General features: G+C 66.8%; 102 protein-coding genes, 1 tRNA gene and 1 pseudogene (1 of these 104 cut by a window edge). 59 read left to right on the top strand and 45 right to left on the bottom strand.

Going from position 1 to position 113,338, the window contains the following annotated elements; all coding sequences use genetic code 11:
• Positions 1-333: the 5' portion of a hypothetical protein gene (locus GC150_14035; GenBank protein MBI1386020.1), read on the bottom strand. Its footprint begins 39 nt before the window's first position; only the first 333 of its 372 coding nucleotides appear in the window; its start codon is at positions 331-333; the stop codon falls past the left edge of the window.
• A gap of 175 nt (positions 334-508) precedes the next feature.
• Here GC150_14035 and GC150_14030 point away from each other — a divergent pair, with 175 nt between their 5' ends.
• Positions 509-802 (top strand): PepSY domain-containing protein, encoded by a 294-nt coding sequence (locus GC150_14030; protein ID MBI1386019.1) that lies wholly within the window; start codon positions 509-511, stop codon positions 800-802.
• Positions 802-1,365, top strand: a complete 564-nt coding sequence (locus tag GC150_14025) for a cytochrome B (protein ID MBI1386018.1) — start codon at positions 802-804, stop codon at positions 1,363-1,365. Before GC150_14030 ends, GC150_14025 begins: the two co-directional genes overlap by 1 nt.
• Before the next feature lie 126 nt (positions 1,366-1,491).
• Here GC150_14025 and GC150_14020 read toward each other — a convergent pair whose 3' ends face one another.
• Complete coding sequence (locus tag GC150_14020; protein MBI1386017.1) at positions 1,492-3,024, bottom strand: MATE family efflux transporter; 1,533 nt, start codon at positions 3,022-3,024, stop codon at positions 1,492-1,494.
• Positions 2,897-3,169 (bottom strand): integrase, encoded by a 273-nt coding sequence (locus tag GC150_14015; protein ID MBI1386016.1) that lies wholly within the window; start codon positions 3,167-3,169, stop codon positions 2,897-2,899. The genes GC150_14020 and GC150_14015 overlap by 128 nt, the downstream gene beginning before the upstream one ends.
• A gap of 139 nt (positions 3,170-3,308) precedes the next feature.
• On the opposite strand from GC150_14015, the gene GC150_14010 reads away from it, so the two are divergent.
• From GC150_14010 to GC150_14000, 3 genes are all read left to right on the top strand, one after another.
• Positions 3,309-5,906, top strand: coding sequence for a ligase-associated DNA damage response DEXH box helicase (locus GC150_14010; GenBank protein ID MBI1386015.1), 2,598 nt, complete (start codon positions 3,309-3,311; stop codon positions 5,904-5,906).
• Positions 5,899-6,606 (top strand): ligase-associated DNA damage response endonuclease PdeM, encoded by a 708-nt coding sequence (pdeM, locus tag GC150_14005; protein MBI1386014.1) that lies wholly within the window; start codon positions 5,899-5,901, stop codon positions 6,604-6,606. The genes GC150_14010 and pdeM overlap by 8 nt, the downstream gene beginning before the upstream one ends.
• A gap of 77 nt (positions 6,607-6,683) precedes the next feature.
• Positions 6,684-8,246 (top strand): gamma-glutamyltransferase, encoded by a 1,563-nt coding sequence (locus GC150_14000; protein MBI1386013.1) that lies wholly within the window; start codon positions 6,684-6,686, stop codon positions 8,244-8,246.
• A gap of 114 nt (positions 8,247-8,360) precedes the next feature.
• On the opposite strand, the gene GC150_13995 is transcribed toward GC150_14000, so the two are convergent.
• Together GC150_13995 and GC150_13990 are read right to left on the bottom strand one after the other, a co-directional pair.
• Positions 8,361-8,873, bottom strand: a complete 513-nt coding sequence (locus GC150_13995) for a fasciclin domain-containing protein (protein MBI1386012.1) — start codon at positions 8,871-8,873, stop codon at positions 8,361-8,363.
• Between the two features lie 206 nt (positions 8,874-9,079).
• A pseudogene (locus GC150_13990) lies at positions 9,080-9,648 on the bottom strand (orotate phosphoribosyltransferase).
• Positions 9,649-9,804: 156 nt separating this feature from the next.
• Here GC150_13990 and GC150_13985 point away from each other — a divergent pair.
• Positions 9,805-10,611 (top strand): 4-hydroxy-tetrahydrodipicolinate reductase, encoded by an 807-nt coding sequence (locus GC150_13985; GenBank protein ID MBI1386011.1) that lies wholly within the window; start codon positions 9,805-9,807, stop codon positions 10,609-10,611.
• Between the two features lie 55 nt (positions 10,612-10,666).
• Positions 10,667-11,284, top strand: a complete 618-nt coding sequence (locus GC150_13980; GenBank protein MBI1386010.1) for a 2,3-bisphosphoglycerate-dependent phosphoglycerate mutase — start codon at positions 10,667-10,669, stop codon at positions 11,282-11,284.
• A 318-nt stretch (positions 11,285-11,602) separates the two neighbouring features.
• Here the strand turns inward: GC150_13980 and GC150_13975 are convergent, their stop codons facing one another.
• Positions 11,603-12,475: a methylated-DNA--[protein]-cysteine S-methyltransferase gene (locus GC150_13975; GenBank protein ID MBI1386009.1), complete on the bottom strand. Its 873-nt coding sequence runs from the start codon at positions 12,473-12,475 to the stop codon at positions 11,603-11,605.
• A gap of 240 nt (positions 12,476-12,715) precedes the next feature.
• Entirely contained in the window at positions 12,716-13,213 is a 498-nt protein-coding gene (locus GC150_13970; protein MBI1386008.1) for a DUF2244 domain-containing protein, read from the bottom strand.
• Between the two features lie 39 nt (positions 13,214-13,252).
• On the opposite strand from GC150_13970, the gene nth reads away from it, so the two are divergent.
• The 3 genes from nth to GC150_13955 all read left to right on the top strand — a co-directional run bounded on the left by nth (position 13,253) and on the right by GC150_13955 (position 16,257).
• A complete protein-coding gene (gene nth / locus GC150_13965) occupies positions 13,253-13,960 on the top strand; it encodes an endonuclease III (protein ID MBI1386007.1) in 708 nt (235 codons plus the stop codon).
• Positions 13,894-15,051 (top strand): adenosine kinase, encoded by a 1,158-nt coding sequence (locus GC150_13960; GenBank protein MBI1386006.1) that lies wholly within the window; start codon positions 13,894-13,896, stop codon positions 15,049-15,051. Before nth ends, GC150_13960 begins: the two co-directional genes overlap by 67 nt.
• 246 nt (positions 15,052-15,297) lie before the next feature.
• The gene (locus tag GC150_13955) at positions 15,298-16,257 is read left to right on the top strand and encodes a hypothetical protein (protein MBI1386005.1); all 960 of its coding nucleotides are present in this window, start codon (positions 15,298-15,300) and stop codon (positions 16,255-16,257) included.
• 94 nt (positions 16,258-16,351) lie between these two features.
• Here the strand turns inward: GC150_13955 and GC150_13950 are convergent, their stop codons facing one another.
• The 5 genes from GC150_13950 to hisA are packed head-to-tail and all read right to left on the bottom strand — an operon-like array spanning position 16,352 to position 20,135.
• Complete coding sequence (locus tag GC150_13950; protein ID MBI1386004.1) at positions 16,352-17,374, bottom strand: type I pantothenate kinase; 1,023 nt, start codon at positions 17,372-17,374, stop codon at positions 16,352-16,354.
• On the bottom strand, positions 17,371-17,697 hold the full coding sequence (locus GC150_13945; protein MBI1386003.1) for a phosphoribosyl-ATP diphosphatase: 327 nt from the start codon (positions 17,695-17,697) through the stop codon (positions 17,371-17,373). Before GC150_13945 ends, GC150_13950 begins: the two co-directional genes overlap by 4 nt.
• A gap of 16 nt (positions 17,698-17,713) precedes the next feature.
• A complete protein-coding gene (gene hisF / locus GC150_13940; protein ID MBI1386002.1) occupies positions 17,714-18,568 on the bottom strand; it encodes an imidazole glycerol phosphate synthase subunit HisF in 855 nt (284 codons plus the stop codon).
• Positions 18,565-19,392 (bottom strand): arginase family protein, encoded by an 828-nt coding sequence (locus GC150_13935; protein ID MBI1386001.1) that lies wholly within the window; start codon positions 19,390-19,392, stop codon positions 18,565-18,567. The genes hisF and GC150_13935 overlap by 4 nt, the downstream gene beginning before the upstream one ends.
• Positions 19,389-20,135: a 1-(5-phosphoribosyl)-5-[(5-phosphoribosylamino)methylideneamino]imidazole-4-carboxamide isomerase gene (gene hisA / locus GC150_13930; GenBank protein ID MBI1386000.1), complete on the bottom strand. Its 747-nt coding sequence runs from the start codon at positions 20,133-20,135 to the stop codon at positions 19,389-19,391. Before hisA ends, GC150_13935 begins: the two co-directional genes overlap by 4 nt.
• Before the next feature lie 29 nt (positions 20,136-20,164).
• On the opposite strand from hisA, the gene GC150_13925 reads away from it, so the two are divergent.
• Complete coding sequence (locus GC150_13925; GenBank protein ID MBI1385999.1) at positions 20,165-20,554, top strand: hypothetical protein; 390 nt, start codon at positions 20,165-20,167, stop codon at positions 20,552-20,554.
• 22 nt (positions 20,555-20,576) lie between these two features.
• On the opposite strand, the gene hisH is transcribed toward GC150_13925, so the two are convergent.
• The 3 genes from hisH to hisB are packed head-to-tail and all read right to left on the bottom strand — an operon-like array spanning position 20,577 to position 22,345.
• Positions 20,577-21,230 carry an imidazole glycerol phosphate synthase subunit HisH gene (gene hisH / locus GC150_13920; protein MBI1385998.1) on the bottom strand — a complete coding sequence of 218 codons (654 nt, stop codon included), beginning with the start codon at positions 21,228-21,230 and terminating at the stop codon, positions 20,577-20,579.
• Entirely contained in the window at positions 21,230-21,709 is a 480-nt protein-coding gene (locus GC150_13915) for a DUF2628 domain-containing protein (GenBank protein MBI1385997.1), read from the bottom strand. The genes hisH and GC150_13915 overlap by 1 nt, the downstream gene beginning before the upstream one ends.
• A gap of 33 nt (positions 21,710-21,742) precedes the next feature.
• Positions 21,743-22,345, bottom strand: a complete 603-nt coding sequence (gene hisB, locus GC150_13910; protein MBI1385996.1) for an imidazoleglycerol-phosphate dehydratase HisB — start codon at positions 22,343-22,345, stop codon at positions 21,743-21,745.
• 148 nt (positions 22,346-22,493) lie between these two features.
• On the opposite strand from hisB, the gene hslV reads away from it, so the two are divergent.
• Genes hslV through hslU form a run of 3 tightly spaced genes read left to right on the top strand, consistent with a single transcriptional unit; the run spans position 22,494 to position 24,907 of the window.
• Positions 22,494-23,072 (top strand): ATP-dependent protease subunit HslV, encoded by a 579-nt coding sequence (gene hslV, locus GC150_13905; protein ID MBI1385995.1) that lies wholly within the window; start codon positions 22,494-22,496, stop codon positions 23,070-23,072.
• A complete protein-coding gene (locus GC150_13900) occupies positions 22,972-23,601 on the top strand; it encodes a GNAT family N-acetyltransferase (protein MBI1385994.1) in 630 nt (209 codons plus the stop codon). The genes hslV and GC150_13900 overlap by 101 nt, the downstream gene beginning before the upstream one ends.
• A 1-nt stretch (position 23,602) precedes the next feature.
• On the top strand, positions 23,603-24,907 hold the full coding sequence (hslU, locus tag GC150_13895; GenBank protein MBI1385993.1) for an ATP-dependent protease ATPase subunit HslU: 1,305 nt from the start codon (positions 23,603-23,605) through the stop codon (positions 24,905-24,907).
• A gap of 44 nt (positions 24,908-24,951) precedes the next feature.
• Here hslU and GC150_13890 read toward each other — a convergent pair whose 3' ends face one another.
• The 3 genes from GC150_13890 to GC150_13880 form a co-directional block, all read right to left on the bottom strand.
• On the bottom strand, positions 24,952-25,635 hold the full coding sequence (locus GC150_13890; GenBank protein ID MBI1385992.1) for a DNA mismatch repair protein MutS: 684 nt from the start codon (positions 25,633-25,635) through the stop codon (positions 24,952-24,954).
• Positions 25,632-26,867: a transglycosylase gene (locus tag GC150_13885; GenBank protein MBI1385991.1), complete on the bottom strand. Its 1,236-nt coding sequence runs from the start codon at positions 26,865-26,867 to the stop codon at positions 25,632-25,634. The genes GC150_13890 and GC150_13885 overlap by 4 nt, the downstream gene beginning before the upstream one ends.
• A gap of 92 nt (positions 26,868-26,959) precedes the next feature.
• Positions 26,960-27,682 carry a Tim44/TimA family putative adaptor protein gene (locus GC150_13880; protein ID MBI1385990.1) on the bottom strand — a complete coding sequence of 241 codons (723 nt, stop codon included), beginning with the start codon at positions 27,680-27,682 and terminating at the stop codon, positions 26,960-26,962.
• A gap of 175 nt (positions 27,683-27,857) precedes the next feature.
• Here GC150_13880 and GC150_13875 point away from each other — a divergent pair, with 175 nt between their 5' ends.
• Together GC150_13875 and secB are read left to right on the top strand one after the other, a co-directional pair.
• On the top strand, positions 27,858-28,532 hold the full coding sequence (locus GC150_13875) for an FxsA family protein (GenBank protein ID MBI1385989.1): 675 nt from the start codon (positions 27,858-27,860) through the stop codon (positions 28,530-28,532).
• Positions 28,533-28,665: 133 nt separating this feature from the next.
• Positions 28,666-29,181 carry a protein-export chaperone SecB gene (gene secB, locus GC150_13870; protein ID MBI1385988.1) on the top strand — a complete coding sequence of 172 codons (516 nt, stop codon included), beginning with the start codon at positions 28,666-28,668 and terminating at the stop codon, positions 29,179-29,181.
• Between the two features lie 39 nt (positions 29,182-29,220).
• Here the strand turns inward: secB and dnaQ are convergent, their stop codons facing one another.
• From dnaQ to ppsR, 5 genes are read right to left on the bottom strand one after another with little or no spacing between them, the layout of a single operon-like run.
• On the bottom strand, positions 29,221-29,934 hold the full coding sequence (gene dnaQ / locus GC150_13865; protein MBI1385987.1) for a DNA polymerase III subunit epsilon: 714 nt from the start codon (positions 29,932-29,934) through the stop codon (positions 29,221-29,223).
• Positions 29,931-30,587, bottom strand: coding sequence for a dephospho-CoA kinase (gene coaE / locus GC150_13860; protein MBI1385986.1), 657 nt, complete (start codon positions 30,585-30,587; stop codon positions 29,931-29,933). Before coaE ends, dnaQ begins: the two co-directional genes overlap by 4 nt.
• Complete coding sequence (locus GC150_13855; protein ID MBI1385985.1) at positions 30,587-31,459, bottom strand: shikimate dehydrogenase; 873 nt, start codon at positions 31,457-31,459, stop codon at positions 30,587-30,589. Before GC150_13855 ends, coaE begins: the two co-directional genes overlap by 1 nt.
• Positions 31,456-32,088: a septum formation inhibitor Maf gene (locus GC150_13850; GenBank protein MBI1385984.1), complete on the bottom strand. Its 633-nt coding sequence runs from the start codon at positions 32,086-32,088 to the stop codon at positions 31,456-31,458. The genes GC150_13855 and GC150_13850 overlap by 4 nt, the downstream gene beginning before the upstream one ends.
• Entirely contained in the window at positions 32,081-32,953 is an 873-nt protein-coding gene (gene ppsR, locus GC150_13845) for a pyruvate, phosphate dikinase/phosphoenolpyruvate synthase regulator (GenBank protein ID MBI1385983.1), read from the bottom strand. Before ppsR ends, GC150_13850 begins: the two co-directional genes overlap by 8 nt.
• A 504-nt stretch (positions 32,954-33,457) precedes the next feature.
• Here ppsR and GC150_13840 point away from each other — a divergent pair.
• From GC150_13840 to GC150_13825, 4 genes are all read left to right on the top strand, one after another.
• The gene (locus GC150_13840; GenBank protein ID MBI1385982.1) at positions 33,458-34,444 is read left to right on the top strand and encodes a uroporphyrinogen decarboxylase; all 987 of its coding nucleotides are present in this window, start codon (positions 33,458-33,460) and stop codon (positions 34,442-34,444) included.
• 23 nt (positions 34,445-34,467) lie between these two features.
• Positions 34,468-34,896: a protoporphyrinogen oxidase HemJ gene (hemJ, locus tag GC150_13835; protein MBI1385981.1), complete on the top strand. Its 429-nt coding sequence runs from the start codon at positions 34,468-34,470 to the stop codon at positions 34,894-34,896.
• 217 nt (positions 34,897-35,113) lie between these two features.
• Positions 35,114-36,379: a transcription termination factor Rho gene (gene rho, locus GC150_13830; protein MBI1385980.1), complete on the top strand. Its 1,266-nt coding sequence runs from the start codon at positions 35,114-35,116 to the stop codon at positions 36,377-36,379.
• A gap of 26 nt (positions 36,380-36,405) precedes the next feature.
• Positions 36,406-36,645: a hypothetical protein gene (locus tag GC150_13825; protein ID MBI1385979.1), complete on the top strand. Its 240-nt coding sequence runs from the start codon at positions 36,406-36,408 to the stop codon at positions 36,643-36,645.
• Between the two features lie 53 nt (positions 36,646-36,698).
• Here the strand turns inward: GC150_13825 and GC150_13820 are convergent, their stop codons facing one another.
• On the bottom strand, positions 36,699-38,744 hold the full coding sequence (locus GC150_13820; GenBank protein ID MBI1385978.1) for a DUF255 domain-containing protein: 2,046 nt from the start codon (positions 38,742-38,744) through the stop codon (positions 36,699-36,701).
• Between the two features lie 120 nt (positions 38,745-38,864).
• Here GC150_13820 and mnmE point away from each other — a divergent pair, with 120 nt between their 5' ends.
• The 5 genes from mnmE to GC150_13795 all read left to right on the top strand — a co-directional run bounded on the left by mnmE (position 38,865) and on the right by GC150_13795 (position 45,049).
• Positions 38,865-40,238: a tRNA uridine-5-carboxymethylaminomethyl(34) synthesis GTPase MnmE gene (mnmE, locus tag GC150_13815; protein ID MBI1385977.1), complete on the top strand. Its 1,374-nt coding sequence runs from the start codon at positions 38,865-38,867 to the stop codon at positions 40,236-40,238.
• A gap of 403 nt (positions 40,239-40,641) precedes the next feature.
• A complete protein-coding gene (mnmG, locus tag GC150_13810; GenBank protein MBI1385976.1) occupies positions 40,642-42,516 on the top strand; it encodes a tRNA uridine-5-carboxymethylaminomethyl(34) synthesis enzyme MnmG in 1,875 nt (624 codons plus the stop codon).
• A 46-nt stretch (positions 42,517-42,562) separates the two neighbouring features.
• Entirely contained in the window at positions 42,563-43,231 is a 669-nt protein-coding gene (gene rsmG, locus GC150_13805; protein ID MBI1385975.1) for a 16S rRNA (guanine(527)-N(7))-methyltransferase RsmG, read from the top strand.
• A gap of 17 nt (positions 43,232-43,248) precedes the next feature.
• Complete coding sequence (locus tag GC150_13800) at positions 43,249-44,067, top strand: AAA family ATPase (protein ID MBI1385974.1); 819 nt, start codon at positions 43,249-43,251, stop codon at positions 44,065-44,067.
• Between the two features lie 94 nt (positions 44,068-44,161).
• A complete protein-coding gene (locus tag GC150_13795; GenBank protein MBI1385973.1) occupies positions 44,162-45,049 on the top strand; it encodes a ParB/RepB/Spo0J family partition protein in 888 nt (295 codons plus the stop codon).
• Between the two features lie 22 nt (positions 45,050-45,071).
• On the opposite strand, the gene holA is transcribed toward GC150_13795, so the two are convergent.
• The 4 genes from holA to GC150_13775 form a co-directional block, all read right to left on the bottom strand.
• On the bottom strand, positions 45,072-46,118 hold the full coding sequence (holA, locus tag GC150_13790; GenBank protein MBI1385972.1) for a DNA polymerase III subunit delta: 1,047 nt from the start codon (positions 46,116-46,118) through the stop codon (positions 45,072-45,074).
• Between the two features lie 33 nt (positions 46,119-46,151).
• Complete coding sequence (locus tag GC150_13785) at positions 46,152-46,712, bottom strand: hypothetical protein (protein MBI1385971.1); 561 nt, start codon at positions 46,710-46,712, stop codon at positions 46,152-46,154.
• Positions 46,699-49,332: a leucine--tRNA ligase gene (locus GC150_13780; protein ID MBI1385970.1), complete on the bottom strand. Its 2,634-nt coding sequence runs from the start codon at positions 49,330-49,332 to the stop codon at positions 46,699-46,701. The genes GC150_13785 and GC150_13780 overlap by 14 nt, the downstream gene beginning before the upstream one ends.
• A gap of 205 nt (positions 49,333-49,537) precedes the next feature.
• Positions 49,538-50,638: a calcium/sodium antiporter gene (locus GC150_13775; GenBank protein ID MBI1385969.1), complete on the bottom strand. Its 1,101-nt coding sequence runs from the start codon at positions 50,636-50,638 to the stop codon at positions 49,538-49,540.
• Positions 50,639-50,691: 53 nt separating this feature from the next.
• Here GC150_13775 and GC150_13770 point away from each other — a divergent pair, with 53 nt between their 5' ends.
• Both GC150_13770 and GC150_13765 read left to right on the top strand, forming a co-directional pair.
• A complete protein-coding gene (locus GC150_13770; protein MBI1385968.1) occupies positions 50,692-51,342 on the top strand; it encodes a YggS family pyridoxal phosphate-dependent enzyme in 651 nt (216 codons plus the stop codon).
• Positions 51,343-51,496: 154 nt separating this feature from the next.
• Positions 51,497-52,279: a hypothetical protein gene (locus GC150_13765; protein ID MBI1385967.1), complete on the top strand. Its 783-nt coding sequence runs from the start codon at positions 51,497-51,499 to the stop codon at positions 52,277-52,279.
• A 15-nt stretch (positions 52,280-52,294) separates the two neighbouring features.
• Here the strand turns inward: GC150_13765 and GC150_13760 are convergent, their stop codons facing one another.
• On the bottom strand, positions 52,295-52,861 hold the full coding sequence (locus GC150_13760) for a L,D-transpeptidase family protein (protein ID MBI1385966.1): 567 nt from the start codon (positions 52,859-52,861) through the stop codon (positions 52,295-52,297).
• 180 nt (positions 52,862-53,041) lie between these two features.
• Between GC150_13760 and GC150_13755 the strand changes: the two genes are divergently transcribed.
• Positions 53,042-53,728, top strand: coding sequence for a response regulator (locus tag GC150_13755; protein ID MBI1385965.1), 687 nt, complete (start codon positions 53,042-53,044; stop codon positions 53,726-53,728).
• A gap of 96 nt (positions 53,729-53,824) precedes the next feature.
• Here the strand turns inward: GC150_13755 and GC150_13750 are convergent, their stop codons facing one another.
• The 3 genes from GC150_13750 to GC150_13740 form a co-directional block, all read right to left on the bottom strand.
• The gene (locus GC150_13750) at positions 53,825-55,102 is read right to left on the bottom strand and encodes a hypothetical protein (protein ID MBI1385964.1); all 1,278 of its coding nucleotides are present in this window, start codon (positions 55,100-55,102) and stop codon (positions 53,825-53,827) included.
• Between the two features lie 131 nt (positions 55,103-55,233).
• Positions 55,234-55,782 carry a hypothetical protein gene (locus GC150_13745; protein ID MBI1385963.1) on the bottom strand — a complete coding sequence of 183 codons (549 nt, stop codon included), beginning with the start codon at positions 55,780-55,782 and terminating at the stop codon, positions 55,234-55,236.
• 112 nt (positions 55,783-55,894) lie between these two features.
• On the bottom strand, positions 55,895-56,089 hold the full coding sequence (locus tag GC150_13740; protein ID MBI1385962.1) for a DUF1674 domain-containing protein: 195 nt from the start codon (positions 56,087-56,089) through the stop codon (positions 55,895-55,897).
• Positions 56,090-56,261: 172 nt separating this feature from the next.
• Here GC150_13740 and htpX point away from each other — a divergent pair, with 172 nt between their 5' ends.
• The 4 genes from htpX (at position 56,262) to purH (ending at position 62,219) form a co-directional block, all read left to right on the top strand.
• Positions 56,262-57,221, top strand: coding sequence for a zinc metalloprotease HtpX (gene htpX, locus GC150_13735; GenBank protein ID MBI1385961.1), 960 nt, complete (start codon positions 56,262-56,264; stop codon positions 57,219-57,221).
• Positions 57,104-58,651: an MFS transporter gene (locus GC150_13730; protein ID MBI1385960.1), complete on the top strand. Its 1,548-nt coding sequence runs from the start codon at positions 57,104-57,106 to the stop codon at positions 58,649-58,651. The genes htpX and GC150_13730 overlap by 118 nt, the downstream gene beginning before the upstream one ends.
• 126 nt (positions 58,652-58,777) lie before the next feature.
• Positions 58,778-60,556 carry a heparinase gene (locus tag GC150_13725; protein MBI1385959.1) on the top strand — a complete coding sequence of 593 codons (1,779 nt, stop codon included), beginning with the start codon at positions 58,778-58,780 and terminating at the stop codon, positions 60,554-60,556.
• Positions 60,557-60,623: 67 nt separating this feature from the next.
• Complete coding sequence (gene purH / locus GC150_13720) at positions 60,624-62,219, top strand: bifunctional phosphoribosylaminoimidazolecarboxamide formyltransferase/IMP cyclohydrolase (GenBank protein ID MBI1385958.1); 1,596 nt, start codon at positions 60,624-60,626, stop codon at positions 62,217-62,219.
• Positions 62,220-62,234: 15 nt separating this feature from the next.
• Here purH and GC150_13715 read toward each other — a convergent pair whose 3' ends face one another.
• Positions 62,235-63,578 carry an MFS transporter gene (locus tag GC150_13715; GenBank protein MBI1385957.1) on the bottom strand — a complete coding sequence of 448 codons (1,344 nt, stop codon included), beginning with the start codon at positions 63,576-63,578 and terminating at the stop codon, positions 62,235-62,237.
• 94 nt (positions 63,579-63,672) lie between these two features.
• Positions 63,673-68,544, bottom strand: a complete 4,872-nt coding sequence (locus tag GC150_13710; protein ID MBI1385956.1) for an NAD-glutamate dehydrogenase — start codon at positions 68,542-68,544, stop codon at positions 63,673-63,675.
• Positions 68,545-68,658: 114 nt separating this feature from the next.
• Between GC150_13710 and GC150_13705 the strand changes: the two genes are divergently transcribed.
• Both GC150_13705 and GC150_13700 read left to right on the top strand, forming a co-directional pair.
• Positions 68,659-69,264 (top strand): peroxidase-related enzyme, encoded by a 606-nt coding sequence (locus tag GC150_13705; GenBank protein ID MBI1385955.1) that lies wholly within the window; start codon positions 68,659-68,661, stop codon positions 69,262-69,264.
• Positions 69,261-69,947, top strand: a complete 687-nt coding sequence (locus GC150_13700; GenBank protein MBI1385954.1) for a glutathione S-transferase — start codon at positions 69,261-69,263, stop codon at positions 69,945-69,947. The genes GC150_13705 and GC150_13700 overlap by 4 nt, the downstream gene beginning before the upstream one ends.
• A 30-nt stretch (positions 69,948-69,977) precedes the next feature.
• Here the strand turns inward: GC150_13700 and GC150_13695 are convergent, their stop codons facing one another.
• Positions 69,978-70,478, bottom strand: a complete 501-nt coding sequence (locus GC150_13695) for an isoprenylcysteine carboxylmethyltransferase family protein (GenBank protein MBI1385953.1) — start codon at positions 70,476-70,478, stop codon at positions 69,978-69,980.
• Between the two features lie 143 nt (positions 70,479-70,621).
• Here GC150_13695 and GC150_13690 point away from each other — a divergent pair, with 143 nt between their 5' ends.
• Positions 70,622-71,788 carry a M24 family metallopeptidase gene (locus GC150_13690; GenBank protein MBI1385952.1) on the top strand — a complete coding sequence of 389 codons (1,167 nt, stop codon included), beginning with the start codon at positions 70,622-70,624 and terminating at the stop codon, positions 71,786-71,788.
• A gap of 29 nt (positions 71,789-71,817) precedes the next feature.
• On the top strand, positions 71,818-73,056 hold the full coding sequence (locus GC150_13685) for an MFS transporter (GenBank protein MBI1385951.1): 1,239 nt from the start codon (positions 71,818-71,820) through the stop codon (positions 73,054-73,056).
• Positions 73,057-73,128: 72 nt separating this feature from the next.
• Here GC150_13685 and speB read toward each other — a convergent pair whose 3' ends face one another.
• Positions 73,129-74,109: an agmatinase gene (gene speB, locus GC150_13680; GenBank protein ID MBI1385950.1), complete on the bottom strand. Its 981-nt coding sequence runs from the start codon at positions 74,107-74,109 to the stop codon at positions 73,129-73,131.
• Between speB and GC150_13675 the strand changes: the two genes are divergently transcribed.
• From GC150_13675 to GC150_13665, 3 genes are all read left to right on the top strand, one after another.
• On the top strand, positions 74,033-75,379 hold the full coding sequence (locus GC150_13675; GenBank protein MBI1385949.1) for an EamA family transporter: 1,347 nt from the start codon (positions 74,033-74,035) through the stop codon (positions 75,377-75,379). The genes speB and GC150_13675 overlap by 77 nt on opposite strands.
• A gap of 132 nt (positions 75,380-75,511) precedes the next feature.
• Complete coding sequence (locus GC150_13670; protein ID MBI1385948.1) at positions 75,512-75,952, top strand: hypothetical protein; 441 nt, start codon at positions 75,512-75,514, stop codon at positions 75,950-75,952.
• Positions 75,953-76,114: 162 nt separating this feature from the next.
• Positions 76,115-77,284, top strand: a complete 1,170-nt coding sequence (locus GC150_13665; GenBank protein ID MBI1385947.1) for an amidohydrolase — start codon at positions 76,115-76,117, stop codon at positions 77,282-77,284.
• Positions 77,285-77,344: 60 nt separating this feature from the next.
• Here the strand turns inward: GC150_13665 and GC150_13660 are convergent.
• A tRNA-Gly gene (locus GC150_13660) sits at positions 77,345-77,419 on the bottom strand.
• Positions 77,420-77,685: 266 nt separating this feature from the next.
• Here GC150_13660 and GC150_13655 point away from each other — a divergent pair.
• The 4 genes from GC150_13655 to GC150_13640 all read left to right on the top strand — a co-directional run bounded on the left by GC150_13655 (position 77,686) and on the right by GC150_13640 (position 80,318).
• Positions 77,686-78,201 carry a prolyl-tRNA synthetase associated domain-containing protein gene (locus GC150_13655; GenBank protein ID MBI1385946.1) on the top strand — a complete coding sequence of 172 codons (516 nt, stop codon included), beginning with the start codon at positions 77,686-77,688 and terminating at the stop codon, positions 78,199-78,201.
• A 159-nt stretch (positions 78,202-78,360) separates the two neighbouring features.
• Positions 78,361-79,323 carry a tetratricopeptide repeat protein gene (locus GC150_13650; protein MBI1385945.1) on the top strand — a complete coding sequence of 321 codons (963 nt, stop codon included), beginning with the start codon at positions 78,361-78,363 and terminating at the stop codon, positions 79,321-79,323.
• A 27-nt stretch (positions 79,324-79,350) separates the two neighbouring features.
• Positions 79,351-80,040 carry a peptidase S16 gene (locus GC150_13645; protein ID MBI1385944.1) on the top strand — a complete coding sequence of 230 codons (690 nt, stop codon included), beginning with the start codon at positions 79,351-79,353 and terminating at the stop codon, positions 80,038-80,040.
• Positions 80,041-80,084: 44 nt separating this feature from the next.
• Positions 80,085-80,318, top strand: coding sequence for a Trm112 family protein (locus GC150_13640; protein MBI1385943.1), 234 nt, complete (start codon positions 80,085-80,087; stop codon positions 80,316-80,318).
• Positions 80,319-80,336: 18 nt separating this feature from the next.
• On the opposite strand, the gene GC150_13635 is transcribed toward GC150_13640, so the two are convergent.
• From GC150_13635 to GC150_13625, 3 genes are all read right to left on the bottom strand, one after another.
• Positions 80,337-81,575 (bottom strand): MFS transporter, encoded by a 1,239-nt coding sequence (locus GC150_13635; GenBank protein ID MBI1385942.1) that lies wholly within the window; start codon positions 81,573-81,575, stop codon positions 80,337-80,339.
• Between the two features lie 126 nt (positions 81,576-81,701).
• Complete coding sequence (locus tag GC150_13630) at positions 81,702-82,151, bottom strand: heme-binding protein (protein MBI1385941.1); 450 nt, start codon at positions 82,149-82,151, stop codon at positions 81,702-81,704.
• Positions 82,138-83,664, bottom strand: a complete 1,527-nt coding sequence (locus tag GC150_13625; protein ID MBI1385940.1) for a hypothetical protein — start codon at positions 83,662-83,664, stop codon at positions 82,138-82,140. The genes GC150_13630 and GC150_13625 overlap by 14 nt, the downstream gene beginning before the upstream one ends.
• On the opposite strand from GC150_13625, the gene tesB reads away from it, so the two are divergent.
• The 6 genes from tesB (at position 83,621) to GC150_13595 (ending at position 91,438) form a co-directional block, all read left to right on the top strand.
• Entirely contained in the window at positions 83,621-84,514 is an 894-nt protein-coding gene (tesB, locus tag GC150_13620; protein MBI1385939.1) for an acyl-CoA thioesterase II, read from the top strand. The two genes, GC150_13625 and tesB, sit on opposite strands and share 44 nt — an antisense overlap.
• A 243-nt stretch (positions 84,515-84,757) precedes the next feature.
• Positions 84,758-85,096 carry a P-II family nitrogen regulator gene (locus tag GC150_13615; protein ID MBI1385938.1) on the top strand — a complete coding sequence of 113 codons (339 nt, stop codon included), beginning with the start codon at positions 84,758-84,760 and terminating at the stop codon, positions 85,094-85,096.
• A 21-nt stretch (positions 85,097-85,117) separates the two neighbouring features.
• Positions 85,118-86,458: an ammonium transporter gene (locus GC150_13610; protein MBI1385937.1), complete on the top strand. Its 1,341-nt coding sequence runs from the start codon at positions 85,118-85,120 to the stop codon at positions 86,456-86,458.
• 195 nt (positions 86,459-86,653) lie between these two features.
• On the top strand, positions 86,654-87,865 hold the full coding sequence (locus GC150_13605) for an aminotransferase class I/II-fold pyridoxal phosphate-dependent enzyme (GenBank protein ID MBI1385936.1): 1,212 nt from the start codon (positions 86,654-86,656) through the stop codon (positions 87,863-87,865).
• Between the two features lie 117 nt (positions 87,866-87,982).
• Positions 87,983-90,517, top strand: coding sequence for a hypothetical protein (locus GC150_13600; GenBank protein MBI1385935.1), 2,535 nt, complete (start codon positions 87,983-87,985; stop codon positions 90,515-90,517).
• A 174-nt stretch (positions 90,518-90,691) separates the two neighbouring features.
• The gene (locus GC150_13595) at positions 90,692-91,438 is read left to right on the top strand and encodes a cell envelope biogenesis protein LolA (protein ID MBI1385934.1); all 747 of its coding nucleotides are present in this window, start codon (positions 90,692-90,694) and stop codon (positions 91,436-91,438) included.
• A gap of 284 nt (positions 91,439-91,722) precedes the next feature.
• Here the strand turns inward: GC150_13595 and GC150_13590 are convergent, their stop codons facing one another.
• The 3 genes from GC150_13590 to acs all read right to left on the bottom strand — a co-directional run bounded on the left by GC150_13590 (position 91,723) and on the right by acs (position 95,517).
• Positions 91,723-92,217 (bottom strand): cyclic nucleotide-binding domain-containing protein, encoded by a 495-nt coding sequence (locus GC150_13590; protein ID MBI1385933.1) that lies wholly within the window; start codon positions 92,215-92,217, stop codon positions 91,723-91,725.
• A 153-nt stretch (positions 92,218-92,370) separates the two neighbouring features.
• Entirely contained in the window at positions 92,371-93,474 is a 1,104-nt protein-coding gene (locus GC150_13585; protein ID MBI1385932.1) for a TIR domain-containing protein, read from the bottom strand.
• 90 nt (positions 93,475-93,564) lie between these two features.
• Complete coding sequence (acs, locus tag GC150_13580) at positions 93,565-95,517, bottom strand: acetate--CoA ligase (GenBank protein MBI1385931.1); 1,953 nt, start codon at positions 95,515-95,517, stop codon at positions 93,565-93,567.
• 328 nt (positions 95,518-95,845) lie between these two features.
• Here acs and GC150_13575 point away from each other — a divergent pair, with 328 nt between their 5' ends.
• Positions 95,846-96,589: an outer membrane beta-barrel protein gene (locus GC150_13575; protein ID MBI1385930.1), complete on the top strand. Its 744-nt coding sequence runs from the start codon at positions 95,846-95,848 to the stop codon at positions 96,587-96,589.
• 128 nt (positions 96,590-96,717) lie between these two features.
• On the opposite strand, the gene GC150_13570 is transcribed toward GC150_13575, so the two are convergent.
• Together GC150_13570 and GC150_13565 are read right to left on the bottom strand one after the other, a co-directional pair.
• Positions 96,718-97,134 (bottom strand): DUF1761 family protein, encoded by a 417-nt coding sequence (locus GC150_13570; protein MBI1385929.1) that lies wholly within the window; start codon positions 97,132-97,134, stop codon positions 96,718-96,720.
• A gap of 114 nt (positions 97,135-97,248) precedes the next feature.
• A complete protein-coding gene (locus GC150_13565; protein ID MBI1385928.1) occupies positions 97,249-97,683 on the bottom strand; it encodes an EVE domain-containing protein in 435 nt (144 codons plus the stop codon).
• 273 nt (positions 97,684-97,956) lie between these two features.
• Between GC150_13565 and GC150_13560 the strand changes: the two genes are divergently transcribed.
• From GC150_13560 to GC150_13520, 9 genes are all read left to right on the top strand, one after another.
• A complete protein-coding gene (locus GC150_13560; GenBank protein MBI1385927.1) occupies positions 97,957-99,486 on the top strand; it encodes a YifB family Mg chelatase-like AAA ATPase in 1,530 nt (509 codons plus the stop codon).
• 153 nt (positions 99,487-99,639) lie between these two features.
• Entirely contained in the window at positions 99,640-102,153 is a 2,514-nt protein-coding gene (locus GC150_13555) for a response regulator (GenBank protein ID MBI1385926.1), read from the top strand.
• 224 nt (positions 102,154-102,377) lie between these two features.
• Positions 102,378-103,361, top strand: coding sequence for a GNAT family N-acetyltransferase (locus tag GC150_13550; GenBank protein ID MBI1385925.1), 984 nt, complete (start codon positions 102,378-102,380; stop codon positions 103,359-103,361).
• Between the two features lie 179 nt (positions 103,362-103,540).
• Positions 103,541-103,900, top strand: coding sequence for a hypothetical protein (locus GC150_13545; GenBank protein ID MBI1385924.1), 360 nt, complete (start codon positions 103,541-103,543; stop codon positions 103,898-103,900).
• A 217-nt stretch (positions 103,901-104,117) separates the two neighbouring features.
• On the top strand, positions 104,118-106,985 hold the full coding sequence (gene mutS / locus GC150_13540; protein MBI1385923.1) for a DNA mismatch repair protein MutS: 2,868 nt from the start codon (positions 104,118-104,120) through the stop codon (positions 106,983-106,985).
• Positions 106,986-106,990: 5 nt separating this feature from the next.
• The gene (locus GC150_13535; protein MBI1385922.1) at positions 106,991-109,783 is read left to right on the top strand and encodes a [protein-PII] uridylyltransferase; all 2,793 of its coding nucleotides are present in this window, start codon (positions 106,991-106,993) and stop codon (positions 109,781-109,783) included.
• A 72-nt stretch (positions 109,784-109,855) separates the two neighbouring features.
• Positions 109,856-111,457 carry a murein biosynthesis integral membrane protein MurJ gene (gene murJ, locus GC150_13530; GenBank protein ID MBI1385921.1) on the top strand — a complete coding sequence of 534 codons (1,602 nt, stop codon included), beginning with the start codon at positions 109,856-109,858 and terminating at the stop codon, positions 111,455-111,457.
• 92 nt (positions 111,458-111,549) lie between these two features.
• Complete coding sequence (trpS, locus tag GC150_13525) at positions 111,550-112,593, top strand: tryptophan--tRNA ligase (protein MBI1385920.1); 1,044 nt, start codon at positions 111,550-111,552, stop codon at positions 112,591-112,593.
• A gap of 122 nt (positions 112,594-112,715) precedes the next feature.
• Complete coding sequence (locus tag GC150_13520) at positions 112,716-113,219, top strand: universal stress protein (GenBank protein MBI1385919.1); 504 nt, start codon at positions 112,716-112,718, stop codon at positions 113,217-113,219.
• Positions 113,220-113,338 lie beyond the last annotated feature (119 nt).

Raw genomic sequence — 113,338 nt, 5'->3', positions numbered from 1 at the left:
ATCGACATGAAGCTCCTTGAAGTGGCCCGCGGGCGTCAGCAGCTTCAATTCGTAGACCGGCACGCCGTCATCCCATTCGAACTCGACGCCGATAATCTCGCCGGGATGATCCTCTTCGACCTTCGCCAGAATCTCTCGCAGCGAAAGAATGTTCCCGGCCCGAAGCGCCTCGTAGGCATCATCGGCATCGTCGTCATCGTCGTCATCGTCGTCATCGTCGTCATCGTCGTCGCGACGCCGACGATGGTCGTCCTCGTCATCGGCAAACGCAAGCCCCGGCAGGGCCGACGCCAGCGCCAGGAATGCGAGCAGGTATCGACGGTTGAGGCTCATCTTTGAGAGGTTCGGCCGCGGTTCGACCAGCTACCATAAGTGACCGAGCCTGACAGATCGCTGACATCTGCCTTGCTGAGAGCTGACAGGACCACTCAGCGGTCTGTCACGTGGCGACTGGTACGTCTCCCGCCATGCCGGACCGCACCGGCTGGTCAGGAACAGGGAGAATATCATGACACGCTCATATGTCACTCGGCTCGCAGTGATCGCCATCGCCACGACCATTGCTGGAGCAGCGCCGGCAGCGGCCAGTGACGACGACGACTGCCCGCGCACATCGCGTGCGGAGTGGCGCTCGGCCGATGACGTCAAGGCGGCACTCGAGGCCCAGGGCTACTCGGTCGTGCGCGTGAAGGTCGACGATGGCTGCTACGAGGCCTATGCGCGCGATCGGCAAGGCGCACGCCGCGAGGTCAACGTCCATCCGGTCACGATGGAGATCATTTCCAGCGAGGTTGACGACTGATGGCCCTCTCGACCTCGAAGGCGGCCGATACCGGCGGTGCGGTGGCACCGCCGGAGGTCCAAGTCTGGGACCCGGTCGTCCGGCTCTTTCACTGGAGCTTGGTTGCGGCCTTCACGGTCGCATGGTTGACGGCGGACGAATGGGACGCCGCCCATGAATGGGCGGGCTACGCCGTGGCCGGGCTGGTGGTCGTGCGCATCGTCTGGGGTTTGGTCGGCACGCGCAACGCGCGCTTTGCCTCCTTCGTTCGCGGCCCGGCGACGACACTTGCCTACCTCGGTGACATGCTTCGCCGCCGCGAGGCCCGTTGTCTCCAACACAACCCCGCTGGGGCCGCAATGATCGTCGCGCTTCTCTTCGGCCTCGTCGTGGTCTCGGGCACGGGATGGATGATGACTTTGGACCAGTTCTCGGGCGTGGACTGGCTCGAGGAAGTCCACGAGCTGGCGGCCAATGGCCTGCTCGCCCTGGTGGCGCTCCACGTCGCCGGCGTCCTCTACGCCAGTCTCAGCCACGGCGAGAACCTGGTGAAGGCCATGATCACGGGTCGCAAGCGCGCCTGATCCCGAGGCACCCGTGCCGAGACCGGCAATCGCAGGGCCAGGACCTTCGAACGGTTGCGGCCCTGCGACGCTCCCGGAGAACGACATCCGGCCAGGTCCGCCGCGCGTGACCGCCCATGGCGCCCCCTACCCTTCGTTCGGGCCGCCGCTGCCGAGCCGCGCCCCGATCCCGATCTCGAGCGAGCCCAGCCGGCTCCAGAGGCTGATCGCCCGCGCAAGGAAAAACACCCAGAGCGAAGCCCAGAGGCCATGGTTGCCGAGCAGCGGCACGAGGATCGCCCAGGCGGCAAGGAAAATGGCAACGCTCACCGCCATCATGTTGCGCATGTCGCGCGTCCGCGTCGCACCGATGAAGACGCCATCGAGATGGATGGCCGCTGCCCCGATCAGCGGCACCATGGCGGCCCAGAAGAGAAAAGCCCGCGCCTGAACGCGCACGTCGGGGCTGACCGTCAGCAGATCCACCACGAGCCCGCCGAAGGCGAGGAAAAGGGCGCTCATCGCCGCCCCCATCGCCACCGACCAGAACGCCGTCCGGCGGATCGCCCGGGCCAGCCCATCGCGCCGGCCACCGCCGATCTCATGGCCGACGAAGCGCTCGGCGGCAAAGGCGAATCCGTCGAGCAACGCGTTGGCGATCGACGCGAAATGCATGAGCACGGCATTCGCCGCGAGAGTGACATCGCCGCCGCGCGCACTCTGCGCTGTGAAGAAATTGAACGCGAAGACCACGAGCACCGTGCGCACCATGATGTCGGAGCTGACGCCGGCCAGCTTGACCACGGCGCGGCGATCGAAAAGGCGCGCCAGCGACCAGTCGGCGCCGTCCCGACCGATGATCCGCCCGGCGAACCCGAGCCCGACGAGGAGGGCGAGCACTTCGGCGAGCACGGTGCCGATGGCGACACCCGCGATGCCCCAACCGAGCCCGACCACCAGATAAACACTGATGGCGATGTTGGCCGCGTTCATCACCAGTTGTCGCAACAGGGCGAGATCGCTGCGCCCGAGCCCGATGAGCCACCCGAGCACGGCGAAGTTGGCGAGCGTGACGGGCGCGAACCAGATCCGAATGTCGAAATACGTGGCGGCTGCCGCCTCCACGGCCTGCGAACCCGGTAGAATGGCGAGTGCCGTCCAGCGGATCGGCAGCTGCAGGAGCGAGAGCATGGCGCCGAAGCAGACCCCGATCACCACCGCGCGTGCCAGCACGGAACGCACCTCGCCCGCGTCCCCGGCACCGTCCGCCTGCGCCGTGAGGCCGGTCGTCCCCATCCTGAGGAAGCCGAAACCCCAGAAGAGGAATTCGAGGATGAGCGCCCCGAACGCGACGCCGCCGATGAGGTGCGCGGGTCCCAATTGTCCGACGATGGCGGTGTCGACGATGCCGAGCAGCGCCGTGGTGGCGTTGGCAATGACGATCGGAACGGCGACCCGCAGCACTTGGCCGTGGCTCGGCCCCGCCGCGATATGCCGCTCCGCACCCCGTTCCGGCGCGACGACCTCTCCGCCGGCCCTCTCCGACACCGCGCTAACCGTTGCGCGACCCGCCACTGCCGATCCGCAGGAGCCGGGCAATGAGCCAGATGGGGAACACGATGATCGCCCCGAGCAGGAAGTACTGCAGCACCCACTCGACGGCATCGAACCCCATGGCATAGATGCGCTCTGCGAGATCGCGAATGCCGCGAATGATCGCCACGGCATCGAGGTTCAGCGCCGCCAAAACGATGCCGACGATGATCGAGATGACGACCAGCTTGAGCAGCACCATGAGCGGCCGGCCGCCGAAGAAACTTTCCATTGCCTCACTCCGCGCCGGTTCGTGTCGGCTGGCCGGGCTCCCGGGCGCCTCGACCGCCCGTCCCCTAGCACGTCATCCGGCCCATGAGTAGCTGGCCAACCGACCCTTTCCGGAGCCGGGCCCGTTGGACGCCCCATCGATGACCGACAGGACCGGAAAGCGCACCCGCCGGCCACCGCCGCCCACGCTGCCCGACCCCTTCGGCGGCTGGTTCGCTGGCCGGGGCTGGCAGCCGCGCGAGCATCAGCTCGCCATGCTCGACCGCTGGCGTGAGCGCCGCAACACCCTCCTCATCGCCCCGACCGGCGCCGGCAAGACCCTCGCCGGCTTCCTGCCGAGCCTCCTCGAACTCGCCGCCGGCCGCGCCGGGCGCGGCCTCCACACGCTCTACGTCTCGCCCTTGAAGGCCCTCACCGTCGACATCGCCCGCAACCTTTCGGGCCCCGTCGCCGAAATGGCGCTGCCCGTCCGTCTCGAAACGCGCACCGGCGACACCCCCCATTCGCGCCGCGCCCGCCAGACCCGCACGCCGCCCGACATCCTCCTGACCACCCCCGAGCAGGTCGCCCTGCTGCTCGCCCAACCGGACATGGAGCGCTTTTTTGCGGACCTGCGCGCCATCGTCCTCGACGAATTGCACGCCCTGGCCGGCTCCAAGCGCGGCGACCTCCTCGCCCTCGATCTCGCGCGTCTGCGACGGCTCGCCCCGGACGCCACGGCCTTCGGCCTCTCGGCGACCGTCGCCCGTCCGAGCGAACTTGCCGCCTACCTCGAGCCGCAACGACCCGCCGAGGAGCCCGCCCACATCCGCCTCGCCGACATCGTCCACGCCGACGGCGGCACACGCCCCGCCATCCGCATCCTCGAATCCGGCGAACGCCTGCCCTGGTCCGGCCACTCCGCCCGCTATGCCTTCGCCGATGTCTACCGCGAAATCGCCCGCCACCGCCTCGCCCTCGTCTTCGTCAACACGCGCAGCCAGGCCGAGATGGATTTCCAAGGCCTCTGGGAGGAGAACGAGGACGGCCTGCCCATCGCCCTTCACCACGGCTCGCTCGACGTCGGCCAGCGCCGCAAGGTCGAGGCGGCCATGGCGGCCGGTAAGCTGCGCGCCGTCGTCTGCACCTCGACCCTCGACCTCGGCATCGACTGGGGCGACGTCGACCTCGTCGTCCATGTCGGCGCACCGAAGGGCTCGAGCCGCCTCCTCCAGCGCATCGGCCGCGCCAACCACCGCATGGACGAGCCCTCGTCGGCCCTCCTCGTGCCGGCCAACCGCTTCGAGGTTCTGGAATGCCGCGCCGCGCTCGAGGCGGCCGAGGAGGGCGCCCAGGACACCATCCTCGAGCGCAAGGGCACCCTCGACGTCCTGGCCCAGCATGTCCTCGGCATGGCCTGCGCCGGCCCGTTCGACCCGGCCGACCTCTTTGCCGAGATCACCAGCGCACTGCCCTATTCGTGTGTCACCCGCGCCCAGTTCGACCGTGTCGTCGCCTTCGTTGGGACCGGCGGCTACGCGCTTTCGACCTACGATCGGTTCGCCAAGCTGCGCCCCCTGCCGGACGGCCGCCTGCGGCTCTCGCACCCGCGCTTTGCCCAGCAGTACCGCATGAACATGGGCACCATCGTCGATGCCCCGATGTTCAAGGTCCGCCTCGGCCGCATCCGCAAGGGTCATGCTGGCGGCGCTCCCGGGCGACCCGGCGAGCCCGGCGCCACGCTTCGGGCGTACGGCGGCCGCGTCCTCGGCGAGGTCGACGAGTGGTTCATCAGCCAGCTCACCCCGGGCGACACCTTCGCATTCGCCGGCGAGATCCTGCGCTTCGAAGGCCTCGTTGGCACCGAAGCCATCGCCAGCCGGACCACGGCCGGCAACGTCATGATCCCGACCTACCAGGGTGGAAAATTCCCATTGACGACCTCGCTGGCCGAGCGCGTTCGCGCCATGCTCGCCGACCAGACGCGTTGGGCGGGCCTGCCGGACCAGGTCCGCCACTGGCTGGACCTCCAGCGCCAGCGCTCCCTGCTGCCGGGCCCGGGCGAGGTGCTGGTCGAAACCTTCCCGCGCGGCGGTCGCCACTATCTCGTCTGCTACCCCTTCGAGGGCCGCCTCGCGCACCAGACGCTCGGCGTTCTCGTCACCCGCCGCCTCGAGCGCGCCGGCGCCCGCCCACTCGGCTTCGTGGCGACGGACTATGCCCTCGGCGTCTGGTGCCTCGGCGACCTCGGCGCCATGACCGCCCGTGGCGAACTCGCCCTCGACGCGATCTTCGCTGTCGACATGCTCGGCGACGACCTCGAGGACTGGCTCGCGCGCTCCAGCATCATGCGCCGCACCTTCCACATTTGCGCGGTCATCGCCGGCCTCATCGAGCGCCGTCATCCGGGCCGCGAGAAATCCGGGCGCCAGATGGTCCTCTCCACCGACCTCGTCTATGACGTCCTGCGCCGCCACGAGCCGGACCACATCCTGATCGAAGCGGCCTGGGCGGATGCGGCCACGGGCCTCCTCGACCTCGGCCGGCTGAACGACTTCCTGACCCGCATCGAGGGACACATCCGGCATGTGGCTCTCGGGGAAATCTCGCCGCTCTCGGTTCCGATCATGCTGGAAGTGGGACGCGAATCGGTTTCCGGTGAGGCTCGCGACGAGTTGCTGCGGCAAGCGGCCGCGGCGTTGAGCGAGGAGGTGACCCGTGGCGTTGACGATGATGCGTCGGTCGAGGGCGATGATTGAGGTTGCTGGCGGCGGAAACCTTGGATGCGATATCGCGATCGCGGGACGAACCCTGCGGGCCGACGCATCCGGCGCGCTCCATTGCGCGGCGAGCGATGCCCTCATCTTCGCCGACCTGCACCTCGAGAAGGCGAGTTCGTTCGCCCCGGCGGGCCGCTTCTTGCCGCCCTATGACACCCGCGACACCTTGTTGCGCCTCGAGGACGTGCTGCGCCGGCTCTCGCCCTCGATCGTGGTGGCGCTCGGCGACAGTTTTCATGACAGCGGCGCCCTCGAGCGCATCGCCAGCGACGACCTGTTGGCGCTGCACTCACTTCAGGCCCGGCGCCGCTGGATATGGATCACCGGCAACCATGACCCGGAAATACCCGCCACACTCGGCGGCGAGGTGCTCGCGGAGGCAACGCTCGGCGGACTGAAGCTTCGCCACGCGCCGCGCTCCGGCCCGGCAACCCTCGAGATTTCCGGTCATCTCCATCCCGCGGCCCGCGTCGAAATCAACCGCAGCCTGGTTCGCCGGCCTTGTTTCGTCTCCGACGGCCGCCGCCTGATCATGCCTGCGTTCGGCAGCTTCACGGGCGGACTCAACGTCCTCGACCCGGCTTTCACACCCGTCCTCGGGAACGCACCGCTGAAGGTGTGGATGCTGGGCCAGAACGACGTCTATCCGGTCGCGACGCGCCTACTGCGCGAGGATTGACAGCGGGCGGACGACGGGCGACGTGGAGCCTGCCGAACGAGGCGAGGGGAGCGGCGAACCGACGTGGAAGAGCGGACATGAAATCGCGGCGCGGCGCCATTGCCTCCGGCCACGCCATGACGACGGAAGCAGCGGCCGAAGTCCTGCGCGAGGGCGGCAACGCTTTCGACGCCCTGCTCGCAGCCATGTTGGTCGCAACCGTTGCCGAACCGCTTCTCGCCTCACCCGCCGGCGGCGGCTTCGCCCTCCTTCGTCCGACCGCTCGCCCGCGGGCAGGGATCCTCGATTTCTTCGTCCAGACGCCGCGACGCGCACCCGCGAGCGAAGAGGAAGCCCTTGCTGATTTCCGCCCCGTCGAAGCCGATTTCACGACCGCCAGCCAGACTTTCCACATCGGCAACGGCACCACCGCGACACCCGGCTTCCTCGAAGGCTTCTTTGCCATCCACGAACGCCTCGGAACGCTGCCCCTCGCACGGCTCGTCGAGCCGGCCGCCATGGCGGCACGAGAAGGTGTCCGGCTTTCCTCCTTTCAAAGCTCCGTGCTCGCGATCATCGCCCCGATCGTCACGGCGACCCCGGGCGCCCGAGCACTTTTCGCCCCCCAGGAACGCCTCCTTTCCAAGGGGGAGCTGTTTCGCAGCCCGGCCTATGCCGACGTGCTCGACAATCTCGCCATTGAAGGCGCGGATTTCTATCGCCGGGGAGAACTCGGCCGCATCATCGTCGAAGCGGTTGCGGGTACCGGTGGCTTTCTCGCCCCCGATGATCTGCGCCGCTACCGGGTGATCGCCCGCGATCCGCTCGCCATGAACTTTCGCGACCATGCCCTGGCGCTCAACCCGCCGCCGGCCGCGGGCGGAACCATGGTTGCTCTCCCTCTCGCTCTTGCCGCCACCGATCCCGAGGAGCGACACCGTCCAGCCCTCGATGCCCGCCGGCTCTCCCTTCTACAGCACCGCTCTCTCGAGATCGCCGCAACGACTGCGGTCAACTCCGGCCGGTCGCCCGGCCGCGGCCCGAAGCGCCCCGCCGCGCCCGACGAACGCCTCGCCGCCGCCCTCGCGATCATCGCCAACCACAGGGCGAGCCGTCTCGGCACGACGCACGTCTCCGTTGCCGATGGCAAAGGCTCCATCGCAGCGGCCACATTTTCGAACGGAGCCGGGAACGGCTTCGTTCATCCCTCCCTCGGCTTCATGCTGAACAACATGCTCGGCGAGACCGACGTCCATCCCTCCGGCGCCTACGGTTGGCAGCCGGATCGCCGCCTCTCCAGCATGATGTGCCCGACGCTGATCGAGGAGGCTTCGGGCGCGCGCACCGTACTCGGAAGCGGTGGCTCCAATCGGATTCGCTCCGCGATCCTGCGCGTTGCGTGCGAATTGATCGCCGGGCGGGCGCTCGAGCCGGCGATCCTCGCCCCACGTGTCCATGTCGAGACCGGTGGCACCGCCGACTTCGAGGAAGGCCTCGAAGGCGGCGAACGCGCGGCCCTCCTCGAAACCTTTCCCGAAGCGCGCGCTTGGCCAGAGCCGCACATGTTCTTCGGCGGCGTCCACGGTGTCCGTGTCGATCGAGAGGGGAAACTCTCCGCCTTCGCCGATCCCCGCCGCGAAGGCGCCGCTTCGATCGTCTGAGATTTGCACCGGCGCACCCTGTAGCGGCGGATGATTTCGACAGCGGGCGCGCTCCGTGTGGAACGCGCCCGCGAGTTTACGGCTCTTTCCGTCCGGTTCAGGAACGACGGGACGTCAGAACGAGCCGCGCATCGCCGGCGGCAGGATCACCGTGTCGATCACGTGAATGACGCCGTTCGAGGCTTCGATATCGGCGGTCACGACATTCGCTCCCTCGATTTTCACCCCGTCCGTCGCGTCGATCATCGCGGCTGCGCCCTGCACGGTCGCCGCCTCGGTCTTCTTGCCGGCGATGTCCGCGCTCATCACCTTACCAGGAATGACGTGGTAGGTGAGGACAGCGGCCAGCTCCTTGTTGTGATTGCCGTCGAGCAGCGTGGCGAGCACGTTGGCCGGAAGCTTGGCGAACGCTTCATCGGTCGGAGCGAAAACCGTGAACGGCCCCGGCCCCTTGAGCGTTTCGACGAGACCCGCGGTCTGCACCGCCTTGACCAGCGAAGTGAAATTACCCGCACCAACCGCGGTGTCCACGATATCCTTCTGGCCACCCGCATTCGCGAGCCCGAAGGGCACCAGGGCGGCAGCTGCGATCGCAGCCGCAACGAACGTACGCCGAACGACTCTCATGCATCTCTCCTTCGAGATTGGCTTGTTGACGTGCCGATTACGCTCCTTGCCAACCTCCGGATCTCTCACATGGACACATGCTCGTGATCGGCGGCCACCCTTTCTCGTCCCGATCGAGGATCCCGTGCGTCCAGCCACCCAGCCGCACCCGCTTCACTCTCTATATATATGCGGTTCACAGCGCCAATGTCGGGCGCCCCGTCACCTCAGCGGAAAGCCTCCGCCACGAGCACCGGTTCGAAGCGCAGGCCCGCCCCCGAAAAACCGTCCGCCGCTCCTTCCTGCGATCGACCACGGTGACGATCCCGACCACTTGCGCTCCCGCCGCGCGCACCGCCTCGACGGCCTTCATCGCCGAGCCGCCCGTCGTCGTCACATCCTCGACGATGGCGACGCGCCGCCCGGCGATCGTGCCACCACTGGTGAGCCCTTCGATGAGGCTCCGCGTTCCATGCGCCTTTGCCTCCTTGCGCACGAAGAAGGCCTCGAGGGGGCTTCCGGCCGCATGGCTCGCGATTGCGACCGCCGTCGCGATCGGCACCGCGCCCATCTCGAGGCCGCCCACCATTTCGGCCCCGAGTGCCTGGCACTTGGCGAGAACCAGACGGCCGATGAGGGTCGCCCCCTCGGGATGCAGCATCGTCGGCTTCATGTTGAAATAGAAGTTCGAGCTTCTGCCGGAGGCGAGCTTGACCTCGGCGCCCTGGGAGAACGAACGCTCCCGGATGATTTCGACGAGCCTCGCCGCATCGGCATGGATCTCGCTGTCCCGCATGTCCTGATTTCCTTCCGCTTTCGTCCCCGAACAGGCAGGCCCGGCCACTGGCCGCGCAATCTGACCGCGCTTCACCAACCGGGCCATGGCCGGCGCACTGAGCTTTACCACGGCGCGCGCCCTGGTATAGGCAGAGGACGAACCTTGGAGGACGATATGAGTGAGATGCGACTGGCCGTGATCGGCGCCGCGGGCCGAATGGGTCGCCAGCTCATCGAGACCATCGACGCCGTTCCGGGCGCGCGCCTCACCGGCGCCATCGAGCGCCCGGGCAGCGAATGGATCGGCCGGGACGCCGCCACCCTCGCCGGCCTGCCAGAGTGTGGCGTTCCGGTCACAGACGACCCCCTCGCCCTCATCGTCGACGTCGACGGCATCATCGACTTCACAAGTCCAGCCACCAGCGTCGCATGCGCCGGCCTCGCGGCCCAGGCCCGCATCGTCCACGTCATCGGCACCACGGGCTTTTCGGCCGATGACGAGAAGGCGCTCGCCGCCGCCGCCCGCCATGCCACCATCGTCAAGGCCGGCAACATGAGTCTTGGCGTCAACCTGCTGACCCAGCTCACCCGCCAAGTGGCCGCCGCTCTCGGTGCCGATTTCGACATCGAGATCGTCGAGATGCACCACCGCCACAAGGTCGATGCCCCGTCCGGTACCGCCCTCATGCTCGGCGGCGCCGCCGCCGAGGGGCGCGGCATCGACCTTGCCGAACGGTCCGTGCGCTCGCGTGATGGTCATACGGGACCGCGCCGCGAGGGCGACATCGGCTTTGCCACCTTGCGCGGCGGCTCCGTCGTCGGCGACCACACGGTCGTCTTTGCCGGCCAGGGCGAGCGTATCGAGCTGACGCACCGGTCGGCCGACCGGACGATTTACGCGCGCGGCGCCGTCAAGGCCGCGCTCTGGGGCCGTGGTCGCGGCCCGGGCCTGTTCTCGATGGTTGACGTTCTCGGCCTGTGACACCGATTGGGACAGCGCCCGCCCCGAATTTGCCAGCCGACAGGAGCACCGCCCGATGACCGCAACGCTTGTTCTCGTCCGCCATGGCCAAAGCGTCTGGAACGAGAAGAACCTCTTTACCGGCTGGGAGGACGTCGACCTGACGGCCAAGGGCGAGGCCGAGGCCAAAGCAGCCGGCGTGCGGCTCGCCGCCGCGGGCTACCGCTTCGACCTCGCTTTCACGAGCGCCCTGAAACGGGCCCAGCGAACCCTCGCGATCATACTCGCCGAACTCGGCCAACCCGATCTCCGAACCATTCGGTCCGAGGCCCTCAACGAGCGCGACTATGGCGAGTTGGTCGGACTGAACAAGGACGATGCGCGCCGCCGCTGGGGCGACGACCAGGTTCACCTCTGGCGCCGTTCCTACGATATCGCCCCGCCCGGCGGAGAAAGCCTCGCTGATACCGCCGAGCGCGTACTGCCCTACTATGAGGGCACGATAAGGCCGGAACTGCGCGACGGGCGTTGCGTGATCGTGGCGGCCCACGGCAACTCGTTGCGCGCCCTCATCATGGCGCTCGAAGGCCTTTCGCCCGCAGAGATCGTCGAAATCAACCTCGCGACCGGCGTTCCGATGGTCTACCGCCTGGCGGCCGACGGCACGATCTCGCCGCGAGCAGAACTGGGCTAGCGGGCAACGCCCGATTGCCTCGCGGGGTGCCCCTGATCCACAGGCGTATCTTGGGCCTTGTGTGCGAATTCAGCACTATCACTAGGCGAATCACCGCCACGCGCGATATTCATTTGCTGTGCTGAGGCCTCCGATCCACCCCTTGGAGGCGTCGGACGGGCGTGTACCGGGTTGCATCGTTATTCTGGTCATCTCGACTTGGCCATGATGAACGATATCCCGGATTTCTAGTTCTGTGACGACTTTCTCTGATCTTGCGGGCGGCATGGCCGCCCGCTCTTTTTTTGGCTGCCGCTCGATTTCCGGCGCCGCCGAGCATCACGCGGGTTCGAGCCGACCGCGCTCCCAGCCGATCAAGGCGCGCTTGCGCGTCACCCCCCAGTGATACCCGCCGAGCCCACCGTCCCGCCGCAGCACCCTGTGGCAAGGCACGACGAAGGATATCGGATTGCGCCCGACCGCACTCCCGACCGCCCGCGATGCCGTCGGCTGGCCGACGTGCGCGGCAATGTCGCTGTAGGTAACGGCCCTGCCAATCGGAATTCGCAGCAGCGTCTCCCAGACGCGGATTTCGAAGTCTGTGCCGATGAGCACGATGCGCACCGTCGCCTCGCGGCCCTCGCCCGCGCATCCGAACACCTCGCTCGCGGCAGCCGACGCCATGCTGGCGTCCTCGAGGAAGCGCGCCGCCGGCCAGCGGCGGGCCATATCCTCGAATGCTGCAACGCGCCCGTTTGGACCGGCGCCTTCCCCCGCCGCTTCGTCGCAGAACGCCAGCCCGCACAGCCCGCGCTCCGTCGCCATCACCAGACACTCTCCGAACGGAGACGGAGCGTACCCGTAGCGGATGAGAAGTCCATCGCCGCGACGCTTGTAGTCCCCCGGCGTCATGGCCTCGTGCTCGACGAAAAGATCGTGCAATCTCCCGGGACCCGAAAGGCCGACCTCGAGGCTGGCATCGAGCAGGCTCGCCGAGCCCTCGAGCAGCTGGCGCGCATGGTCGACAGTGATCGCTTGCAGGAACGACTTCGGACTGAGCCCGCACCAGCGCTTGAACAGCCGTTGGCATTGCGTCGGCGAAAGCCCCATGACACCGGCCAGTTCCGCGAGCTCCGGCTGATCGAGCCTGTTTTCGCTGAGAAACTCGATCGCCCGGCGCACGCGCTCGTAGTCGCGATCCGGCGCCTCCATCGCCCATCCGCCCGATTGCTCCGTCACCAGGTCCTCTCCCCGCTCGACGATGCGTAAGCCAGCCATGTCCAATCTCCCCGACCGCTGCCGACGCAGGGCCGCCGGACATGCGCCGCGGACACTGCGCCTCGAGCCCGCAGAATTGTCACCTGCGAACAGCTTCGGCCACCCGAAAACGGGCAAAGAGCCGGGGTTGCGTTCCGGCGAGACCAGACGGAGCGCGAAACGCGTCGGCGCGTCTCACCCTCGGAAACCGCGTCGGTGCGCGAGTAATCCCCCGAGCAGGTCGGCGACCTCGACCTTCTCCTCCTCGCTGAGAAACCGTCCGAAGGTGATCCACTCGCCGTGCGAACCGATCCGAAGGTCGTTCGTGACGGGCGAGGTCGGCTCGAGCGCCACGCGGGTCCAATAAGGATTGAAAACCCAGGTCCTGCGCCCGCCCGATGATCCGAGCGCATGCAGCGAAAGCTCCTCGTCGCCGATATCGATCAGCTCCAGATGGCGACCGTCCCGATAATTCAGACGAAACGCCACGTAGACGATCAGCACGTCGAGACCGAAGAATCCCAGCACCGGCCAAGCCCCGATCAGCGCGAATGCCACGCCGCAGGCGAACGAAATCACCCCGAAGAGGGTCATGAGCAGCAGGAAGCCTCGCCGGCTCAGCGAGCGATTGGGCGCGAGCAGGATACGCGTTTGCCCGCCGCGAGTGCTTCCTTTAAGCGTGTTCTCGATCATCCCTACTTATCGCCAGTGTAGCTCGACCGGGCAACCCAAATGAACACGACCCGCCGTACTTCCAAAGGCCCCCGCCGCGCCCGGCCCTCGCGGCTCACGGCGGCCGAGCGCCTCGAGATGTTCGAGCGCTTTCGCCGCGCCGATCCCGAGCCGAAGGGAGAACTCGACGCCACCAATCCGTTCACACTCCTCGTCGCCGTGGTCCTCTCGGCACAGGCCACCGACGCGAGCGTGAACAAGGCCACCGCGCCACTCTTTGCGATCGCGGAGACGCCCGCTGCCATGCTCGCCCTCGGCGAGGAGCGGCTACGCGAATACATCCGCACCATCGGTCTTTTTCGCACCAAGGCGAAGAATGTGATCGCGCTGTCCGAAATCCTGCTGCGTGAACACGGCGGAAAGGTGCCGACAGAGCGCGAGGCCCTCGAGCGCCTCCCCGGTGTCGGCCGCAAGACTGCCAATGTGGTCCTGAACATCGCCTTCGGCAAGCCGACGATCGCCGTCGACACCCATCTCTTCCGCGTCGCCAACCGCACGGGGCTCGCGCCCGGAGACGATCCGCTCGCCGTGGAGCGCAATCTCGAGCGTCTCGTGCCGGAGAGCCACAAGCTCCACTGCCATCACTGGCTCATCCTCCACGGCCGATATGTCTGCACCGCGCGCAAGCCGCGCTGCGCCGAATGCCTCGTGCGCGACCTCTGCCGCTTCGACGCGAAGACCGCCCCCCACATCACACCCGAGCCCTGAGCCCCCGCCGAGCCATATCGCCCCAGCAGCAACGCCTCGCGCGACCGCCCAGTTCCGATCCACCACCCGCTTTCCCCGAGGAGCAAATGAGCACACCCGCCACCTACGATGCCGTCGGCATCGGTAACGCCATCGTCGACGTCATCGCCCGCTGCGAGGAAGAGGACCTCGCCGCCCTTTCGCTCGACAAGGGACGCATGAAGCTCATAGAGGAGCACGAGATCGCCCCAATTTACGGGGCGATGGGACCAACGGTCGAAGTCTCCGGCGGCTCCGCGGCGAACACGCTTGCTGGCATAGCCTCCCTCGGTGGCAAGGCGGCCTTCATCGGCAAGGTGGCGAACGACGACTTCGGCACGGTCTTCCGCCACGACCTGACGGCAACCGGCGTGCATTTTGCGACCGCCGCCGCTCCCGAACCCGAAGCACGAACCGCCCGCTGCCTCATCCTGGTCACGCCGGACGGCCAGCGCACCATGAATACGTTCCTCGGCATCAGCCCCCACCTCTCGGAGACCGAAATCGATACCGCGGTCATCGCCGCCTCGGCCTTCACCTACCTCGAGGGTTACCTCTTCGATCGTGAAGCCGCCAAACGCGCTTTCGAGCGCGCAGCGAGCATCGCCCAGGCGCACGGGCGATCCGTCGCGCTCTCCCTTTCCGACGTCTTCTGCGTCGACCGTCACCGAGACGCCTTTCGCCGCCTGGTCCGCGACGGTGTCGATCTCCTCTTTGCCAACCAGGAGGAACTCCTCGCCCTCTACCAAACCAGCGATCTCGACAAGGCGATCGAACTCGTGGCCGGGGAATGCCGTCTCGCCGTCGTAACGCGCAGTGCCGAGGGCTCGGTGATCGTCTCGGGCGAAGGTCGCATATCGATCCCCGCCGGTCGCGTGCGAAAAGTTGTCGACACAACGGGCGCGGGTGATTTATATGCTGCCGGCTTTATTTTCGGGCTCGGCCGCGGCCTCCCTCTGGAGACGTGTGGTAGGCTCGGTTCGATCGCCGCGGCGGAGGTCATCGGCCACGTCGGCGCCCGCCCCGAGGTTCCGCTCGACACCCTCGTCCGGCGGGAGGGAGTGGAGTTTTAGGCACGCGCGCGGTCGACCCGCCGAGGTACGGAGGCACGAATACTTGGCGAAAACACTCTCGACGGAACGGTTGTCTGGCGAAGTCGACGAGGCTTTTTCGCAACATTTTCGCCCAAGACGCGGAAGAAATCGCGCCTGGGCGACCCAAGTAACTCAAATCACAGCATTTCCTCGACTTTTATGTGGATATTCAGTGGGGTGGAAGGCAGACTCGCAAGTGTCGAATCAATTCTGTGGGGAATAGAAATGGCAGAGAAGAAAGCAAAGCGTGGCAGACCCAAAGGTTCGGGGATCGATGACAGCGAAATGCTGGCGAAGATCGCGGCCATCATGGCAGCCGATCCAGAGGTGAAGCCGACCACGGCCATCAAGAAGGCCGGAATCACCAACCCGTCGACGATCCGCCGTCTTCGCGACAAGTTCAGCCAGGATGAGAGAAAGCTCATGAAGGCAGCGGGCGGAAAGCCGCAACGCCGCAAGGCGGCACCGGCGGCGGCAAAGAAGGCCGCAAAACCGGCAGCGGCTCCCAAGGTGGCCGCCAAGGCTCCTGCGGCCAAGGCAGCCAAGGCCGCTCCGGCACGCAAGGCGGCCGCCAAGGCTCCCGCTCCCGCCGCTCCCGCCGCCCGCAAGCCGGCTGCCAAGGCCGCTCCGGCACGCAAGGCAGCCGCCCCGGCCGCAAAGAAGCCTGCCGCCAAGGCAACGAAGGCTGCGGCCAAGGCACCGGCCCGTGCGGCGGCCAAGGCACCGGCCAAGAAGCCGACGGCCGGCCGTGCACCCGCCAAGCGCACCGTCGCCAAGGCCGCCGGAAAGGGTTCGGCCAAGAAGTCCTCTTCGGACCACTTACCCAGCCGACCGCTCAAATCGATGCCTGCCTCCTCGCGCCTCGCCGCTTCCGGCAAGGTGAGCGCGGCGGCAGGTGATCCGGCCGGAGCGGCGGGCGAGAAAACGGCCGGTGCAGCCCAGTTGCTGCGGTTCATCTCCGAGCCCGAACAGCTCTTGAAGCAGTTCGGCAGACTGCCCAAGGACGTCGACGCCGCCGTGGGAAGCATGGTGGAGAACCAAATCCAGGTTTACGAATCCGCCATCAAGAACTCTCCTCTGGCGGCTTTCCTGCGGCAGCAGGCCTTCATGATCGACATGTCGTTGTCGATCCTGAAGGCGCAGCAGCAATGGGCAAGGAGGCGTCCACGTCCATCCGGATCGTGATTTCGAGCGATCCGGACCGAGAACAGCGCTGAGGGCCGGCAACCGCCGGCCCTTTCGCATTTTACGCCTCCCTTGTGTCGAGCCCCCCGCCGTCTCAGAGCTTGCGGAGCATCACCGTTTCCACCCGGTGCCCTTCGCCCTTGCGCAGGATGAGATCGGCTCGCATGCGCGTCGGCCGGATGTTCTCCACCAGGTTCTTGAGGTTGATCCGCTCCCAGATGCCCTTGGCCGTCTCGTAGGCCTCCTCGTCGTTGAGGTGGGCATAGCGATGGAAATAAGCGGCGGGATCGCGGAACGCCGTCTCCCGGAGCCGCAGGAACCGCTCGATGTACCAGCGCCCGATCAGCGCCTCGTCGGCGTCGATGTAGATCGAGAAGTCGAAGAAATCGGAGACGAACGGCACCGCGTCGCCGGCACGCGGAAGCGTGGCCGGCTGCAGGACGTTGAGGCCCTCGACGATGAGGATATCGGGTCGATCGACGATGATGTGCTCGCCCGCGATGATGTCGTAGTCGAAATGCGAATAGACCGGTGCCAGCACGTTGGGTCGCCCCGCCTTGACGTCGGCGACGAAGTTGATCAGCCGCCCGCCGTCGAAACTCTCTGGAAAACCTTTCCGCTCCATCAGCCCGAGCCTCGCCAGCTCCGCATTTGGCAGCAGGAAGCCGTCGGTCGTGACCAGATCGACCCGCGGATGGTCCGGCCAACGCGAAAGCAGCGCCTGCAGCACGCGCGCCGTCGTGCTCTTGCCGACGGCGACACTGCCGGCGAGCCCGACGATGAAGGGCATCTTGTGGTTGTTCCGCCTGACATTACCGGCATCGCCGTTCGTCTTGCCGAGGAACAGCGAGGTCACGGAATGCAGGTCCTGAGAGGCGCGGACGTAAAGGTTTATGAGGCGCGAGATCGGCAGGTAGATATCGATCACCTCGTCCATCGACAGTTGGACATTGAGACCCGCCAGCATCTCGACGTCGGCCTCGTCCAGCGTCATGGGCGTGTCCGCCCGAAGTCGCGCCCACTCTCCGCGCGTGAAGCGCGAGTAGGGTGAAAAATCGAGCGCAACGCGGGACGGCATCTTGTCCGGCCTTCTGGAAGAACCGCGGCGCCTGCTCATTCGCTCGCCTTGCGTGCCGCCTTTTCCGCGATCCCCGAGGTGCCGGCCCTTGCCGCCAGCACGTCGAGCACGTCGGAGAGCGGGATATTGCGCGCCTCGAGCAGCACGAGCAAGTGATACAAAAGATCGGCAGCTTCCGCTTTGACGTGTTCGTCGTCCTCGCTGAGCGCCGCCACGAGCAATTCCACGGCCTCCTCGCCGAGTTTCCTGGCACAGCGCGCGGGCCCGGCCGCGAGCAGCTTCGCGGTGTAGGACAGGGAAGCATCTTCCCCCCGCCTTGCCTTGATGGTTGCCGCGAGCGAGACGAGCACTTCGGCGCCCATGTCGGCTCGCTCGCCCTCAAGCACCATGTGCCACCCCCGTGTCAGCGCCAACCCGGCCACCGTCGTATGCCGCCAGGCCGTCGAGACGGACCGGGATGCCACGAGCCGCCATGTGCCGCTTGGCCTCCGCAATCGAATGCTGACCGAAATGGAAGATCGAGGCCGCGAGCACCGCGCTCGCCTTGCCAACGAGAACTCCTTCGGCGAGATGCTCGAGCGTTCCGACACCGCCGCTGGCGATCACGGGCACCGCGACCGCCTCCGCCACCGTCCGGGTCAGCTCCAGATCGAATCCCGCGCGCGTGCCGTCCCGATCCATGGAGGTGAGCAGGATTTCCCCCGCTCCGAGCCGCACGACCTCGCGGGCGAATTCAACGGCATCGATCCCCGTCGCCGTGCGTCCGCCATGCGTGAAGATCTCCCAGCGACCAGCCATGCCGCCGCCGTCCTGCCCGCCACCCCCGGCGACGCGTTTGGCGTCGATGGCGACGACGATGCACTGCGAACCGAACTTTTCCGCCGCCCGCGCGACGATCACCGGGTCCTTGACGGCCGCCGTGTTGATCGAAACCTTGTCGGCGCCGGCATTGAGAAGGGTACGGACGTCCTCGGGCGCCCTAACGCCGCCACCGACGGTCAGCGGCATGAAGCAACGCTCCGCCGTCCGCCGCACGATGTCGATGAGAGTTCCGCGCCGCTCTTGGCTCGCGGTTATGTCGAGGAAGCAAGGCTCGTCCGCACCAGCCGCATCATAGGCGGCCGCAGCCTCCACCGGATCGCCGGCATCGACCAGATCGACGAAATTGACGCCCTTGACGACCCGCCCGTCCTTCACGTCGAGGCAGGGAATGACCCGCGCCTTGAGGCTCATTCGCCCCTCCAGCCTGCCGCCACGGCGGCGATATGCTCGATGGCGATCTCGAGTGCCCGTTCGGCATCCTCGGCCTGGGGATCGAGCCCCGTCACGGCCAGCGCGCCGAGCCCGTCGATGGCCGTGAGGATCTCGCGGACGGTCGCGACATCCGGCCCATCCTCCACCGCGAACGCATTGCTGCGCACGGCGAGCGCATCGTGCACGTCCATGTCGAGATGCACGTAGACCTGTTGCGCTCCGGCGAGCCGCGCCAGGACCACACCTGCCTCCTTCGTCTCCGGCACCCCGGCCGAAAGCAACGTCTCGGCCTCGGCCCTTTCGATGTCTCTCGCCCCGACCAGCACCGTCCGCCCGAGGCTCGCGGGCTCGAGCCCGGCATGCTCGCGCGCCATCGCGCGCCAAGCCGTCCCCGTCGCCACCGCCAACGCCATGCCCTCGAGCAGCGCGCTCGTGGTCGTCTCGGGCGTATTCATGTCCGGATGCGCATCGAGCCACACGATTCCGCAGTCCGCGCCGAGCCCCGCGACCCCACCGACCGCCGCCAGCGCACAGCTGCCACAGAGGATCACCGGCAGTTCGCCGGCCGCCCGCGCCTTGCGCACCTCCTCCGCGATCTGGCCCGCCAACCGAAAGCCGGCGCGCAGCTCCTCCGGGCTCTCGTCCTCCACCATGAGGACACTTTCGACCACCTGGTGACCGGCCTTGGTCAGCCGCTCCGGCAAGCCGGCCGAGCGGATCGCCCACGGCAGATCACACCACGTGACACCGAAAGGCTGGTTCGGCCAGTAGGCGTAGATGAGGGCGACCGTCGGCAAATTCATGAGTGATTCCCCCGGTTTCGCTCCCCCACCAGTCGCAGGGCCACCCTCGCGTCCACGCGCCCGTCATAGAGCGCGCGCCCGACGATCGCCCCGTCGAGCTTGGCGTTTTCCGGACGCAGCAGCGCTTCGACGTCGGCGAGGGAAGCGAACCCACCCGAGGCGATCACCGGGATCGGCGTGGTGGCAGCCAGCGTTGCCGTCGCCGCGAAGTTGAGCCCCCGGAGCAGGCCGTCCCGAGCGATGTCGGTGTAGATGATAGCGGCGACCCCCGCATCCGCGAAACGCGCTGCCAGCTCCACCGCCCCGAGCGTGCTCGCCTCGGCCCACCCCTCGACGGCAACGAAGCCGTCCCTCGCATCGATGCCGACAGCCACGCGCCCCGGGAACCGCTTGCAGGCCTGACGCACCAATTCCGGGTCCTTCACCGCGACGGTACCGAGGATGACCCGCGCGACACCCTTCTCGAGCCAGCCCTCGATGCCGGCCATGTCGCGGATGCCGCCCCCGAGTTGCACCGGCATCGTCACCGTGGCGAGGATCGCCTCCACCGCCGCCCGATTGACGGACGCTCCCGCGAAAGCACCGTTGAGATCGACGATGTGGAGATAGCTGAAACCCAACGCCTCGAAGTCCCGAGCCTGCGCCGCCGGATCGTCGTTGAACACGGTCGCGGCCGCCATGTCGCCCTGGCGCAGGCGCACACATTGGCCGTCTTTCAAGTCTATGGCAGGATAGAGCCTCATGGCGGGCTCTTTGGCACGGAGCGCCCCACTTGTCACTTGCAGCGAACGGTCATGATGGCACCCCGATCGGCGGCTCCGCGCGCGACCAACGCATCTCGTTCGAGGCTGGCTCCGCGGCAGCTGGCGGGAGACCGGCGGTGATACAGCGGGCGAGCCGGCGCATCGGTTACCGCCAGGCCGTGGTGATCTGGATCGCCCATTGGCTGGGCCTTCCGAAACAGCGGCTCGCCGAGCGCTACGACGTCGACCGCCGCCGCATCTACGAGATCATCGAGTTCCGCCGCCATCCGGCGAGCTACGAACACGCCCGGCGCATCTTCGCCGCCCTCTATCCGCAGCGCGTCGCAACCACCCGGTTCGAGAGCCACCGGCGCACCGGCCGCTGGGTGATCCCCGGCCAGCTCGACCTCTTCGGTTGAGTTGGCGGTCGCCTAGCCCCCCTCACACCCGCCAGCGCAGGAAGTTCGCGATGAGCGCGAGCCCGAGCCGCTGGCTTTTTTCCGGGTGGAACTGGGTGCCGACGAGGTTGTCGCGCGCCACCATGGCGGTGATCGGCCCGCCGTAATCGGTCTCGGCCAGCACGTCCCCGCGCGCCGCCACCCGCATGTGGAACGAGTGCACGAAATAGGCGTTGAGCCCGTTCGGCCCGGTCGCGATGCCCTCGAGCACCGGATGCTGACGCAGGCTCGTGAGCGTGTTCCAGCCCATGTGCGGGATCTTGAGCGCCGGGTCCGCCGGCTCGATCGCGACCACTTCGCCGCCAATCCAGCCGAGCCCGGCGTGCTCGCCATGTTCACGCCCGCGCGTCGCCATGAGCTGCATACCGACGCAAATGCCGAGGAAAGGCCGCCCGCCCGCGATGACGCGCGCCTCCAGCGTCTCGATCAATTCCGGCACCGCATCGAGCCCGGCGCGGCAATCGCCGAACGCCCCGACCCCCGGCAGCACGACACGGTCGGCCCGCGCCAACGCATCCGGGCGTCCACTCACTTCGATGGAAACCGCCGCGCCACTCTCGCGGGCCGCCCGCTCGAACGCCTTGGCCGCCGAATGAAGGTTGCCGGAGCCGTAGTCGATGATGACCACCCGCTCCATCAGCCGGCCACCCCGGAGCCTTGGATCGTCACACTGGCGTGGCCGCCACGGAACACCTGCGGACCATCCTCCCGGCCAGCGCCCCCGCGCTCCAGCCCCGCGGCCCAGGCCTCGAGGAACTGCAGCTCGCACAGCGCCCGGTCGGCGCCGCTGACCATGCCGGCCTCACGGTAGCCCTTGCGCTCGAGGGTCCAGCGCAAGAGGTTCGGCGCCTCGAGGCCGATCAGCAGGCTGACCAACAGCCCGGCGAAGCCCCGCGCCCATTCGGCGACACCGATCGCTTGGAGCAGCAGTTCGATCCCGATCGCCGCCGCGATGACCCCGACGAGCACCAGCCACGCCCGGTTGGCGATCGCCCAGACCGGTGCGAGCAGGAAGGCGAACCAGGAAAACCCCTCGCTCACCAGCACGAAGGACTCGGCCCGCGCCATGGCGTCGCGCCCGTTGCCGGTCGGCTCGTAAACGGTGAACGTCTTCATGCGCTCCGCCTCCCGCCCCGGTTCCGTCCCCGCTCAACCCTGGAGCGTGCCCTTCGTCGAAGGCACGCGACCAGCCTGCCGCTCGTCGATCGCGACCGCCGCTCTGAGGCACCGCGCCAAACCCTTGAAGCACGTCTCGGCGATGTGGTGGTTGTTCTCACCGGTGAGATTGGCGACGTGCAGCGTGATCCCGGCGTTCTGCGCGAAGGCCTGGAACCATTCGCGAAAGAGCTCGGTGTCCATGGTCCCGATCTTGTCGCGCCCGAAGGTCACGTCCCAGACCAGATAGGGCCTGCCGGAGACATCCACCGCGACGCGCGTCATCGCCTCGTCCATGACGAGGTGGACATCGGCATAGCGTGTGATGCCCGCCTTGTCGCCGAGGGCCTTTGCAAAGGCCTGGCCGAGGACGATGCCGCAATCCTCGACCGTGTGATGCTGGTCGATGTGGAGATCGCCCTTGGCCGTCAGCTCGATGTCCATGAGACCGTGGCGCGCGAGCTGGTCCAACATGTGATCGAAGAAACCGACCCCGGTCTCGATCTTCGAACGACCGCTGCCATCGAGATCGATCTTGCAGGCGATCTCGGTTTCCCTCGTCTTGCGCGTGATCTCAGCGCTTCTGGCTGCACCCATCGTCCACCTCGCCCGTCCGAACGTCCACACGCCACAGCCGGTCGCACCGGACGGCCATCGTGCGCGGTCTAGCAGCATCGCGCGCCGCCCGCAAAGCGTTGCGGGCAGCCCCTTGAACTCGACCGCCTCCAGCCGATATCTCCCGGACATGGAAACCACCGATCGAAGCATCGCCGGGGCCGGTTCGCCGGGCTGGCACGCCACCACCATTGTCACCGTCCGCAAGGCCGGCCACGTCGTCATCGCCGGCGACGGCCAGGTCAGCATCGGCCCGACCATCGTCAAGGCCAATGCCCGCAAGGTGCGCAGCCTCGCCAAGGGCAGTGTCATCGCGGGCTTTGCCGGCGCGACGGCCGATGCCTTCACCCTCTTCGAACGCCTCGAGGCCAAGCTGGAGCAGTATCCCGGCCAACTGGTCCGCGCTTCCGTCGAACTCGCCAAGGACTGGCGCACCGATCGATTCCTGCGCCGTCTCGAGGCCATGATGCTGGTCGCCGACCGCAAGGACACGCTCGTCCTCACCGGCGCCGGCGACGTGCTGGAGCCGACCGGCGGCGTCATGGGCATCGGCTCGGGCGGCAATTATGCGCTGGCCGCCGCCAGGGCGCTGATCGACAGCTCGCACGATGCCGAGGAGATCGCGCGTCGCGCCATGCGGATTGCCGCCGACATCTGCGTCTATACGAACGAAAACGTCGTCATCGAAAGCCTCCAAAGTGACGTCTGAGCCGACCTACGACATCGGCATTCGCCCGGTCACGGCCAGCGACCTGCCGGTGCTCGCCGAATGGATCGCCAGGCCGCATTGGCAGCAATGGTGGGGTGACCCCGCCGAGGAGGTCGCCCATATCCGTGAAATGATCGAGGGACGTGACAGCACGCGCCCCTTCATATTCGCCATCGACGGCCGTGACGTCGGCTACATCCAGGTCTGGTCGATCGCCGACCAGATCGACGCGGGCTGGACGGTGAGCGAACCATGGCTTTCCCTCGTGCCGGCCGAAGCGGTCGGCGTCGACCTCTCGATAGCGGACACCGCCGATCTCGGTCGGGGCATTGGCTCGGCAGCTCTCGTCGACTTCGTCGCGATGCTCCGGGCGGAGGGGCACACCACCGTCCTCATCGACCCCGACCCCGAAAACCTCCGCGCCGTGCGCGCCTACCGCAAGGCGGGGTTTGCACCCATAGCCAGCCTCGAGGGTCGCACCAGCGGCGTCCTCATCATGCAACACGTTCCCACCGCGAGCCCTGCTTGACATGACCAGTTTTTCCCCCCGCGAGATCGTCTCCGAGCTCGACCGCTACATCATCGGCCAGAAGGACGCCAAACGCGCCGTGGCCATCGCGCTGCGCAACCGCTGGCGCCGCCAGCAGCTCGAAGGCGAGATGCGCGAGGAGGTTCTCCCCAAGAACATCCTGATGATCGGCCCGACCGGTGTCGGCAAAACGGAGATATCGAGACGCCTTGCCCGCCTCGCCGGCGCGCCGTTCCTCAAGGTCGAGGCGACCAAATTCACCGAGGTCGGCTACGTCGGTCGTGACGTCGAGCAGATCGTGCGCGACCTCGTGGAGGTCGGCATAGGCCTCGTGCGCGACGAAAAGCGCAAGAGCGTGCAGGCCCAGGCGCATCTCAATGCCGAGGAGCGCGTCCTCCAGGTGCTCGCCGGTCCCGAGGCGCGCGGCGGAACGCGCGACCATGTCCGCAAGCGCCTGCGCGACGGGGAGTTCGACGACCGCCAGATCGAGGTCGAGATCGTCGACAGCGGCAACCCCTTCGGGGGCTTCGACATTCCCGGCATGCCCGGCGGCAATATCGGGATGGCGAACCTCAACGACATGCTTGGCAAGGCCCTCGGCGGACGCACCAAGCGTCGACGCATGTCGGTCGCCGAAAGCTACAAAGTCCTGATCGCCGAGGAGTCCGACAAGCTCGTCGACCAGGAACAGATCGTCCAGGAAGCCATCCGCGCCGTGGAGAACAATGGCATCGTCTTCCTCGACGAGATCGACAAGATCTGCGCCCGCTCCGAGCGCGTCGGCGATGTCAGCCGGGAGGGCGTGCAGCGCGATCTCCTCCCGCTGATCGAGGGAACCACCGTCGCCACCAAGCACGGCCCCGTACGCACCGATCATATCCTCTTCATCGCCTCCGGCGCCTTCCACGTCTCGCGCCCCTCCGACCTCCTGCCCGAATTGCAGGGCCGGCTCCCAATCCGCGTTGAACTGCGTGCCCTCGACAAGACGGATTTCAAACGCATCCTGACGGAACCACGCGCCAGCCTCATCAAGCAGTACACGGCGCTGATGCGCACCGAAGGCGTGGAACTGACGTTCACAGAGGATGGAATTGACGCTCTCGCGGATGTCGCGGTGGCGGTGAACGCTTCGGTGGAGAATATCGGCGCCCGGCGCCTGATGACCGTGCTCGAGCGCGTGCTCGAAGCCCTGAGCTTCGATGCGGCCGACCGCAACGGCGAGAGCGTCACGGTCGATGCCGCCTACGTGGAAAAGAATGTCGGTGATCTCGCGCGCAACGCAGATCTCTCGCGCTTCATCCTCTGAGGCCGGCGCGTTCGGCTTCCACGTTCCCCGGGCCGCCGCAGCCTTCAGGAGCGGCCCGCCCGGCGAACGTGGATGTAGAGCGCGCCCTCGCCGCCATGCGCCCGCCCGGCCGACGTGTAGCTGACGACGAATTGGCGAAGCGCCACTTCCTCGAGCCAGCGCGGAACCATTTCCCTCAGCACGCCGCGTCGCACCTCGCTCGCGCCGCTGCCGCGACCTACGTCCCCGGTCTCACCCGCCGGTCCGCCCTTGCCCGTGATCACCTTGACGAAACGGTGGCCCCTGCGATGCGCCTCGCCGAGGAAATGCCGCAGCGCGTTGTGCGCCTCCTGCTGGCGCATTCCGTGCAGATCGAGCACGGCGTCGATCTCGAGGTGCTTGCGCGCGAGGCGGCGGGCACTGCGCGCATCGAATGGCTGCGTGACAGCCGGCTTGGGTCCTGGGTTCGTGGCGTGTGTCGTCTGGACGCCGGCGGGTCGAACTCGAGCCTCGCGCTCTCGGGCCGGTCCGGGCTTTGCGCCCGAAGCTTGCGCCGGGCTCGTGGCGGCCGGTTGCTCGCCAGCATGGTGCCTCGATTCCGGTATCGGGCGTTCCCCGTCCGCTCCTGGCTCGGGACCATCGTGCCGATGCGATCGCGTCAAGGGCGCGACGCTACGCACGAACTCGCTCCACAGTGCCGTCTCGCGCTCCGAGAGCTTTCGCGTGCGCTCCCGCCGGCCGGACGTCATGGCCGCTGAGGTGCCGGGGGCCGGCTTCCCCTGGGATAGAGGATCGCGAACCGGCCCTGGTGGGCCGTCGTTCCAGCGAGCAGCCCCGCCGCCTCGCCGCTGCCCCAATAGATATCGCCCCGCTGCCAACCCTTGATCGCCGAGCCGACATCGCTCGCGACCATCAGTCTGGCAAAGGGCGCCCGCGTGACCGGATCGTGAAGGGACTGGCTGGCGACGAAGATAGGCAACCCGAGGGCATACCGCCCGGCATCGACGGCGAGGCTTCGCCCGGTCCAAAGCGGCGCGCCGAGAGCGCCGAGCGCCCCCTTGCGTCCTTCCGTAGGACCGAGTTCACGAAAGAAGATGTAGGATCGGTTCTCCCACATCATCCGTTGCCCGCGCTCGGGGTCCGCTCGGAGCCAGCTCGCGATGCTCTCCAGCGTCACCTCGTCGCGGGTGAGATGACCCTCGGCCACCATGCGGCCGCCGATCGACGTGTAGGGGTGGCCGTTCTTGCCGTCGTAGTGGACCCGCACGACGCTGCCGTCTTCGAGGCGCAATGCGCCGGAGCCCTGGACGTGCAGCACGAACGCTTCGATCGGGTCTTCGAGGTAGAAAAATTCGAGGCCGCGCGAGGACAGCGCCCCCTCCTCGATCTCCTGACGGGTGAAATAGGGCACGATCGACCCGCCCGACCAACGACCGGCCGTCAGCTTGCCGTCATGGTGACCGCGCAGCGTGTGCGGCACCTGGTCGATCAGATCGCTCGGTCGCCGCAACAACGGATAACGGAACCGTTCGCTCACCGTTCGCGAAGCCCTCAGAACCGGCTCGTAATACCCGGTAAGGAGACCTGTTGCGTCAGAGGCATGGGCATAGGCGCGAAAATGCGTTTCGAAGAACCGCCGCGCGGTGCGCCGGTCCGGTCGTCCGGACACGGAATGCGCCAACCGGCAGGTTCGGGCCAACCCTGCGGCTACCCCCCGACCAAGCGCCGGTCCACCGCGTCTTGCGCGCGCGACGGCCGAGCGGCAGGTTTGCCGGAACGCCGCGAATGCCTCCGCGTGGTCCTCCTCGTCCCAGCCCCGAACCTGGTTGAAGGCAACCGGAACGAGCGGTCCGGTCTCGGCCGCCACGGCAACGGCGGGTGCCTCCTCGTTCGTCAAGGCAGTGGCCTCCGAGACCCCGAACTGCAAAATCGAACCAGCGACGAGAACGATGCGGAGCGAGGCAGCCAGCCAAACCGACATCCCTAGGGCGGGTCCCTCGACCTTGCGATCATTGGACCCGGCCTCCCGCTGACACAACGCCGTGGTGACCGATCTCACTGGCGGCGCGCTCGTCAATTGGCGGCCTGTGTCTCGACCAGCTTCCAGTTCGGATCCCGTGAACCGAGGTCACGCGCGAACGTCCAGATATCCGTCACTTCGCGCACCTGGCTCGGATCGCCGTCGACCACGTCGCCCTGCCGATTGCGGATGGCGGTGATGAGCTGGCTGACGAACTTCACCGTGATCTGCGCGGTTCGATTGCGCAGTTCGGCCTCGACGATATCGGCCTTGTTGATCCCGACGAAGTTGGTATCCGCCACCTCACCACGCTTCTCGCGCTCGCTGATGGCCTGGTCGAAGCCCTGGAAGACTTCCGGGCTCAGCAACTGGCGCAACATCTTACGGTTGCCCTCGGCGAACGAGGTCACAATGAGCTCGTAGGCAGTCCGCGCGCCTTGCAGGAAATGCTTGGGCTCGAAGCTGCGATCCAACTTGGCGATCTCCAGCAACCCGGCGGCGATCGCGCCCCCGTTCGGCATGAAATCGCGAATGAGATCCTCGGGCGTATCTTCGCGCCCATAGGTCGCCTGCGGTTCGGGTTGACCCGACCGCGGCAGCGGCACGACGTTGTCTTCACTATCCCTCGGAGCCCGTGCGGCTTCACGCGGGGCATAGGGGTCGATCGGCGGCCTCTCGTTGCCGGTTCGCCGCCCGAGCACACTGCGCAGGCGCAAGAAAATCACGACCGCCAGCACCAGGAACAGCAGAGTGCCGATATCGAGTGAACCGTTCATCGTTCTCGTCTTCTCGCACTGAGGGTAGGATGGTGGACGCCGCCTTAGCCCCTATATGTGATCAGGCTGTTGCCGCGCCACCCCCACGAGGGCATCGTGACATGATCCATTGGCCAGATTGGGGCTCAGAGACACTAGGCGATCGCAACGGTCAAGCCAACCGCATTGCTGCGGCATGGCGGGTTGGATTGCGCAATGCCACCACCCGGAAACAGTGAGAGTCATGGGCTTCTTGATCCTTGCCGCCTTCGTGATCGTGCCGATCGTCGAAATCGCCCTGCTTCTGCAGGTTGGTTCGTTCATCGGCATCCCCGCAACCATCGCGCTGGTGGTGTTGACGGCCGTGCTGGGCACGTTCCTGTTGCGCGCGCAGGGTCTCGAGGTGCTGCGCAAGGCGAATGCGGCGCTCACCAAGGGTCAGGAGCCCGTCGAGGCGATCCGTGACGGGGTCTGCATTCTTTTGGCGGGCGCGCTGCTGCTGACGCCCGGCTTCGTCACGGACACGGTCGGGCTGCTCCTTTTCGTGCCTTGGGTCCGCGTGTGGCTGGGTCGCCGCATCACAACGTGGCTCGCGAAACGCATGCATATCGCGACCTTTTCGCCGGCACGCGCTCCCGAAGGCAAGAAGGCATGGGGCCCGCCGCCCGGCCATGGTTCGAGCCGGGGCCGCAGCAATGCCGACAACGCCCGCCCGTCCACCGGCTCCACGTCACCCGGCAAGGTCATCGACGGCGAATTCCGCGACGTGACGCCGACATCGGGGCCCGAGGCCAAGGGTTCATCGCAAACCCACCGAACAACACCCGCGGCTCGCTCCCCATGGTCGACGGGTGATGGTGAGCAGCCCTGAACCTGTCCGCCCACCTGATTGCCGGTGGCTCGTTCTCCCGGCTCCTCTTGTGTGATGGCCCCTGGCGCGGTTGCGGCGCGCGCGCCCGCATGCTAGCTCGCCGGTCACCCGTGGCCCCGAGGGCGAGGAACCAATGGCCGACCAGAACACAGGAGCCGGATTGCCGGGCTCAGCCGATGCGAGTGCCGATACGCGTCCACAGATCGGCGTGCTCGCACAGTACATCCGCGACCTGTCGTTCGAGAACCCGGGCGCGCCGAAGTCGTTGCAGACGACCAGCGAGCAACCCAAGATGCGGGTCGAGGTCAACGTCAACGCGCGACCGATTGAAAAGAACATCTTCGAAAGCCAGCTCCAGGTGATCGCCAGCGCCCAGATGCAGGCCGGCACGCTCTACCATCTCGAATTCATCTACGCCGGCGCCTTCCAGCTCGCCAACATCCCGGACGATGCACTGCGGCCGGTTCTGCTCATCCAGTGCCCCGCGCTGCTGTTCCCGTTCGCCCGCCGGCTGGCCGCGGACCTGACCCGCGAAGGCGGCTTTCCGCCTCTTCTGATCGACCCGATCGACTTCACGAGCCTCTATCAGCGCAATCTCGCCAAGGCAGCGGCCCAACAGCCGGCGAACCCGACCAACGGTTCCGCCTAGGCGGCGCCCGAACCGGGTGGCCCCCGTGACGGCCCGCGTTCAGTCTTTTTCGACTGGGCGCGCCAACAGACCCCTCTCGAACCAGAGCGCATGAGCGCCGAGTTGTTCGACGAATGCCCGATGCGCGGCCTCCTCTTCATCGCTGAGGCGCGGCGCGAGCGGCACGGGACGAACGCGCACCTTCGTCACACCCCTCACCGCTGAAGTGCGCTTGGCCGACGCCGCAAGATCGAGCGCCCCCTGTTGCGCGCCGATCAGCTCGAGGTAGACCTCCGCCAGCAACTGTGCATCGAGCAGAGCGCCATGCAGCGTTCGCGATCCGTTGTCGATCCGATATCGACGGCAGAGCGCGTCGAGATTGTTCTGCGCCCCGGGGTGCTTGCGCTTGGCGATAGCGAGCGTGTCGACGACCCGTTCGGAACCGATCGGAATGCGCCCGAGCGCTCCAAGCTCGTGATTGATGAACCCCATGTCGAAGGGTGCATTGTGGATGACCAGCGTGGCGTCCCCGATGAAATCGAGGAAGGCATCAGCCACGTTGGCGAAGACGGGTTTGTCGCTGAGGACCTCGTCCCCGAGCCCGTGAACCTTGAACGCGGCCTCCGGCATCGACCGTTCCGGATTGATGTACTCGTGCCAGGTCGCGCCGGTCGGGAAGCGGTTCACCAGCTCGACACAGCCGATTTCGACGAGCCGATCCCCGCTCCTCGGATCGAGCCCGGTGGTCTCGGTATCGAGAATGATTTCCCTCATGCCCCGCCCCCCCTATCGCTCCCTGCCTGCTCCGCGATCACCCGCCAGTGTCGATCATAGGCAGTCCCGCAGATGTCCTCCAGCCTTGCGACGATGCCGTCCACTTGCGCATGCGTCTCCTCGATCGTTCCGGAGGTGTCGATCACGAAGTCGGCTCTCTGTCGCTTTTCGCTGTCCGGCAACTGGCGTGCGACGATCGCGGCGAATTTCTCCGGCGTCATCCCCGGTCGCGCCAGCACCCGTTCGCGCTGCACATCGAGCGGAGCGGAAACCACGATCGTTGCATCCATCCATGCACTGCGGCCAGTCTCGAAGAGGAGGGGAATATCGAGCACCGCGGCCCGCGCTCCTCTTGCGAACTCGCGCTCCAGAAACAGGGCCTGCTCGACAAGCACCAGCGGATGCACGATTTTCTCGAGCACGCCGAAGCGCCCGGGCGCGTCCAGCAGCGCTGCCGAGAGTCGAGCCCGGTCCACCTGCCCGTCGCGCGTCGTCCCTGGAAACGCCGCTTCGACCGCCGCAACGGCGCGCCCCCGGTAGAGGTCGTGAACGACCGCGTCGGACTCGAGGACTGAAATGGAATGGACGGAGAAACGTGCCCCGGCAGTCGTCTTTCCCATCCCGATCGAGCCGGTGAGACCGAGAACGCGCATCACGCGGCATCCCCGGCGAGATCGGCAACGACCAGCTCTCGCAACGCTTCATCGACGACCGGGCGCACCCCGAACCATCTCTCGAAGCCGGGTACTGCCTGATGAAGCAGCATACCGAGCCCATCGACGGTTGCGAGACCGCGCGCTTCCGCCGCCGCCAGCAGCCGCGTGCGCAACGGTACATAGACGATGTCGTAGACGATCGCCGCCGGCCTGAGCCGCCCGACCGCCTCGAGGAGGAGTTGCATAGCCTCCGCCCCTTCTTCCGCGCCCTTGCCCTCCATGCCCAGCGTCGTCGTATTGACCAGAAGACCGCAGGTGCTCGCCGCCTCCGGCATGCCGGGGAGATTGGTGACCCTGACACACGGACCGAAATGCGCAACCAGCTCTTCGGCGCGCCCTGGCGATCGGTTGGCAACGACGATCCGCCCAACGCCGGCCGTGAGCAGGGCCTGGACGACGGCGCGCGCCGCCCCGCCGGCGCCGACCACGAGGACCGGTTCGTCGCGCCCGCGCCATCCGGGCTGTTCGGCATCGAGATGCGCCAGGAACCCATAGGCATCCGTGTTGGTCACACGGAGCTTGCCGTCCTCCCGCCAGAACGTGTTCGCCGCCCCGATCGTGCGTGCCACCTCGCTCGCCTCGTCTGCGAGCCGCAGCAGCTCCACCTTGTGCGGAACGGTCGCATTGCCCCCGACGATGCCGTCGTTTTCCATCCGCGAGAGGAAATCCGCCAACTCGCCCGGTGCGACCGCATGCTTGACGTAGGAACCAGCGATCGCGTGGCGGCGCAACCAGTAACCATGGATGATCGGCGAGCGCGAATGCAGTATCGGCCAGCCGATGACGCATGCGGTCCTTCCATCGTTCATCGGATGGTGATCCCGTACTGTTCCCGTAGTCGCTTCAAGAGGGCGAGCAGCGGCATGCCGAGAATGGTGAAATAATCGCCGTCTATCCGATCGAAGAGGTGTGGCCCGTGGCGCTCCAGCGCATAGGCGCCGACACTTGAAAGAACACTCGGGCCCGCCGCGGCGAGATAGCGACCGACGAATGCCGCATCGAAGCGCCGCATGGTGAGGTACGCAACCTCCGTATGGCTCCATTCGACGACACCGTCGACCGCGATCGCCACCGCCGAATGCAGCTCGTGCGTCTTTCCAGCCATCGCGAGAAGCCGATCGGCCGCGTCCTCCATATCGCCCGGCTTCTCGAACAGTCGCCCTTCGAGAACCAGAACCTGATCCGAGCCGACCGCGACGGTCCCGCGCCTGACCTCGCTGACGGTGGCGGCCTTGGCCTGGGCCAACAACTCGGCCACATCGCCGGCCGAAGCCCCCGGATTGTCGTCGAGGAAATTGTCGCGAAGGAAAGCCTCGTCGATGTCCGCCGGCACGACCTCGAATACGAGGCCCGCGCCCTCCAGCATCATCCGCCGCGCCCGACTGCCCGAAGCCAGCACCAGCGGCCGCGCATCCTTGAACGCCGCTTGCTCAGGCATCGTCATCGCCAACGCCCCGGTCCAATTGTGTGGTCGCATGCCCGGCGTCCCGGTCCGACTTCAGTTTGAGGATGGCCGCGGCCGTTTCCTCGATCGAGCGGCGTGTCACGTCGATCACGGGCCAGCCATTGCGCTGACAGAGGCGGCGCGTGTAGGCGATCTCTTCCTGTATGGCCGACTTGTCGACATAGTCCTCGAGATTGCGGTCGGCCAGCGTCAGCACCCTGTTGCGACGGATCTGCACGATCCGGTCGGCGCTCGCAACGAGACCGACGACGAACGCTCGGGTCGGCCGCAACAGCCGCTCCGGCACCTCGATGCCGGGCACCAGCGGAAGGTTCGCGGTCTTGTAGCCGCGATTGGCGAGGTAGATGCTGGTCGGTGTTTTCGATGTCCGAGAGATTCCGAGGACGATGATATCGGCATCGTCGAGGTCCCTGGGCAGCTGACCGTCGTCGTGCGCCATCGAGAAGTTGAGCGCATCGATCCGGCGGAAATACTCCGCGTCCAGCATGTGCTGCCCGCCGACGGTCTCCGATTTCGGCGCTCCGATATAGACCTCGAACACCTGCATCACCCGATCGAGCACCGCGACGCAGGGCATGTTCCACTGCTTGCAGCTCTGCTCCAGTTCGCCGGCCAGCTCCGGGTTCACGATCGTATAGAGCACGATTCCGGGTGCCGCCTCGATCTCCTGGAGCACGCGCGCGAGCTGCTTGCGGTTTCGGACCAGCGGGTGGAAGTGTTCGATGGCTCTGACGCGCGGGTACTGGACGACGACGGCCTTGGTCACCGTGGTCAGCGTTTCGCCGGTCGAGTCCGACACGAGATGCAGATGTATGAATTCCGGCGGGGCCTGGTTCATCTGTTGAAAGCCTGCTTTCTTGTCCACAGTGCCGCGGCGTCCGCCGACGCGCCGGGCGCTGATCCCACACCCACCCACAGCGGCATGCACAGCCACGTCCGGGATGCAGCCCGTGCGAGGCTAGCTGGAAAACCGGCGTGCCTGGCAACCTTCTTTGGCCGCACTCCTCGACCTGTCAACAAGCCCTCCACTGCTCACCGTGCATCGGTCGGGCGCCAAGGTGCTGGAAACCACCTCTTATCTGACCTATCCAGTCCAGGAGCCGGAATCGGAGGGTGAGAACGTCCTTGCCCCGAGGCGCAGGGATCGGTTGCATGCACCTTCTGTCGGCAACTCGGGAATTGCGCTTTTCCACCGCCTAACAAAATCTGCAGTAAGACTTCAGATCTGGATTTCAGTTTTGAAGAGCCCTCACTCGGGAGCCGACACGTGGACAACCTCGCAGCCACTGGTCTCGGAGCCGCCTTTGCAGGCAATCGCTCTGGACCACCCCCCATCTGGCTCATGCGGCAGGCTGGTCGCTATCTGCCAGAGTATCGGCAGGTCCGCGCGAGCGCCGGCAGCTTCCTGGATCTCTGCTACGCACCGACGCTCGCTGCGGAAGTGACGCTGCAGCCGATCCGTCGCTACGGCTTCGATGCCGCGATCCTCTTTTCGGACATTCTGGTGGTCCCGGATGCGCTCGGCCAGCCTGTCCGCTTCCTCGAGGGCGAAGGACCGGTTCTGGAGCCGATCAACGAGGCCGCCGCACTTTCGGTGCTCGATCCGTCGAAGGCCAAGCCGAAATACGCGATCGTGGCCGAGACGGTTGCCCGCATTCGCGAGGCGCTCCCGGCCGGGACGTCGCTGATCGGGTTCTGCGGCGCGCCGTGGACGGTCGCGACCTACATGGTCGAAGGACGGGGCAGCAAGGATCAGGCAGCGGCCAGGTTGTGGGCCTACCGCGACCCGGCGGGTTTCGCACGGCTCATCGATATCCTCACCGAAAGCTCGATCGAGTACCTCTTGGGCCAGGTGGCGGCGGGCGCCGACGTGCTGCAAATCTTCGACACCTGGGCAGGCAGCCTGCCGGACGGCGAGTTCGCCCGCTGGGTAGTCCGCCCGACACAACGCATCGTCGCCGGCGTACGTGAACGCCATCCAGATATTCCCATCATCGGCTTTCCACGTGGCGCCGGTCCGGCGGCCTATGACTATGCCTTGGCCACGGGCGTCGACGGCTACGGCTGCGATACCTCGATGGACCTCGAGATCATGAGCGATCTCAACGAGCAGTTCGAGAGCCTCGATTGCATCGTGCAAGGCAACCTCGATCCCCTACTGCTTGTCGTTGGCGGTGATGCGCTCGACCGCCGGATCGATGCGACGCTGGAGGCTATGGCGGCAAGCGCGAGGCCGTTCATCTTCAACCTCGGCCATGGCATCGTCCCCGAGACACCGCCCGAGAACGTGGCCCGGCTCGTCGAGCGGGTCCGCCGGACCGCCGCCTGATCCCCTCCCCGGAGCCTGCGCCGATGCCCGACCCGATCTGGATCAAGACCCTCCATGTGATAGCGGTGATCGCCTGGATGGCGGGGTTGCTCTATTTGCCGCGGCTCTATGTCTACCACGTCTCGGCATCGCCGGGCGGCGAGCTATCCGAGACCTTGAAGATCATGGAGCGGCGCTTGCTGCGCCTGATCATGAACCCGGCGATGCTGGCGACCTGGGGCTTCGGGCTCTGGGCGGCGGTGGCATCGGGGCACTACGCTGCCGGGTGGTTCCACGTGAAACTCGTGGCGGTCGTGGCGCTCACCGTGTTCCATGGCTTTCTGGCGGTCTGGCGCAAGGGCTTCGAGGCGGATCGTAACCGCCGGCCGCAGCGCTTCTATCGGATCGCCAACGAAGTACCGACGCTGATCATGATCGTGATCGTGGTTCTCGCCGTCGTGCGCCCCTTCTGATCGGGCGACCGCACAGATCGGATCCGCATGTTCGCCCTTTCGCCGCGCGCGGATTCCTGCTATCGATAGATTTGGTAGCCGAGTTTCCTGGCTCGCCGAGCGTTAGTCGGCCCTCGTCCGCATCGGACGCCTCCCCACGCACCATTCGTCGCCTTTGCCCTCGATCGGGTCCCACCCCGCGACGATTCCGCCTCCCCGGCACACCGGAGCCTTCCCCATGGAGCAGATGAGACTTGAGGACCTCAAGGCCAAGAGCCCGACAGAGCTCTTGAGCTTCGCTGAGGAGGTCAACGTCGAGAACGCGAGCACCCTGCGCAAGCAGGAGCTGATGTTCGCCATTCTGAAGCAGCTTGCCGCCCGCGATATCGAGATCACCGGCGTCGGCGTCGTCGAGGTCCTGCTCGACGGCTTCGGCTTCCTGCGCTCGCCCGATGCGAACTACCTGCCAGGGCCGGACGACATTTATGTCAGCCCGAGTCAGATCCGTCGTTTCGGCTTGCGCACGGGCGATACTGTCGAGGGACAGATCCGCAGCCCCAAGGAGGGCGAGCGCTATTTTGCTCTCCTCAAGGTCAACACCATAAACTTCGACGACCCGGAAGCTGTTCGACACAAGATCCACTTCGACAACCTGACGCCGCTCTATCCGGACGAATGGATGCCGATGGAATTGCCGGATCCGACCGTCAAGGACCTCTCGGGCCGCGTCATCGACATCGTCGCGCCGCTCGGTAAGGGCCAGCGCGCGCTCATCGTCGCGCCGCCGCGTACCGGCAAGACCGTGCTGCTCCAGAACATCGCGCACGCCATCACCACCAACCATCCCGAGGTCTACCTCATCGTGCTGCTCATCGACGAGCGACCGGAGGAGGTGACGGACATGCAGCGATCGGTGAAAGGGGAAGTTGTATCCTCAACCTTCGATGAGCCTCCGACACGCCACGTGCAGGTCTCCGAGATGGTCATCGAGAAGGCCAAGCGCCTGGTAGAACACAAGCGCGACGTCGTGATCCTCCTCGATTCGATCACCCGCCTCGGTCGTGCCTACAACACGGTCGTTCCCTCCTCCGGCAAGGTGTTGACGGGCGGTGTCGATTCCAATGCCTTGCAGCGGCCCAAGCGGTTCTTCGGCGCCGCCCGCAACATCGAGGAAGGCGGCTCGCTGACCATCATCGCAACGGCCCTCATCGACACCGGATCGCGCATGGACGAGGTGATCTTCGAGGAGTTCAAGGGCACCGGCAACAGCGAGATCATTCTCGACCGCAAGGTTGCCGACAAGCGCGTCTTCCCGGCGATCGACATCGCGCGCTCCGGCACCCGCAAGGAGGAGTTGCTGGTTCCGCCGGTCAACCTCAAGAAGACCTTCGTGTTGCGCCGCATCCTGAACCCCATGGGCTTGATGGAGGCGATCGAGTTCCTTCTCGACAAGCTGCGCCAGCGCAAGAACAACGACGACTTCTTCGACAGCATGAACACCTGAGGGTGCTCGCAGTGAGCAACCGCACGATGCCGACGGATGCAAGACGTTGGACGACGCTGTTCGAGGTCTCGGGTTCGCTTCTGGCGATGGCCTATGCACTCTTGATCGCATCGAACACGGGCAACGAGGTGCTCGGCTTCGCCTTGTTGCTGGTGTCGTCCTGCCTCTTTGCCGCGTGGGCGGTCATCGATCATCGCTGGTCGTTCCTGTTGCTCCAGGGGTTCTACGTTGCCTCCGCCGTGATCGGCCTCGTGCGCTGGAGCTGAGGAGCCATTCGGACCGCTTGATCCGTGCGAACGGGTCAGGCGGACCGCCCAACTCAGCCGCGACGTAGCCTCGAAAGCAGTTCCGAGAGTGCTTGCGGGCTCGTCGTGGCCGGCGCGCAGGTCGGACCGACACAGACGAGCGCAATCGCGCTACTCGTCTCCGATTGCCGTCCCGCCTCGCCGATTGCCGTCCCTCGAGCCAGTGATTGCACATCCGGTGCCCTTTGGACGACCGCCCCCGGGAACGAGCCCTCGACCGCTGCTCGCAGGAGGCGGTCGGCGCCCTCCCCCTGCCCGACGACCACGATGTGGGCCGGTTGTTCCAGTTCGACGAGCGCCGCGAGCAACCCCGTGTGCGCGCTTACGTTGACCCAGAGTTCCCCGACGAAGGCCTCGGCGACGGACCGCGCGCGCTCGAGGTAGGTCGGCTCGCCGGTCATCGAGAAAAGCCGAACGAGTGCTCCGACCATGATGGCGTTCGCGTTCGGTGTCGCATCGTCGCGGGCGCTGCGCATCCGCACGATGAGATCCGCGGCCTCCCGATCCGATTGGGCATAGCCACCGGCCTCGTGCTTGAAGCGATCTTCGAGCACATCGACCCAAGCACGCGCATGCGCCAACGGCTCGGCCGCGCCGGTCACCTCGTGGAGCGCGATCGCCGCTTCGATCATAGCTGCATAGTCGCTTGCAACACCCGACGTCGTGCAGCGCCCTTCGCGCCAGGAATGCCCGAGCAGGGGGCCATCGACATTGCCGAGCTCGCGGCGAATGAATGCGAAGGCCGCCTCCGCCGCTTGGACCCAGGTTGGCTCCTCGAACGCGCGGCCGGCCCTTGCGAGGGCGGCGATCGCATATCCGTTCCAATCGGCCAGAACCTTGTCGTCGAAACCGGGCGCAACGCGCTCGCGGCGCCGGGCGAGCAGGCGGGCCCGGAGTGCGGCGAGGTGCTGTTCATCGGCTGCATCGCCGAGTTCGGGTTGCATGAGCCGGTTGAGAATGTTCGATCCCTCGAAGTTGCCACCGGCGGTGACGTCGTAAGCCTCACAGAAGAGAGTGCCGTCGTCGGCCCCGAGGATTTCCATGATCTCGGCTCGCTGCCAGACGTAGTATTTGCCCTCTTCGCCCTCGGAATCCGCATCGTAGGACGAGGCGAAGGCTCCGCCAGGAAGGCGCATGTCCTCGAGCAACCAGCCGACGGTTTCGCGCACGCGCACCTCGAGCAGCGGGTCCTTCGTTTCGCGCCAGACCTCGGTCATCAGGCTGACCAGCAGCGCGTTGTCGTAGAGCATCTTCTCGAAATGGGGGACCAGCCAGCGCTCGTCGACGCTGTAGCGTGCAAAGCCGCCCGCGAGGTGGTCGTAGATTCCGCCCTGGCATATGTGGGTCAGGGTCGTGAGCACCGCTTGCCGGGCTGTCGCATCCCCGAGCCTCATGGCCCCGGTCCACAGAAGCCAGAAAAAGCTGAATTGCGGGAACTTCGGGGCGCCCTGAATGCCGCCGTGGATGGGATCGACGACGCTGGCGAGCTTGCCCACGACGTCCGCCACCAGCCGCAGGTCCGGCAGTTCCCTTGCGCCAGCTGTCTCGCGGCCCTGCGCGACTTGTTCGAGGTGGCCGAGGATGGCTGTCGCATTGCTTGCGACCTTGTCGGGCACGTCATGGAAAATCCGGGCGATCTCGCGCAGCACCCTCGGAAAGCCCGGTCGGCCATAGCGATCGGTGGGTGGAAAGTAGGTCCCGCCCCAGAAGGGCTTGGCGTCGGGCGTCAGGAACATCGTGAGCGGCCACCCGCCGTGCTCGCCGAGCGCGTGGAGCGCGGACATGTAGATATGGTCGATGTCGGGGCGCTCCTCCCTGTCCACCTTGATGTTGATGAAGTGCTCGTTCATCAGGGCCGCGATGTCCTCGCTTTCGAAGCTCTCGTGCGCCATGACATGGCACCAGTGGCAGGCGGCATAGCCGATGGAGAGCAGGATGGGCTTGCCCTCGCGCTTGGCGGTTTCGAGCGCGTCGGGAACCCAGGGCCACCAGTGAACCGGGTTGTCCTTGTGCTGGAGCAGGTAGGGACTGGTTGATTGGTCGAGACGGTTGCGGGTCATGTGTGGCTCCTCTCGGAACGGTCGGAGTCGACCGGCACCGGTTTTGGGGCGAGGGCGGCACCGCAAGTCGGCAGCGCCACGATCGGGCGCAAGCCATGAACGGGAGTTGTAGCGGTCGCGATGAGTGGCACGACGATTTATGCCCTGTCCAGCGCGCAGGGCAGAGCCGGGGTAGCGATCCTGCGCCTCTCGGGCCCCCAGGCATTCGATGTGGCCGAGCGAATGACCCGTCGAATGATTCCGGTTCGTTCTCCCATTTTGACGACACTACGAGATCCCGAAAGCGGCATTGCCCTGGACAAGGCCCTGATACTCGGCTTCACCGGGCCGGCGAGCTTCACCGGCGAAGACGTGATCGAGTTGCACGTCCATGGCAGCCGAGCCGTGATCGCGGCGGTTCTGGAGGTGTTGGGCCGCGACCCCGGACTGCGCTTGGCGGAACCTGGTGAGTTCGCCCGCCGGGCCTTCGAGAACGGCAAGCTGGATTTGACTGCCATCGAGGCGCTTGCCGCGTTGATCGATGCCGAGACCGAATTGCAGCGGCGACAAGCGCTCGCCCACCTCGAGGGCCACATGCGGTTGACCCTCGAAGGCTGGCGCGAGCGGCTCTTGGATGCCCTGGCCCTGGTCGAGGCCGGGCTCGACTTTTCCGACGAGGCCGACGTCGGGGCGAGCGCCTGGCTCGGGGACGCGCGGGCGATCGCCGCTGGCCTGGTCGATGCCATGGCAGCCAACTTGGCGGATGGGCGTCGGGGCGAGTTGGTTGGAGACGGCCTGCGGATCGTCATTGCCGGCCCGGTCAATGCCGGCAAGTCGTCCCTGCTCAACGCACTCGCCGCTCGGGATGTGGCAATCGTTTCACCGGAACCGGGGACCACGCGCGACATCGTCGAGGTGCGACTCGATCTTGCGGGCATGGCCGTGCGGGTGAGCGACACGGCTGGCCTTCGCGACGGCGCGGGCGCGATCGAGATCGAGGGCATCCGCAGGGCTCGCAAGGCCATGGCCGATGCCGAGATCGTCGTGTTCCTGCAACCGGCCGATTCCCAGCATGCTGCCAGCTGGGCCGATGCGACGCACACGGGCCCGAGGCACGGCCAAGCTCATGTCCTGCGGGTGATCAGCAAATCGGACATCGGTAGGCCCGCCGCTCGACCGCCGGGCGACTATGATCTGGCGATCTCGACCGTGACGGGCGCCGGGATCACCGACCTCGTGGCCCGACTGACCGAGCTCTGCCGCGAGCGGTTGGCGGCCGGCGACGCAGCGCCGGCCTTGATCGCCAACGCCCGCCACCGCCGAGAACTCGAGGCCGCTGTGGCGAGCCTGCGCGACTTCGAAGCCGAGGCCAGCCGGCAACCTGGCGAAGTGCGACCCGAGCTGGCGGCCGAGGAGCTGAGATCTGCTGTTGCCGCCATTGACCGCCTTGTGGGCAAGTCCGATGTCGAGCGGGTGCTAGATCGCATCTTCGCGGGCTTCTGCATCGGCAAGTGACTCGACGGACTCGATGTTTCACGTGAAACATCTCCGGCCGGTGCCTGGGAGGCCGTTGTGGATGGATTCCTGATGTTGGGGATGCTTCGATCTGGTGATTCCTGAATCGATTCAACGGGATTCCTGGTGCTGGAGGATGCGAAGGCGGGATTCCGCGGGTCTCCAACGCCTCCTGCGGCCCCGATTTCGGGGTCTTGGTCGCCGGTGAGCGGTGCTGGTTAGGCCGGCTCGGCGGGCGGCCGTCCCGAGACGGCCCCTGTCGCCCGGAGGCGGACCTGTTTGGCATGCGGCGGTTGCCTCGCCGCTGGGCCCCGCCTATCTCATTCCACGGCATGGTGCGCCGGGTCCCGATGGGTCGAGCCCTGTGGCGTACGACGATCCAAGAGCGAGGCAACCAGAGAGCATGAGCGCCATTGGCTTCGACGTCATCGTGATCGGGGGCGGTCATGCCGGGGTCGAGGCCGCGGCTGCGGCTGCCCGCATTGGCGCCGCGACCGCGCTCCTCACCCATCGTGCTTCGACGATCGGCGAGATGTCGTGCAACCCCGCGATCGGCGGCCTCGGCAAGGGGCACCTGGTTCGCGAAATCGATGCCCTCGACGGATTGATGGGCCGCGTAGCCGATAGCGCCGGAATTCAGTTCAGGGTCTTGAACCGCTCACGGGGACCGGCCGTCCAGGGGCCGCGCACCCAGGCGGATCGTGCACTCTACCGAAGCGCGATGCAGGCTGCGGTTTCGGCCACCCCAAATCTCGAGGTGCTGGAGGGCGAGGCGGTCGATCTCATTGTCGCCGGCGACCGGATCGCGGGCGTCCGCCTCGCGGATGGGCGGCATGTCGGTTGCCGCGCTGTCGTCATCACCACGGGAACGTTCCTCAACGGTGTCATCCTCATCGGTGACCAGCGCGTGCCGGCTGGTCGTGTCGACGAGGTCCCGTCTCGGGCACTCGCGGCGCGCCTGGCAGGCCTCGGTCTCGCCATGGGCCGACTGAAGACCGGAACGCCGCCACGCCTCGATGGCCGCACCATCGCCTGGCATCGCCTCGAGCGACAGCTCGCCGACGATCCGCCCGAGCCGTTCTCGTTCATGACCGATCGCATCACCACGCCGCAGATTGCTTGTGCGATCACCCACACCACCGCCGAGACCCACCGCATCATCGCCGACAACCTGTCGCGCTCGGCAATGTACGGTGGCCACGTCGTCGGTCGCGGTCCGCGCTATTGTCCGTCCGTCGAGGACAAGATCGTCCGCTTCGCCGATCGTGAAAGCCACCAGGTCTTCCTGGAGCCCGAGGGTTTGGACGACCCGACCGTCTACCCAAACGGCATATCGACGTCTCTACCCGAGGACGTGCAGAAAGCCTTCGTTTCGACGATCCCAGGTCTCGAGCAGGCCCGCATCGTGCGGCCCGGCTACGCCATCGAGTACGATTACGTGGACCCGCGCGAACTTTCGCCGACGCTGGCGCTGCGGCGACTGGAGGGGCTCTACCTCGCGGGCCAGATCAACGGCACGACGGGTTACGAGGAGGCGGCTGCCCAGGGCTTGGTGGCCGGTGCCAACGCGGCGCTCACGGCGTCGGGCGGATCGGCCCGCCTGCTGCTATCGCGAGCCGACGCCTACATTGGTGTGCTGGTGGACGATCTCGTCGGCCGGGGCGTGACCGAGCCATATCGGATGTTCACGTCGCGGGCCGAATACCGGCTGCACTTGCGCGCCGACAATGCCGACAGTCGCCTCACACCGCTCGGAATCGAACTCGGTTTGGTCCAGGAGGATCGTGCGGTGCGATTCCGCGAGCGCCAGATGCGGCGCGAGGAGCTGACGCGCGATCTCCAGGGCCTCTCGCTGACGCCGAACGAGGCCGCCTACCACGGGCTGCACCTCAATCACGATGGGCGGCGGCGCGGCGCCCTCGACCTGCTCGCCATGCCTGGGATCGGGTGGCGCGACCTGGTGCGCCTCTGGCCGCACCTCGCGGCCTATCCGGATACGGTTGGCGAGCGTGTCGCGAACGATGCGCGTTATGCGGTTTACCTCGACCGCCAGAGCGCGGATGTCGCGGCCTACCGCCGCGACGCCGCGGTGGTGATCCCAGAGGACTTCGATTATGCCAGCGTTCCGGGGTTGTCGAACGAGGTGCGTGAGAAGTTGGCCCGCTGGCGCCCGGCGACGATCGCCCAGGCTATCGCCATCGACGGGATGACGCCGGCCGCCATTCTCCTGGTGCTGGCCCGCCTGCGCCGTTCCAGCGCCAGAGCGGGCGCCGCGTAGCCCCCGTCGAGGCATTCCAACAGAGGTTCTTGGCGAGGTCACGACGATGGCGGACGACGGCGTTTGGGATCGAGCCCGCTTCGCACGGCGTTTTCCTGTTTCACGTGAAACACTTGAGCGCCTCGAAATCCACCATGCCCTGCTTCAGCGCTGGCAGCCGGTGAAGAACCTCGTGGCTCCTCAGACCCTCGCTGACGCCTGGCGCCGCCATTTCGCCGACAGCGCTCAACTGGCCCCGTTCGTTGCCGGCGCACGCACCATTGTCGATATCGGAAGTGGAGCCGGGTTTCCGGGTCTCGTCCTTGCTATACTTCTCGGTGATGATTCGCTCTCGCGTGTTCATCTCGTCGAGAGCAATGCGCGAAAGTGCGCGTTTCTTCGGGACGTCGCGCGCCAGACGGGTGTGCAGGTCGATGTCCACGACACGCGCATCGAGGTGGCGGCGAAGGACCCGACGAGCGTCTTCGGTGCCGAGGTCGACGTCGTAACGGCCCGGGCAGTGGCACCGCTCGACGCGCTCTTGGCTTTGAGCCAGCCGTTGGTCGGCTCGCGTGGTCGCTCGGTGCTGTTGAAGGGGGCGACGCTCGATGCCGAGGTTGATGTGGCCCGCCGGCGTTGGTCTTTCGCAATGGGCCGAGCAGCGAGTGTGACGGATCCGGGCGGACGGATCGTCACCATCGAGGATCTCCATCCGCTGAAGGGAGAGCCGCAGTGACCGCGAACGAATCCATGATGGGCCACAAGGGGCTCCGCGTCATCGCCGTTGCCAATCAGAAGGGCGGCGTCGGCAAGACGACGACGGCGATCAACCTCGGGACCGCGCTCGCGGCGATCGGCGAACGCGTCATGGTCATCGACTGCGATCCGCAGGGCAATGCCAGCACGGGGCTCGGCATCCCGGATGCCGAGCGGACGATCACGACCTACGAAATCCTGATGCGCGAGGCCTCGCTCCAGCAGGCCGCGATGCGCACCGCCGTTCCGAACCTCTCCGTCGTCACCGCCAACCGGGACCTGGTCGGCTTGGAGAGTGAAATACTCTACGAGGAGAACCGCAACTACAGGCTGCGGGATTCGATCAATGCGCTGATCGCGACGCAGTCGAGCGCCCCCGTGGCGGAGCGCTTCAGCTACATCCTGATCGATTGTCCTCCGTCACTGAACGCGCTGACGCTCAACGCCCTGGTCGCGGCCCAGGCGGTCCTGGTTCCGGTGCAGTGCGAATTCTTTGCCCTCGAGGGGATTTCGCAGTTGCGCGACACCATCGACGGGGTGCGCGCCACGCTCAATCCGCGGCTCGAGATTCACGGTGTCGTCCTGACCATGCACGATGCCAGGACCAATCTCTCCGAAGAGGTCGCCCGCGAAGTGCGCAATTTCTTTGGCAGCAAGGTCTATGCAACCATGATCCCGCGCAACGTGCGCATTGCCGAGGCCCCGTCGCACGGCAAGCCGATCCTTCTCTACGACTACAAGTGCTCCGGCAGTCAGTCCTACATCGAACTTGCAACGGAGATCATCCAGCGCGAGCGCGAATACGCCGCCGCGTGACGGGCGGTCGGTCAAGGGGGGCGCCGCGCTGCTGGATCGGTGCCCGGATGGCGGTCTCGGTGTGAAGCGTTTCGAGCTTGGGGGAGATGAGGCGATGTCGGCAACGATACAGCGGACGGGTCGGTTGGGACGCGGATTGGCTTCCCTCATCGGCGAAGCAGCGAACGGCCCGGTGCGTCTGCCCCCGGAAGGCGAGCAGCGGTTGGTGCCGATCGCTCAGATCTCCCCGAGCCCGCTCAACCCCCGTCGCTCGTTTCCGGAGGCGGAGCTGGAGGAACTCGCCAATTCCATCCGCGAGAAGGGGCTCGTCCAGCCGCTGATCGTTCGCCCCTCCTCGCCCGGCGCGGCGACCTTCGAGATCGTTGCGGGTGAGCGCCGCTGGCGGGGTGCGCAGATCGCGGGAATTCATTCCGTTCCCGTCATCGTGCGCGAGTTGAACGATCAGGAGGTGCTCGAGCTCGCGATCATCGAGAACGTGCAACGCGCTGACCTCAATGCCCTCGAGGAAGCCCGGGGTTATGGGGAGTTGATCAGCCGCTACGGTTATACCCAGGAGGACCTTGCGCAGGTGATCGGCAAGAGCCGCAGTCACCTCGCCAATACCCTGCGCCTGTTGAAACTGCCGGACGAGGTGCAGTCCATGCTCCTCTCCAATGCCCTGAGCGCGGGTCACGCCCGCCAGCTCGTCGGTCGTGACGACGCACTGGAATTGGCCCTCCTCGTCGTCGAGCGCGAGCTGAGCGTGCGCGAGGTGGAAAAACTCGTGCAGGCGATGGACGACACGACGGAAAAGCCGCGCCGCCGCCGGCGCGACAAGGATGCCGACACGGTATCGGTGGAACAGGAGCTGGCGGATGCCCTCGGGCTCAAGGTGGAGATCAAGCCTGGGGGAGGGGAAACCGGTGTTCTCCTCATCCGCTACGGGAATTTCGATCAGCTCGACTACGTGCGTAAGCGCCTCATCCGGGTCGTGACGGACTGAGGTTGTCGGGCTCCGGCTGCCCTCACGTGCCTGCTTGCGACAGCCGCGCAAGCTCCACGAGCGCCATCGCGGCGAGGGCATCCTCGAGCGCCGGCGTACGCCTGCAATCCGCGATGACCCTCTGGACCACGTAGCAGCCGCGCTCCAATGATCGCCCACGCCAGCGTCTGAGCTGCCGAGACACGTCGGAATGGAGAGCGAAGTGGATCGGCGGCCGCGCCGAGCGGATCGCAACCTCCGGCGACTTACCTTCCTCGACCGCGATTGCGAGGTCTTGCAGCCGCAGCATGTGGCGCTGCAGCGCAAGGAGAATGGTCTGGGTCGCCTGCCCGGCGGCGATGGCACGGTCGAGTTCACGGATGGCGAGCGCCCCGTCACCGCTCGCCGCCGCCATGGTCACCCGGTCGACAGCCTGTGCGGCGCTGTCGCCCACCACCGCATCGATGTCCTCGATCGTGATCTCCGCCTGCCCGTCGGCATAGAGCGCGAGCTTCTCGATCTCGTTGCGCGAGAGGGCGCGGTCGGCACCGAGCAGGTCGACGAGATGGGTGCGCGCTTCGGCCGCGATGGTGAGGCCCGCCTCGCCGAGCACCTCGTCGACGAGCCGTGAGAGATCCGCGCCGGTGTCGCTATAGCAGGCGATGGCCGCCGCATTCGGCGCGGCCTCGAACTGCTTGCGCAGCTTGGCGTCCTTCTTGAGTGCCCCGGCCTCGATGACGACGCCGCCGGCGTCCTGTGCCGCCTCGATCAGAGCGTCGACCAATTCCGGCTTGAGATGGGCGCCGGCGCGCAGGCGCAGCACCACCGGACCCCCGAACATCGGGACCGTCCGCAATTCGACGATCGCTCGGTCCGGTTCCTCCGCGAGGTCCTGCTCCTGGAGCCGCAGGATCTCGCCTTGTGGGTTATGCAACTCGGCGAGCCGTTGCGCGGCCCGTTGCGCCAGTTCGCCGACGAGACCCTCGTCCTGACCATGCAAGAGCAGGGCCCGGGCGAGGCCTCCCGTGGCCTTGAGAGCACGTTCGAACTCGCCGACCTTGATGGACGTCATGGGATTGCTTCCGGTCATCCGGCCGCGGCTTGCGGCCCCGGCGGCCTGCCCTTAGACCGGGCGCGCGAGGAACGCGGCGATGCGCGTTCGGATGGACTGCGCCATATCGTCCGCCGCTCGATTCTCGGCGTCGCGGCGGGCGCGGATGTTGGCGAAGGTCGAGTTGAATTGCTCGTAGCTCGCACGCGTCGAGGCGATGTCCTTCAAGACGACCTGATTTGTCGAGAGATCGACGATCTGGAGGTTGGCATCGAGGCGGTAGACGAGCCCTCGAGCGTTGCCGTCGACTTCGACGAGAATGGACTGCAGCGACTCGCGGATGGCAATGTCGAGCCGGTAGCGCGGTTCGACGGCATAGCCGCCGCCGGTCGTGCGGAAGATCAGTTCGTTTCTGAGGCGCTGGCCGACGCGTCCGGGGATCGCGGCGATGTCGATGGTCGCCATCGCTTCACTGACCGGCACTCCCGTCGCGGTGACCGACGAATAGAGCGGCTGGAATCCGCTGCCGCCGCAACCGGCCAGTGTGAAACTGGCCGCGACCACGCAGGCAACGGCGAAAGCCCGGCGCCGGTTCGTCGCCATCGTCCTGGAGCTGGTCTCAGACAACGACATTCACGATCCTCTGGGGGACCACGATGATCTTCTTGATCTCGCGTCCGGCGACCGCCTTTGCGACCGAGTCGAGCGCAAGAGCCGCCCTTTGGACATCGTCGCGACTTGCGTCCTTGGCGATTCTCAGCTCTTCCCGTCGTTTACCATTGACCTGTACGGCAATGGTGATCTCATCGTCAACGAGCATGGCCGGATCGGCCACCGGCCAAGCCGTTTCCGCCAGCATGGTGTGGTTTCCGAGCCGCGCCCAGCACTCTTCAGCCAGGTGGGGCATCATTGGCCCGATCATCTGGACGATGAGGGTGATGGCTTCGCGCGCCTCCGCGTGGAACCGGGCGTCGGCGGTTCCGGCCTTTGCGAGCGCCGCCGAAAGCGCGTTGCTCGCCTCGTAGATTTGCGCCACCGCGACGTTGAACCGGAGCATTTCGATGTTGCGCCCGACCCCGTCGAGCGCTTTGTGAACCGTGCGCCGCAGCTCGAGCGCATCGCGGGCCGGCTCTTTGGCGCCGCCCGTCACGCCGGCCTCGAGCGCGAGCACCTCGTCCAACAGCCGCCAGATTCGCTGGATGAAGCGGCTCGCGCCCTGGACACCGGCCTCGGTCCAGATCACGTCGCGCTCGGGCGGGCTGTCGGAAAGCATGAACCAGCGTGCGCAGTCGGCCCCGAAGTGGCCGATGATCTCGTCCGGATCGACGAGGTTCTTCTTCGACTTCGACATCTTTTCGATGCTGCCGATGACGGCCGGCTTACCGGTCGCCTTTTCTATGGCTGTTCTGTCGGGGCCTTCGCCGCTGATTTCGACGTCGCTCGGCAACAGCCACTGTGGTGGCTCGAGGCCCGCGCGCCGATAGGTTTCGTGCACGACCATGCCCTGGGTGAAGAGCGCCGCGAACGGCTCGCGGAGCTCCTTGGGCGCGTGGCCAGTTTCACCCATCGCCCGAAAGAAGAAGCGCGAGTAGAGGAGGTGCAGGATCGCGTGCTCGATGCCGCCGATGTATTGGTCAACCGGCAACCAGTAGGCTGCGGCCTCATCGTCGACGGGCGTTTGCGCGTCGGGAGCCGTGAAGCGGGCATAATACCAGGACGAATCGACGAAGGTGTCCATCGTGTCGGTTTCGCGCCGGGCCGGCTTGCCGCAGCTCGGGCAATCGACATGCTTCCATGTCGGGTGCCGGTCGAGCGGGTTGCCGGGAGCCTCGAAGCTCGCGTCCTGCGGCAAGCGCACGGGCAGGTCCTTGGCTGGCACCGGCACCACGCCGCAGGACGCGCAGTGCACGACGGGAATGGGGCAGCCCCAGTAGCGCTGGCGCGAGATGCCCCAATCGCGCAGGCGGTAGTTGACCTTGCGCCTCGCGACGGGCTTGCGCGCGAGCTTCTGGTTTTCGAGGCGGCTCGCCACCTTGTCGAACGCGGTCGTCGTATCGAGGCCGTCGAGGAACTGCGAGTTGATCATCACGCCGTCATCGACATAGGCCTTGTCGCCGATGGCAAAGCTCTCGGCATCACCATCCTTCGGCATCACCACGGGCACCACCGGCAAACCGTAGCGGCGGGCGAACTCGAGGTCGCGCTGGTCACCGGAAGGGCAACCGAAGATGGCGCCGGTGCCGTAGTCCATAAGGATGAAGTTGGCGACGTAGACCGGCAGCTTCCACTTGGCATCGAAGGGATGGATCGCCCGGATGCCAGTGTCGAAGCCCTTCTTGTCGGCCTTTTCGAGTTCGGCGAGCGAGGTGCCGGCCTTGCGGCATTCGTCACAGAAGGCTGCGAGGTCCGGGTTGCTCTTAGAGGCCGCGAGCGCCAGCGGATGATCCGGCGCGATTGCCATGAAGGACGCACCGAACAGCGTGTCCGGCCGGGTGGTGTAGATTTCGAGTTCGCCATGGCCCTTGGGCGCGGTCGACTTGTCGAGCGCCCATCGCACCATGAGGCCCTGCGAGCGCCCGATCCAGTTGGCCTGCATCAACCGGACCTTTTCCGGCCAGGCGGTGAGCGTCTCGAGTGCGCTCAGCAACTCGTCGGAGTAGTCGGTGATCTTGAAGAACCACTGTGTCAGCTCGCGCTGCTCGACCTCGGCGCCGGACCGCCAGCCCTTGCCATCGATCACCTGCTCGTTGGCGAGCACCGTCTGGTCCACCGGGTCCCAGTTCACCTTCGAGGATTTCCGGTAGGCGAGCCCCTTGGCCAGCATGTCGAGGAAGATGCGCTGTTGGTGCCTGTAATACTCCGGCCCGCATGTCGCCACCTCGCGCGACCAGTCGATGGCGAGGCCCATGGCCTTCAGCTGCGCCTTCATCGCCTCGATGTTGGCGTAGGTCCACGTCGCCGGATGCGACTTGTTCTGCATCGCCGCGTTTTCGGCTGGCATGCCGAAGGCATCCCAGCCCATCGGATGCAGCACGTTGAAGCCCTTGGCTCGCTTGTAGCGCGCGAGCACGTCGCCCATCGTGTAGTTACGCACGTGCCCCATGTGGATGCGCCCGGAGGGGTAGGGGAACATCTCGAGGACATAGCATTTGGGCTTGCTGCGATCGGCGCTGGCCATGAAGACTTGGCGTTCGCTCCAAACAGCCTGCCAGTGCTTCTCGCGCTCGGGCGCATTGTAGCGTTCGCTGCTCATGATCGTGTGTCCGCGGTGCGTGAGGTCGTCGCGAGAATTGCTGGCGCTCGAATCTTCCCGTCGCCTGTCGATGGCCCCGCCGGCATGGCGTCGGCCCGACCGGCTGCTCGGCGCGCTGTGGGATGGCGTCGGGCGTTTGAAGCCCGAAACCCGATGACCGTCAAGCGTCGCGGGGAGCGCGAAGGCTGCCGGGTGGTGGCCGCTTTCAGGCTGCCGCGCTCGCGTCGGACAGGGCGCGAAGCACCACGTAACCAACATAGAGGCCGAGGAAAGCGAGCCCTTCCAGTCTACCGATGCCGCGCCCCGTCGCCATTGCCGCGAGCATGACCAGTGCGGCGCCGAGCACGGCGGGACCATCGAGCAGCATGATCCCGGCGGGAAAGACGACAGGCGCCGTGGCGCCCGCCGCGCCGAGGATGCCGAGGATGTTGAAGATGTTGCTGCCGACGATGTTGCCGTAGGCGACGTTGCCGTGGCCGCGCCAGGCCGCCATCATCGAACTCGCGAGTTCCGGCAGCGAGGTGCCGATGGCGATGATGGTGATACCGATCAGGGCCTCCGAGACGCCGAAGTCCCGCGCCAGTGTGACCGACGCCCCGACCAGCATTTCCGAGCCGAACCAGAGCGCCGCAAAGCCGAAGGCGAGCATGGCGAGCGCCGCGGGGATCGGCAACGTCACGCCCGTATGCTCGCCATCGTCCTCGAGAGGCTGGCCCATGCAGCGCACGACCTGCCAGGCGATGAAGGCGAGCAGCAGGCCGATGAGCACCAGCGCCACCGGCTGCTCCAGCCGCCCGTGGAGGACGAGACCGAGGAACAACAGCGTCACCAGCACCAGCACGAAGCCGTCCGACTTGAAGTTCTGCTTCGGTCGCGCCACCGGCGCGAGCACCGCCGTCGCCCCGAGGATGAGCAGGACGTTGGCGATGTTACTGCCGATGACGTTGCCGACCGCGATCGCCCCCGAATTCGCCAGACTGGCCTGCACGGAGACGAAGAGTTCCGGTGTCGATGTACCGAACCCGACGATGACCATCCCGACGACCAGTGGCGTCAAACCCATCCTGTTGCCGATGGCCACGGCCCCGCGCACGAGCGTATCGCCGCCGACCAGGAGTAGCGCCAGCCCGCCGATCATGAGAAGTATCGTCATCGAATGCTCCGAGGATCTCCTGGCACTTGGTTTGCGTCCGATTGCATTCGGCCGGAGGGCGCGCCTATCTCTAGCGATGCCGCCGGCTTCGGCAATGGCCCGCGCGCCTCGCAAGGGCTGAAAACTCGGGCGCGGGTGCGCTGGCATCGGCATTCGATCGAGCGAGGGGTGCGATCTTGACACGACCTGACGGAGCCGCAGCGCGCCTGGGTATCATCGTCGATCGGATCGCGCAGGCCGCGATCGCGGCGCACCGCGCTCCCGGCTCCGTGACCCTCGTTGCCGTCAGCAAGACCTTCGAGGCGGCAGCGATCGAGCCCGTGCTCGGGGCGGGGCACCGTGTCTTCGGCGAGAACCGGGTTCAGGAGGCCGAGCGCAAGTGGCCGGCTCTGGTCGCCACCTATCCGGGCGTGCGTCTCCATCTCATCGGCGCGCTCCAGACCAACAAGGCCCGTGCCGCCGTGGCTCTGTTCGATGTGATCCACTCCGTCGATCGCGCCCGCCTCGTCGACGCCATTGCCGAGGCGCAGGTGCGCGTCGGTCGCCGCGTCGAGGTCTTCCTCCAGGTGAACACCGGGGCGGAGGCGCAGAAATCGGGTGCCGCGCCGGGCGCGCTCGCGGGTCTGCTCGAGCAGGCGCGTGCCGCTGGGCTGGACGTCGCGGGGCTCATGTGTCTGCCACCGGTGGACGATGACCCGGCGCCGCATTTCGTATTCCTCGCCCGCCTCGCCGCCGAGCATGGCCTCACTGGCCTCTCGATGGGTATGAGCGACGATTTCGAGACGGCGATCGCACACGGCGCCACGCACGTCCGTGTCGGCTCGGCGATCTTCGGCTCGCGCACGAAGCCGGCCTGACGGCGCCCGGAAAGCTTGCGAGTGCGCGCGCGGCTTTTCGTCGTGGATAAAGCGATCAGGCGCTGCCCCTATTCCTCCTTGGCCAGTCATAAACTTGCGTTCGATCGAACGATTCGCGCGGCCACGCATGCGGTCGCGCCAGCGGAGGTGTGTCATGAGCAGCAAGACCGGCACCGTGGCCGCCGATGTCGAGTTCGAGGTCGATCTCTGGATCACCGACCTCAACCCGACCGAGATCGGCATCTATCAGCAGGCGCGCCACCGGGCCAAGTCGCGCCAGTTCACCAAGGACATGGACATCTTCGCCGAGGTCAAGCAGGGCGGCGAGCGCAGTCACTACATCGCGTATCGCAAGGGCCTCTGGGAAAACAACGAGGGGATGAACAAGCGCCTCGTCATCAAGCTGTTCACAGCGGACATGAACTGGCGCGCCACTCTCGACCTGTTGCTCGGCCGCTCGCTTCAGTTGACCCACGGCGCCCGTGGGCTTCCCGTCACGTCCTTCAGTATCAACATCTCCGACCACGAACAGATCATCCAGATCGAGCGCTCATCGAACAAGTGGCCGGGCATTCCTGAGAATTTCTCATTCTTCATCATCCGTGATGACGGCAAGCCCTACTTCTATCGACTGAAGCGCAACTGGGTGAGCGTCGGGGACGACTACAAGCTCTACGACGAGCACGACAAACTGATCGGCAAGCTCAACGGACGCGTCATCAATCTGGGCGGCAAGTGGAAGGTGCGGGTCGCGGCCGCGCACGCGGACGTGCGGCTCTGCACCGTTCTCCAGCTCTTCTGCGGCATGCTGAAATTCAACGATGACTGCCGTCACCACCTCGAGGACCTTGTCAGCGGCATGCATCGGGGTCGCGTCGTGCCCAAGCTGGAGCACCAGGAGGTCGAACTCTACATGAATCCGCGCCGCGTACGCTGAAGCGGCGCGCCCGGGCTAGCCAGAGCGAAGGGGGCGCGGCCGAATGTGTGGCGCCACCGCGATGCTCGCGCCTGGCCGCAGCACGGCGAGCAGGCGCGTCATGTCTCGTTTGGAGAGCGCAACGCATCCAGCCGTCGGTCGATAGCCTTCCCGCGCCAGATGCATGAAGATGGCACTGCCATTATTAGCGACGCGCGGGCGGTCGTTGTAGCCGAGCACCGCGCACAGGTCGTAGAGATGGTCGCCCCGCCAGAGTTGCTCGTCGAGCACGGGATAGGGCAAACGCACGAGACGATTGTAGTTGCGGTCCCCGGCAACGTCGCACCAGGCGTCGCGCCGCGTGATGGGCCGCAGTTTGCAGGCGACGGCCGGCCGAACGCCGGCGTCCCGCCGATAGAACACCAGTCGGATTGGCCATCGACCCGCCGGGGTCGCGCCATCGCCCTCCCGCTTACGGACGCGCCATCCGCCTCGCCCGACCGCGCACGGCAGACGGAGGTTGCCGGCCGTCAATCGGCCCCGCGTCGCCCTGGCGTTGAGCGTGCGCACCACAGCCACCCCGATCTGACGTGCTCGTGACAGCTTGTGACCTCCTGTTGCGAAGCATACGGATTGAGCGCCAACGTTCGCGCCATATATGTCGGGTCGGAACGAGTTCTGCTAGTCTGCCGCCGGCCGCCCATCTGGGCGGTCGTGACCCTGTGGGTCGGATGCGCGGTTTGCAGGCGCTCGAGTTTCGGCAGATTCTTGGGAGGGATCACGATGAGCACGGCGCGGAGAATTCTGATCATCGACGATGACGAAAACCTTCGCGACACGTTGACCGATCAGCTCGCCTTGCACGAGGAGTTCGAAGCGATCTCGCGGGATACCGCGACGGCCGGGATCGAGGCGGTGAAGGGTGAGCACGTCGATCTCGTGCTCCTCGATGTCAGCTTGCCGGACATGGACGGCCGCGAGACGTGCAAGGTGCTGCGGCGCAACGGTTTCAAGGGGCCGGTCATCATGTTGACCGGCAATGCGACGGATTCGGACGTGATCCTGGGCCTCGATGCCGGGGCCAACGACTACGTCGCCAAGCCGTTCAAGTTCGCGGTCCTGCTCGCCCGCATCCGCGCGCAATTGCGCCAGCACGAGCAGAGCGAGGACGCTGTCTTCACCATCGGCCCCTACACCTTCAAGCCGGCCGCCAAGCTCCTGGTCAACGAGAAGGAGCAGAAGATCCGCCTGACCGAGAAGGAAACTTCGATCCTGAAGTATCTCTACCGGGCGGGCGAGCAGGTGGTGACGCGAGATGTCCTGCTGCACGAGGTGTGGGGCTACAACGCTGGCGTCACGACACACACGCTCGAGACCCACATCTATCGTCTGCGCCAGAAGATCGAGGCCGATCCCTCGAACGCCGAACTTCTGATCACCGAGACGGGTGGCTACAAGCTGGTTCCGTGACGGCTGGTAGGCCCCCGGGCGCACCGGAAATGAAGAGAGGCGCGACCCGGAGCGGATCGCGCCTCTTCGACGAGCGGGCCGGGAGGATGCCCCTCGCTATTCCGCCAGACGCAGCGTGTTGAGCTGATTGGCGATGCTGATGAAGGCCTGACGCAACTCGGTGCCGTTCTGCGCATCGAAGAAGGTCTGGCCGAACTCGCCACCTGCCGGCGAGGCACAGTCGCGCAGCGTGTCGGCAGCCGCCGTCGGAGCCTGGAAGGCAACCGAGAAGACGATCACACCCCGGTCGCGCATTTCGGTGCAGAGATCGAGTGCCTGGTCGGCGCTCTCGCCGTTGGCATAGGCGGTATTGAAGATGCCGTCGGTCATCATCAGCACGGCCTTGATGGTGTCGTTGTCGCCGTAGGGGGCGGGCTGGCTGCCGGAGTGCCAGATCGAGGCCCACTCCTCGGAGATCATGTACCAGGCCCAGGCGAGGCCGATGTGCCCGGCCGTCCAACCACCGGTCGACAGCGAGTTGATGCGTGCCTTGAGCGAGCTGGCGCTGTCGGTGAGCGGCATGATCTCGGCATTCGGGCAGAAGTAGCTGCCGGTGTTCTCGGTCGGGTCGATGTCGGCGGGCGGTGCGGCCGGGTCGGCGCTCGCGATCCAGGCGCCGTCACCGGGCATGGTGTCCGTGTAGGCATGCGCGCCAGAGCGTTCGATCGCGCAGTCACCATCGCGCGGCGCGGCAGGGTCGAGCACCTCGTCGGCGATGGCGCCAGCGTTGACGGCGGCCGAATAGGGAGCAAGTGCGAGCCGCACCTTCTGCGCCGGGTTGTTGGCGTTCGAGATCAGGATGTCGACGAGGTCACGGCTCGCAGCCTTGAGCGCGTTGATCTTCGAGCAGGGGTTGCACATCGACCCGGTGATGTCGAGCGCGAGCGCCAGCTCGATATCGCGGATGTTGTAGACGGCGGTGGCTGCACGCGTGAACTCGAAGGTCGGGATTTGGAAGAGCCCGCCGAAGTAGTTCTCGACGACCGTATCGACGCTCACCGTCATGCGGCCGTTTGCGCCCGGCCGGACCGAGAGGTTCCGATAGCTGACCGGGTCGAGGCCGGTGCCGGCGACGTTCGACTGAAAGAAGCGCTCGGCATAGTCGCGCAGTGCGTCGCCTTCGAGGCCCTGCTCGTTGCGCGCCTTGGCCGCGGCGAGTGCGGCGGCATCGAGCGCGGCGCCGACGCGGGTGTTGGCGTGGTAGGCGCGCGCGCCGTCGATGGCGAGGCCGACGACGCCGATGATGACGAGGGCAGCGAGACTGAAGAAGATGAGGACGCCGCCCTTCTCGTCGCGAGTGAAGCGGCGGAGTTTCGAATTGACTGAAGCGATCATTGGAGCCTCCCAGTTCCGAGCGCGTGTTCGGACTGGTGGATGCAAGGATCGGGTCAGTCGCCCGTGGCGGCGGAGCGAAGGCGTGCGGGTGTTCGTGAGATGGTGAGCAAAGCGTTAAGCCGGCAGGGGTTTCAGAAAGCGATCCGGTCGAGGTTGGGGCCCCTGCGGTTCCGTCGCTCGTCCCGCGCGACCAGCAGGCTCGCCCATTCCTCACAGGCGATCCGCCGCGTGCAGCCCGGGCAGGTTCGTCCGTCGCGATAGCTGCGCGCCAAGCGGCCGGCAATCAGCCAGTGGCCGAGGTCCGCGATGTCGCCGGCCGCGACTGTTGCGATGACCCTTCCGGCATACTTGCCCGGCCGGATGGCCGACAGTAGCACCGTGCGCCCAGCAATGCGCTCGCTGAGCGCCAGCTTGGCGCGCTCGCCGAGCAGTCTTTCCGCCGCACATCGCGAGGTGAGTTCCGGCGCCTCGACACCAGCCAGCCGGACGCGTGTTTCCACGGTCTGACCGATCCAGATCGTCACCCGGACATCGATCGTATCGCCGTCGACGACCCTCAGCACGGTCGCCGGCAGTGGCCCCTCCAACTCCGCGTCCTGACCAGCCAGCACCCCGGCCGTCATGGCTAGGACGAGGCAGCAGGCCAGCCCGAACAGTCGCAATCCGCCGCGGTCCGCCATCGTGCGCCATCCTCCGTTGTCGGGAGGAGAGCACGAGCGGAGGCGATATACAACTTATAATTGTATTCAGCGCGCCACGGCCCTGATAAGTTGCGGTCAAAGATCGGGTTGATCAGAAGTCGACCGCGATTCCCTTGCGCTCCCAATCGCCGTGCCGCACCGGCTCGGCGCCTTTGGGGCCGCCTTTCTCGATCGGACGCTCGACCGCTGGCTGGGCCTGCGCGATGCGGCGGCGCTCTTCGGCTTCCGCGCGCGCCCGGCGGCCCGCTTCCTCGACGCGTCTTCGATAGTCCTCCAGTTCCGCCATCGCGACCTCACCGCATTCTTGCGCCGCACTTCGCGCCCCGCCCCGCCAGCGCTCCCAATCGTCTGGTGGGTTGCCCGATGACCACTTATATCGACTTGGGTTCGCGCGATGAAGTTGTCATGGTCGTCGCCGGACGTCGTTGATTGCGACCGATCGGAGTATGTGGGTTGATATGGCACTCGTTCGCACTGGAATAATGCTCGCCGTCCTGATGGCGATCTTCGTGGCCGTTGGTGGCATCATCGGCGGCCAGACGGGCATGATCGTCGCCTTCGTCGCGGCGCTCGCCATGAACCTCTTTGCCTTGTGGAACTCGGACAAGATGGTTCTGCGGATGCACAATGCCGTCGAGGTCGACGAGCATGGTGCGCCCGAACTCTACGACATCGTTCGCCAGCTCACCGCCAACGCGGAACTGCCGATGCCGAAGGTCTTCGTTATCAAGACCCAACAGCCGAACGCGTTCGCCACCGGGCGCAATCCCTCGAATGCCGCGGTCGCTGTCTCGACCGGCCTCCTGTCGATCCTGTCGAAGGAGGAGGTCGCCGGTGTGATGGCCCACGAGCTCGCCCACATCAGGAACCGTGACACCCTGACCATGACCGTCACGGCGACCATCGCGGGTGCCATCTCGATGCTCGCCAACTACGGCATGATGTTCGGCGGGGCGCGCGACCAGAACGGCAACCGCTCGGGTTGGCTGACGGTGATGCTCGTGGCGATCGCCGCGCCCTTCGCGGCCATGCTCGTGCAGATGGCGGTCAGCCGCACCCGCGAATACGAGGCCGACCGGCTCGGCGCCTGGATATGTCAGCGTCCGATGTGGCTGGCCTCCGCCCTCGACAAGATCGCCTCCACGAAGGGCCGGCACCGCAACGCGACGGCCGAGGCCTATCCTGCGACGGCCCACCTGTTCATCATCAACCCGCTCAACGGCGAACGGATGGACAGCCTCTTTTCGACGCACCCCGATGTCGGCAATCGCATCCGGGCGCTCGAGGAACTGAACCGCGAGTGGGAATCGACCGGCGTCATCGAGCCGCCGCGTTCGCGCTATGCCACCACCGGCCGTGGCGGCTCGCGCACCGGAAGCGTGCCCGATGCCGGTGCGCGCCGCGGACCCTGGTCTTGACCCGGACGTCGGGCGGCCCCGGTCGATCGGGCGCTTCCGCCGTCGCTCCACCCGCCGGACTGGCCGCTCGCGATGTCGCGGTCGCCACGCTCGCCGCCATCCTCGACCGGTCGGTGCCGCTCGAGGAAGCCTTCGATGGTGCTCTCGAGAGCCAGTCTGGGCATCGCGCCGATGAGCACACCGACCGCGCCCCGGGCCTCGCGGACCGGGATCGGGCGTTCGCACGGCTGCTGACGCTCACCGTTTTGCGGCGCCTCGCCGAGATCGACGGCCACTTGCTCGCGCGGCTCGAAAAGGGTTGGCCCAAGCAGGCGCCGCGCTTTCGCCAGATCCTGCGCGCGGCGGTGGCCCAGCTCGTCTTTCTCGAGGTGCCGGCCCATGCCGCCATCGACATGGCGGTTCGCCAGGTCAAGCGCGACCGCCGCGCCCACCGCTACGACGGTCTGACCAACGCCGTGCTCCGCAGCCTTTCTAGCCACCCACCAAAACCCCTCGATGCGGCCGAGGCCGGCCCGGTGAACACTCCTTCATGGCTCCTCGAAGGCTGGACGGCGGCCTACGGCGCCGAAACCGCAAGGGCGATCGCGGCGGCCAATCAGCAGCCGCCGGCGCTCGATTTGACACCGAGGGATCCGTCGAGCGCGGCCCGGTGGGCCGGCCTGCTCGGCGCCGATCTCCTCGCCAGTGGCGCGCTTCGGCTCGCGGCCCGGCCGGCCGTCGAGCAGCTCCCCGGGTTCAGCGATGGCGCCTGGTGGGTGCAGGACGCGGCCGCCGCCCTTCCGGCGCGCCTTCTCGGTGACGTCTGCGGTCTCTCCGTCGCGGACCTCTGCGCCGCCCCCGGCGGCAAGGCCGCGCAGCTCGCCTCCGCCGGCGCCCTGGTGACCGCAGTCGAAAACGCACCGCGTCGCATCCCGCGCTTGGCCGCCAACCTCGAAAGGCTCGGTCTTGCCGATCGTGTTCGTATCGTCGAGGCGGATGCGGCCATCTGGCGCCCGGCCGACCCCTTCGATGCCGTTTTGCTGGACGCTCCGTGCTCGGCCACCGGCACCATCCGCCGGCACCCCGATGTGCCCTGGATCAAGTCGCCCGCTGAAGTCGCTGCACTGGTCGCCCTGCAGGGTCGGCTCTTGGATGCTGCCGTCGAAATGCTGCGCCCCGGCGGCATTCTCGTTTTCTGCACGTGCTCTCTCGAGCCCGCCGAGGGTGTCGATCAGGTCGAGGCGCTTCTCGCGCGTCGCCGTGACGTCGAACGGGCTCGGTTACCGGATGTCGCTACCCACTGGCCTCGCGAGTGGTTCAGCCCCAAGGGCGATCTGCGCACGCTACCGTGCCACGCTGTGCCGCTCGAGGGCGCCCCTGATCCCGGAAAGCCGTTCGTGTCCCTCGGCCTCGACGGGTTTTTCGCCGCCCGCCTCGTGCGCCGCGCCTGATGCGCCCGTTGCTTCGCCTGTGGTCGACGTTCCGGCCGACCGCCGATCGCGTTGCCTCGTCGAGGCCGCATCTCTAGTGTAACCCATCGAAGGCGCGACACTCAGTGGACGGAGATCGAATTGGCGTTGAGCGGATTTGGACTGCGCTTTCCGCTGGCGCCCGGCTCGCTGCTGGCGCTGCACCGTTCGCGCCGCCTCATCGCCCGCCACTTGCCGCTGCTCCGACCCGACCGCAAGTACGGCCCGCCCGGCGACCGCCTGCTACTCGTTCCCCAGAACCTCAGCACGTGCGATCCGAGTTTCGTCAGCGAGTTGCTCGAAGGTGAGGTGAGCCTGGCCAATGTCACGGTGTCCTGCGGTGAGACAAACCCGCTCGACATGGTCGTGCCCCACACCGAATGGCGCGAAAAGCTCCTGGGGTTTTCCTGGTTGCGGCATGTGCGCATGGCCGACGATGCCGAGGGCAACCGCCGCGCCCGCGAGATCGCGCTGCATTTCATTCGGCGCCACCAGCGGGACCGGGATGTCGCCTGGCAACCGCGCATCGCCTCGCGCCGCCTCATCTCCTGGCTGACCAATGCCCAGGTGCTGCTCGAGGGTCTGCCCGCCAGGGACTACGAAGCCGTCCTCGCCGAACTCAATCACACCGCCCGCCACCTCGCCAACCTCTTGCCTGAAACCGACGATGGCAGTGTGAAATTGCGCTCGTTGCTGGCCATTTGTCTCGCCGGCCTCAGCATCGCCGATCAGGAAGCGCTGCTCGACGCGCACGAGCCGCTGCTTGTCCGCGAGCTCGATCGCCAGTTCCTTGCCGATGGCGGGCACATTTCCCGAAATCCGGGAGCGGCAGTGGACATCCTGCTCGATCTCCTGCCGCTACGGCACTGTGTCGGGGTGCGTGAGCGCGCTTTTCCCGAGGCCATGGGTAAGGTCGTGGAGCGCGCCCTCTCGATGCTGCGCTACATGCGCCTCGGGGATGGCATGCTGGCGCGCTTCAATGGCATGGGCGAGACGCGCACCGACCTGCTCGCCACCGTACTCGCCTACGACGAGAACGTCGCCAGCGCCCGCACCGACGCTCCGGACACCGGCTATGTCCGCCTGCAGCGCCGCGCCACCATCCTCGTCATGGATGGCGGCCCACCGCCTCCCGAGCCGCTCGCCGGGGACGCGCATGCCGGTGCCCTCAGCTTCGAGTTGAGCGTTGGCACGATCCCGGTGATCGTCAATTGCGGCGCGCCGGGGCCGGGCCAGTCGGCTTGGCGTGCCGCCTCGAGGTCGACGGCCGCCCATTCCACGTTGACCATCAACGACGTCTCGTCCGGCCGCCTCGTCCAGGGCCAGCCGGGCCGCGGGCAGTCGCCCCGTGCCGCCGTCGTCGGACCCGATCGGGTCGAGGCCAAGATCGGCTACACGGAGGACGGCTCCGCCATCGTGCGGGCCATGCACGACGGCTACGTCGAACGCTTCGGCATCATCCACGAGCGCACCCTGCGGCTCTTGCCGCTCGGGGATGGCCTGCACGGCGTCGATCGCCTGCGCATCGGTCAGGGCTTGATGACGGTCGGTCGGGCCGGCGGCGTCAGCTTCGCCATCCATTTCCACGTCCACCCGGACGTGCAGATCGAGCGCCCATCGGGCGAGGCCCCGCTCCTGCTCGATCTCGAGAATGGTGAGCGCTGGCGCTTCGTTGCATCGGGCGCACGCGTCAGCCTGGAGGAAAGCGTGTTTCTTGCGTCCCACTCCGGCCCCTATCGCTCGCTGCAGATCGTTCTGCGTGCCCGGCTGAACGACCAGGCGACCGTGCATTGGCGCCTCGAGCGACATGACGCCACGATCGGCGACGCCAGGGAGGCTCGCCGCCGTCGCTTCGCGGTGATCGAAGGAAATCGCGGCGACAGCTGATCGTCGTATCGAGGCGGACGCCATGTTGCGTTATGCCTCGGCGCGGGTCGTGATCGAGGGCAGGAAGATGAGGAAGATCGAGCGGGCACTGATTTCGGTGTCGGACAAGACCGGGCTCGTGGAACTGGCGGGTGCGCTGGTTGCCCGGGGCGTCGCGTTGGTTTCGACCGGCGGCACCGCGCGCTCCCTGCGCGAGGCTGGCTTTGCGGTCGCCGACGTCAGCGACGTGACCGGGTTTCCCGAGATGATGGACGGCCGCCTGAAGACGTTGCACCCGCGCGTGCATGGCGGACTCCTGGCGGTGCGCGACGATGCCGACCACATGGCCGCCGCCGGGCAGCACGGGATTCCCCTGATCGATCTCCTCGTGGTCAACCTCTATCCCTTCGAGGCGACGGTCTCCCGCGGTGCCGGCTTTGCCGAAACCATCGAGAACATCGACATCGGCGGCCCCGCGATGATCCGCGCCGCCGCCAAGAACCATGCCGGCGTCGCCGTCGTCGTCGACCCGTCGCAATATCCCGATCTGCTCGGCGAACTCGATCGCAATGCCGGAGCGACGAGCTCCGCATTCCGCCTCGCCCTCGCCCGCGCGGCTTTCGAGCGCACCGCGGCCTACGATGCGGCCATCGCCGGCTGGCTCCAGGCGGGTAGCGGCGATCTCATGCCGCGCCATCTGTCGATTGCCGGTGAGCAGGTCGGTGCGAAGCTGCGCTATGGCGAGAACCCGCACCAATCCGCCGTCCTCTACCGCGCCGGTCCGCCCCGCCCGGGCGTCGTCACGGCCCGCCAGCTCGCCGGCAAGGCGCTGAGCTACAACAACCTCAACGATGCCGACGCCGCATTCGAGCTGGTCGCCGAATTCGACCCGGACGCGGCGGCGGCCGTCGCCATCATCAAGCATGCCAACCCCTGTGGTGTCGCTGTCGCCGAAACCCTCGAGGAGGCCTATCGGCTGGCGCTGCGCTGTGATCCGGTGAGCGCCTTTGGCGGCATCGTCGCCGTCAATCGTCACCTGGACGTTGCCACCGCCCGCGCCATCGCCAAGGTCTTCACGGAAGTCGTCATCGCGCCATCGGCCGACGACGCCGCCTGCGATGCCCTCGGCAGGGAGAAGAACCCGGCGGGCGGAACGCGTGTGCTCGTCACGGGCGGCCTGCCGGATCCGCGGGCGCCTGGTCGCCTGCTGCGCCCGGTTGCGGGCGGTCTCCTGGTCCAGGGGCGCGACAACGCGGTCGTTGCCGATCTGACGCTCGAGGTGGTCACCCGCCGCGCTCCGAGCGCGGCCGAACTCGCCGACCTCCGCTTTGCCTTCCGCGTCGCCAAGCACGTCAAGTCGAATGCCATCGTCTATGCGCGCGCGGGCGCAACCGTCGGGATCGGTGCCGGTCAGATGAGCCGGGTGGATTCCGCGCGTATCGCCCGCTGGAAAGGGACGGAGGCGGCCAAGGCGGCCGGGCTCGAAGGCTCCCTCACCGATGGCTCCGTCGTTGCCTCCGACGCCTTCTTTCCCTTCGCCGACGGGTTGCTCGAAGCCGCCGCCGCCGGCGCGACGGCCGTCATCCAGCCGGGCGGCTCGGTCCGCGATGCCGAGGTGATCCGCGCCGCCGACGAGCATGGGCTTGCCATGGTCTTCACCGGCGTGCGGCACTTCCGCCATTGAGGCGGGCCGGCACGCTCATGGCCCGCTGCCGACCCTCTCGGCATGGGCCGAACGCCCGAGCCCCGAAAAGAGCAGCACCACGAGACCGAGCATCAGGAAGACGATGATGGTCGCGATGCCGAGGCGGCGGTCGCCCGAAACGTCGGTGACGATGCCGACCGCCAACGGCGCCAGGAACGCGGTGATTTTTCCCGAGAAGGCAAAGAGCCCGAAGAACTGGGCCATGCGCTCGGCCGGTGCGGCGCGCGCGAGCAGCGTTCTGCTCGACGACTGCATCGGCCCCGCCACGATGCCGATGATCGCCCCGAGGGCGAGGAACACCCGCTCGGGCAGGGACGCGAGGATGCCGTCGCCCGGTTGTGGCCCTTCGACGGCGATGACGAAACCGATGTGGTTCGCGTCGATGGAGACGATCGCGATGGCCGCCGCCATGAGCACGACGAGGCATGTGGCGATCACCCGCGCCGGGCCGAAGGCATCGTCGAGGAAGCCACCGGCATAGGCCCCGATGGTGCCGGCGAGCGCCAGCAGGATCCCGAACACCCCGAGTTCGACCGGCGACCAGGCGAAGGTCGCGGCGCCGTAGATCCCACCGAACGAGAAGATGGCGAGCAGGCCGTCGATGTAGAGCATCCGTGCAAGGAGGAAAATTGCGATGGGCCGATAGCGCCCGACCACCTCCCTCACCGTCGTGCCGACGGCCGCGAGGCCGGCCCTGATGCTCGGCTGGGTGCCGGTCGGACGGTCGGGCGTGTAGAGGAAGAATGGAATGACGAAGAGGGCGTACCAGAGTGCGGAGAAGGGACCTGAAAGCCGGTCGGCTTCGTTGGATGCGATGTCGAGCGCGATGATCGGCTGGAGTCCGAGGAGCGTGCGCCCGCTCTCGGGCGAGGCCGAGACCAGTCCGATCATGACGATGAGGGCAACCAGGCCGCCCGCATAGCCGACGGCCCAGGCGGTGCCCGATAGCCGCCCGAGTTCTTCCGGCCGTGCCAGGGAGGGCATCATGGCGTTGATGAAGACCAGCGCACCCTCTGCCGCGACGGTTGCGACGACGAAAGCCGCGAGGAGCCACAAGAGCCGATCGGTCGCGCCCGGCTCGGCATACCAGAGGAGACTGGAGCCGGCGACCAGCATGATCGAGAACGCCCAGATGTAGGGCCGGCGCCGGCCGGACGCATCCGCCATGGCCCCGAGCACGGGGGAGGTGAATGCAACGATGAAGCCCGCGAGCGCCGTTGCATACCCCCAGACCGCCTGACCCCTCGTCGCGTCCCCCACGAAGACATTTGCGAAATAGGGCGCGAAAATGAAGGTGGTTACCAGCGTATAGAAGGGCTGCTGCGCCCAGTCGAACATGATCCAGCCGAATCGCGCTCGCGCGTTGCCGACCGGCCGACCCTCGCCGAGCCGTCCCTCCGCGGCGTCCGTGCCGCCCTCGCTGTGCGCCACGTCAGGCTCCCATCTTCGGCAGCAGGTCTCGCACCTGCGCGGCGGCCACGGCGAGCTGCGCCACCGTCAGCCGCTGTCCGGCGAGGATTTCATCGAGGCTCGCACGGGCTTTGGCGAGCCGGGTGGCGCTCGTCTCCTGCCAGCTTTCGAAAGCCTCCGCACCCGCTGATTCCGCGAGGGAAAGGACGTGGCCGGTGAGCGCCCGGTGCGTCTCCGCGATGCCCGACATCGTGGAATTGATCGCGAGGCGATCGAAATGATCGGTAATGGTGAGTTCCCCGACGCGCGAACGCAGCTCGCCGAGCCTGAGTCGCTCGCCGATCGTGAGATAGGTTGGCGCAACGGCTCCGACCTCGAGCCCACGCGTTCGAGCCACGAGCACTGCATCGAGCCCTTCGGCGAGCGCGGCAAGACCGGTGACGTCGCGCGCGACGTCCGGGGCGACGCCCTGTCCGACCAGTTCCTCGATCCGCGCTGCACGTCCTCTGGCCTGCGCGCTATCGCTGTCGCTCGCCAGCGTGGCGCCATAGGCGGCGATGCCGTCGCGATAGCTGGCTATGGTGTCACCCAGCCCGCGCGCGAAATCGTGGTGCGCCATGAACCAGGCGCAGCGCTGGCGCAGGACGTGCTGGACCTCGAGGTAGAGGTCGAGCTGCAGCTGCCCTCCGACCTTGTTGTCGAGCGCGTCGATCCGCCTCCAAAGATCGCCGAGGTCGAATACCTCCGCAACGGCGACGAACGCGTAGACGATCTCGTCGAGATTTTCGCCCGTTTCCTCGACGAGGCGCACCACCATCGTCGAGCCCCCCCGGTTGATGACGTCGTTGGTCAGCGTCGTTGCGATGATATCGCGCCGCAGGCGGTGTCCGAGGATGCCGCCGCGATGCGCCTCTCGCATCCGTTCGGGGAAATACTGCAGGAGAACGTTCTCGAGGAACGGATCGTCCGGAACCTTGCTCGCGACCAGCTTCGCGAAGAGATCGATTTTCGCATAGCCGAGCAGAACGGCAAGCTCTGGCCGGGTCAGGGGCAGGTTGGCTTCCGCCCGACGGGCCACGGTGGCCGTGTCCGGCAACTGCTCGATCGTCCGGTCGAGTAGGCCGTTCGCCTCGAGCTGACGCATCAGCCGTTCCTGGAACCCGAGATCCTGGAGACCGCGCCGTTCGCCGAGGCTAAGTGCCAACGTCTGCAGGTAGTTGTTCCGAAGGCAGGCATTCGCGACGTCTTCCGTCATCTCGACGAGCAGCGCGTTTCGCTCCTCCATGGTGATTGCTCCCGCACGCACGGCGGGCCTGAGCGCGATCTTGATATTGACCTCCTGGTCCGACGAGTTGACGCCTGCGGAATTGTCGATCGCGTCCGTGTTGATGCGACCGCCGTGCTGAGCGAATTCGACGCGCCCAAGCTGTGTTACGCCGAGATTGGCCCCCTCGCCGATGACCTTCGCGCGGATCTCCCGGCCATTCACCCGGACGGCATCATTGGCGCGGTCGTTGACATCGGCGTCGGATTCGTCCTCCGACTTCACGAACGTCCCGATGCCACCGAACCAGATGAGATCGACGTCCGCCTTCAAGAGCGCGTGCATCACCTGGCTCGGTGTGGCGGATGCCCCCGAGAGCCCCGTCAACGCCTTCATCTCCGCCGAGAGGGGAATTGCTTTCGCGTTTCGCGAGAAGACGCCGCCCCCCGTGCTGATGAGGTTCCTGTCGTAGTCCTGCCAGGATGAGCGTGCGAGGGCGAAAATGCGCTCGCGTTCGGAGAAGCTGCGTTCGGCGTCGGGATCGGGATCGATGAAGATGTCGCGGTGATCGAATGCGGCGAGCAGGCGGGTCTGGCGCGAGAGCAGCATGCCGTTTCCGAAGACGTCACCGGACATGTCCCCGATGCCGACGACCGTGAATGGCGATGTCTGGATGTCGCGGTTCATCTCCCTGAAGTGACGCTTTACCGCCTCCCAGCCGCCACGCGCCGTGATCGCCATGGCCTTGTGGTCGTAGCCCGCCGAGCCGCCGGAAGCAAAGGCATCGCCCAGCCAGAAGTCGTGCCGTCCGGAGATCGCATTGGCGGTGTCGGAGAACCGTGCCGTGCCTTTGTCCGCGGCCACCACAAGGTAGGGATCGTTTCCGTCGTGGCGCACGACCCGTTCGGGAGGGATGATCGTCTCGCCCTCGAGATTGTCGGTGATGTCCAGCAGGCTCGAGACGAAGATCGTATAGGCCGCGACCCCTTCGGCATAGACTTCGTCGCGGTTGCCGGACCGCGGCAGCTGTTTGGGAATGAAACCACCCTTGGCGCCCGCGGGCACGATGACGGCGTTCTTGACCTGCTGCGCCTTGGCGAGCCCGAGCACCTCGCTGCGGAAATCCTGCGGCCGGTCCGACCAGCGGATGCCGCCTCGTGCCACCGGTCCGCCCCGCAGGTGAATACCTTCCACGCGCGGCGAATAAACGAAGATTTCCCGGTAGGGCTTGGGCTCCGGCATGCCATCGACGATGCGGCTGTCGAGCTTGAATGCGAAGGTTTCCGGCGGCTGTCCGTTTGCATCCCGGCGATAGAAGTTGGTCCGCACGGTCGATCGCACGAGATTGACGTAGTGCCGGAGAATACGATCCTCGTCGGCATTCTCGACCTTCTCGAGGAGGTCTTCGAGCGTGCCGACCAGGACGGTCTCCTCCGCCCGGCGGGCCTCGAGATCGAGCCCGTTGTCCGGATCGTGCCGCAGCGCGAAAAGCTCCGTGATCCGGCGCGTCACCTCGGGGTGGCGCACGAGCGTGTCGGAGATGTATCGTTGCCCGAAGGCGAGGCGGATCTGACGCATGTACGCGGCGTAGGCGCGCGCCACCATCGCCTCGCGCCAGCCGGCGCCGGTTGCCCGTACCAACCGGTTGAAGTGATCGTCCTCGGCCCGCCCCGACCAGACCGCGTGGAATGTCTCCTCGAGCGCGCCCTTCTGGGCGGCGAGTTCCACCGGATTGCCCGTGGGATCCTCGAGCCGCATGTCGTGCAGCCGCACCTCCCGGGGCCCGTCCGGGTAGGTCGGGCGCAGCGTGTAGGAACGCTCGTCGATCACGTCGAAGCCGAGATTCTCGAAGAACGGCACGCGGCGGCTGAGCGGGATCGAACGATCGATCCTGTAGAGTGCCACGCGTGCTTCGTTGGCCGGTTGTTCGGCGCGCCGGTAGATGTCGATGGCGATCGGGTTTGCGTCGTCGAGGGGCTCGATGCGGATGGCGTCGTAGAGGGCCCGCTTGGGACCGAAATCGGATTTGTATCCGACCGAGAACGCGTCGCGGAACTTCAAGGCGAAGGCGGGTCCGATGGCGCGCGCCGCCGGGCTCACCGCGATCTCCTCGCCGAGCTCGTCCGACCAGTCGCGCAGGATCGCCGCGACCTGCGCCTCGAGATCGCTCGTCTGAATGCGCGGCGTGCGCCCTTCGTAGCGGCCGATGATGAACTGCACCCGGACCAGCGGACCCTGCCCGAAGCTGGGGTTGAAGGCCGACAGCCGGCCCTGATAAACCTCCGCGAGGTGCTTGGCGATGCGCTCGCGTGCTTCCGTGGTGTAGCGGTCGCGCGGGGCAAAGACGAGAACCGAGACGAAGCGGTCGAACTCGTCGATCCGCACGAAGACACGGGTGCGGGGCCTGAGCCCGAGGTCGAGGATTCCCGTCGCCCATTCGACGAGCGTGCCCTGCTCGATCTGGAAGAGTTCGTCGCGTGGGAAGGTCTCGAGCACATTGGCCAGCGCCTTGCCCGAGTGGCTTTCCGGCGGATAGCCGAGGGTGTCGGCGACGTGCTTGGCGCGTGTCCGAAGGATCGGAATGCGGTAGACGGATTGCGTATAGGCCGTCGACGTGAAGAGACCGACGATCCTCAGTTCGCCGCTGACCGAGCCGTCCGCCGCATAGAGCTTGGTGCCGATGTAGTCCATGTGCATGCGGCGATGGATGGTCGCGACGGCGTTTGCCTTGTTGATGATGAGGGGGGCGGGACCGGCATAGAAGCGGCGCAACTCCTGCGTGACCTCGACGAACTCCTTGCCGCGCCTGAGGACCCGCAGGGCGGGGTCGCCGAGGATGCCGAGGCCCTCGGTCGCTTCGACCTCGACCTCGCCGGCCTCCAGCCCGCCGAGCAATCGATACCGTCGCACGCCGAGGAACGTGAAGTTGTTGTCGACCAGCCAGATGAGGAATGCTCGCGCCTCCTCGAGATCCGCCGCCGCCACGCCCGGCACCGGTTGCTCGTAAAGCGCCGCCACCTCGGCCACGCGCTCGCGCATTCGGCCCCAATCGCCGACGACCCTGTCGATGTCCTCCAGCACCCGTTCGATGCCCGAGACCAGCTTCGAGGCCAATTCGCCCGGCAGGCGCGGCACGACCAATTGGATGAGGCTTTCCTGGTGCTCCTGCCATTGCTGATTGCCCGGGCCGGCGATGCGCGTCAGCTTGCCCTCGCCGTCGCGCTCGGTCTTCAGGATCGGATGCGCGATCAATTCGGCGGCGATGTCGTGGGAGAGCAGTTCGGCGACGATCGAATCGACCAGGAACGGTTTGTCGCGGTTCAGCACGTTGACGACGGTCATCTCGCTGGCCGGCTGTCCCCCCGTACGCAGCAGCGTGTGGTTCTCCGTCGCGATGCTGCGGCCGTCCGCCGGCATGTGCTCGATGTGGCGCAGCGCGGATTCGATGAGTGTCGCGCCGGCCTTCTCGGCATAGCTCTCGAGCGCGCCGCGCCCCAGCGACTGGATGAACTGTGAGACGAACGTCGTCATACCGGCAGGTCCACCGCCGTCGCGCGTCCCAAGCAGCCCCAGAATGCCCTCGAGCATCACCCATTCCTCCCATGGCGGACCCGGCTTCGTCGCCCGCATGGGCGTGTGCCGCTCGCTTTGCCCTTCTCACTGGCACGTCGGCGTGACAATTTGAACCGGGTGCGCGTTCAATTCGCGGCCAGGGTCTTTCATTCCTGCGAAGGGAGCGCCGCCATGAGCCAGGGCGCAGGCAACACCGGCAAGGTCACCGCGCTGGAACTCGGCCCACCGGCCGAGCGCGGTCCCGAACTCGAGGCTTATTTCGCCAAGTGTATGGAAAAGCTGGGTTTCGTGCCGAACGTCCTTGAGGCCTATGCCTTCGACGCCGGCAAGCTCGCCACCTTCATCGCCATGGTCGACGACCTGATGCTGGGGCCGAGCGGCCTCGACAAGCTCGAGCGCGAGATGATCGCGGTCGCCGTCAGCGCCATCAACCACTGCCACTACTGCCTCGCCGCCCATGGCGCAGCTGTCCGCCTGCGCTCGGGTGACCCCATCCTCGGCGAAGAGATCGCGCACAACTTCCGTGCCGCCCCGCTTTCGCCGCGTCACCGCGCCATGCTCGAGTTCGCGGCCCGGCTCACCGAGCGGCCCGATCTGATCGGCGATCCCGACCGCCAGGCCCTTCGCGATGCCGGCTTCAGCGATCGTGACATCTGGGATATTGCGGCAATCGCCGCCTTCTACAACATGTCGAACCGGCTGGCCGCCGCCACCGACATGCGTCCGAACCGTGAATACCATGGCATGGCCCGCACGAGTGAGGAGCGAACGAGATGAAGATCGTCATCGGCAACAAGCTGTATTCGTCCTGGTCCATGCGCCCATGGCTGGTATTGAAGGCCTTCGGCGTGCCTTTCGAGGAGGAAATCATCCTGCTCGATGCGCCCTCGGCCAAGGCGCGCCGCGAGGCCTTCGCTCCCTCGCCGACCGTGCCGATACTCGTGGACGGTGACTTGGCGCTCTGGGAGACGCTGGCGATCATCGAGTACCTCGCCGATCGTTTTCCGGACCGGGCCATCTGGCCGCGCGAGCCTCGGGCGAGGGCGATGGCGCGCGTCGTCTCGAGCGAGATGCACGCCGGCTACGCCAGCCTTCGCAAGGCGTGCCCGATGAACCTCGGCAAGCGCTTTGCAACCCGCGATCGTGGCATCGAGGCCGCGGTCGACATCGCACGGGTCGACTGGCTGATGTCCGAAACCCGAGCCGCATTCGGAGCCGGCGGTGCGTACCTCTTCGGCGACTATTGCGCGGCCGACGCCATGTTCACGCCGATCGCCACGCGCTTCGAGACCTATGCCCTGCCCGCCAGCGCCGCGACCAGCAAGTATTTCAACGCGTTGTTGGCCCACCCGGCCTATCGGGACTGGCTCGACGAAGCCCTGGTCGAGCCGTGGACGGTGCCCTTCGACGAGGTCGGTGAGGAGCCCGTGGCGGTGCTGCGCAAGTCGCCGACGGGTTGAGCGCGGTCATTGCGGCCGGTTGTCGGGAGGTCAGGCTCGGCGACCCAGCCAGCGCCCGACCCGCTCACGGTAGCTTCGCCACTCGGCGCCGAACCGCGCTTCGAGGTGACGTTCCTCGGGCCGTATCGCGAGGTGCTGCACGAGTAGCGCGTTGGCGACCATTGCAGGCATCATCCAGCCATTGCCGAGCAGGAGGCCAAGGCCGCCGATCAAAGCGGTGTTGGCGAGATAGATCGGGTTTCGCGACCACGCGAACGGGCCCGTCGTCACCAGCCGGTCGGCGGCGCGGTGCGGCAGGATGTTGGTGCGCGCGCGAAACATGGTCCAGATCGCCCAGGCATCGAGCGACAGCGCCCCGATCAGCGTCAATCCTCCGAGAACCGCGAGCGCATCACCGGCCGCGCCACCGGCAGCAAAGGAGATCGGCCAGAGCCGATCCATGACGAGGGCGGCCGCGATCAGGAGGACCAGCAGCATCGGCGGCCAGGGAATGAAGCTCGGGCGTTGACCTGGGTCCGGGTGGGCTGGCATCGGGTCTCCTGCGCGAGTTCGGGAGCGGATTGGGTTTACCGCAGGCCAAGAGGATCATATTGGTCTTGACTGGATGCGGGCAAGCATCGGCGATCATGGATAGCCGGCCGGTGGTGACCGGCCTTCAGGGGCAGCGAACGGATATGTCGACCAGCGGTAAGCACCTCCACTTCACGACCGCCGAATTCGCCGACCGCAGGGCCCGCGCCTGCGCCGCGATGGCGGCCGCCGGCCTCGATGGCCTGCTCTGCTTTCGCCAGGAGAGCATGTACTGGCTGACCGGCTACGACACCTTCGGCTACGTCTATTTCCAGTGCCTCTATCTCGGCGCCGACGGGCGCATGACCTTGCTGACACGCGCGCCCGACCTGCGGCAGGCGCATTTCACATCCGTCATCGAGGACGTCCGCATCTGGCGCGACCGTGAGGGGGCGGCGCCGGCCGTCGATCTCCGCACCATTCTCGAGGAGCACGGCTGCCGCGGCCGGCGCCTCGGCGTCGAGTGGGAAGCCTACGGCCTCACGGCCAACAACGGGCGCGCCCTGTCCGCCACGCTCGACGGGTTCTGCACGCTGGAGGATGCCTCGCGCATTGTTTCACGCCTGCGGCTCGTCAAGAGCCCGGCCGAGATCGCCTATACGCGCAAGGCCGCCGAGCTCGCGGACCGGGCCTGGGACGCCGCCGTCGCCATCGCCGGTCCGGGTGCCTTCGAGGGTGACATCCTGGCCGCGATGCACGGGGAGATTTTCCGCGGCGGCGGCGACGACCCTGGTAACGAATTCATCATCGGTTCGGGGCCCGGGGCCCTCATGTGCCGCTACTTCACCGGCCGCCGCCACCTCGATGCCCAGGACCAGCTCACCCTCGAATGGGCCGGCACCTACCGTCACTATCACGCCGCCATGATGCGCACGCTGGTGGTCGGCAAGGTGCCGGAGCGCCAAGCCGATCTCTACCGCGCCGCCGAGGATGCGCTCGCGGCCTGCGAGGAGGCACTCGCACCGGGCCGTCCGATCGGCGAGGTGTTCGATGCCCACGCCCGAACGCTCGATGCCGCCGGCCTTGCCGCCCACCGTCTCAATGCCTGCGGCTATTCCATGGGCACGACCTTCGGCCCGAACTGGATGGACTGGCCCATGCTCTTCGAAGGCAACCCGGTCGTGGCTGAACCCGGCATGGTGTTCTTCCTCCACATGATCATCTTCGATTCCGAAGCCGGCTATGCCGCGACGCTCGGCCATTCAGCGCTGGTCACCGAGACCGGCCGCGAGGTGCTCTCGCGCTCGTCGACCGGCCTCGTCGTGCGCTGAAGCACCGGCTCGAAGAGAACGTCCAGGCGATGCGCCAGCCCCTGCACCTGACCTTCCTCAACGTCGGGCACTTCCTCGACCACTATTTCATGCTGATCTTCGCGACGGTGGCGGCCCTCGCGCTCACCGACGAATGGGGGATCGGTTACGGCGAACTCATCGTCTATGCGACGCCGGGTTTCATCGCCTTCGGGGCCTGCGCCATTCCGGCCGGCTGGCTCGCCGATCGCTGGAGCCGCGAGGGGATGATCACGGTTTTCTTCCTCGGCATCGGCATCTCCTCCGTCCTGACCGCCGCGGCGGCGACGCCTGTCGCGATGACCGCCGGCCTTCTCGCGATCGGTGTGTTCGCCGCGATCTACCATCCCGTCGGCATCGCCCTGGTTCTCGAGGGCGAGGGGTCTGTCGGCATGCGCGTCGCGGTCAACGGCGTCTGGGGCAACCTCGGCGTCGCCGCCGCCGCACTGGTCACTGCCGGACTGATCGATGTCACCGGCTGGCGGGCGGCCTTCATCGCCCCGGGCCTGTTTTCGATCCTGATCGGGATCGCCTATGGGGTTCTCGTCTGGCGTCCCGCCGCGATTGCTGCCTCGCTCGCCCGAAACGCCGGCGCGGCGGTCGGGTCGCGGCCGGGAAACGATGCCGCCGCCGGGCGGCCGGCTTTCGATCGCGTTGTTTTCATCCGCGTCCTATCCGTGATCCTCTTTACCACGGCGCTCGGCGGTCTCGTCTACCAGAGCACGACGTTCGCCCTTCCCAAGGTCTTCGACGAGCGCGCCAGCAGCTTCGCCGGCTCGGCCACCATGGTTGGCTGGCTGACCTTTGCAACCTTCGCCATCGGCTCGATGGGCCAGATCATCGTCGGCCGCCTGGTCGACCGTCATTCGCCGCGCACCGTTTTCATGTCGGTCGCGGCTCTCCAGGTGCTGTTCTTTTCCTTGATGATTGGGGCGACGGGTGCGGCCGCGTTCATCGCCGCCGTCGGCTTCATGCTGGCGGCGTTCGGGCAGATTTCGATCAACGACGTGCTCGTTGGGCGCGTCGCCAAGAGTGCCTGGCGCAGTCGCATTCTGGCGGTCCGCTACACCACCACCATAACAGTCATGGCGCTGAGCGTGCCGTTCATCGGCTGGATCTACGACCGTTGGGGTTTCGACCGGCTGTTCCTCGTGCTGGCAGCGACGGCCGCGCTCGTCTTCTGTGCCGTCGCGACGCTTCCCGCCCTCTCGCAGGACAAGCCGAAGGCCGCGCCGGTCCCGGCGGAGTGATCCCGCTCATTGTTCCCCAGAGGCGGGGAAAAAGCGTCGGCCGGTTCGAGCGCCGGTCGCCGAGCAGGCCGCTCAGCTCGTCCGCCGTGCCTCCACCGCCTTTGCGAGCGCGCACATCAACTCGAACATGATGGAAACGCCCACCCACGCCGTGCCGCCCGAAGGGTCGAATGGCGGCGAGACCTCGACGAGGTCGGCGCCGACGATGTCGAGCCCGTAGAGGTGTCGGCAGACCTGCTGGCCCTGAAAGGAGCTCGGGCCACCGATTTCCGGGGTGCCGGTGCCGGGCGCATACGACGGATCGATGAAGTCGATGTCGTAGCTGACATAGATCGGCTTGGCCCCGACGATCCGGCGCGCCTCGGCCATCACGTCGGCCACCCCGCGCTCGAAAAACTCCTCGATCTCGATGATCTTGACGCCGTTGGCGCGCCCGAACTCGATGTCCTCGCCGTCGTACTGCGTGCCGCGGATGCCGATCTGGACGACGCGTTTGGGATCGAGAAGCCCCTCCTCGATGGCCCTGCGGAAGGGGGTGCCGTGGGTGTAGCGAAAACCGCCGAAATATTCGTTGAAGAGGTCGGTATGCGCGTCGAAGTGGATCATGCCGATCGGCCCGTCCTTGGCGAGGGCCCTCAGGATTGGCAGCGTGATCATGTGATCGCCGCCCGCGGTCATCGGCGTGATGCGGTGCGCCATCAGCTCGAGATAGAAATTGGTGACCCGCCCCATGCTGTCATCGAGGCCAGCCGGATTGATGGCGACGTCCCCGATGTCGGCGCAATTGGCGAGCGAGTAGGGCTTGACCTTGGTTGCCGGATGGCGCGAGCGCACCATCGTCGAGAGGTCCCGCAGTTGGCGCGGTCCATGGCGCGGGCCGGGCCGGTTCGTCGTGCCGCCATCCCACGGCACTCCGACGAGGCCGATCTCGACTTCGCCGATGCGCGGATGCCCGAACGGCACGTAGGGCAGGCGCATGAAGGTCGGCAGACCCGAAAAGCGCGGCAGCTCGGCCCCTGAGATCGGCTGGAAGAAGTCGTCGTCACCCGCCATGGTTTTCCTCCCTTGTCGTTGCCGCCATTCGATCTGGCGATCCGGTCGCGGCTGGCGCGCGCCCCGGACGTCAGGGCCAGAAGCTACACGAGAAAAACGCGGTTGCCAGCGTTCCTTTACTGCCGGTGCTCGCCCTCCAGGCGAACGCAGCGTTGCGCCGGCCGGGCAGCTCGGCTGCAATGGCGGGGATATGCAACCTCGCACTCGCTGGGCTATCGTCGGTGTCCGTTCCTGTTGCCCGACCGTCGGGCACGCCGAGCCATCGATCCCGTGGGCGCATGCTCCGGGTGCAAAAGTCGCAATCCCGATGCCTGATGGTCCAGCCCCAGAAGCCCGCGCCGCCGGACCAGGAGACGGCATCGCGCTCTCGTCGATGGTCGAGCGGCCCGGCACGGCCATCGGCTTCACCATCGTGGCCGTGGCGCTCTTCACTCTGATGGATGTCCTCGTGAAGTGGGAAGCGCCGCGCTTTGCCATCATCCAGATCGTGTTCTTTCGCAGTGTCTTTGCTCTCGTCCCGCTCGGCGTCGTCCTCTTGAAGGGCCGGGACTTGCGCCCGCTGAGGGCCAACAACATCACGGGCCACATCGTGCGCTCGCTGGTCGGTGTGGCCGCCATGGTGTCCGTCTTCACCGCCTATTCGCTGATGAAGATCTCGGACGCCATCGCGATCACGTTCGCGGCGCCGCTTTTCGCGACCGCGCTCTCGGTTCCGATGCTCGGTGAGCGGGTCGGCTTGCACCGTTGGACGGCCGTCGTCGTCGGCTTCATTGGCGTGCTGATCATCGTGCGTCCCGGCACGACAGCGTTCGATTGGGCGGCCGTGTTCGCCATCGCGGGCGCCGCCTGTATCGGTGTCACCACCATCTACGTGCGCAAGCTGACGCGAACGGAAACCACCGAGGCGATCGTCCTCTATTTCACATTGACCACGACGGCATGCGCCGCCGTGGCGCTGCCGTTCGTCTGGGTGACGCCCGGCCCGCTGGACCTCGCGCTCCTGATCGCCATCGGATTGCTCGGCGGCACGGCGCAGATCTTCCGCACCAAGGCGTCCAAGCTGGCGGACATCGCCATCCTCGCCCCCTTCAGCTACACGGCGCTGCTCTGGGCGATGCTGCTCGGCTGGCTGATTTGGGACGAGTTGCCCGACGGCTACACGGTTCTCGGCGCATCCATCGTGGCGGCCTCCGGGATCTACATCGTGTTTCGCGAAACCCGACTCGGCCACCGGCGCGGCTGGCGCTGGCTGCACCGCGCGAGCGCCTGATGTCGTTCGGCAACGTTCATCGGCCGGACGCCGGGTAACCGAACGTTATCCTTGTTTTCTCATGAAAAATTGGGGCTTGCTTGGCACTATCCCGGCATCGCCAACGCCGATCGTCGCAAGGAGTGCCCGCGTATGACGTTCCGCATCCTGTCCGTGCTGCTTCTCGCGGCCGCAGCCTTCGTGCTGCCGCCCGAGCGCGCCGAGGCCGTCGAGTTCCTCTTCACCCGTGACTACTACGAGCACAAGACCTGCCGCGAGCCGGTCAAGGCCATCCGCACATGGCGCCGTGGCACCGTCGGCCGTCGCTACGACATCGTCGAGCGCGCGGCCCGTTACGAGTGGCGCACCCGCCGCGTCATGGTCCGCCCGCCGCTGCGCACCGTGCACCACCGCCACGCCTACCATGGCGGCAAAGTGGTGGTTTACCGCCCCGCTGTCTACGAGACGATCCGCGAGCGCGTGCTCGTGCGTCCGGTCAAGTATCGTGCCGTGCGTCACGACGGCTGGCGCGGCTGGGTGCCGAGCCATGCCATCGTCAGGGACGAGCGCGCACGCCGGTGGCATTGCCGCTAATCAGGGCACGCCTCGACGTCTCGACTCAGTCAAGGCCCGTCCCGCTACCCGCGGCGCGGGCCTTGACGCATGATCCGGCATCGCCTCGGGTGACCGAGCCCCCTTGCCAAGCGCGGCGCTTGTGCGTCTTTTGGCGCGATCATCAGAAGGGGGCGCCGCGTCATGCCGACCATCAACCGCTTTGCAGACCTGCACGACGAGATCGCCGGTTGGCGGCGCGAGCTTCACAGCCATCCGGAACTCGGCTTCGAATTGCCGCGCACTTCCGCTTTCGTTGCAGAGAAGCTGCGCGCGCTCGGCGTCGACGAGGTGGTGACCGGCATGGCGACGAGTGGTGTCGTCGCCGTGATCCGGGGCCGTTCCGTTGCCAGCGGCCGCACGATCGGCCTCAGGGCGGACATGGACGCGCTGCCGATCGAGGAGCTGCGTGACCTGCCCCACCGCTCCCGGAACCCCGGGACGATGCACGCCTGTGGTCACGACGGGCACACCGCCATGTTGCTCGGCGCCGCTCGCTATCTCGCCGAGACGCGCAACTTCGACGGCACGGCCGTGCTCATCTTCCAGCCCGCCGAGGAGGGCGGCGCCGGTGGGCGTGTCATGGTCGAGGAAGGCCTGATGGAGCGCTTCGGCATCCAGGAGGTCTATGGCATGCACAATGCGCCGGGTGTCCCGGTCGGCGTTTTCCGAACGCGGCCGGGCCCACTCATGGCCGCCGCCGACGTTTTCGAGATCGAGGTCACCGGCCACGGCGGTCATGCCGCCCGCCCGCACCGCGCCAACGATCCGATCGTGTTCTGCGCCCAGCTGGTGACGGCCTTCCAGACCATCGTCTCGCGCAACGTCGACCCCGTCGAGGCGGCTGTGATCTCGGTCACCAAGGTTCTCGCCGGCAACACGACGAACGTCATCCCGCAGACCGCCGTCATGGCAGGCACGGTGCGCACCTTGAGCGAGACGGTACGCGACCTCGTCGAGCGACGCATGGGCGAGATGGTGGCGGGCATGGCGGCCGCCTACGGCCTCACGGCGCATTATCGCTATGAGCGCGACTACCCCGTCCTCGTCAATCACGAGACCGAGACGGAATTCGCCGTCGGCATTGCGCGTCAGATCGTCGGCGACGGCGCGGTCGACGCCAAGGCCCCACCGGTCATGGGGGCGGAGGATTTCTCCTACATGCTCCAGGCCCGTCCCGGCGCATTCATCTTCATCGGCCAGGGCGACAGCGCCGGCCTCCACCATCCCGAATACGACTTCAACGACGAGATCATCCCGCTCGGCTGTTCGTATTGGGTCAAACTGGTCGAGACGGCCCTGCCGGCGCGATGAGACGCCAGCCGCCGGCAGCGGCCCCGATGCCGCGCGCCTTTGCGAGAGTCCGTTGGAGATTGGAGCGGGCGATGAGATTCGAACTCACGACCCTTACCTTGGCAAGGTAATGCTCTACCCCTGAGCTACGCCCGCTTCCGTGGGGTACGCGCGGCCACCCGGGCCGGCGAGAGCCGCTTTATGACCGAAAGCATTTCCCTTTGCAACCGTCTCGACGTGCGGCGCAGCCGGTGGCGGCCGACACGCCTTGCTCTGCAGGGCGGTCCGTTCTATGCCGCAGACCATGCGCGGGGCATCGCCATCGACGCGCTCTGCCGCGCGTAGCGCCGCACCGCCCGTCGGAGCGTTTCGATACGCGCGCCAGCACTCGGTCCAGCACCGCCAGACGACGAGGCGCAGACATGCCTGCCACCCGCAACGACCTTTTCGCGCGCCTCGACGCGCTCGGCATCGGGCATCACACAGTCGAGCACCCGGCCGTCTTCACCGTCGAAGAGAGCGATGCCATCCACAAACACGAGCTGCTCCCCGGCGGCCATACCAAGAACCTCTTCCTCAAGGACAAAAAGAATCGGATCTTCCTGGTCGTCGCTTTGAGTGACGCCGAAATCGACCTGAAATCGCTGCACAAGCTGATCGGCGCCGCCGGTCGCCTCAGCTTCGGGCGCGCCGAGCTGCTCGAGGAGGTTCTGGGCATCCGGCCGGGCTCGGTGACACCCTTCGCCCTCATCAACGACACCGGCAACCGGGTCGAGCCCATCCTCGATGCGCGCATGATGTCGCACGACCTGCTCAACTATCATCCGCTCGAGAATACCGCGACGACCAACATCGCGCGCGATGATCTGCTAAAGTTCATTCGCTCGTGCGGTCACGAGCCGCGGATCGTTCCGGTTGACGGGTTGGGCGCGACGTGACGTCGGCGACGGTTCGCAGCAACCGGAGCTTGCGGATTTCGTCGCGCGCCACATCTTGAGAGTGGTTTGGGGTCACGTTGCGGCGACCCCACGAGCAGGCAGGTGCGGGCCGCGCGATCATTGGGCTATTCTCCGCCAGGGATTTCAGGGAGCAGGTGCATGACGCTCGATTTCACGACCTTGGGCAAGAACGGCAAGAATGCCGCCGCCGGAGGTGGCGACGGCAGCAGCCCCGAAAAACCGCTCGTTGTGACACAGCAGACCTTGCAGCGTCTGGTGGCCGATTCCGCGACCAAGCTCGTCGTGCTGCACGCCCATCTCGAAGGCGGCACCGATAGTCCGGTGATGCACACGATCGCCAAATCGCTGCGGCCCGAGGTGCCTGTCCTCTTTGCCATCATCGATGCCCGCAAGAACCAGTTCCTCGTGCAGCAGATGGGCTTGAACCAGCTTCCCGCCGTCGTGCTGCTGATCCAGCAGCAGATCGTCGGCATCCTGCCGTCCAAGGAGCCGGCCGATCGCGTTCGCGCGTATCTCGCTCAACTCTTCGGGCCGCAGGCACTCGCCGCGCCCGAAGAAGAGGACGCGGTGGACGATGTCGCCGAGGCCCTGGCGGCCGCCGAACAGGCGCGCGGGGAAGGTGCACTCGCCGAAGCCGCGGAGATTTTTGGCGCGATCCTCGCGCGCGAGCCGGAGAACCTGAAGGCCCTGGCGGGGCTCGCCCGTTGCCACATCGAACTCGGCAATTTCGACCAGGCGCGCCAGATCCTCGCCCTCGTCCCGCCAGCGGGCGACACCGACCAGGACGTCTCGAGCGCGCGCGCCGCCCTCGAGCTTGCGGAGAAGGGTGCCGAGGCCGCCGGCAGGCTCGGTGATCTGCGCCAGCGTGTCGCTGCCAATCCGAAGGACCACGAGGCACGTTATCAGTTGGCGGTGGCGCTCAATGCGACCGGCGATCGCGAGGCGGCTGTCGACGAACTGTTGTCGATCATGCGCGCCGACCGCGCCTGGAACGATGAGGCGGCGCGCCGTCAGCTCGTCGAACTTTTCGAGGCATGGGGTCCGAAGGATCCGATGACCATCGATGGTCGGCGTCGGCTTTCGTCCCTCCTCTTTTCGTGAGCGGGGGGCGTTACTGAAGGAAACGGCATGGCGACGCGGCACCCCTATTCGACCACCCGGGACCTCGAGGGCATCATCCCCGTGTTTCCTCTCTCCGGCGTGATCCTGCTGCCGCACACCCAGTTGCCGCTCAACGTCTTCGAGCCGCGCTACATCGCCATGATCGACTACGTTTTGGCTGGCGAGCGCCTGCTCGGCATCGTGCAGCCCGCGCGCCGCGACGTGGCAACGGGCCTTTCCCCGATGGGCAACCAGGCAGGCCTGCGCTCTGTCGGTACGGTCGGTCGCCTCACGGCATTCCAGGAGACCGACGATCAGCGCTACCTGATTTCACTCACCGGCGTCTGCCGCTTCGAGATCGTCGCGGAGGAGGAGCGCGACCATCCCTTCCGGACCATGCGTGTCTCATACGACCGTTTCGCGCACGACCTCGCCCCGCCCGAGGTGCCGGAAGAGGTGGATCGCGCGCGCTTGCTGTCGGTCCTGCGTCGCTATCTGACGGCCAGCGGCTTGGCGGCCGACTGGTCGACGGTCGAGACGGCGAGCACGGCGTTCCTCGTCAACACGCTGTCGATGATCTGCCCGTACGGCTCGGAAGAAAAACAGGCCTTGCTCGAGGCCGCCGACGTCGCGGGGCGCGCCGAGGCGCTGATCGCCCTTGCCGAAATGGAACTGGCGACCGGTGGCAACGACGGTCCGCCTTCGGCGCTGCAGTGATCCTTCGAGCCAACGGGTGCGTGATCGCAGGGGAGCGACGAACAATGCGCGAGGAACCGGAAAATAAAGAGCAGACGAGCGTTCGTGAGGTCGACCCACGCGTCCTCGAGGTATTGGTCTGTCCGGTGACGAAATCCCGCCTCGAGTACGACCGCGCCGCGGGCGAACTCGTCTCGCGCGCCGCCGGCCTCGCCTATCCGATCCGCGATGGCATCCCGGTCATGCTTGCCGGCGAGGCCCGCCAGCTGAGCGACGCCGAGCGCGACCGCTCGCGCTGAAGCGGTTGAGTGGCCGCATCATGGAACGGCCGGCGCCCTGAGCCGCGCCAGCGGCCTCTCGTCGATCGGCAGGTGGATGAGGGCGGCAAGGAGGCCCAGCACCACCCCCGCCTGCCAGACGCCGTCGTAGCTTCCCGTCGTGTCGTAGAGATATCCGCCGAGCCAGACCCCGGTGAAACTGCCGATCTGGTGGCTGAAGAAAACGATGCCCGACAGCGTCGCCATGTAGCGCAGGCCGAACACCTGGGCGACGATGCCGGTCGTCAGCGGCACGGTCGAGAGCCAGAGAATGCCCATTGCCGCCGCAAAGAGATAAATCGTGGTCGCGGACTTGGGGGCCATCAGCAGCGCGGCGATGACGACCGCGCGCGAGAAATAGATCACGCTCAGCCCCATCCGCTTCGACCACACCTGCCCGACCATGCCGGAAAGGAACGAGCCGACGATGTTGCAAAGCCCGACGAGCGCGAGGGCGTAGGCTCCGACCTCGGGGCCGAGCCCGAGATCACTCACGTAGGCGGGGAAATGCACCGCGATGAAGGCGACGTGGAAGCCGCAGACGAAGAACCCGACGGTGAGCAGCACGAACCCCTGGTGCGCGAACGCCTCGCGGATTGCCGCCGCGACCGTCTGCTCGGCATCGGCCACGGTGCCGCTTTGCGTCCCCCTCGGCAGCACGAAGGCGAGCGGCAGGACGAGGAGCACCGCGCCCGAAAGCAGCATGAGCGCATTCATCCAGCCATAGCCGTCGATGAAAGCTTGGCCGAGCGGCGAGAACACCACTTGTCCGAATGACCCCGCGGCGGTGCCGAGGCCGAACACCAGCGAGCGCCGCTCGGGACCCACCACCTTGGCCATCGCGGCCAGTGCGAGCGAAAAGGAGGTGAAGGCGACGCCGAGCCCGGTCGCAACCCCGGCCGCGAGATGAAAGAGCGTCGGCTCGCTGGCGACCGTTATTCCGGCGACGCCGAGCGCATAAATGACGGCGCCGATGGCGATCACACGCGCCGGCCCGAATTTGTCGGCGAGCGCACCGGCGAAGGGCACGCCCAAACCCCAGAGGAGGTTCTGGATCGCGAGGGCGATGGCGAAGGTCTCGCGGTCCCAGCTCTGCGCGACGGTGATCGGCTCGAGGAACAGCCCGAAGGTCGATCGTACGCCGAATCCGATGAGGGCGATGAGGCAGCCGGCGACGATGACGACCGTCGGGCTCGCCCAATGTCGGCGCTCGGAAGATGCGGAGGGCGCGGTGATCATGACGATGTCCGGGCTTTCCAGGAACTGCTTCGGCTCCTAGCAGTTCATTGTTCAGCGCGGAACCGGCCTTGGCGGCGGCGAGCCATGCGGATCGTGCATTGCGTGGAAGTTGCCGCGCGGCCTCGTTCACGCGACCTGTGCAATGAGCCCCACCGCCCCGATGCCCGCGATGGCGAGCGTCTCGTCGCGATCGCCCGCCTCGCCCGCGACGCCCACCGCGCCGATGAGCGTGCCGGCCCCGTCGCGGACGATGACACCACCCTTGCTCGCGATCATCGGCAGCCCCATGCGCTCCTGCGCAACGCGGGCGACACCATGGAACCAGAGCGGAGTCTCTTGCGCCCATGCCATGACCGTGCGCGTCGGCTTGCCGTAGACCACCGAGGTCTTTGCCTTGGCTTCGGCGATGTGGACGAGGAGCGGCGGGGCGTCCGCCTCACGCACCGCGGCCAGCGTATGCCCGCCCCGGTCGACCACGACCACCGCGATCCGCCGGGAGGCGTCCGTACGTTCTCCGGCGAGCGCCGCTGCAACGATGCGCATGGCGCTCTCGAGATCGAGTTCAGCGCCTGCCATCGCCACCCCCGCCGGCTGTCATGGCGGCCGTTCCATCCACGGCGCACATCAGCCGCGGCAATTGCCCCGTTACGCCGGCCGCCTCGGCCACGAGCGACCGCATCGGTCCGTCGAGGCGCCCGACCGCCCTGAGGCCGAACCGGCGCAGCGCCCGCAAACCTTCGTGGTTGTTGGAAAAAAGCCGGTTGATCGCATCGAACGCGAGGCTCGAGGACACCGCGTCGAAGCGCCGCCAGCGCCCATAGACATCCAGCACGGCCGGGCCGCTCGGATCGAGCCCGAGGCGCAGCGCATCGACCACGAGCTCGGCGAGCGCGGCAACGTCGCGCAGCGCCAGATTGAGGCCCTGCCCGGCGAGGGGATGGACGCCGTGCGCCGCGTCGCCGACCAGGGCGAAGCGATCCCCCGTCAGCTCCCGCGCGAGCTGCAACGAAAGCGGGAAGGCTTGCGGGCGCTCGATCGTCTCGACATGGCCATAGGACGGCCCGATCCGCCGCAGGAATTCCTCTTCGAAATCCGCCGGTTCGAGAGCGAGGATGCGCTCCGCCTCCTCGCTCCGCTCGCTCCAGACGATCGAGGCGCGCCGCCCCGGGAGCGGCAGAATGGCGAACGGGCCGGCCGGCAGGAAATGCTGCGTGCCGCGGCCGGAATGGGGCTCGCGAAGTGTGATCGTCGTCACGATCGCCGTCTGTTGGTAGCGCCAGCCGACCACGTCTATACCGGCCCGCCGGCGAAGGCTTGCCCCCCGCCCCTGGGCCGAGACGACGAGCCGTGCCCTGAGGCTGCGCGCCACCCGTGCCTCACCGGCCATCCCTTCGAGGCGCACTTCGGCAAAGTCGCCCCCGACCGTCATGTCCGTGACATCCGTGGCGGCATGGACCGCAACGCGCGAGAAATCGCAGGCGTCCCGCAGCGCCTCCGTCAGCACCTCGTTCGGCACGATCCAGGAACCGGGCGTGCCGTCGTCGAGGACGTTGGCATAGTTGAGCATGACCTGACGGATCGGCGAATCGAGCGGCCCGTCCGTGATGTCGATCGTCAGCATCGGCTCGGCATGCGGGCGGCACTGCGACCACGCCCCGATCGCCTCGAGCATGCGCACGCTGCCCGCCGAAATGGCCCATGCGCGCCGGTCGGCTCCCGTCCTCGCGACGCGCGGATCGTGCCCGTCGACTATGCCGATCCGCGCCCCTGCGGGATGGAGCGTTTGCAGGGCGGCAACGAGCGCGAGCCCGGTTGGCCCGGCGCCCGCGACGAGCACGTCGAGATCGTCGATGTCACGAACGCGTTGGTGGTCGCGCCCTGACGTCTCGCCCTGTCGCAAGCCGACCTCCCTGCTGGCCGGGGCGCCAGTTGACAGCGCCCGGTTGCTCCCGCACGTCCATGTGCCACAGCCTGCTCGTGGCATAAAGTCTCGCGGGCGGGCGACCGATGCGCCGCCCCGCCTCGCCCCGGCAAGGAGCCCGCCCATGCCCGCCAATCCGCAACCGGCCCTCGAAGCCCTGCTCGCCATTCTCGACCTCGAGCAGCTCGAGGTGAACCTGTTTCGTGGCCAGAGCCCGCAGGATGGTTGGCAGCGGGTCTATGGCGGCCAGGTCATCGGTCAGGCCTTCGTTGCTGCCTCGCGCACCGTCGACGGTGAACTCCATGGCCACTCGCTGCACGCTTATTTCCTGCGTCCGGGCGATCCGCGCGTGCCGATCATCTACGAAGTCGACCGCCTGCGCGACGGCAAGAGCTTCGTGACCCGCCGCGTCATCGCCCGCCAGCACGGCGAGGTGATCTACGCCATGTCGGCCTCGTTCCATATCGACGAGGTGAGCTTCACCCATCAGGCGTCGATGCCTCCGGGCGTGCCGGCGCCCGAGGGCCTGCCGACCGAGCGCGAACTGAAGGCGCTGTTCATCGAGAAGCTTCCCGCGAACATGCGCCAATACTGGGAGCGCGATCGCCCGATCGAGATGCGCCCGGTCGACCTCTCGCGCTATGCCACCCGCGAGCCGATGCGCCCCGAGCAGCTCGTCTGGTTCCGCGCCAACGGCCGCTTGCCGGACGACCGCCCATTGCACCAGTGCGTCCTCGCCTATGCCTCGGATTTCACGCTGCTCGACACCGCGCTCATCGCGCACGGCAAGCTGCTCTTCGATGCCGACATCCAGCTGGCGAGCCTCGACCATGCGCTCTGGGTGCATGACGATTTTCGCGCCGACGAATGGCTTCTCTACGTCCAGGACAGCCCCTGGGCCGGTGGTGCGAGGGGCTTCTGCCGAGGCTCGATCTACACCCGTGATGGCCGGCTCGTTGCCTCCGTCGCCCAGGAAGGCCTGATGCGCCAACGCCCGAGTCAGTATCTGGCGCGCTGATAGGCAGTTTCGGGTTTCTGCTTACGGATTAGGCAGAGGCGCCTCGTCAGTCGCCCGTCCCGCGACGACGGAAATCGCTTAAAACTCAACAATAACAAATAGATAGTGCTCAGAACACGAGTCTGGCACGAGCCTTGAGTTGTCCTTAACCAATTCGTCGTCGCGCGACGGCGGAGAGGCTTTTGGCGGCCGCTGCCGTCTCGATCGAGCGGGGCTCGGGCGCGTCACTGAGGAGGTGGGACGATGAAACTCGTGATGGCGATCATCAAGCCATTCAAGTTGGACGACGTACGAACGGCCCTCACCGGGCTCGGGGTGGAGGGCATGACGGTGACCGAGGTGAAGGGCTACGGACGCCAGCAAGGCCACACCGAGATCTACCGCGGCGCCGAGTACGCCGTGCAATTCCTTCCCAAGCTGAAGATCGAGGTCGTGGTGCCGACCGATCGGCTCGACGCGACCGTCGAGGCGATCCGCGGTGCCGCCAACAGCGGCCAGATCGGCGACGGCAAGATCTTCGTCACACCGGTCGACCGCACGGTTCGCATCCGCACCGGCGAACTCGACGTCAACGCACTCTGATCCGATGAAGGGGGACAGCATATGAGACGGAAAATCGCAGCTTTGGCGGCCGTGGTGGTCGCCTCGACGGCTCTGCCCGTCGCCGCACTGGCCCAGGACGCGACGCCGCCGGCTGGCGTCTCGCCCGATGTCGGCTTCATTTTCAACACGCTGCTCTTCATGATGGGCGGCTTCCTCGTGATGTTCATGGCAGCCGGCTTCGCCATGCTCGAGGCGGGTATGGTGCGCTCCAAGAACGTGGCGATGCAGTGCACCAAGAACATCGCGCTCTATTCGATCTCCGGCATCATGTTCTGGGTGGTCGGCTACGCGCTGATGTATCCGGGTGACGGCAACTGGCTCGTCTCCGATGTCGTCGGCAAGCTCGAGCCCTATCCGACCCAGGCGGCCGGAGCGGGGATCGACCAGGGCTCGTATTCGGTGGCCTCGGACTGGTTCTTCCAGATGGTGTTCTGTGCGGCGACCGCCTCGATCGTCTCGGGCACCGTCGCCGAGCGCGTCAAACTCTGGCCGTTCCTCATCTTCACGGCCGTCCTCACGGGCATCATCTACCCCATCCAGGGCTCCTGGGAATGGGGCACCGGCTGGCTCGACGACATGGGCTTTTCGGACTTTGCCGGCTCGACGCTGGTGCATTCCACCGGTGGCTGGGCGGCCCTCGTCGGTGCCATCATCATCGGCGCGCGCAAGGGCAAGTACGGCCCGAACGGCATGGTCCACCCGATGCCGGGCTCCTCGATGCCGCTGGCGACCCTCGGCACGTTCATCCTCTGGCTCGGCTGGTTCGGCTTCAACGGCGGCTCGCAGCTCGCCATGGGCACGGTCAGCGACGTCTCCGACGTCAGCCGCATCTTCGTGAACACCAACCTTGCGGCGGCCGCCGGCGTCGTCGTCGCGATGCTCTTGAACCAGCTCTTCTACGGCAAGGTCGACCTCACCATGGCGCTCAACGGCGCGCTCGCCGGCCTCGTTGCCATCACCGCCGAGCCGCTCCAGCCGAGCGTGCCGATGGCCCTGCTCATCGGCGGCATCGGCGGCGTCATCGTCGTCATTGCGGTGCCGCTCCTCGACAAGGCCAGGATCGACGACGTGGTGGGCGCGATCCCGGTCCACCTTCTCGCCGGGATTTGGGGCACCATGGCCGTGCCGCTCACCAACGCCGACGCGAGCTTTGCCGTGCAGGCAGTTGGCGTCGTGGCGGTCGGCGTCTTCGTCAGCCTGGCGAGTGCGGCCGTCTGGCTCGTGCTCTCGGTGGTGATGGGCCTGCGTCCGAGTGAGGAGCAGGAGGCAATGGGCCTCGACAAGGCCGAGATCGGCATCGAGGCCTATCCCGAGTTCGGGGTCGGCAGCCAGCGCTTCTGATCCCTGCCCCGGCGGGATGTGCCAGGCGCATCCCCCTTTGCGCCGGCACCTGGAACGGCCCGGATCGTGAGCTCTCCGGGCCGTTCCTTTCGTTTTGCCGGACCCCTGCCACCCGGCGCCCCCGCACGTTCTGGTGTTCCCCTTCGTTTTGCGGCATGTCCTCGCGGATGGACCGGGCCCTGTCGGCCCGCTCGGATGCCGGGACATGCCGCCATGCCCACCAGCCTCGATCTCATCCAGTCACCGTTCCCTCGTCTACGCGCCCTGCTGGAGGGGATCGCCCCGCCCGAGGGCCTCGCGCCGATCGACATGACGATCGGTGAGCCGCGCCATCCGCTGCCGGAGATTCTCGCCCCGGCCCTCGCCGAGGCCGCGGCCGATTACGCGAAATATCCTCCGATACAGGGCACGCCCGAACTGCGCGCCGCCCTCGCCGATTGGCACCGGCGCCGCTATGGCATCGACCTCGACGTTGATCGCGAGGTGATGGTGTTGAACGGCTCTCGCGAGGGCATCGTCTCGGCCATCGTTGTCGCCCTTGCCGAGGCGCGCGCCGCCGGCCGCGACCGGGTGCTGATGCCGAACCCCTTCTATCAATGCTATGCCGCCGGTGCGATTTCGGCGGGCGGCGAGCCGGTGCTGCTCGACACTGGCGCCAACACCGGCTTCCTGCCGGACCTCGAAGCTCTCGCTGGCGATGCGGACCTGCTCGCGCGCACCGCGGCCTTCGTGCTCTGCTCGCCGGCCAATCCCCAGGGCGCCGTCGCCGACCCCGATTATCTCTCCCGCGCGCTCGATCTCGCCCGCCGGCACGGCTTCTGGCTGCTGATGGACGAGTGCTATTCGGAGATCTATTCGGTGTCACCGCCGCCCGGCATTCTCGAAGTCGCCAGCGCGCGCACCGGCTCCCTCTCGCGGGCGGTCTCCTTCAATTCCCTCTCCAAGCGCTCCAATGTGCCGGGACTGCGCTCGGGCTTCGTGGCCGGCGATGCGACATTTCTTTCCTCGCTTCAGCGCTTCCGTAACGTCGCGGCGCCGCAGACCCCCGTCCCGGTCCAGCATGCCTCCGCCGTGCTCTGGTCCGACGAGGCGCACGTCGAGGCGAGCCGGGACCTCTATCGCGAGAAATTCGACCTCGCGGACCGCATCCTCGGGAACGCGCTCGGCTACCGCCGGCCTGCCGGCGGCTTCTTCCTTTGGCTCGAAACGGCACGTTTCGGCGGTGGCGAGGCGGCCGCGGTAACCCTCTGGAAAGGATACGGTGTAAAGGTCTTGCCTGGAGCTTACCTCGGTCAGCCGGACCCGACCGGCCACAATCCCGGCGCACCCTACGTCCGGGTGGCCCTGGTGCACGACCGCGCAACGACGTCCGAGGCGCTCCAACGGATCGTGGAATTGGCGAAGTGAGCGTGTTGGCTGGCCATGGCGTCGGAAACTGGCGGCAAGAATGCCGAAGTCATCGACCGCGATGACATCGAGGAACTGGTCAGAACCTGGTCCTTGAAGGGCACGGGCCTCGCCCTCATGGCCGCCGCCATCGCGATCTGGCTCGCGATCGCCACCTGGTCGGCGACCGATCCGAGCCTCCACGGCGGCCCCTCCGAACTCGCTCACAACCTGCTCGGCGCACCGGGAGCGCTCGTTGCGGACCTCCTCTTCCAGACGCTCGGTCTGGCGGCGGTGCTCTTCGTTCTGCCGATCGCGACCTGGGGGCATGATCTCTATCGGCGCAAGCACGTGCGCAATCTGCCACGCAAGCTGATCCTCTGGCCAGTCGGTACGGGCCTGCTGGCGGCCGCGTTCTCGGGTTTGCCTCGGCTCGAGGCCTGGCCGCTGCACCACGGCTTCGGTGGCCTTGCCGGCGACACGGCGGCGCTCGCCATGACGGGCCTCGCGGTTACCGTCGATCCGACGTTCGGGCCGATCGCCGCGGGGCTGCTGATGGCCTGGGCCGGGGCGGCGATCTACGTGCGCGCCTTCGGCATTCAGCTTCAGGACCTGCGCCGTGCCTTCGAGCCGAGCGACGATACCCTCGAGCGCCCGCGCGGCCTCGCCATGGTCGCGGGCCTCGCGCTCGCCTCGCTCGCCCCTCTCGCTTGGGTCCTGAGGCCTCGCTTCCGATCCGCTGCCCCTGCGGCCGCCGGTCGCGGTGCGTCCGGCATCGGTGGTCTCACCGCCGCCGCCGACGCCGCTCTCGCTGCGGGGGCGGAATTCGGCGCGGCGACCGCCGCCTCGGCCCGCCCCGGCGGCCCGTCGGGACGTGATGCCGGCGCACGCAGCGAGCCTCGTTTCAGCGACGTGCCATCTCCATCCGAATTGGACGACCCGTCGAATGCCCTGGCGGGGGCCGCCGTCGCCGGGGGTGTCTTCGCCGGCGCCGCCATGCTCGGCGGGGTCGGGTCGAGCCGCCACACCTCGAACTCCCTCGACGAGCGCGGCCGCGACCTTGCCCGCCGTTTCGCGCCTGCCTCGCGCACGACATCGCCGACCTTGCCGATCAACGACGCTCCCCTCGCCGATCCCGTGCTGGTCGAGGCCCTCTCGGCGGCTGCCGCTACACCCGCGAACGATCACCGCTTGCCGTCGATCCAGCTCCTGGCAAAGGGGCGCGGCGCCAAACTCGGGGCCGAATTCACGCAGAGCGTCCTGCGTGGCAACTCGCGATTGCTCGAGGATGTCCTCAAGGACTACGGCATCAAGGGCAGCATCGTGAACGTGCGGCCCGGCCCCGTGGTCACACTCTATGAACTCGAGCCGCAGCGCGGCGTGAAGGCCTCGCGCGTCATCGGCCTTTCCGACGACATCGCCCGCTCCATGAGTGTCGCGGTGGCGCGCGTCGCCACTGTTCCCGGCCGCAATGCAATCGGCATCGAACTGCCGAACGTGCGCCGTGAGCCTGTCGTGCTGCGCGAGATGTTCGAATCGAAGTCCTTCCGCCACACCGACGCAGCGCTTCCGATCGCGCTCGGCCGTGCGATCGACGGCGAACCCGTGGTCGTCGATCTTGCGCAGATGCCGCATCTGCTCGTTGCCGGCACCACCGGCTCCGGCAAGTCGGTCGGCCTCAACGCCATGATCCTGTCGCTGCTCTACCGTCTGACGCCGGACGCCTGTCGCTTGCTGCTGATCGACCCCAAGATGTTGGAGCTTTCGGCCTACAACGGCATTCCGCACCTGCTCTGCCCCGTCGTCACCGATGCCCGCGTGGCCGTATCGGCTCTGCAGTGGGCGGTCGGGGAGATGGAGGAGCGCTACAAGCGCATGGCGAGCCTCGGCGTGCGCAACATCAAGGTCTACAACAACCGGATCGCCCACGCCCGCCGAATGGGTCGGGCTCTCAACCGCACCGTACAGGTCGGCTTCGATCGCGCCGACGGTCAGCCCGTGTTCGAGAACGAGAATCTCGACCTCGAGGCGATGCCCTACATCGTCATCGTCATCGATGAGATGGCCGATCTCGTTCTGACCGCCGGCAAGGAGTTCGAGGCCGCCGTTCAGCGTTTGGCTCAGATGGCCCGCGCCGCCGGCATCCACCTCGTGGCGGCAACACAGCGCCCGAGTGTCGATGTCGTCACCGGGGTCATCAAGGCCAACCTGCCGAGCCGGTTGAGCTTCAAGGTGGCGAGTGCCGCCGACAGCCGCACCGTGCTCGGCCAGCAGGGCGCCGAGCAGCTACTCGGAGCCGGTGACATGCTGTTCAGCGCGGGTGGAGGCGAATTCGTGCGCCTGCACGGACCGTTCGTCGGCGAGGAGGAGATCGAGGCGGTCACGTCGTTCCTCGCGTCACAGGGCGAGGCACGTTATGTCCCGGCCCTGCTTGCGGCCACCGCGCCGGCCTCGTCCGGCACCGCTGGAGCGGTGGAGCGCGCCGACGACCTCTACGATCGCGCGGTGGCCATGGTGCTGCGTGACGGCCGTGTCTCGACCAGCTATCTTCAGCGCCGTCTTTCGATCGGTTACGGGCGCGCTTCGACGCTGGTCCAGCAGATGGAACAAGCCGGCCTCGTCACCGGCCCGAATGCCGCCGGCCGCCGGGAAGTTCTCGGTCACGCGCCGTAACGGCCTCAATTGCCCCATAATGCGGGGATACCCGGCGCCGACGGTTGCGGGCGAGATGCGCGGCACATACTTTGCCGGGTGTGGGCATCGGCTGTCGCGGCGAGTCGCGCGGAACCGTGCCATGTTCGGACGCCTCGACCGAGGCCTGCCGGAGTTTCCATTCAGGGGGATGAGATGGTGTTCAGGACCAGCTTCTTTGCGGCGCTCGGCCTCTTGACCTGCGTTGCCCTGCCGCCTATTGCGCCCGCGCAGGCCCAGACCCAGACGCAGCCGACCGCGCCTGCCGTCAATGCCGTGGGCGCCGGCTCCGGCTGGCAGGCAGAGGTCCAGCCCGGCGGCGTCATCGGGCGGACGTTCTCGGCGGAAGAGTTGAAGTTGATCGAGGATGTCAACGGCTACTTCAATGGCATCCAGCACATGAACGGCAAGTTCGTTCAGACGGATGCTCAGCAGCAGAGGGTTCGCGGCAGGTTTTTCGTCAGCCGGCCGGGTCGGTTCCGTTTCGTCTACTCGCCGCCGAGCAAGATGGTCATCCTATCGGATGGAACCTATCTTTCCATCGAGGACCATGAACTCGAAACCGTCGAGCGCTATTCGCTGTCCTCGACGCCGTTCCGCATCCTACTCGCTGAAACGGTCGATGTTCTTCGCGACGCCGAGATCGCGGATATCGCCATGGCGCCGACCGGGGTCAACCTGACGATCATCGACAAGGAGAACGCCAGCAATGGTCGTTTGCGCCTCGTCTTCGATCGTGGCGCGGACAACGCGTTGGCCCTGCGCGAATGGGTCGTGACCGATGCCCAGGGGCTCGATACGCGTATCGAGGTGGCGGGTCTGGCGTTGGGCGAGCCGGCCGATCCGAACCTTTTCAAGCCGTCTGATGTCGGCCTGCAGAACGCCCACGCGAATCAGCGTTGAACACCAGTCGCGGTTTATCCACAGGGTGGATTGACCTGTTCCGGAATACTGTTAAAGTGGTATGAGCAAGTGGTGCTCTCGTAATCCGGCCACGCCCCCCCGTCTAGCCGGCGAGCACCGCGAGCAGCGTCGGCTTCCCTCCCGGCGCATGCGCTGAAGCGCAGATGAGCGCCCGACCAAGTCTTTGGTTGGGCGCTTTTTTGTTTGCGATCGGGGTTCGATGTCCGGGCCGTTGGTGAGACCACACTGGGCCACGGTGACAGGGTATGGTGGGCCAGCCGCCTTCAGGCGACCCGTCGATTTGGTGTCGGAGCCGCGGGTTCCGCGTCTGCGCCGAGCATGGCGTCGGTCTCGCGCAGCACGTCGCTGATTTCCTTCAGCCGGTGTGTCAGCACTTCGAGGAAATGCTGCGCCAGCCCCGGATCCTCGGCGAAGTAGGCATGCATCATGTGCCGCGAAAAGCCGAGAACGCGCACTTTGCCGAGGGCGCGAACCGTGACGACGTGGTTGGTTTCGGTGACCATTGCGATCTCGGCCAGCATCGTCCCGACACCATGCACCTTGGCATCCGGTCCCGGCGCCGCTCCGTGGTAGGCCAGAACCTTGCCGTCGACGACGAGGTAAGCGGCGTTGCCGCTGGCGCCCTCACGGATCAGGACTTGCCCATCGTTGAAGACCAGCCGTTCGGCGCCGACCGCCAGCGACTTGAGCTGCGAGATGGCGAGGCCCTCGAAGAAGGGCACCGAAAGCATCGGCATGATGATGTTGTCGATCGACATGATTGACCCGCCTCGAACGGATGCGTGGAGGGCTGCTTCTGCAACCCGAATAATGCCGACGCTAGGAGATTCGCTGAGGTCGGGTCCATCCGCCGGCGTGCCGAAAATTGGGGATGGCGACGCGGTTGCCGCAAGGCACGCCCTTCGGCCGGTTCAGAGCCGTGGCGCCGGCCTGCGGGATGCGAGCAGTACGCTTGCCACGAGGAACATGATGGCGAGAGCCGCTCCCGCCAGCCCGGCGGCGATGGTCAGCAGATGGTTGAGTGCCTCGACGTGCGTGGTCAGCCATGTCGGCTCGGCACCCGACCGAAGGATCTGTCGGTAACTCGCGACCCCGAGGATGGCCGCGAGGGCTCCCGCCACGAGTTGCGCGATGGTCAGCACGGATGCCACCCCCCGTCGCTGGGCGAGTAGCAGGGCCGTGAAACCGAGCACTCCGGCGGCGCAGATGGCAAGCGTTCTCGGATAGCGGGCAAGGAACGACCCATCCGCGAGCCCGTCGCCAAAGGCGGCGACGAGTGCGACTGCCGGCCAGGCAAAGAGCATGATGTTGACGATGAGATAGGCGGCAAGTGCCCGATAGAGCGGCTGACGCGTTTGCGCGGCCAACCCGAAGAGGATCGATCCCAGCACCACGGACGCCACCGCGCCACCCGGGATCGCGAGCCAGGCCTTGTCGGCCGAGCCGTCTCGGTGCCAGTAGCCGCCGGCCACCGCGCTGGTCCCCAGAAGCACCGCCGCCGCGATCAGGACCGTCGTCATCTTTTCCGCGGCCGGCTGTGTCGTCGGCGCATATTTGGTGGCGACGTGCCGCTGATCCTGCCGGCCCACGACGGTGCCACCGGCGCTCTCCTGCGCTTCGCCGGCTGGCGCACCCGATACGACCCGTGCCGCCGCTGCTGCAACGGCCGCCAGCACTCGATCCTCGTTGCCGACCAACTCGGCGTGTAACGTGCCGTATGGCTTGGGAATTTGCCACGGCTCCACTTCGGCGGTTCTGAGCGGCAGCAGCTTGGCCTGCCGTTCGGCATGGTCGGCCTCGGCGATGACCCAGTTCGAGTTGATGGAGTCCGGGGTCCACACGACGATGGCGACGTCCGCCCGATTGATCTCCCGATCGATCACGGTGCGGAACGGTTCGCCGCTGATGAGTTCGGCGTCCCACCAGACTTCGTGGCCGTTCGCCTCGAGCAGCGCGGCGAGTTCTTCGATCGTTGCGCGCTGCGCCCGAGAATAGCTGAGGAAAATGCGTGCCATTACGCTGCTCCCCGGCACCTCCCCACCGCGTCGCCTTCGGCGCTTGCGGACCGGCGGCCGCACATCCCGACCGCCGATCGACTTTTCGCCTCAGCCCGCCTTTGGCTTGTTCTGCCGGTTCTCGATGAGGTCGTCGACGACCGCGGGCTCCGCGAGCGTCGAGGTATCGCCGAGGCTCGAATAGTCGTTCTCGGCGATCTTGCGCAGAATGCGACGCATGATCTTGCCCGAACGCGTCTTGGGCAGTCCCGGCGCGAACTGGACGAGGTCGGGCGTCGCGATGGGCCCGATCTCCGTGCGCACCCAATCACGCAGCTCCTTGCGCAGGGCCTCACTCGGCTCGATACCGGCCATGAGGGTGACGTAGCAGTAGATGCCTTGCCCCTTGATGTCGTGCGGATAGCCGACGACCGCGGCCTCGGAGACCTTGGGGTGGGCGACGAGGGAGGATTCCACTTCCGCCGTTCCCATCCGGTGGCCCGAGACGTTGATGACGTCGTCGACGCGGCCGGTGATCCAGTAGTAACCGTCCTCGTCGCGCCGCGAGCCGTCGCCCGTGAAATATTTCCCCTTGTAAGTGGAGAAATAAGTCTGCACGAACCGCTCGTGGTCCCCGAAAATGGTTCGCATCATGCCCGGCCATGAATCGAGGATGACCAGATTTCCTTCCGCTGTTCCCTCGAGGATGTTGCCTTCGGCGTCCACCAGCGCCGGCTTGATTCCGAAGAATGGCCGTGTCGCCGAGCCCGGTTTCAGCTTGGTTGCGCCCGGCAGCGGCGTGATCATGATGCCGCCGGTTTCGGTCTGCCACCAGGTATCCACGATCGGGCAGCGGCCCTCGCCGACCACATTGTGGTACCACTCCCAGGCTTCTGGGTTGATCGGCTCGCCCACTGAACCGAGCAGCTTGAGCGAAGAGCGGTCGGTGCGCTTGACGAAATCCTCCCCGGCCCCCATCAGCGAGCGGATCGCCGTCGGCGCGGTGTAGAAGATGTTGACCCCGTGCTTGTCGCACACGTGCCAGAAGCGTGAGGCGGTCGGATAATTCGGCACGCCCTCGAAAATCAGCGTTGTCGCGCCGTTCGCGAGCGGTCCGTAGACCACGTAGCTGTGTCCCGTGACCCAGCCGATATCGGCCGTGCACCAGTAGACGTCGCCATCGTGGTAGTCGAAAACGTACTGGTGCGTCATCGAGGCATAGACGAGATATCCTCCCGTCGTGTGCAGCACACCCTTTGGCTTGCCGGTCGAGCCGGACGTATAGAGGATGAAGAGGGGGTCCTCCGCGCTCATCTCCTCGGGCGGACACTCGGCCGGAACCTTGACGAGTTCCTCGTGCAGCCAGAGGTCGCGTTCCGGTTCCCAGTTGATCTTGCCGCCGGTGCGGCGCACGACCAGAACTTTCTCTCCCCCTGCGCACTTGGCGAGTGCCGCGTCGGTGTTCGCCTTGAGCGGGATGCTCTTGCCGCCACGCACGCCCTCGTCCGCCGTGATGATGAATTTGGAGTCGGCATCGACGATCCGCCCGGCGAGCGCGTCCGGCGAGAAGCCGCCGAAAACGATCGAGTGCACCGCCCCGATCCGCGCGCAGGCGAGCATCGCATAAGCGGCCTCGGGGATCATCGGTAGGTAGAGCGTCACGCGATCGCCCTTGCGCACCCCGTTCGCCTTCATCACGTTCGCGAGCTTGCTGACGCGCTCGTGCAACTGGCGATAGGTGATACGCTCCTCCTGGGTCGGGTCGTCGCCCTCCCAGATGATCGCGACCTGATCCCCACGGGTCTCGAGGTGGCGGTCGACGCAATTCGCGCAGACGTTCAGCGTCCCGTCTTCGTACCACTTGATCGACACGTTGTCGGGTCCGAACGAGGTGTTCTTGACCTTCGTATAGGGGCGGATCCAGGTCACCCGCCGACCCTGCTCGGCCCAGAACGCGTCCGGCTGCTCGATGCTGTGCTTGTAGTGCGCGAGATAGGAGTTGTTGTCGACCCAGGCGCGGCTGGCCCACTCGGGCGAAACGTCATACGTTTTCGTCGCACTCATTCCAGTTTCCTCCCGGCGCATCCTTTGCCTTTGCAATAGGAATAGGCAAAGCGATCACCCGGCTGCAAGCGCCCCGTTGGTCGAACCCCATCCGGCGTCACGCCCCGCGCGAGCGAACGGGACGTGGGCCGTCACCTGCACCGACCGTTGCACGTTTGCCGCACCTCTCGCATTTGCGGAAGGCCGCGTGGCTCGGCTTGATCGAGGTCAATTCGAAGCCTTGGCGAATCCGGTCGACTGCTGGTAGCCGTCTTGGTGCGTGGGGGCGCCGGCCGCGAGTGTGCGGCCGTCTCATCTTGGGATCGCAAGACGAGCTGGGGGACCCCTTATGCCTAGAATATTTGCGACATGGGCCTTGGCGGCATGTTTGCTGGCCGGCCTTTCTTCCTATGACATCAGATCGGCTTCGGCCGGCGATTGGGCCGAGCCCCAGAGCCATGGCAACTTCATGATCCGCGTGCTCGGCGCGGGCGTTCTGCCCGACACCGAGATCGGAATTTCCACGGGCGGCGGACCGGTCAATCCCGCCCTCGGCGCCGACGTGACCGACGCCTTCATCCCGGCGGCTACGCTCACCTACTTCTTCTCGCCGAACATGGCCGTCGAACTCTTCTGCTGTGTTGCCCAGCACGAAGTGAAGGGTGAGGGTGCCGTTCTCGGCCCGGTTGGCGAGTTGGCGGAGACCTGGATCTTCCCGCCCACCGTGACGCTCCAGTACCACTTCACCGGCATGGGCAACATCAAGCCCTACGTCGGCGCCGGCGTGACCTACATCAACTTCTTCGACACCAAGCCGGGTGCGGGCGCCATCAATGCGCTGGGTGCGACCTCCGCTTCGATCGACGACGAGTGGGGCTTTGCGCTGCAGGCCGGCATCGACGTCTCGCTCGGCGACAACTGGTGGCTCACCGCCGACGTCAAGAAGATCTTCCTCGACACGGAAGCCCGCTGGGTCACCAACAACGCGTTGAACCCCATCGTCGCGGACGTCGAGCTCGATCCATGGGTCGTCAGCTTCGGCCTTGGCTACCGCTTCGATCTCTTCTCGCGCCACACGGCGTCGATGAAGTAGAGCGGCCTCGGCGCGGCCCCTGCGTGAGGGGCCGATCCTGGCATTGCGATCCGATTGGAATGCGCTGTATCGCGAGCTGGCCGGACCCGGGAAGATCGGGTCCGGTTTTTTTGTGCCGAAAGCACCGCTCAGACGCCGATCGCCCCGATGATCGCGCCTTGGATCAGCAGAACACCGAGCCAGTGGCCGCCATCGATCAGCGTCAACGTGCGAGGAGCGTCCTGGAAGCCGTGGTTCGTTGCCAGCGTCGTGGCGACGAATCCGACGAAACAGAGTGCCGCTGAAATGAGGCCCAGCTTCAGACTCAGCGGTCCGGTCCCCGCGACGTGCCCGATCACGCCCGCGAGCACGATGGCCATCACCAACTGCGACACGAAGGCGACGATGAAAGGCAACGGACTGGGCGACGCTCGGATCTCTGCTTCCGTCTTGCCGACCGCCGCCAGCCATGGCTTCGAGAGCGCCATGTAATAGGCGGCCCCGAACGCGTAGCTGATGACCGCGGCCGCCAGTACGGCCCACCAGCTCAATCCTGCGAATGCCATGCTCATCCTCCCCGATGACTGCCCCGGAACAACCTCCCCATCCTGACATGGAGGGGCTTGGGGCCGCAATTCGGGGTCGGCCCTCCCGGCGCCGGACCACTGGACCGGCCGCGATCAGCTCTTTTCGAGCTTGTCGCCGTCGAGGCCCCCCATCCGGCAGACCTCCAGCCATTCCTCGCCGGTCACCGGTTGAACGGAGAGCCGCATCGATGTCACCAGGCTCATCTTGGCGAGCTTGGCGTTGGCCTTGACGGCGGCGAGGGACACCGGCTGCGGCATATCGCAGAATGCTTCGACGTCGACACACTCCCACCGCTCGTCGTCCGTCGTCGAATCCCGATGTATGGGGCTGGCGATGCGTACGATGCCGACGATCTCCTTGCCGATGTTGGAGTGATAGAAGAACCCGAGGTCGCCCACCTGCATGGCGCGCATGTTGTTGCGAGCGAGGTAGTTGCGCACGCCGTTCCACTCCTCCGGCTGCCCCTTCGCCTTGAGGTCCTCGAAGGAAAACACGTCCGGCTCCGACTTGAGGAGCCAGCGGTCGATCCGTTCCGTTGCCGCAGGCTTGACGATCGCTTGCGTTTTCCTTGCCATGGCGTACCCCGTCGTTCGCGCGATCCCGAACCCGGCCGGAACCTCCAGCCGGACCTCTTCGTGCCATAGCCCGATTCACGGCGCGAGGCAGCACGACGCCGCCCGCGAGGCGATCGTCGTGGCGACCGTCTCGCCCATGCACGCTGTGATCGCGATTGTTCGTTCCTCTTTCGTTCTTGACACGGGCCGGTTCTTCGATCTACTGGACTCCGGCAGGAGGCCAACATGTACGCATCGATAACCACCCTCGCATTCGTCGGTATCGAGGCCCGGCCCGTCGACGTTCAGGTGCAGATTTCGCCTGGAATGCCGGCCTTCGCCATCGTGGGATTGCCCGACAAAGCCGTCGCCGAAAGCCGTGAGCGGGTGCGTGCGGCGCTCCACTCCCTGGGGCTCGGGCTGCCGCCCAAGCACATCGCCGTCAATTTGGCGCCGGCCGATCTGCCGAAGGAGGGCAGTCACTTCGACCTCCCGATCGCGCTCGCGCTGATGGCGGCGTGCGGTGCCGTCTCCCACGACGCCATCGCCGGCTGCTGCGCCGTGGGGGAACTCGCGCTCGACGGCGCCATCGCACCGATTGTCGGCGTGCTGCCGGCCGCGATCGGCGCCAACGCGCTCTCGAAGGCGCTGATCTGCCCTGCCGCCTCGGGCGCCGAGGCGGCCTGGGCTTCGGCCGACATGGAAATCCTGGCGGCCCCGCACCTGCTGTCGTTGATCAATCACTTCAAGGGTTTACAGACACTGACGCCGCCCGAGCCGTTGCGCGAGCAGGCACCGGACGGGCTGCCGGATCTGGTCGACATTCGCGGCCAGGAGAGCGCCAAGCGCGCCCTCGAGATCGCCGCCGCCGGTGCCCACAACCTGCTGATGATAGGGCCGCCGGGTTCGGGCAAGTCGATGCTCGCCGCGCGATTGCCCTCGATATTGCCGCCATTGTCGCCCGAGGAGATGCTGGAGGTCAGCATGATCCGAAGCCTCGCCGGCGAGCTGGCAGGTGGCCGGATCGGTGACCAGCGGCCCTTTCGCGCCCCTCACCACTCCGCCTCGATGGCCGCCCTGGTCGGCGGTGGCTCTCGTCCGAGGCCGGGCGAGGTGGCACTGGCCCACAACGGCGTCCTCTTCCTCGATGAACTCGCCGAGTTCCAGCCCCAGGTGCTCGATTCGCTCCGCCAGCCCCTCGAAATGGGTGAGACGGCCGTCGCCCGCGCCAATCATCGCATCACTTATCCATCACGTATCCAGCTGGTCGCGGCGATGAACCCGTGTCGCTGCGGCAGTTGGCAGCCGGGCCGTCCGTGCCGCACGGGCGCGGCTTGCAGGGAGCGCTACATGGCGCGCCTTTCCGGCCCGTTGCTCGACCGCATCGACCTCCAGATCGAGGTGCCGGCCGTCTCGGTCGGGGATCTCTCGTTGCCCGCCTCGGGTGAAACGAGCGCCTCGGTCCGGGCACGGGTGATCGGCGCGCGTGGCATCCAGCGCGAGCGCTATCGCGCGCTCGGCGTGGTGGGCGTTCTGACCAATGCCGCCGCCGGCAACGCCGCCCTCGAGCGGGTCGCGGCTCCGGACGAGGCCGGCCGTCGTCTGCTGCTCCAGGCCGCCGAACGGTTGGGACTGAGCGCGCGCGGCTATCATCGGACCTTGCGGGTGGCGCGCACCCTCGCCGACTTGGACGGAGCCGACGGCGTGCGCGCCGTGCATGTCGCGGAAGCCCTGAGCTATCGCGGCGAGACGCTCGGGGCGGCCGTCGCCGCCTGAGCGGTTCGCACTGGATGCGGCGCCCGCAGGCGTGTCCGGCGGTCGGTCGGCATGCGTCCGGTTCCCTCCAGCGTCGACCAGCGCCACTAACCTGTTCTTGAACAAATCCTGTTTCAGTTCCACCGGGTGTGTCGGCGATCGGGTGGATGTTGCATGGTAGAGCGAGGGCTGAGGAGCGCCGGTGCGAAGGGGCCACGCAACGGCGTGGTCCGGCAGGGCGGCGGGTTGCTCGCGGGTTTGGCGGTGCTCGCCCTCGCGATCGCCACGACCACGGGGATCGTGTTCGCCCATGGCGGCGGCTCGTTCTGGTCGTACCTTGGTGCGCTTCTTGCCCTGTCGGCCCCCGCAGTGGCCTTCTGGTGCGGTCGGCTTTCGGGCGAGGCCGAGGTCGGGGCGGTCGCGCGCCCCGGTGCCCCGACGGATCTCGGCCTCGAAGCGCTCAAGGACTTGCAATGGGAGCTGCGCGAGAACGAGGTCCGCTATCGTGATCTGCTCGACAGCCAGGACGACGCCCTGATTCGCCGCGACCGGACCGGATCGCTACTGTTCGCCAATCGGGCGTTTCGCACGCTTATGGGCCTTGCCGACGACGCCGAGCTTTCGAGCTGGAGGTTTGCTCCCGCGGTCCTGACCGGCGAGGTGCCCGCCGAGACCTGGCCGGATGCACTGGACGGCCGTCGCGAGTACGTCGTCGAGGTCGACACCGCCCGAGGCCGGCGCTGGCTGTCCTTCGAGGATCGCGTGGTCGCGGTCGTCTCCCCGCTTGGTGAACCGGCGGGCGAGGAACTTCAAACGCTGATCCGCGATGTCACGGCCACGGTCCGGGAGGAAGAAGCCCTGCGTAGCGCGCGCGAACGCGCCGAGGCGGCGAGCGAGGCCAAGTCCCGTTTCCTCGCCATGATCAGCCACGAAATCCGCACGCCGATGAACGGTATCCTCGGCATGAGCGGCCTCCTGCTCTCGACGGCGCTGACGCCCGAGCAGCGCACTTATGCCACGGGCGTTCGCACCTCCGCGCGCACGCTGCTCTCACTTATCGACGAAATCCTCGATTTCGCGCGTATCGAGGCCGGCCGGCTGCAGCTGCATCTCCAGGAGGCATCGCCCGAGGCGCTGGTTCGCGATGTCATGGAGCTGCTCGCCCCGCGCGCCCAGGAAAAGGGCCTCGAGTTCGTCTGGAGCCTGCGTCCGGACGTGCCACGCGCTGTCGTCATGGATGCCGCCCGGGTGCGCCAGATCCTGGTCAACCTGATCGGCAATGCCGTGAAGTTCACTGAAAAGGGCGGCATCGCGGTCGAGATTGCCGTCGCGGATCCGGCCGGTGCATCGGTCGAAACCGGAACCGGCATCCCGGCTGTGCCGGAACGCGGCGAGGCCGGGCGCGCGACGGTCGGTGGGGCCACGCTGGTCTTTCGCATCCGCGACACCGGTCCCGGGCTCGACGACACGACCCTCGAGCGCGTTTTCGGGGAGTTCGAGCAGGCTGACGACACCGCAACGCGCCGCCACGGCGGCTCCGGCCTCGGTCTCGCCATTTCCAAGCGCATCGCCGACGCGCTCGGCGGCCGGATCACCGCGACGAGCACCCCTGGCGAGGGCTCCCTCTTCGCCCTCCACTTCCCTGTCGTCGTGGCGGCCGGTGCCGATACGGGCCCGCTCGATGCCGGTAAGGACCCCGCCGACGAGACGGCCGCCACCGATGGCGATGTCGCCGCGCCGCACCGCGTGCTGATCGCACTGCAAGGCCCCCTCGAGCGCGAGTCGTTCTCTGAAACCCTGGCGGAGCGCGGCCACGACGTGCGCCTCGCGACTGGATCGTTGAAAGCGGATCTTCTTGCGAAACCGGATGTTTTCATCGTCGATTCGGCAATCGGCCTGACCGCTGCGGAACGGGTCCTCGCACGCCTGAGGGCGGCCGGCGGTTCAGCCGAGCACGCTGCCCCCGCCACCCCTTCCGCCCGGGCCATCGTCGTCATCGATCCGCTCGAGCGTTCGAGCCTGGATGCTTGGCGCCGCGCCGGGTTCGTTGGCTATCTCGTTCGCCCGGTACGCCCGTCGACGCTGCTCTCTTGTGTGGACGGAACACTGGCGCATGGCGGCGATTCCGCCGGCGGAGCCCTCGCGCCGGTGAGCCCCGAACCGGTTGGCCCGGGCGTCGCTGGCGACGCCCCGCGCCGACGCGTGCTCGTTGCCGAGGACCACCCGGTGAACGCGCTGCTCGCGCGGCGCATGCTCGAGTTGGCGGGCTTCGACGTAGTGATCGTCGGCGACGGCCGCCGCGCGATCACCGAGGTCGAGAAGTCGCTCGAAGATCGATGCTCGGGCCGTTTCGATGTCGTCCTGCTCGATGTCCAGATGCCCGAGGTGGACGGACTGGCAGCCGCCCGTGCCATACGTGCCCTCTATCACGCCCGCCCGTCCTTGCGGCGTCCGGCCCTGATCGCTCTGACCGCGAGCGCCTTTCCCGAGGATCGCGACCGTTCACGCGCGGTCGGCATGGACGATCACGTCGCGAAACCCTTCGAGCGTGAGCAATTGCTTTCGGCCATCGAGCGGTGCCTCGAGACGAACGAGCAAGTCGAAACTGGCGAGCCTGGCGGTCCGGCCAAAGGGCCACGTGAGGGTACGCCCGACGCGCCCGAACTGGATGGTGCCAACGCCGCGTGAGGGGTTCGCGCGGGTCGGAGCGCCGCTCCGGCGGCCATGTGGGCGGCCGTGTAAAACTGGCGGTGAGCCCTCAAAGTCATTGTGTTGCACATGGATTTGTGGCGAGAATAACCCCCCAGACGCGGGAACACCGGGGTCGAAGATGCGAGAACCACCATCCCCGGTCGGTTCAGCGGTGTTTGGAGCCGGCCGACAGGCCCGGCACCGGCCGATGGAGGGGTTTGATGCGGCTGACGCCAATCAGTCCGAGGTCACTCGCGCGGCGGCTTCGGCCAATACGCGCGCTCGGGTTCGCCAAGCTGCGCCACGACAAGGATCTCGCTTGGCGCAAGGGCCGGTTCCGCCTGCGCTCCCTGCCGATGAAGGTCTATGGTGCCATCGGCAGCCTCGAGGTTCGTCTCGCCCGCACCCGTGCCGACATCCGCCGCGCCCAGCGGCTGCGCTACGAGGTTTTCTACGAGGAGATGTCGGCGGTTCCCAGTCCACGCGCCATGCGGCGGCGGCGGGACGAGGATGCGTATGATCGGATTTGCGATCATCTGCTCGTCGTCGACCATGCCAATCTCGTGCGCTCGCGCGCCAACCCGTGGCATCGCCGCGCGGCCGTCGTCGGCACATATCGCATATTGCGACAGGACGTGGCCGAGGCGCACGGCGGCTTCTATACGCAAGGCGAGTACGACATCGCGCCGCTCATCGCGGCCCGGCCGCAGGCGAAGTTCATGGAACTCGGCCGCTCCTGCGTTCTGAAACCCTACCGCAACCGGCGCACCGTCGAGCTCCTCTGGCACGGCCTCTGGACCTATGTGCGCGAGCATGGCGTCGACGTGATGGTCGGCTGTGCCAGCTTTCCCGGCACCGACCCATCGGCCCACGCCATGGCGCTGAGCTATCTGCACCACCACCACATCGCGCCGCCGGAATGGCGTGCCCGGGCGCATCCCCACCTCTATACTGAGATGAATCTGCTCCCGGCCGACCAGATCGATGCGAAGGCCGCATTGAAGGGCATGCCGCCCCTGATCAAGGGCTATCTGCGCCTCGGGGCCTACATCGGCAACGGTGCCGTCATCGACCATCAGTTCGCCACCACGGATGTCCTGATCGTGCTGCCCGTATCGGCCATCGACCCGCGCTACTTCGCTCACTTCGGAGCGCCCGACGAGCAGAAGGCGCGCATCGCCCGTGACCCGAAGTGCGTCATGTGAGTGGCTCGGATAGGCCTGGACGGCTGTCCGCCAGACCGTGAGTTGGCCAGCGTGCCGGCGCGCCTTGCGAGCGGCGGTACGATGGATCGCTGCCGCGTGGCTCGCGAATGGACGCGATTGGTCGACCATTCGCCAGAACCAACCCCCGGAATCCTTTCGACGTATCGCCCGAGGTTCCCATGTCCGCCTCGATCCACGTCTACGTGCTGCCCATCGTCCTTCTCGTCGCCTCGAACGTCTTCATGACGTTCGCCTGGTACGGCCACCTCGGCTTCAAGTCGGCGCCCCTTTGGATCGTCGTTCTCGCAAGTTGGGGCATCGCGTTCTTCGAGTATTGGCTGGCGGTACCGGCGAATCGACTTGGTCATGCCGTCTATTCAGCGGCCCAGCTCAAGACGATCCAGGAAGTCATCACGCTGGTGGTGTTTTGCGCGTTTTCGGTTCTTTACCTGAAGGAAGCGATCACAATCAGCCATCTGCTCGGCTTTGCCTTCATCGCTTTCGGCGCCTGGATGATCTTTTCCGCTCCGTTCGGATGAGGCACGAGGCGGCGGACGGCCCCGCGCGCCGGTTTTCCTGGCCGGCCGGAACCGCTAAAGCTTGGGGCCGCCGCGAACGGCGGCAAGGAACGGTATGGACGGAGCCGGCCGGGTGACAAGGGCGACCGACGATGCTTGCCGCCCCGGCAGGGGTTCGGCGGACGGCGCGGACGGCAATCCGTTCGGCGAGCCGGCCGGCGATGGCGCGACGCCGGTCATGGCCCAATACATCGAGATCAAGTCGGCCAATCCGGACTGTCTGCTGTTCTACAGGATGGGCGACTTCTACGAGCTGTTCTTCGAGGACGCCGTCGTCGCGAGCCGAGCACTGTCGATCGCCCTGACCAAGCGCGGCAAGCACCGGGGCGAGGACATCCCGATGGCCGGCGTGCCCGTGGCGCGCGGCGACGAGTATCTTCAGAAGTTGATCCAGGCGGGCTACCGGGTAGCGGTCTGCGAGCAGACCGAGGATCCCGCCGAGGCGCGCAAGCGCGGCTCCAAAGCCGTCGTGCGGCGTGAGGTCGTCCGCCTCGTCACACCCGGCACGCTGACCGAGGACAATCTCCTCGATGCGGCCCGCAACAACTTCCTTCTCGCCCTCTTTCCGCATGCCGCCACGACGCAGCCCTCGCCCGGTGTTCCGGGTCACGCGACGGCGTACGCGCTCGCCGCCGTCGACATCTCGACGGGTGACTTTTGCGTCGGCACGGTCGCGGCCGCCGATCTCGCCGGCGAACTCGTCCGCCTCGATCCGGGCGAGGTCCTGCTCGCCGATCATCTCGCGCGAGATGCGCTGCGCGACCGGGCGATCGGTATGACGCGGGCCTCTGCGACGCCGGTCCCGGCGCCCTACTTCGACAGCGCCACCGGCACCCGCGACCTCAAGGAGCGCCTCGGGCTCGCCGATCTCGAAAGCCTCGGTGGCTTCACACGGCCCGAGTTGGCGGCCATCGCCGCGGTCCTGCGCTATGTCGAGTTGACGCAGCTCGGCGCCAGCGCCCGCCTGCGCGAACCGGTCCGTTTCGGGACCACCGCCAACCTCGTCATGGACGCCGCCACGCGCCGCAATCTGGAGCTCGAACGCACCATTTCCGGCGAGCGTCGCGGCAGCCTGCTCGCCGCCATCGACCGCACGGTAACGCCCGGCGGGGCCCGCGAGCTGGCTCGCCGGCTCTCGGCGCCGCTGCGCGATCCTTCCGCCATCGCCGCCCGCCTCGATGCGGTCGATTTCCTCCTCACCGATGCGCGCTTGCGCGAAGGCCTCAGAGGCGTACTGCGCGGCGCCCCGGACGTCCCGCGCGCGGTCTCGCGGCTGGCCTTGTCGCGCGGTGGGCCGCGCGATCTCGGTGCCGTGCGCGACGCCCTCCATCGTGCCGTGACTGCGGGCGATCTCCTCGTGGGGGCCGCCGGCCTCGCCGGCCTGCCGGAGGCGCTCTCGCGCATCGCCGCCATTCTCTCGGCTGGCAACCGCACGCTTGCCGACGAGCTCCAGCGCGCCCTCGCCGACGAATTGCCCATCGCGCGCCGCGATGGCGGTTTCGTTCGCGAGGGTTTTCGTGCCGAACTCGACGAGAACCGCCTGTTGCGCGATCGCAGCCGGCAGGTTCTGGCCGAGCTGCAGACGCGCTATCAGACCGAGACCGGTGTCGCCTCACTCAAGGTGCGCCACAACAACATGCTCGGTTATTTCATCGAGCTGACCCAGACTCATGGTGAGCGCTTCCTGAAGCCGCCGCTGAGCGAGCGCTTCCGCCATCGCCAGACGCTGGTCTCGGCGCTGCGCTTTTCGACCGACGAGCTGGAATCGATCGAAGGCCGCATCACCGCCGCCGCCGAGCGCACGCTGGCCATCGAACAGGAGGTCTTCGCCGAACTCGCCAACTTCGTCGGTGCCGAGGCCGATCGTCTCGCCGCCTTGGCCGATGCCCTCGCCGAACTCGATGTCCACGCCGGGCTCGCCGAACTCGCTAGCGAGCGCAACTACGTGCGCCCGTCGGTTGTCGAGGGCCTCGCCTTCGAGATCGAGGCGGGGCGCCACCCGGTCGTCGAGCAGGCCCAGGCGGCTGCCCGTGAGGCGCCCTTCATCGCCAACGACTGCATGCTTGGTTTGGCCGCTCCGAGCGCCCCGAGTGTACCGGGCCCGCGGCAGGCCACCTCGCGCCGCCGCTCGCCTTCCAAGAGCGCCGGAGCCTTGCCGCAGGGGCCTCTGCCCGAGCAGCCGCTTTCCGCCGCGAGCGCCCAGGCCGGGCCCGGCTTCGACGAGACCCTTCGCGCGCGCATCCTGGTGATGACCGGACCGAACATGTCCGGCAAGTCGACGTACCTGCGCCAGAATGCGCTCATCGCCATCCTTGCCCAGATGGGCTCGTTCGTTCCCGCCGAACGCGCCCGGATCGGCGTCGTCGATCGGGTTTTCAGTCGCGTCGGCGCCTCCGACGACCTCGCCCGGGGACGCTCGACCTTCATGGTTGAAATGGTCGAGACGGCGGCGATCCTGCATCAGGCCGGCGAGCATTCCCTCGTCATCCTCGACGAGATCGGCCGCGGCACCTCCACGTTCGACGGTCTTTCGATCGCCTGGGCGACGATCGAGCATTTGCATTCCGTCAATCGGTGCCGCGCGCTCTTTGCCACCCACTACCATGAGCTGACGGCACTCGCTGGGCGGCTGCCCGGCGTCGCCAACGCCACGATCGATGTGCGGGAATGGAAGGACGAGATCGTTTTTCTCCACCGAGTGGTCCCCGGTGCCGCGGACCGCTCGTATGGCATCCAGGTCGCCAAGCTCGCAGGTCTGCCATCTCCCGTCATCGCCCGGGCCAGGGAGATACTGCAGCGCCTCGAGGCCGAGGGCGCCCGGCCCGATCCAGCGGCCCTCGTTGCCGATCTCCCGCTGTTCGCGGCCACCACACCGAATTCTGCCGCACCCTCGCGTGAGAATACCGCTCCTGAGCATCCGGCACTGGTACTCCTGCGATCGGCGAGCCCGGATGAGCTCACCCCGCGCGAGGCGCTCGAGCTTCTCTACCGACTGCGCGAACTCACCCGCGATGGCAGCCCGTCGGACCGCGAGCGGGGAGGTTGACCGCCATGCACACGACTACGGCCCGGACTGACGAGGCACTTCTGCCGTCGCCGCCCTATTTCGATCCCACACGGTTGCGCGCCGAACTCGCCGCCCTTCATGCCGAGCACGGCGAAGGCGCGCGTCCTGCACTCCTCGAGCGCCTCAAGTACCTGCGGCGGCACGCCCTGGCGGCCTCCGAGCGCCGCCTTCTCGCCGACGGCAAGGGGCGCGCCTGCGCCGCCGGGCTCTCGCATTTCCAGGACGAGCTCGTCCGACTCATTTTCGACCATGCCGCGACCGACGTCTACCGCGCCACCAACCTCTCGAGCGGCGAGCGCATCGCTGTGGCCGCGACGGGCGGCTACGGCCGCGGCCTGCTTGCGCCCGGCTCCGACATCGATCTCCTGTTTCTCCTCCCCTACAAGCAGACCGCGTGGGGGGAAACCGTCGTTGAGTACATTCTCTATCTGCTCTGGGACATCGGCTTCAAGGTCGGTCATGCCACGCGCACCGTCGACCAGTGCATGAACGCCGCGCGCTCCGACATGACGATCCGCACCTCCCTCCTGGATGCCCGCCACGTTCACGGTGAGGCGGAGCTGTTCACCGCGTTCGAAACGAAGTTCCGTGCTTCGCTCGTGCCGGGCACCGGCCGGGAGTTCGTCGAGGCCAAGCTCGCGGAACGCGACGACCGCCACGCCCGCACCGGAGAATCGCGCTATCTCGTCGAGCCCAATGTGAAGGATGGAAAAGGCGGCCTGCGCGACCTCCACACGCTGCACTGGCTGATGAAGTATCTGCACGACGCCGAACCGGGCGAGGGTGCGGTCGCGGGTGGTGTTTTCAGTCCCTCGGAGTACCACGCCTATCGCCGCTGTGAGGACTTCCTTTGGACGGTGCGCTGCCACCTCCATTTCCTCACTGGGCGTGCGGACGAGCGCCTGACGTTCGACCTCCAGCCGGAGATGGCCACGCGCCTCGGCTACCAGGGCCACGCCGGGCTGCGCTCCGTCGAGCGCTTCATGAAGCATTATTTTCTCGTCGCCAAGGAGGTCGGTGAACTGACGCGCATCCTCTGCGCGGCGCTCGAACTGCGGCAGCTCAAATCCACCCCGAGCCTGGGTGCGCTGGTTCGCGGCCTCGGCTGGCGCAGTCGCATCAAGATCCGGCGCATGACCGACTTCAAGGTCGAGCACGGCCGCTTGACGCTCGAGGATCGGGACGTGTTCCGGCGCGATCCCGTTAACATCATCCGCATGTTCCAGCTCGCCGAGCAGCACGACCTGTTGTTTCATCCCGAGGCGATCCGGCTCGTGCACGGCTCGCTGCGGCTCATCGACGACGGCTTGCGCGCCGACCCCGTCGCCAACGCCATCTTCCTCAAGCTGATGACGTCGAAGGCCGGAGCCGAACCCGTGCTGCGCAAGATGAACGAGGCCGGCGTGCTCGGCCGTTTCGTTCCCGAGTTCGGCCGCGTCGTCGCGATGATGCAGTTCAACATGTACCACCACTTCACGGTGGACGAGCATCTGATCCGCACGGTCGGCCTCGTCTCGCGTATCGAACGGGGCCAGCTCGAGGAGGATCACCCGCTCGCCACCGAGATTTTTCCCCATCTGAAGAATTCGCGCCTGCTCTACGTCGCGGCTTTCCTCCACGACATCGCCAAGGGCCGCAAGGAGGATCACTCGATCGCGGGCGCCCGCATCGCGAAATCTCTCTGTCCGCGCTTCGGCTTGACCGACGCCGAGACCGACACCGTCGCCTGGCTCATCGAGAACCACCTCGTCATGAGCAACTTCGCCCAGTCGCGCGATCTGGCGGACCCCAAGACGATCCGCGACTTCGCCGAGATCGTGCAGACGCTGGAGCGCCTTCGTCTCCTCCTCGTGCTGACGGTCGTCGACATCAGGGCGGTGGGTCCCGGCGTGTGGACCGGTTGGAAGGGCCAGCTGCTTCGCCAGCTCTATTACGCGACCGAGCCGCTGCTCGCGGGCGACAGTGCGGCCCCGACGACGGTCGAGAAGGTGGCGCGTGCCGAGGCGGCGTTCCGCACCGCGCTCGGCGATCTCCATTCCGATGTCGTCGAGGGCCTCATTGCGCGTCACCATCCGGGCTATTGGCTGCGCACCGGCCGCGAGCAGCAGATTGCCGATGCCCGCCTCATGCTCGAGGCGGACGCCGCCGGCAGAACGGTGGCCTCCCACTTGGCGACCGATCCGTTCGCCGCGCTGACCTCGCTGACCATATACACGCAGAGCCATCCGGCGATTCTCGCACTGATGGCGGGCGCCTGCTCGTCCGCTGGCGCCGACATCGTGAGCGCTCGGGTCTATACGACGCGCGATGGCATGGCCCTCGACACCTTCCTCATTTCGCGCGATCTCGGCAGCGATGCCGACGAGGAACGTCGCGCCGGGCGAATTGTCGCCTCCATCGAGAAGCTCCTGCGCGGCGAGACGACGCTTGCCCGCCTCATGAAGGGCAAGCGCCGCCTGGCGCCGCGCCTCGCGGCCTTTTCCGTCGCGCCGGACGTCTCGATCGACAATTCCCTGTCGAATGCCTTCACCGTGATCGAAGTGAGCGGGCGCGACCGGCTGGGCCTGCTCCACGAGCTGACGAGCGCGCTCTCGGAACTCGACCTCGACATCAATTCCGCGCATGTCACGACGTTCGGCGAGCGCGTCGTCGACGTCTTCTACGTCACCGACCTCTCCGGCAGGAAGATCGTCCAGCCGGCCAGGCAGCGCTCGGTGCGCGAGCGCCTCCTCGAAGTGCTCTCGCGCACGGGTGACGAGGTCGAAGCCGCCGGTTGACGAAGGACGGTATTGGGCAGGGGCGGCAGCTCATGTGAAGTGGCCGCCCGCGAGTGGCCGGAGAGAGGTGGCATGGGGCTCTACAGGGCGTTCGCGACGGTCGGCGGCTTGACCATGGTGAGCCGCGTGCTCGGCTTCGTTCGCGATATCCTCATCGCCGGCGTGCTGGGCACCGGCGTTGTCGCCGATGCGTTCTTTGCCGCGTTCCGTCTGCCCAATCTGTTTCGCCGACTGTTCGGCGAGGGTGCTTTCAACTCGGCGTTCGTTCCGCTCTTTGCCAAGAAGCTCGAAACCGATGGTCACGATCATGCCCGCCGCTTCGCCGAGGAAGCGATGGCTGGCCTCGTCTTGGTGCTGCTGGTCCTGACGGCCGTGGCCCAGATCGCGATGCCCTGGCTCGTGCTCGCCATCACGCCGGGTTTTGCAGCGAGCCCCGAGAAGTTCGACCTCGCCGTGTTGCTGACGCGGATCACATTTCCCTACCTGCTCTGCATGTCGCTGGTTGCCTTGCTCTCGGGGCTGCTCAATGCGCTGCGCCGCTTCTGGGCCGCCGCTGCTGCGCCGATCCTCCTCAACATCGTCTTGATCGCGGCGATCGGACTTGCCCATTTGTTCGGCCTCGGCAATTCGAGTGACGCGGGGCTCGCACTCGCCTGGGGCGTCGCGGTCGCGGGGGTTCTCCAGCTCGTCATGCTCCTGGCCGCGGCGCGCAACGCCGGCGTGACGCTCGCCCTGCGCCGGCCGCGCTTGACGCCCGATGTCCGCCGGCTGGTTTCGCTCGGCATTCCGGGTCTCGTCGCCGGAGGTATCACCCAGATCAACATTGTCGTCGGAACGATGATCGCCTCCCTCGAGGCAGGCGCCATCGCCTATCTCTACTATGCCGACCGCATCTATCAGCTTCCGCTCGGCGTCGTCGGGATCGCCATCGGCGTCGTTCTGCTGCCCGATGTCTCGCGCCAGCTCGGTGCAGGCAACGAGGTGGCCGTCCAGGACAGCCAGAACCGTTCGCTCGAGTTCTCCCTGCTCCTGACGCTGCCGGCCGCCGCCGCCCTTTTCGCCATTCCCGAGCCGATCATCCGCGTGCTGTTCGAGCGGGGTGCGTTTTCGTCGACGGACACCGAGGCCGTCTCGCTCGCCCTCGCCGCGTTCGCCATCGGCCTTCCGGCCTTCGTCATGATCAAGGTTTTCTCGCCGGCCTACTTCGCGCGTGAGGATACGCGCACGCCGATGCGCTATGCGGGCGTGGGCATGCTGGTGAACGTGGTCGGCTCGCTCGCGCTCTTCTACGCGTTCGTGGCAGCCGGCTGGTACCCGCACGTCGGCATCGCCGTCGCGACATCGCTCGCCGGCTGGATCAACGCGGGCCTCCTCTGGTCGACACTCGTTGCTCGGGGCCAATTCATCGCCGACGCCAGGTTGCTTCGCCGGCTTCCACGCATCATCCTCTGCGCCTTCGCCATGGCCGCCGTGGTCTGGTGGTTGTCGGTCTGGCTGCGGCCGGCTTTCGGGCCTGAGAGCGGCTTGCTCGTGCAGCTCATGGCGCTTGCGGCGCTGGTCGGCTCCGGCGCCGTCGTCTACGGGGTGCTCTGCGCGGTGACCGGCGCGGGCGACATCGGAGCGATCATGCGCAAGCTGCGCCGACGGCGTGCACGGCCCGATGCCCGGGCCTGATTGCCCGGTCCTCACCTGCGATCTGTCGTGACACCCTTGCGCCGGCCGCGGGCGCGAGCAATAAAGCCGGCGATTTCTCGGAAAGGTGGGTCATGAAGATCAAGGAGCGCGTGTTTTCGGGCGTGCAGCCGAGCGGCAACCTGCACCTCGGCAATTATCTCGGTGCCATCAAGCGCTTCGCCGAGATGCAGGAGAGCTACGACTGCATCTACTGCGTCGTCGACTTGCACGCGATCACCCAGGACCGCGCCGTCTGGGGTGGCCCGGCCGAACTCGCCCGCAATACCCGTGAGGTGACTGCCGCCTATCTCGCCGCCGGCATCGATCCGACGCGCCACATCGTCTTCAACCAGAGCCAGGTCTCGGCCCATGCCGAACTCGGCTGGATCTTCAATTGCGTGGCCCGTATCGGCTGGCTGAACCGCATGACCCAGTTCAAGGAGAAGGCCGGCAAGAACCGGGAGAACGCGTCCGTCGGCCTCTATGCGTATCCCAATCTGATGGCCGCCGACATTCTCGCTTACCGGGCGACTCATGTGCCGGTTGGCGAGGACCAGAAGCAGCACCTCGAGCTGGCCCGCGACATCGCCCAGAAATTCAACATGGACTTTGCCGATTCCTGTGCCGACGCCGGCTATCCGGACGGCTTCTTCCCGCTGCCCGAGCCGCTCATCACCGGCCCGGCGACGCGTGTCATGTCGCTGCGCGACGGGACATCGAAGATGTCGAAGTCGGATCCTTCCGATCTCTCGCGCATCAACATGACGGACGATGCCGACGCCATCTCCAAGAAGATAAAGAAGTCGAAGACCGACCCCGAGCCGTTGCCGACCGAAATCGCCGGTCTCGAAGGGCGCCCCGAGGCGCGCAATCTCGTCGGCATCTACGCAGCGCTCGCCGGGGCCACGACGGAGACGGTCCTCGGTGAATTCGGCGGCGGACAGTTCTCCACCTTCAAGAAGGCACTGATCGATCTTGCGGTCGAGAAGGTGAGCCCCGTCGGCGACGAGATGCGTCGGCTGATGGCGGACCCCGCCGAAATCGACCGTATCCTCGCCGATGGTTCGTCCCGCGCCAGGGTGATCGCCGGAGAGGTCATGCGAGATGTGCGCCGGATCATGGGCTTCATCGGCTGAGGCCGACCGCCGCTCGATGGCGATGCAACCCGAGCGGCGAGGCGTCAAAACGGTTTGCACGGGACCGCACATCTGACACACTATTTGGTCTGTCCAGACGCGCAGGCACGGCAGGAGCGCACATGGCACACCGTTTACGCAAGGTCTTCGAGTCCGGCCACCGACGGAAGTTCCTGGTCGTCGTCGACGAGAGCCCGGAATTCGCGGTCGCCCTCACCTTCGCTGCCCGTGTCGCGCGTCGCACCGGCGGCTCGCTCGTCTTTCTTTATGTGATCGAGCCGGGCGACTTCCATCACTGGATGGGCGTCGAGGCCATCCGGCGTGAGGAGGAAACCAAGCGCGCCCGGGCATTGTTCCGCATGGCACGCATGAAGCTCGAGCAGGTGAGCTGTGGTGATCTCGAGCCCGAGGAGATCATCAGGGAAGGCAAGAAAGCACAGGAAATCATCGAATTGATCGAGGCCGACGAGGATATCGCGATCCTCGTGCTCGGCGCTTCGAGCGAGGCCGAAGGCCCTGGACCACTGGTGTCCTCGCTCGCCGGCAAGATGGCCGGCAGCTTTCCGATCCCGATCTACATCGTCCCCGGAACGTTGAAGCCCGAGGACATTCTCGCCCTCGCCTGAGCGCGAGGCACGCGCGAGGCCGACGCGCCCCCCCCCCCCCCGGCGCCCCCCGCCGGTACCGCGGGCGGGGGCTGGTGATGCCGACCCCGGGCGCGTGTGTAGTTGTGGGGGGGGTGGGG

Source organism: Hyphomicrobiales bacterium (assembly GCA_016125495.1).
GTDB lineage: Bacteria > Pseudomonadota > Alphaproteobacteria > Rhizobiales > RI-29 > RI-29.
This window is presented reverse-complemented; position numbering and strand designations above follow the sequence as displayed.

Bases quoted from the DNA above. Each gene is read 5' to 3' on its own strand.
- GC150_14030 (MBI1386019.1), top strand. From the start codon at position 509: ATGACACGCTCATATGTCACTCGGCTCGCAGTGATCGCCATCGCCACG.
- GC150_14025 (MBI1386018.1), top strand. From the start codon at position 802: ATGGCCCTCTCGACCTCGAAGGCGGCCGATACCGGCGGTGCGGTGGCA.
- GC150_14020 (MBI1386017.1), bottom strand. From the start codon at position 3,024: ATGCCATGGGGTTCGATGCCGTCGAGTGGGTGCTGCAGTACTTCCTGC.
- GC150_14015 (MBI1386016.1), bottom strand. From the start codon at position 3,169: ATGGAAAGTTTCTTCGGCGGCCGGCCGCTCATGGTGCTGCTCAAGCTG.
- GC150_14010 (MBI1386015.1), top strand. From the start codon at position 3,309: ATGACCGACAGGACCGGAAAGCGCACCCGCCGGCCACCGCCGCCCACG.
- pdeM (MBI1386014.1), top strand. From the start codon at position 5,899: ATGATTGAGGTTGCTGGCGGCGGAAACCTTGGATGCGATATCGCGATC.
- GC150_14000 (MBI1386013.1), top strand. From the start codon at position 6,684: ATGAAATCGCGGCGCGGCGCCATTGCCTCCGGCCACGCCATGACGACG.
- GC150_13995 (MBI1386012.1), bottom strand. From the start codon at position 8,873: ATGAGAGTCGTTCGGCGTACGTTCGTTGCGGCTGCGATCGCAGCTGCC.
- GC150_13985 (MBI1386011.1), top strand. From the start codon at position 9,805: ATGAGTGAGATGCGACTGGCCGTGATCGGCGCCGCGGGCCGAATGGGT.
- GC150_13980 (MBI1386010.1), top strand. From the start codon at position 10,667: ATGACCGCAACGCTTGTTCTCGTCCGCCATGGCCAAAGCGTCTGGAAC.
- GC150_13975 (MBI1386009.1), bottom strand. From the start codon at position 12,475: ATGGAGGCGCCGGATCGCGACTACGAGCGCGTGCGCCGGGCGATCGAG.
- GC150_13970 (MBI1386008.1), bottom strand. From the start codon at position 13,213: ATGATCGAGAACACGCTTAAAGGAAGCACTCGCGGCGGGCAAACGCGT.
- nth (MBI1386007.1), top strand. From the start codon at position 13,253: ATGAACACGACCCGCCGTACTTCCAAAGGCCCCCGCCGCGCCCGGCCC.
- GC150_13960 (MBI1386006.1), top strand. From the start codon at position 13,894: ATGCCTCGTGCGCGACCTCTGCCGCTTCGACGCGAAGACCGCCCCCCA.
- GC150_13955 (MBI1386005.1), top strand. From the start codon at position 15,298: ATGGCAGAGAAGAAAGCAAAGCGTGGCAGACCCAAAGGTTCGGGGATC.
- GC150_13950 (MBI1386004.1), bottom strand. From the start codon at position 17,374: ATGAGCAGGCGCCGCGGTTCTTCCAGAAGGCCGGACAAGATGCCGTCC.
- GC150_13945 (MBI1386003.1), bottom strand. From the start codon at position 17,697: ATGGGCGCCGAAGTGCTCGTCTCGCTCGCGGCAACCATCAAGGCAAGG.
- hisF (MBI1386002.1), bottom strand. From the start codon at position 18,568: ATGAGCCTCAAGGCGCGGGTCATTCCCTGCCTCGACGTGAAGGACGGG.
- GC150_13935 (MBI1386001.1), bottom strand. From the start codon at position 19,392: ATGAATTTGCCGACGGTCGCCCTCATCTACGCCTACTGGCCGAACCAG.
- hisA (MBI1386000.1), bottom strand. From the start codon at position 20,135: ATGAGGCTCTATCCTGCCATAGACTTGAAAGACGGCCAATGTGTGCGC.
- hisH (MBI1385998.1), bottom strand. From the start codon at position 21,230: ATGGAGCGGGTGGTCATCATCGACTACGGCTCCGGCAACCTTCATTCG.
- GC150_13915 (MBI1385997.1), bottom strand. From the start codon at position 21,709: ATGAAGACGTTCACCGTTTACGAGCCGACCGGCAACGGGCGCGACGCC.
- hisB (MBI1385996.1), bottom strand. From the start codon at position 22,345: ATGGGTGCAGCCAGAAGCGCTGAGATCACGCGCAAGACGAGGGAAACC.
- hslV (MBI1385995.1), top strand. From the start codon at position 22,494: ATGGAAACCACCGATCGAAGCATCGCCGGGGCCGGTTCGCCGGGCTGG.
- GC150_13900 (MBI1385994.1), top strand. From the start codon at position 22,972: ATGCCGAGGAGATCGCGCGTCGCGCCATGCGGATTGCCGCCGACATCT.
- hslU (MBI1385993.1), top strand. From the start codon at position 23,603: ATGACCAGTTTTTCCCCCCGCGAGATCGTCTCCGAGCTCGACCGCTAC.
- GC150_13890 (MBI1385992.1), bottom strand. From the start codon at position 25,635: ATGACGTCCGGCCGGCGGGAGCGCACGCGAAAGCTCTCGGAGCGCGAG.
- GC150_13885 (MBI1385991.1), bottom strand. From the start codon at position 26,867: ATGTCGGTTTGGCTGGCTGCCTCGCTCCGCATCGTTCTCGTCGCTGGT.
- GC150_13880 (MBI1385990.1), bottom strand. From the start codon at position 27,682: ATGAACGGTTCACTCGATATCGGCACTCTGCTGTTCCTGGTGCTGGCG.
- GC150_13875 (MBI1385989.1), top strand. From the start codon at position 27,858: ATGGCGGGTTGGATTGCGCAATGCCACCACCCGGAAACAGTGAGAGTC.
- secB (MBI1385988.1), top strand. From the start codon at position 28,666: ATGGCCGACCAGAACACAGGAGCCGGATTGCCGGGCTCAGCCGATGCG.
- dnaQ (MBI1385987.1), bottom strand. From the start codon at position 29,934: ATGAGGGAAATCATTCTCGATACCGAGACCACCGGGCTCGATCCGAGG.
- coaE (MBI1385986.1), bottom strand. From the start codon at position 30,587: ATGCGCGTTCTCGGTCTCACCGGCTCGATCGGGATGGGAAAGACGACT.
- GC150_13855 (MBI1385985.1), bottom strand. From the start codon at position 31,459: ATGAACGATGGAAGGACCGCATGCGTCATCGGCTGGCCGATACTGCAT.
- GC150_13850 (MBI1385984.1), bottom strand. From the start codon at position 32,088: ATGCCTGAGCAAGCGGCGTTCAAGGATGCGCGGCCGCTGGTGCTGGCT.
- ppsR (MBI1385983.1), bottom strand. From the start codon at position 32,953: ATGAACCAGGCCCCGCCGGAATTCATACATCTGCATCTCGTGTCGGAC.
- GC150_13840 (MBI1385982.1), top strand. From the start codon at position 33,458: ATGCGGCAGGCTGGTCGCTATCTGCCAGAGTATCGGCAGGTCCGCGCG.
- hemJ (MBI1385981.1), top strand. From the start codon at position 34,468: ATGCCCGACCCGATCTGGATCAAGACCCTCCATGTGATAGCGGTGATC.
- rho (MBI1385980.1), top strand. From the start codon at position 35,114: ATGGAGCAGATGAGACTTGAGGACCTCAAGGCCAAGAGCCCGACAGAG.
- GC150_13825 (MBI1385979.1), top strand. From the start codon at position 36,406: ATGCCGACGGATGCAAGACGTTGGACGACGCTGTTCGAGGTCTCGGGT.
- GC150_13820 (MBI1385978.1), bottom strand. From the start codon at position 38,744: ATGACCCGCAACCGTCTCGACCAATCAACCAGTCCCTACCTGCTCCAG.
- mnmE (MBI1385977.1), top strand. From the start codon at position 38,865: ATGAGTGGCACGACGATTTATGCCCTGTCCAGCGCGCAGGGCAGAGCC.
- mnmG (MBI1385976.1), top strand. From the start codon at position 40,642: ATGAGCGCCATTGGCTTCGACGTCATCGTGATCGGGGGCGGTCATGCC.
- rsmG (MBI1385975.1), top strand. From the start codon at position 42,563: ATGGCGGACGACGGCGTTTGGGATCGAGCCCGCTTCGCACGGCGTTTT.
- GC150_13800 (MBI1385974.1), top strand. From the start codon at position 43,249: ATGGGCCACAAGGGGCTCCGCGTCATCGCCGTTGCCAATCAGAAGGGC.
- GC150_13795 (MBI1385973.1), top strand. From the start codon at position 44,162: ATGTCGGCAACGATACAGCGGACGGGTCGGTTGGGACGCGGATTGGCT.
- holA (MBI1385972.1), bottom strand. From the start codon at position 46,118: ATGACCGGAAGCAATCCCATGACGTCCATCAAGGTCGGCGAGTTCGAA.
- GC150_13785 (MBI1385971.1), bottom strand. From the start codon at position 46,712: ATGTCGTTGTCTGAGACCAGCTCCAGGACGATGGCGACGAACCGGCGC.
- GC150_13780 (MBI1385970.1), bottom strand. From the start codon at position 49,332: ATGAGCAGCGAACGCTACAATGCGCCCGAGCGCGAGAAGCACTGGCAG.
- GC150_13775 (MBI1385969.1), bottom strand. From the start codon at position 50,638: ATGCCGATGCCAGCGCACCCGCGCCCGAGTTTTCAGCCCTTGCGAGGC.
- GC150_13765 (MBI1385967.1), top strand. From the start codon at position 51,497: ATGAGCAGCAAGACCGGCACCGTGGCCGCCGATGTCGAGTTCGAGGTC.
- GC150_13755 (MBI1385965.1), top strand. From the start codon at position 53,042: ATGAGCACGGCGCGGAGAATTCTGATCATCGACGATGACGAAAACCTT.
- GC150_13750 (MBI1385964.1), bottom strand. From the start codon at position 55,102: ATGATCGCTTCAGTCAATTCGAAACTCCGCCGCTTCACTCGCGACGAG.
- GC150_13745 (MBI1385963.1), bottom strand. From the start codon at position 55,782: ATGGCGGACCGCGGCGGATTGCGACTGTTCGGGCTGGCCTGCTGCCTC.
- GC150_13740 (MBI1385962.1), bottom strand. From the start codon at position 56,089: ATGGCGGAACTGGAGGACTATCGAAGACGCGTCGAGGAAGCGGGCCGC.
- htpX (MBI1385961.1), top strand. From the start codon at position 56,262: ATGGCACTCGTTCGCACTGGAATAATGCTCGCCGTCCTGATGGCGATC.
- purH (MBI1385958.1), top strand. From the start codon at position 60,624: ATGAGGAAGATCGAGCGGGCACTGATTTCGGTGTCGGACAAGACCGGG.
- GC150_13715 (MBI1385957.1), bottom strand. From the start codon at position 63,578: ATGTTCGACTGGGCGCAGCAGCCCTTCTATACGCTGGTAACCACCTTC.
- GC150_13710 (MBI1385956.1), bottom strand. From the start codon at position 68,544: ATGCGGGCGACGAAGCCGGGTCCGCCATGGGAGGAATGGGTGATGCTC.
- GC150_13705 (MBI1385955.1), top strand. From the start codon at position 68,659: ATGAGCCAGGGCGCAGGCAACACCGGCAAGGTCACCGCGCTGGAACTC.
- GC150_13700 (MBI1385954.1), top strand. From the start codon at position 69,261: ATGAAGATCGTCATCGGCAACAAGCTGTATTCGTCCTGGTCCATGCGC.
- GC150_13695 (MBI1385953.1), bottom strand. From the start codon at position 70,478: ATGCCAGCCCACCCGGACCCAGGTCAACGCCCGAGCTTCATTCCCTGG.
- GC150_13690 (MBI1385952.1), top strand. From the start codon at position 70,622: ATGTCGACCAGCGGTAAGCACCTCCACTTCACGACCGCCGAATTCGCC.
- GC150_13685 (MBI1385951.1), top strand. From the start codon at position 71,818: ATGCGCCAGCCCCTGCACCTGACCTTCCTCAACGTCGGGCACTTCCTC.
- GC150_13675 (MBI1385949.1), top strand. From the start codon at position 74,033: ATGAAGGTCGGCAGACCCGAAAAGCGCGGCAGCTCGGCCCCTGAGATC.
- speB (MBI1385950.1), bottom strand. From the start codon at position 74,109: ATGGCGGGTGACGACGACTTCTTCCAGCCGATCTCAGGGGCCGAGCTG.
- GC150_13670 (MBI1385948.1), top strand. From the start codon at position 75,512: ATGACGTTCCGCATCCTGTCCGTGCTGCTTCTCGCGGCCGCAGCCTTC.
- GC150_13665 (MBI1385947.1), top strand. From the start codon at position 76,115: ATGCCGACCATCAACCGCTTTGCAGACCTGCACGACGAGATCGCCGGT.
- GC150_13655 (MBI1385946.1), top strand. From the start codon at position 77,686: ATGCCTGCCACCCGCAACGACCTTTTCGCGCGCCTCGACGCGCTCGGC.
- GC150_13650 (MBI1385945.1), top strand. From the start codon at position 78,361: ATGACGCTCGATTTCACGACCTTGGGCAAGAACGGCAAGAATGCCGCC.
- GC150_13645 (MBI1385944.1), top strand. From the start codon at position 79,351: ATGGCGACGCGGCACCCCTATTCGACCACCCGGGACCTCGAGGGCATC.
- GC150_13640 (MBI1385943.1), top strand. From the start codon at position 80,085: ATGCGCGAGGAACCGGAAAATAAAGAGCAGACGAGCGTTCGTGAGGTC.
- GC150_13635 (MBI1385942.1), bottom strand. From the start codon at position 81,575: ATGATCACCGCGCCCTCCGCATCTTCCGAGCGCCGACATTGGGCGAGC.
- GC150_13630 (MBI1385941.1), bottom strand. From the start codon at position 82,151: ATGGCAGGCGCTGAACTCGATCTCGAGAGCGCCATGCGCATCGTTGCA.
- tesB (MBI1385939.1), top strand. From the start codon at position 83,621: ATGCCCGCCAATCCGCAACCGGCCCTCGAAGCCCTGCTCGCCATTCTC.
- GC150_13625 (MBI1385940.1), bottom strand. From the start codon at position 83,664: ATGGCGAGCAGGGCTTCGAGGGCCGGTTGCGGATTGGCGGGCATGGGC.
- GC150_13615 (MBI1385938.1), top strand. From the start codon at position 84,758: ATGAAACTCGTGATGGCGATCATCAAGCCATTCAAGTTGGACGACGTA.
- GC150_13610 (MBI1385937.1), top strand. From the start codon at position 85,118: ATGAGACGGAAAATCGCAGCTTTGGCGGCCGTGGTGGTCGCCTCGACG.
- GC150_13605 (MBI1385936.1), top strand. From the start codon at position 86,654: ATGCCGGGACATGCCGCCATGCCCACCAGCCTCGATCTCATCCAGTCA.
- GC150_13600 (MBI1385935.1), top strand. From the start codon at position 87,983: ATGGCCGCCGCCATCGCGATCTGGCTCGCGATCGCCACCTGGTCGGCG.
- GC150_13595 (MBI1385934.1), top strand. From the start codon at position 90,692: ATGGTGTTCAGGACCAGCTTCTTTGCGGCGCTCGGCCTCTTGACCTGC.
- GC150_13590 (MBI1385933.1), bottom strand. From the start codon at position 92,217: ATGTCGATCGACAACATCATCATGCCGATGCTTTCGGTGCCCTTCTTC.
- GC150_13585 (MBI1385932.1), bottom strand. From the start codon at position 93,474: ATGGCACGCATTTTCCTCAGCTATTCTCGGGCGCAGCGCGCAACGATC.
- acs (MBI1385931.1), bottom strand. From the start codon at position 95,517: ATGAGTGCGACGAAAACGTATGACGTTTCGCCCGAGTGGGCCAGCCGC.
- GC150_13575 (MBI1385930.1), top strand. From the start codon at position 95,846: ATGCCTAGAATATTTGCGACATGGGCCTTGGCGGCATGTTTGCTGGCC.
- GC150_13570 (MBI1385929.1), bottom strand. From the start codon at position 97,134: ATGGCATTCGCAGGATTGAGCTGGTGGGCCGTACTGGCGGCCGCGGTC.
- GC150_13560 (MBI1385927.1), top strand. From the start codon at position 97,957: ATGTACGCATCGATAACCACCCTCGCATTCGTCGGTATCGAGGCCCGG.
- GC150_13555 (MBI1385926.1), top strand. From the start codon at position 99,640: ATGGTAGAGCGAGGGCTGAGGAGCGCCGGTGCGAAGGGGCCACGCAAC.
- GC150_13550 (MBI1385925.1), top strand. From the start codon at position 102,378: ATGCGGCTGACGCCAATCAGTCCGAGGTCACTCGCGCGGCGGCTTCGG.
- GC150_13545 (MBI1385924.1), top strand. From the start codon at position 103,541: ATGTCCGCCTCGATCCACGTCTACGTGCTGCCCATCGTCCTTCTCGTC.
- mutS (MBI1385923.1), top strand. From the start codon at position 104,118: ATGGCCCAATACATCGAGATCAAGTCGGCCAATCCGGACTGTCTGCTG.
- GC150_13535 (MBI1385922.1), top strand. From the start codon at position 106,991: ATGCACACGACTACGGCCCGGACTGACGAGGCACTTCTGCCGTCGCCG.
- murJ (MBI1385921.1), top strand. From the start codon at position 109,856: ATGGGGCTCTACAGGGCGTTCGCGACGGTCGGCGGCTTGACCATGGTG.
- trpS (MBI1385920.1), top strand. From the start codon at position 111,550: ATGAAGATCAAGGAGCGCGTGTTTTCGGGCGTGCAGCCGAGCGGCAAC.
- GC150_13520 (MBI1385919.1), top strand. From the start codon at position 112,716: ATGGCACACCGTTTACGCAAGGTCTTCGAGTCCGGCCACCGACGGAAG.